Annotated in this window: 106 protein-coding genes, 1 tRNA gene and 1 riboswitch (1 of these 108 running past the window's edge); of the genes, 51 read left to right on the top strand and 56 right to left on the bottom strand. The window is 62.0% G+C overall.

What is annotated here, in order from left to right:
• The 4 genes in view from hemC to ACWGXF_RS09650 are tightly spaced (at most 17 nt apart) and all read left to right on the top strand, a layout consistent with a single transcriptional unit that may run on beyond the window.
• Window positions 1-122, top strand: the final stretch of a protein-coding gene (gene hemC / locus ACWGXF_RS09665; RefSeq protein WP_179626641.1) for a hydroxymethylbilane synthase. 823 nt of this gene lie to the left of the window's left edge; only the last 122 of its 945 coding nucleotides appear in the window; the start codon falls outside the window, past its left edge; it ends in the stop codon at window positions 120-122.
• A 13-nt stretch (window positions 123-135) separates the two neighbouring features.
• Window positions 136-981 carry a uroporphyrinogen-III synthase gene (locus tag ACWGXF_RS09660; protein WP_256631055.1) on the top strand — a complete coding sequence of 282 codons (846 nt, stop codon included), beginning with the start codon at window positions 136-138 and terminating at the stop codon, window positions 979-981.
• The gene (locus ACWGXF_RS09655; RefSeq protein WP_256631056.1) at window positions 978-2,093 is read left to right on the top strand and encodes a uroporphyrinogen-III C-methyltransferase; all 1,116 of its coding nucleotides are present in this window, start codon (window positions 978-980) and stop codon (window positions 2,091-2,093) included. The genes ACWGXF_RS09660 and ACWGXF_RS09655 overlap by 4 nt, the downstream gene beginning before the upstream one ends.
• A 17-nt stretch (window positions 2,094-2,110) precedes the next feature.
• On the top strand, window positions 2,111-3,421 hold the full coding sequence (locus ACWGXF_RS09650) for a heme biosynthesis protein HemY (RefSeq protein WP_256631057.1): 1,311 nt from the start codon (window positions 2,111-2,113) through the stop codon (window positions 3,419-3,421).
• A gap of 164 nt (window positions 3,422-3,585) precedes the next feature.
• On the opposite strand, the gene ACWGXF_RS09645 is transcribed toward ACWGXF_RS09650, so the two are convergent.
• From ACWGXF_RS09645 to ACWGXF_RS09635, 3 genes are read right to left on the bottom strand one after another with little or no spacing between them, the layout of a single operon-like run.
• Complete coding sequence (locus ACWGXF_RS09645; RefSeq protein WP_256631058.1) at window positions 3,586-4,872, bottom strand: cytochrome c; 1,287 nt, start codon at window positions 4,870-4,872, stop codon at window positions 3,586-3,588.
• Window positions 4,865-5,434, bottom strand: a complete 570-nt coding sequence (locus ACWGXF_RS09640) for a (2Fe-2S)-binding protein (RefSeq protein ID WP_003069132.1) — start codon at window positions 5,432-5,434, stop codon at window positions 4,865-4,867. Before ACWGXF_RS09640 ends, ACWGXF_RS09645 begins: the two co-directional genes overlap by 8 nt.
• The gene (locus ACWGXF_RS09635) at window positions 5,434-8,241 is read right to left on the bottom strand and encodes a xanthine dehydrogenase family protein molybdopterin-binding subunit (protein ID WP_039049096.1); all 2,808 of its coding nucleotides are present in this window, start codon (window positions 8,239-8,241) and stop codon (window positions 5,434-5,436) included. Before ACWGXF_RS09635 ends, ACWGXF_RS09640 begins: the two co-directional genes overlap by 1 nt.
• Window positions 8,242-8,763: 522 nt before the next feature.
• Here ACWGXF_RS09635 and ACWGXF_RS09630 point away from each other — a divergent pair.
• From ACWGXF_RS09630 to galU, 6 genes are all read left to right on the top strand, one after another.
• Window positions 8,764-9,312 carry a cytochrome b gene (locus tag ACWGXF_RS09630; RefSeq protein ID WP_256631059.1) on the top strand — a complete coding sequence of 183 codons (549 nt, stop codon included), beginning with the start codon at window positions 8,764-8,766 and terminating at the stop codon, window positions 9,310-9,312.
• 151 nt (window positions 9,313-9,463) lie between these two features.
• Window positions 9,464-10,027, top strand: a complete 564-nt coding sequence (locus tag ACWGXF_RS09625; RefSeq protein WP_003069127.1) for a YceI family protein — start codon at window positions 9,464-9,466, stop codon at window positions 10,025-10,027.
• A gap of 82 nt (window positions 10,028-10,109) precedes the next feature.
• Window positions 10,110-10,685, top strand: a complete 576-nt coding sequence (locus tag ACWGXF_RS09620; protein ID WP_003069125.1) for a YceI family protein — start codon at window positions 10,110-10,112, stop codon at window positions 10,683-10,685.
• Window positions 10,686-10,880: 195 nt separating this feature from the next.
• Window positions 10,881-11,531 carry a VOC family protein gene (locus ACWGXF_RS09615; protein WP_003069123.1) on the top strand — a complete coding sequence of 217 codons (651 nt, stop codon included), beginning with the start codon at window positions 10,881-10,883 and terminating at the stop codon, window positions 11,529-11,531.
• Window positions 11,532-11,831: 300 nt separating this feature from the next.
• Entirely contained in the window at window positions 11,832-14,747 is a 2,916-nt protein-coding gene (locus ACWGXF_RS09610) for a valine--tRNA ligase (protein ID WP_452101863.1), read from the top strand.
• Window positions 14,748-14,819: 72 nt separating this feature from the next.
• Window positions 14,820-15,707: a UTP--glucose-1-phosphate uridylyltransferase GalU gene (gene galU / locus ACWGXF_RS09605; protein WP_003069120.1), complete on the top strand. Its 888-nt coding sequence runs from the start codon at window positions 14,820-14,822 to the stop codon at window positions 15,705-15,707.
• Window positions 15,708-15,794: 87 nt separating this feature from the next.
• Here the strand turns inward: galU and ACWGXF_RS09600 are convergent, their stop codons facing one another.
• The 3 genes from ACWGXF_RS09600 to cysM all read right to left on the bottom strand — a co-directional run bounded on the left by ACWGXF_RS09600 (window position 15,795) and on the right by cysM (window position 17,817).
• Window positions 15,795-16,022, bottom strand: a complete 228-nt coding sequence (locus tag ACWGXF_RS09600) for a sulfurtransferase TusA family protein (RefSeq protein WP_003052800.1) — start codon at window positions 16,020-16,022, stop codon at window positions 15,795-15,797.
• A gap of 68 nt (window positions 16,023-16,090) precedes the next feature.
• Window positions 16,091-16,714, bottom strand: coding sequence for an NUDIX domain-containing protein (locus ACWGXF_RS09595; protein ID WP_003069116.1), 624 nt, complete (start codon window positions 16,712-16,714; stop codon window positions 16,091-16,093).
• 197 nt (window positions 16,715-16,911) lie between these two features.
• Window positions 16,912-17,817 carry a cysteine synthase CysM gene (cysM, locus tag ACWGXF_RS09590; RefSeq protein ID WP_003069113.1) on the bottom strand — a complete coding sequence of 302 codons (906 nt, stop codon included), beginning with the start codon at window positions 17,815-17,817 and terminating at the stop codon, window positions 16,912-16,914.
• 40 nt (window positions 17,818-17,857) lie between these two features.
• Between cysM and ACWGXF_RS09585 the strand changes: the two genes are divergently transcribed.
• Together ACWGXF_RS09585 and ACWGXF_RS09580 are read left to right on the top strand one after the other, a co-directional pair.
• Window positions 17,858-17,942, top strand: a tRNA-Leu gene (locus tag ACWGXF_RS09585).
• A 512-nt stretch (window positions 17,943-18,454) separates the two neighbouring features.
• A complete protein-coding gene (locus tag ACWGXF_RS09580) occupies window positions 18,455-19,306 on the top strand; it encodes an AlpA family phage regulatory protein (protein WP_256631107.1) in 852 nt (283 codons plus the stop codon).
• A gap of 434 nt (window positions 19,307-19,740) precedes the next feature.
• Here ACWGXF_RS09580 and ACWGXF_RS09575 read toward each other — a convergent pair whose 3' ends face one another.
• Window positions 19,741-20,508, bottom strand: a complete 768-nt coding sequence (locus ACWGXF_RS09575; RefSeq protein ID WP_039049092.1) for a LuxR C-terminal-related transcriptional regulator — start codon at window positions 20,506-20,508, stop codon at window positions 19,741-19,743.
• A 482-nt stretch (window positions 20,509-20,990) separates the two neighbouring features.
• Window positions 20,991-21,170, bottom strand: a complete 180-nt coding sequence (locus ACWGXF_RS09570; RefSeq protein ID WP_223305645.1) for a hypothetical protein — start codon at window positions 21,168-21,170, stop codon at window positions 20,991-20,993.
• On the opposite strand from ACWGXF_RS09570, the gene ACWGXF_RS09565 reads away from it, so the two are divergent.
• The 3 genes from ACWGXF_RS09565 to ACWGXF_RS09555 all read left to right on the top strand — a co-directional run bounded on the left by ACWGXF_RS09565 (window position 21,088) and on the right by ACWGXF_RS09555 (window position 22,891).
• Window positions 21,088-21,711, top strand: coding sequence for a hypothetical protein (locus ACWGXF_RS09565; protein WP_223305646.1), 624 nt, complete (start codon window positions 21,088-21,090; stop codon window positions 21,709-21,711). The two genes, ACWGXF_RS09570 and ACWGXF_RS09565, sit on opposite strands and share 83 nt — an antisense overlap.
• Before the next feature lie 76 nt (window positions 21,712-21,787).
• Window positions 21,788-22,528: a hypothetical protein gene (locus ACWGXF_RS09560; protein WP_256631108.1), complete on the top strand. Its 741-nt coding sequence runs from the start codon at window positions 21,788-21,790 to the stop codon at window positions 22,526-22,528.
• Between the two features lie 30 nt (window positions 22,529-22,558).
• Complete coding sequence (locus ACWGXF_RS09555; RefSeq protein ID WP_012839430.1) at window positions 22,559-22,891, top strand: hypothetical protein; 333 nt, start codon at window positions 22,559-22,561, stop codon at window positions 22,889-22,891.
• 886 nt (window positions 22,892-23,777) lie between these two features.
• Here ACWGXF_RS09555 and ACWGXF_RS09550 read toward each other — a convergent pair.
• Window positions 23,778-23,996 carry a hypothetical protein gene (locus ACWGXF_RS09550; RefSeq protein ID WP_003069105.1) on the bottom strand — a complete coding sequence of 73 codons (219 nt, stop codon included), beginning with the start codon at window positions 23,994-23,996 and terminating at the stop codon, window positions 23,778-23,780.
• 199 nt (window positions 23,997-24,195) lie between these two features.
• On the opposite strand from ACWGXF_RS09550, the gene ACWGXF_RS09545 reads away from it, so the two are divergent.
• Together ACWGXF_RS09545 and ACWGXF_RS09540 are read left to right on the top strand one after the other, a co-directional pair.
• The gene (locus ACWGXF_RS09545; protein WP_256631109.1) at window positions 24,196-24,585 is read left to right on the top strand and encodes a CidA/LrgA family protein; all 390 of its coding nucleotides are present in this window, start codon (window positions 24,196-24,198) and stop codon (window positions 24,583-24,585) included.
• Entirely contained in the window at window positions 24,582-25,322 is a 741-nt protein-coding gene (locus tag ACWGXF_RS09540; protein ID WP_054074634.1) for an LrgB family protein, read from the top strand. The genes ACWGXF_RS09545 and ACWGXF_RS09540 overlap by 4 nt, the downstream gene beginning before the upstream one ends.
• A 39-nt stretch (window positions 25,323-25,361) precedes the next feature.
• Here ACWGXF_RS09540 and ACWGXF_RS09535 read toward each other — a convergent pair whose 3' ends face one another.
• A complete protein-coding gene (locus tag ACWGXF_RS09535) occupies window positions 25,362-26,312 on the bottom strand; it encodes a DMT family transporter (RefSeq protein ID WP_122974677.1) in 951 nt (316 codons plus the stop codon).
• 87 nt (window positions 26,313-26,399) lie between these two features.
• Here ACWGXF_RS09535 and ACWGXF_RS09530 point away from each other — a divergent pair, with 87 nt between their 5' ends.
• The gene (locus ACWGXF_RS09530) at window positions 26,400-27,344 is read left to right on the top strand and encodes a LysR family transcriptional regulator (RefSeq protein WP_012839434.1); all 945 of its coding nucleotides are present in this window, start codon (window positions 26,400-26,402) and stop codon (window positions 27,342-27,344) included.
• 9 nt (window positions 27,345-27,353) lie between these two features.
• On the opposite strand, the gene ACWGXF_RS09525 is transcribed toward ACWGXF_RS09530, so the two are convergent.
• The 3 genes from ACWGXF_RS09525 to ACWGXF_RS09515 form a co-directional block, all read right to left on the bottom strand.
• Window positions 27,354-27,824 carry a hypothetical protein gene (locus ACWGXF_RS09525; RefSeq protein WP_452101862.1) on the bottom strand — a complete coding sequence of 157 codons (471 nt, stop codon included), beginning with the start codon at window positions 27,822-27,824 and terminating at the stop codon, window positions 27,354-27,356.
• 378 nt (window positions 27,825-28,202) lie between these two features.
• Window positions 28,203-28,874 (bottom strand): thiaminase II, encoded by a 672-nt coding sequence (gene tenA / locus ACWGXF_RS09520; protein ID WP_256631110.1) that lies wholly within the window; start codon window positions 28,872-28,874, stop codon window positions 28,203-28,205.
• A gap of 126 nt (window positions 28,875-29,000) precedes the next feature.
• Window positions 29,001-29,966: a LysR family transcriptional regulator gene (locus ACWGXF_RS09515; protein ID WP_012839438.1), complete on the bottom strand. Its 966-nt coding sequence runs from the start codon at window positions 29,964-29,966 to the stop codon at window positions 29,001-29,003.
• 197 nt (window positions 29,967-30,163) lie between these two features.
• Here ACWGXF_RS09515 and ACWGXF_RS09510 point away from each other — a divergent pair, with 197 nt between their 5' ends.
• The 3 genes from ACWGXF_RS09510 (at window position 30,164) to ACWGXF_RS09500 (ending at window position 34,028) form a co-directional block, all read left to right on the top strand.
• Window positions 30,164-31,354: an acyl-CoA dehydrogenase gene (locus ACWGXF_RS09510; RefSeq protein WP_003069087.1), complete on the top strand. Its 1,191-nt coding sequence runs from the start codon at window positions 30,164-30,166 to the stop codon at window positions 31,352-31,354.
• A 330-nt stretch (window positions 31,355-31,684) separates the two neighbouring features.
• Window positions 31,685-32,947 (top strand): CaiB/BaiF CoA transferase family protein, encoded by a 1,263-nt coding sequence (locus ACWGXF_RS09505; RefSeq protein WP_256631111.1) that lies wholly within the window; start codon window positions 31,685-31,687, stop codon window positions 32,945-32,947.
• Between the two features lie 112 nt (window positions 32,948-33,059).
• On the top strand, window positions 33,060-34,028 hold the full coding sequence (locus ACWGXF_RS09500) for a tripartite tricarboxylate transporter substrate binding protein BugE (protein ID WP_012839441.1): 969 nt from the start codon (window positions 33,060-33,062) through the stop codon (window positions 34,026-34,028).
• A gap of 121 nt (window positions 34,029-34,149) precedes the next feature.
• Here the strand turns inward: ACWGXF_RS09500 and ACWGXF_RS09495 are convergent, their stop codons facing one another.
• The 3 genes from ACWGXF_RS09495 to ACWGXF_RS09485 form a co-directional block, all read right to left on the bottom strand.
• A complete protein-coding gene (locus ACWGXF_RS09495; RefSeq protein ID WP_054074627.1) occupies window positions 34,150-35,199 on the bottom strand; it encodes a porin in 1,050 nt (349 codons plus the stop codon).
• Window positions 35,200-35,270: 71 nt separating this feature from the next.
• Complete coding sequence (locus ACWGXF_RS09490; RefSeq protein WP_256631112.1) at window positions 35,271-36,479, bottom strand: sugar transporter; 1,209 nt, start codon at window positions 36,477-36,479, stop codon at window positions 35,271-35,273.
• Window positions 36,480-36,608: 129 nt separating this feature from the next.
• Window positions 36,609-37,268: an NAD(P)-dependent oxidoreductase gene (locus tag ACWGXF_RS09485; RefSeq protein ID WP_256631113.1), complete on the bottom strand. Its 660-nt coding sequence runs from the start codon at window positions 37,266-37,268 to the stop codon at window positions 36,609-36,611.
• A 108-nt stretch (window positions 37,269-37,376) separates the two neighbouring features.
• Between ACWGXF_RS09485 and ACWGXF_RS09480 the strand changes: the two genes are divergently transcribed.
• The gene (locus ACWGXF_RS09480) at window positions 37,377-38,288 is read left to right on the top strand and encodes a LysR family transcriptional regulator (protein ID WP_452101861.1); all 912 of its coding nucleotides are present in this window, start codon (window positions 37,377-37,379) and stop codon (window positions 38,286-38,288) included.
• A gap of 149 nt (window positions 38,289-38,437) precedes the next feature.
• Here ACWGXF_RS09480 and ACWGXF_RS09475 read toward each other — a convergent pair whose 3' ends face one another.
• On the bottom strand, window positions 38,438-39,574 hold the full coding sequence (locus ACWGXF_RS09475) for a branched-chain amino acid ABC transporter substrate-binding protein (RefSeq protein WP_003069075.1): 1,137 nt from the start codon (window positions 39,572-39,574) through the stop codon (window positions 38,438-38,440).
• A 240-nt stretch (window positions 39,575-39,814) separates the two neighbouring features.
• The gene (locus ACWGXF_RS09470; protein WP_003069072.1) at window positions 39,815-40,357 is read right to left on the bottom strand and encodes a 6,7-dimethyl-8-ribityllumazine synthase; all 543 of its coding nucleotides are present in this window, start codon (window positions 40,355-40,357) and stop codon (window positions 39,815-39,817) included.
• A 90-nt stretch (window positions 40,358-40,447) separates the two neighbouring features.
• Window positions 40,448-40,616, bottom strand: a riboswitch (FMN riboswitch).
• Between the two features lie 247 nt (window positions 40,617-40,863).
• On the opposite strand from ACWGXF_RS09470, the gene ACWGXF_RS09465 reads away from it, so the two are divergent.
• Together ACWGXF_RS09465 and ACWGXF_RS09460 are read left to right on the top strand one after the other, a co-directional pair.
• Window positions 40,864-41,454, top strand: a complete 591-nt coding sequence (locus tag ACWGXF_RS09465; protein WP_012839446.1) for a hypothetical protein — start codon at window positions 40,864-40,866, stop codon at window positions 41,452-41,454.
• A gap of 87 nt (window positions 41,455-41,541) precedes the next feature.
• Window positions 41,542-42,225, top strand: a complete 684-nt coding sequence (locus ACWGXF_RS09460; protein WP_003069066.1) for a DUF4124 domain-containing protein — start codon at window positions 41,542-41,544, stop codon at window positions 42,223-42,225.
• A gap of 120 nt (window positions 42,226-42,345) precedes the next feature.
• Here ACWGXF_RS09460 and ACWGXF_RS09455 read toward each other — a convergent pair whose 3' ends face one another.
• Window positions 42,346-43,293, bottom strand: coding sequence for an SDR family oxidoreductase (locus tag ACWGXF_RS09455; RefSeq protein ID WP_256631118.1), 948 nt, complete (start codon window positions 43,291-43,293; stop codon window positions 42,346-42,348).
• 109 nt (window positions 43,294-43,402) lie between these two features.
• Between ACWGXF_RS09455 and ACWGXF_RS09450 the strand changes: the two genes are divergently transcribed.
• Complete coding sequence (locus tag ACWGXF_RS09450) at window positions 43,403-44,449, top strand: CDP-6-deoxy-delta-3,4-glucoseen reductase (protein ID WP_256631119.1); 1,047 nt, start codon at window positions 43,403-43,405, stop codon at window positions 44,447-44,449.
• 120 nt (window positions 44,450-44,569) lie between these two features.
• Entirely contained in the window at window positions 44,570-45,538 is a 969-nt protein-coding gene (locus ACWGXF_RS09445) for a Bug family tripartite tricarboxylate transporter substrate binding protein (RefSeq protein WP_012839449.1), read from the top strand.
• Window positions 45,539-45,650: 112 nt separating this feature from the next.
• On the opposite strand, the gene folK is transcribed toward ACWGXF_RS09445, so the two are convergent.
• The 4 genes from folK to hda are packed head-to-tail and all read right to left on the bottom strand — an operon-like array spanning window position 45,651 to window position 49,175.
• Complete coding sequence (gene folK, locus ACWGXF_RS09440; protein WP_039049079.1) at window positions 45,651-46,163, bottom strand: 2-amino-4-hydroxy-6-hydroxymethyldihydropteridine diphosphokinase; 513 nt, start codon at window positions 46,161-46,163, stop codon at window positions 45,651-45,653.
• On the bottom strand, window positions 46,156-47,721 hold the full coding sequence (pcnB, locus tag ACWGXF_RS09435; protein WP_039049078.1) for a polynucleotide adenylyltransferase PcnB: 1,566 nt from the start codon (window positions 47,719-47,721) through the stop codon (window positions 46,156-46,158). Before pcnB ends, folK begins: the two co-directional genes overlap by 8 nt.
• Entirely contained in the window at window positions 47,718-48,419 is a 702-nt protein-coding gene (locus tag ACWGXF_RS09430) for an HAD family hydrolase (RefSeq protein WP_452101860.1), read from the bottom strand. The genes pcnB and ACWGXF_RS09430 overlap by 4 nt, the downstream gene beginning before the upstream one ends.
• Window positions 48,420-48,476: 57 nt before the next feature.
• Window positions 48,477-49,175, bottom strand: a complete 699-nt coding sequence (gene hda / locus ACWGXF_RS09425; protein WP_003070849.1) for a DnaA regulatory inactivator Hda — start codon at window positions 49,173-49,175, stop codon at window positions 48,477-48,479.
• A 357-nt stretch (window positions 49,176-49,532) separates the two neighbouring features.
• Here hda and purM point away from each other — a divergent pair, with 357 nt between their 5' ends.
• Complete coding sequence (gene purM / locus ACWGXF_RS09420; RefSeq protein WP_003070848.1) at window positions 49,533-50,585, top strand: phosphoribosylformylglycinamidine cyclo-ligase; 1,053 nt, start codon at window positions 49,533-49,535, stop codon at window positions 50,583-50,585.
• A 37-nt stretch (window positions 50,586-50,622) separates the two neighbouring features.
• Complete coding sequence (locus ACWGXF_RS09415) at window positions 50,623-51,681, top strand: AI-2E family transporter (RefSeq protein WP_003070847.1); 1,059 nt, start codon at window positions 50,623-50,625, stop codon at window positions 51,679-51,681.
• Between the two features lie 24 nt (window positions 51,682-51,705).
• Here ACWGXF_RS09415 and ACWGXF_RS09410 read toward each other — a convergent pair whose 3' ends face one another.
• The gene (locus ACWGXF_RS09410) at window positions 51,706-52,554 is read right to left on the bottom strand and encodes a SirB1 family protein (RefSeq protein ID WP_003070846.1); all 849 of its coding nucleotides are present in this window, start codon (window positions 52,552-52,554) and stop codon (window positions 51,706-51,708) included.
• Between the two features lie 104 nt (window positions 52,555-52,658).
• Window positions 52,659-54,224, bottom strand: coding sequence for a murein biosynthesis integral membrane protein MurJ (gene murJ, locus ACWGXF_RS09405; protein ID WP_012839454.1), 1,566 nt, complete (start codon window positions 54,222-54,224; stop codon window positions 52,659-52,661).
• A gap of 235 nt (window positions 54,225-54,459) precedes the next feature.
• Between murJ and rpsT the strand changes: the two genes are divergently transcribed.
• The 3 genes from rpsT (at window position 54,460) to ACWGXF_RS09390 (ending at window position 58,260) form a co-directional block, all read left to right on the top strand.
• A complete protein-coding gene (rpsT, locus tag ACWGXF_RS09400; RefSeq protein ID WP_003052598.1) occupies window positions 54,460-54,753 on the top strand; it encodes a 30S ribosomal protein S20 in 294 nt (97 codons plus the stop codon).
• A gap of 323 nt (window positions 54,754-55,076) precedes the next feature.
• Entirely contained in the window at window positions 55,077-56,771 is a 1,695-nt protein-coding gene (mqo, locus tag ACWGXF_RS09395; RefSeq protein WP_046461553.1) for a malate dehydrogenase (quinone), read from the top strand.
• Window positions 56,772-56,883: 112 nt separating this feature from the next.
• Window positions 56,884-58,260, top strand: coding sequence for an MATE family efflux transporter (locus ACWGXF_RS09390; protein ID WP_256631120.1), 1,377 nt, complete (start codon window positions 56,884-56,886; stop codon window positions 58,258-58,260).
• Window positions 58,261-58,343: 83 nt separating this feature from the next.
• Here ACWGXF_RS09390 and ACWGXF_RS09385 read toward each other — a convergent pair whose 3' ends face one another.
• On the bottom strand, window positions 58,344-58,670 hold the full coding sequence (locus ACWGXF_RS09385; protein ID WP_003052588.1) for a DUF3579 domain-containing protein: 327 nt from the start codon (window positions 58,668-58,670) through the stop codon (window positions 58,344-58,346).
• 236 nt (window positions 58,671-58,906) lie between these two features.
• On the opposite strand from ACWGXF_RS09385, the gene ACWGXF_RS09380 reads away from it, so the two are divergent.
• The 4 genes from ACWGXF_RS09380 to ACWGXF_RS09365 all read left to right on the top strand — a co-directional run bounded on the left by ACWGXF_RS09380 (window position 58,907) and on the right by ACWGXF_RS09365 (window position 62,006).
• Window positions 58,907-60,103, top strand: a complete 1,197-nt coding sequence (locus ACWGXF_RS09380) for an aspartate aminotransferase family protein (RefSeq protein WP_034380459.1) — start codon at window positions 58,907-58,909, stop codon at window positions 60,101-60,103.
• An 18-nt stretch (window positions 60,104-60,121) separates the two neighbouring features.
• Complete coding sequence (argF, locus tag ACWGXF_RS09375) at window positions 60,122-61,042, top strand: ornithine carbamoyltransferase (protein ID WP_012839458.1); 921 nt, start codon at window positions 60,122-60,124, stop codon at window positions 61,040-61,042.
• 214 nt (window positions 61,043-61,256) lie between these two features.
• The gene (locus ACWGXF_RS09370; RefSeq protein WP_003067103.1) at window positions 61,257-61,520 is read left to right on the top strand and encodes a hypothetical protein; all 264 of its coding nucleotides are present in this window, start codon (window positions 61,257-61,259) and stop codon (window positions 61,518-61,520) included.
• A 120-nt stretch (window positions 61,521-61,640) separates the two neighbouring features.
• Window positions 61,641-62,006 (top strand): YkgJ family cysteine cluster protein, encoded by a 366-nt coding sequence (locus ACWGXF_RS09365; protein WP_012839459.1) that lies wholly within the window; start codon window positions 61,641-61,643, stop codon window positions 62,004-62,006.
• A gap of 153 nt (window positions 62,007-62,159) precedes the next feature.
• Here the strand turns inward: ACWGXF_RS09365 and ACWGXF_RS09360 are convergent, their stop codons facing one another.
• Genes ACWGXF_RS09360 through ACWGXF_RS09350 form a run of 3 tightly spaced genes read right to left on the bottom strand, consistent with a single transcriptional unit; the run spans window position 62,160 to window position 64,619 of the window.
• Window positions 62,160-62,354 (bottom strand): hypothetical protein, encoded by a 195-nt coding sequence (locus ACWGXF_RS09360; protein WP_003067100.1) that lies wholly within the window; start codon window positions 62,352-62,354, stop codon window positions 62,160-62,162.
• A 13-nt stretch (window positions 62,355-62,367) separates the two neighbouring features.
• On the bottom strand, window positions 62,368-64,296 hold the full coding sequence (feoB, locus tag ACWGXF_RS09355; protein ID WP_256631122.1) for a ferrous iron transporter B: 1,929 nt from the start codon (window positions 64,294-64,296) through the stop codon (window positions 62,368-62,370).
• Window positions 64,293-64,619, bottom strand: coding sequence for a FeoA family protein (locus tag ACWGXF_RS09350; protein ID WP_256631123.1), 327 nt, complete (start codon window positions 64,617-64,619; stop codon window positions 64,293-64,295). The genes feoB and ACWGXF_RS09350 overlap by 4 nt, the downstream gene beginning before the upstream one ends.
• A 257-nt stretch (window positions 64,620-64,876) precedes the next feature.
• Here ACWGXF_RS09350 and ACWGXF_RS09345 point away from each other — a divergent pair, with 257 nt between their 5' ends.
• Window positions 64,877-65,197, top strand: coding sequence for a YkgJ family cysteine cluster protein (locus ACWGXF_RS09345; protein ID WP_034353576.1), 321 nt, complete (start codon window positions 64,877-64,879; stop codon window positions 65,195-65,197).
• A 22-nt stretch (window positions 65,198-65,219) separates the two neighbouring features.
• On the opposite strand, the gene ACWGXF_RS09340 is transcribed toward ACWGXF_RS09345, so the two are convergent.
• Complete coding sequence (locus tag ACWGXF_RS09340) at window positions 65,220-65,951, bottom strand: Stp1/IreP family PP2C-type Ser/Thr phosphatase (protein WP_012839463.1); 732 nt, start codon at window positions 65,949-65,951, stop codon at window positions 65,220-65,222.
• Window positions 65,952-66,179: 228 nt separating this feature from the next.
• Between ACWGXF_RS09340 and ACWGXF_RS09335 the strand changes: the two genes are divergently transcribed.
• The 5 genes from ACWGXF_RS09335 (at window position 66,180) to kynU (ending at window position 71,338) form a co-directional block, all read left to right on the top strand.
• Window positions 66,180-66,806 carry a LysE family translocator gene (locus ACWGXF_RS09335; protein WP_452101859.1) on the top strand — a complete coding sequence of 209 codons (627 nt, stop codon included), beginning with the start codon at window positions 66,180-66,182 and terminating at the stop codon, window positions 66,804-66,806.
• Between the two features lie 10 nt (window positions 66,807-66,816).
• On the top strand, window positions 66,817-67,617 hold the full coding sequence (locus tag ACWGXF_RS09330) for an AraC family transcriptional regulator (protein ID WP_256631126.1): 801 nt from the start codon (window positions 66,817-66,819) through the stop codon (window positions 67,615-67,617).
• A gap of 94 nt (window positions 67,618-67,711) precedes the next feature.
• Complete coding sequence (locus ACWGXF_RS09325; RefSeq protein WP_256631127.1) at window positions 67,712-69,091, top strand: amino acid permease; 1,380 nt, start codon at window positions 67,712-67,714, stop codon at window positions 69,089-69,091.
• Between the two features lie 166 nt (window positions 69,092-69,257).
• Window positions 69,258-69,890, top strand: a complete 633-nt coding sequence (gene kynB, locus ACWGXF_RS09320; protein WP_054074615.1) for an arylformamidase — start codon at window positions 69,258-69,260, stop codon at window positions 69,888-69,890.
• Window positions 69,891-70,030: 140 nt separating this feature from the next.
• Window positions 70,031-71,338 carry a kynureninase gene (gene kynU / locus ACWGXF_RS09315; RefSeq protein ID WP_256631128.1) on the top strand — a complete coding sequence of 436 codons (1,308 nt, stop codon included), beginning with the start codon at window positions 70,031-70,033 and terminating at the stop codon, window positions 71,336-71,338.
• Between the two features lie 34 nt (window positions 71,339-71,372).
• On the opposite strand, the gene ACWGXF_RS09310 is transcribed toward kynU, so the two are convergent.
• Complete coding sequence (locus ACWGXF_RS09310; RefSeq protein ID WP_256631129.1) at window positions 71,373-72,782, bottom strand: SLC13 family permease; 1,410 nt, start codon at window positions 72,780-72,782, stop codon at window positions 71,373-71,375.
• A gap of 97 nt (window positions 72,783-72,879) precedes the next feature.
• On the opposite strand from ACWGXF_RS09310, the gene ACWGXF_RS09305 reads away from it, so the two are divergent.
• Entirely contained in the window at window positions 72,880-73,455 is a 576-nt protein-coding gene (locus ACWGXF_RS09305; protein ID WP_256631130.1) for a helix-turn-helix domain-containing protein, read from the top strand.
• Between the two features lie 21 nt (window positions 73,456-73,476).
• On the opposite strand, the gene ACWGXF_RS09300 is transcribed toward ACWGXF_RS09305, so the two are convergent.
• Together ACWGXF_RS09300 and ada are read right to left on the bottom strand one after the other, a co-directional pair.
• Window positions 73,477-74,466, bottom strand: coding sequence for a DNA-3-methyladenine glycosylase 2 (locus ACWGXF_RS09300; RefSeq protein WP_256631131.1), 990 nt, complete (start codon window positions 74,464-74,466; stop codon window positions 73,477-73,479).
• A gap of 93 nt (window positions 74,467-74,559) precedes the next feature.
• Complete coding sequence (gene ada / locus ACWGXF_RS09295; protein ID WP_057093128.1) at window positions 74,560-75,438, bottom strand: bifunctional DNA-binding transcriptional regulator/O6-methylguanine-DNA methyltransferase Ada; 879 nt, start codon at window positions 75,436-75,438, stop codon at window positions 74,560-74,562.
• Between the two features lie 155 nt (window positions 75,439-75,593).
• Here ada and kynA point away from each other — a divergent pair, with 155 nt between their 5' ends.
• Together kynA and ACWGXF_RS09285 are read left to right on the top strand one after the other, a co-directional pair.
• Window positions 75,594-76,469: a tryptophan 2,3-dioxygenase gene (gene kynA, locus ACWGXF_RS09290; RefSeq protein ID WP_003067178.1), complete on the top strand. Its 876-nt coding sequence runs from the start codon at window positions 75,594-75,596 to the stop codon at window positions 76,467-76,469.
• 114 nt (window positions 76,470-76,583) lie between these two features.
• Entirely contained in the window at window positions 76,584-77,849 is a 1,266-nt protein-coding gene (locus ACWGXF_RS09285; protein ID WP_003067177.1) for an MFS transporter, read from the top strand.
• 61 nt (window positions 77,850-77,910) lie between these two features.
• On the opposite strand, the gene ACWGXF_RS09280 is transcribed toward ACWGXF_RS09285, so the two are convergent.
• The 4 genes from ACWGXF_RS09280 to ACWGXF_RS09265 form a co-directional block, all read right to left on the bottom strand.
• Entirely contained in the window at window positions 77,911-79,101 is a 1,191-nt protein-coding gene (locus ACWGXF_RS09280; protein ID WP_256631133.1) for an FAD-dependent monooxygenase, read from the bottom strand.
• A 122-nt stretch (window positions 79,102-79,223) separates the two neighbouring features.
• Entirely contained in the window at window positions 79,224-79,514 is a 291-nt protein-coding gene (locus ACWGXF_RS09275) for an H-NS histone family protein (protein WP_003052529.1), read from the bottom strand.
• 445 nt (window positions 79,515-79,959) lie between these two features.
• Complete coding sequence (locus ACWGXF_RS09270) at window positions 79,960-80,373, bottom strand: TlyC (RefSeq protein ID WP_256631135.1); 414 nt, start codon at window positions 80,371-80,373, stop codon at window positions 79,960-79,962.
• Window positions 80,354-80,704, bottom strand: a complete 351-nt coding sequence (locus ACWGXF_RS09265) for a hypothetical protein (RefSeq protein ID WP_256631136.1) — start codon at window positions 80,702-80,704, stop codon at window positions 80,354-80,356. Before ACWGXF_RS09265 ends, ACWGXF_RS09270 begins: the two co-directional genes overlap by 20 nt.
• Window positions 80,705-80,977: 273 nt before the next feature.
• On the opposite strand from ACWGXF_RS09265, the gene ACWGXF_RS09260 reads away from it, so the two are divergent.
• Window positions 80,978-81,832 carry a symmetrical bis(5'-nucleosyl)-tetraphosphatase gene (locus tag ACWGXF_RS09260; RefSeq protein WP_256631137.1) on the top strand — a complete coding sequence of 285 codons (855 nt, stop codon included), beginning with the start codon at window positions 80,978-80,980 and terminating at the stop codon, window positions 81,830-81,832.
• 60 nt (window positions 81,833-81,892) lie between these two features.
• On the opposite strand, the gene ACWGXF_RS09255 is transcribed toward ACWGXF_RS09260, so the two are convergent.
• From ACWGXF_RS09255 to ACWGXF_RS09245, 3 genes are all read right to left on the bottom strand, one after another.
• On the bottom strand, window positions 81,893-83,314 hold the full coding sequence (locus ACWGXF_RS09255) for a DEAD/DEAH box helicase (protein WP_034353612.1): 1,422 nt from the start codon (window positions 83,312-83,314) through the stop codon (window positions 81,893-81,895).
• A 211-nt stretch (window positions 83,315-83,525) separates the two neighbouring features.
• Entirely contained in the window at window positions 83,526-84,398 is an 873-nt protein-coding gene (ypfJ, locus tag ACWGXF_RS09250) for a KPN_02809 family neutral zinc metallopeptidase (protein WP_034370471.1), read from the bottom strand.
• A 143-nt stretch (window positions 84,399-84,541) separates the two neighbouring features.
• Window positions 84,542-84,871, bottom strand: coding sequence for a hypothetical protein (locus ACWGXF_RS09245; RefSeq protein WP_452101858.1), 330 nt, complete (start codon window positions 84,869-84,871; stop codon window positions 84,542-84,544).
• 157 nt (window positions 84,872-85,028) lie between these two features.
• On the opposite strand from ACWGXF_RS09245, the gene ACWGXF_RS09240 reads away from it, so the two are divergent.
• The 3 genes from ACWGXF_RS09240 (at window position 85,029) to nadB (ending at window position 88,877) form a co-directional block, all read left to right on the top strand.
• On the top strand, window positions 85,029-85,988 hold the full coding sequence (locus tag ACWGXF_RS09240) for a delta(1)-pyrroline-2-carboxylate reductase family protein (protein WP_256631270.1): 960 nt from the start codon (window positions 85,029-85,031) through the stop codon (window positions 85,986-85,988).
• A gap of 213 nt (window positions 85,989-86,201) precedes the next feature.
• The gene (gene nadA, locus ACWGXF_RS09235) at window positions 86,202-87,335 is read left to right on the top strand and encodes a quinolinate synthase NadA (protein ID WP_256631139.1); all 1,134 of its coding nucleotides are present in this window, start codon (window positions 86,202-86,204) and stop codon (window positions 87,333-87,335) included.
• 15 nt (window positions 87,336-87,350) lie between these two features.
• The gene (nadB, locus tag ACWGXF_RS09230; RefSeq protein ID WP_202788828.1) at window positions 87,351-88,877 is read left to right on the top strand and encodes an L-aspartate oxidase; all 1,527 of its coding nucleotides are present in this window, start codon (window positions 87,351-87,353) and stop codon (window positions 88,875-88,877) included.
• A 76-nt stretch (window positions 88,878-88,953) separates the two neighbouring features.
• Here the strand turns inward: nadB and dcd are convergent, their stop codons facing one another.
• The 3 genes from dcd to ACWGXF_RS09215 form a co-directional block, all read right to left on the bottom strand.
• Window positions 88,954-89,520 (bottom strand): dCTP deaminase, encoded by a 567-nt coding sequence (gene dcd / locus ACWGXF_RS09225; RefSeq protein ID WP_003052512.1) that lies wholly within the window; start codon window positions 89,518-89,520, stop codon window positions 88,954-88,956.
• Between the two features lie 63 nt (window positions 89,521-89,583).
• The gene (guaD, locus tag ACWGXF_RS09220; RefSeq protein WP_054074604.1) at window positions 89,584-90,876 is read right to left on the bottom strand and encodes a guanine deaminase; all 1,293 of its coding nucleotides are present in this window, start codon (window positions 90,874-90,876) and stop codon (window positions 89,584-89,586) included.
• A 242-nt stretch (window positions 90,877-91,118) separates the two neighbouring features.
• On the bottom strand, window positions 91,119-92,015 hold the full coding sequence (locus ACWGXF_RS09215; RefSeq protein WP_012839484.1) for a LysR family transcriptional regulator: 897 nt from the start codon (window positions 92,013-92,015) through the stop codon (window positions 91,119-91,121).
• A gap of 104 nt (window positions 92,016-92,119) precedes the next feature.
• Between ACWGXF_RS09215 and glaH the strand changes: the two genes are divergently transcribed.
• The 3 genes from glaH (at window position 92,120) to ACWGXF_RS09200 (ending at window position 94,878) form a co-directional block, all read left to right on the top strand.
• Entirely contained in the window at window positions 92,120-93,043 is a 924-nt protein-coding gene (gene glaH, locus ACWGXF_RS09210; RefSeq protein WP_054074603.1) for a glutarate dioxygenase GlaH, read from the top strand.
• A gap of 100 nt (window positions 93,044-93,143) precedes the next feature.
• A complete protein-coding gene (locus tag ACWGXF_RS09205; RefSeq protein WP_452101857.1) occupies window positions 93,144-94,385 on the top strand; it encodes an alpha-hydroxy acid oxidase in 1,242 nt (413 codons plus the stop codon).
• A gap of 52 nt (window positions 94,386-94,437) precedes the next feature.
• Window positions 94,438-94,878, top strand: coding sequence for an HIT family protein (locus tag ACWGXF_RS09200; protein WP_046461538.1), 441 nt, complete (start codon window positions 94,438-94,440; stop codon window positions 94,876-94,878).
• 104 nt (window positions 94,879-94,982) lie between these two features.
• On the opposite strand, the gene ACWGXF_RS09195 is transcribed toward ACWGXF_RS09200, so the two are convergent.
• From ACWGXF_RS09195 to ACWGXF_RS09135, 13 genes are all read right to left on the bottom strand, one after another.
• Window positions 94,983-96,026 (bottom strand): adenosine deaminase, encoded by a 1,044-nt coding sequence (locus ACWGXF_RS09195; RefSeq protein ID WP_256631140.1) that lies wholly within the window; start codon window positions 96,024-96,026, stop codon window positions 94,983-94,985.
• A gap of 185 nt (window positions 96,027-96,211) precedes the next feature.
• The gene (locus ACWGXF_RS09190) at window positions 96,212-97,186 is read right to left on the bottom strand and encodes an aromatic ring-hydroxylating dioxygenase subunit alpha (RefSeq protein WP_054074600.1); all 975 of its coding nucleotides are present in this window, start codon (window positions 97,184-97,186) and stop codon (window positions 96,212-96,214) included.
• A 181-nt stretch (window positions 97,187-97,367) separates the two neighbouring features.
• A complete protein-coding gene (locus ACWGXF_RS09185; protein WP_003067156.1) occupies window positions 97,368-98,525 on the bottom strand; it encodes a BMP family ABC transporter substrate-binding protein in 1,158 nt (385 codons plus the stop codon).
• 195 nt (window positions 98,526-98,720) lie between these two features.
• Window positions 98,721-99,866, bottom strand: a complete 1,146-nt coding sequence (locus ACWGXF_RS09180) for a BMP family ABC transporter substrate-binding protein (protein WP_256631141.1) — start codon at window positions 99,864-99,866, stop codon at window positions 98,721-98,723.
• A gap of 52 nt (window positions 99,867-99,918) precedes the next feature.
• Window positions 99,919-100,839 (bottom strand): ABC transporter permease, encoded by a 921-nt coding sequence (locus ACWGXF_RS09175; RefSeq protein WP_003073332.1) that lies wholly within the window; start codon window positions 100,837-100,839, stop codon window positions 99,919-99,921.
• A gap of 3 nt (window positions 100,840-100,842) precedes the next feature.
• Entirely contained in the window at window positions 100,843-101,937 is a 1,095-nt protein-coding gene (locus ACWGXF_RS09170; protein WP_256631142.1) for an ABC transporter permease, read from the bottom strand.
• Window positions 101,930-103,489: an ABC transporter ATP-binding protein gene (locus ACWGXF_RS09165; RefSeq protein WP_054074598.1), complete on the bottom strand. Its 1,560-nt coding sequence runs from the start codon at window positions 103,487-103,489 to the stop codon at window positions 101,930-101,932. The genes ACWGXF_RS09170 and ACWGXF_RS09165 overlap by 8 nt, the downstream gene beginning before the upstream one ends.
• A gap of 76 nt (window positions 103,490-103,565) precedes the next feature.
• A complete protein-coding gene (locus ACWGXF_RS09160) occupies window positions 103,566-104,498 on the bottom strand; it encodes a LysR family transcriptional regulator (RefSeq protein ID WP_256631143.1) in 933 nt (310 codons plus the stop codon).
• 155 nt (window positions 104,499-104,653) lie between these two features.
• Entirely contained in the window at window positions 104,654-106,729 is a 2,076-nt protein-coding gene (locus tag ACWGXF_RS09155; RefSeq protein ID WP_256631144.1) for a sensor domain-containing diguanylate cyclase, read from the bottom strand.
• Window positions 106,730-106,977: 248 nt separating this feature from the next.
• Window positions 106,978-107,616, bottom strand: a complete 639-nt coding sequence (locus tag ACWGXF_RS09150) for a Crp/Fnr family transcriptional regulator (protein WP_039049055.1) — start codon at window positions 107,614-107,616, stop codon at window positions 106,978-106,980.
• 398 nt (window positions 107,617-108,014) lie between these two features.
• Window positions 108,015-110,432 (bottom strand): TonB-dependent siderophore receptor, encoded by a 2,418-nt coding sequence (locus tag ACWGXF_RS09145; protein WP_452101878.1) that lies wholly within the window; start codon window positions 110,430-110,432, stop codon window positions 108,015-108,017.
• A 256-nt stretch (window positions 110,433-110,688) separates the two neighbouring features.
• Complete coding sequence (locus ACWGXF_RS09140; protein ID WP_256631146.1) at window positions 110,689-111,642, bottom strand: FecR domain-containing protein; 954 nt, start codon at window positions 111,640-111,642, stop codon at window positions 110,689-110,691.
• Window position 111,643: 1 nt separating this feature from the next.
• On the bottom strand, window positions 111,644-112,123 hold the full coding sequence (locus ACWGXF_RS09135) for a sigma-70 family RNA polymerase sigma factor (RefSeq protein WP_034353742.1): 480 nt from the start codon (window positions 112,121-112,123) through the stop codon (window positions 111,644-111,646).
• Window positions 112,124-112,568: the final 445 nt, after the last annotated feature.

Below are 112,568 nucleotides of genomic sequence, written 5' to 3'. Positions count from 1 at the left end.
TGGTGCGCGTGCAGGCCAGCGCCAACGTGACGGACTTTGCCAGCGCCAACGCTCTGGGCGAGCAACTGGCCGCGCAGCTGCAAGCCGCGGGGGCCGTGCCTGCGGCGCCCAAGCAGGACTGAGCCGCGCCTGCCCATGCGCCGCGTTCTGGTCACCCGCCCCTTGCATGATGCGAAACCCTGGGTCGATGCGTTTCGCGCCCGCGGCCTGCAGGCCGAGGCCTTGCCGCTGATAGGCATAGGGCCCTGCACAGACCCGGCTGCACACCAGGCTCTGCTGAGGGCGCGCCAGTTGGCGCTGAAGCCCGGTCACTACCGAGCCGTGATGTTTGTCAGCGGCAATGCGGTGCAGTATTTTTTTGCCCAGGGTCAAACTCCAGCGTTCGATGCTGAAGCGTTGCTAGCACCGGATACCAGGGCGTGGACCCCCGGCCCGGGCACAGAGCGCGCCCTGCTCGAAGCAGGACTGGCCTCTCTACAGATCGACGGCCCTTCGCCTGACGCGACTCAGTTCGAGTCCGAAGCGCTGTGGCAGAACGTCCACGGCCAGGTTCGCCCTGGCGACCGCGTGCTGATCGTGCGCGGCACCAGCCCTGCGACCGCCCCCGTCGCCGACAATGCCGGCATGCCAATCCCGTCCACACAAGGCGCAGGCCGTGACTGGCTGGCAGCCCGGCTGCGCGAAGCCGGAGCCGAGGTGGAACTGCTGGCCGTGTATGAGCGCCAGCTTCCCGTATGGACGGCGCAACAGCTGGATCTGGCCCGGCAAGCCGTCAGCGACGGCAGCCTGTGGCTGTTCAGCAGCTCGGAAGCTGTTGCCAACCTGCAACAGCTGCTGCCCCAGCAGCAATGGCACTCGGGGTTAGCGCTCACCACCCATGAACGCATTGCCAGCAAAGCACTTTCAGCAGGTTTCGGTCGGGTTTTGCACAGTCGCCCAAGTCTGGACGATGTGGTTGCGTCTATAGAATCGGCTCTATGAGCTCCGATGCCATCCCCACCTCCGACAACCAACCCTCAGCCGCCCCCCCCAGCCAGGACTCTTCCGCGCCCGCCCAGACCGGGCGTGGTGTCCCCACGGCTCTGTTGCTGACGCTGGGAGCGGTGGCTGCCGCAGCCCTGGTCGCCTGCGGCATGCTGTGGCAGCGCGTGGGCAATATGCAGGAGCAGCTGGCCCGCCAGTCGGCGCAGTCCGGTGCGCAGTCGGTGGAGGCTCGCACCCTGGCCAAGGATGCTCAGGATCTGGCTCGCGACAGCGCAGCACGTGTCTCCGTGATGGAAGCGCGTGTGGCAGAACTCAGCCTGCAGCGCAACCAGCTTGAAGAACTGATGCAAAGCATGTCGCGCTCGCGCGATGAAAACCTCGTGGCCGATATCGAATCCTCGGTACGCATGGCCCAGCAACAGGCGGAACTCTCGGGCAGCCTGCAGCCATTGGTGGCGAGCCTCAAATCAGCCAGAAAGCGCGTGGAAAGCACGGCCCAGCCGCGTCTGGCGCCCGTCGTGCGCGCCATTGATCTGGATCTGGACAAGCTCTCGCGCATGAGCGTGACGGACACCACGGGGGTGCTCAGCCGTATCGAAGACCTGATCCGTCAGGTGGACGACCTGGCTCTCATCAACGATGTGGGTCGCCCGCGTGCGCGCGATGCTCAGCCCCGCAAGACGGCGGCCGCTCATGACACTCCCGAGGACGCCAGCCTCTCCCTCACTCAATGGGCCTGGTGGCAGGGCCAGGGTCAGCGGGTCTGGGACTCCTTCAAGGATGGCGCGGCCGATCTGGTGCGCGTGCGCCGCATCGATCACCCCGAGGTGGCCCTGCTGGCCCCCGAGCAAGGCTATTTCCTGCGCGAGAACCTCAAGCTGCAACTGCTCAATGCCCGTCTGGCCCTGCTGTCGCGCCAGTGGGAATCGGCGCGCGCCGACCTGAGCGCTGCAGGCACCTTGCTCAACAAATACTTTGACGCACGCTCGCGGCGCACCCAGATCGCCCAGGCGCAGTTGCAGCAGATTCAGGCCAATCTGCATACGGGCGGACGCGTGGAACTTGAAGACACGCTGAACGCTCTGACCACAGCGGCCGCCGGCCGCTAATCGAGGAGGACACAGAGATGCGCGCCGCCTTGTGGTTGATGGGTCTGTTTGCCGTGGCCGTGGCCATGGCACTGTTTGCCGGCAATAACCAGAGCTCGGTCACCTGGTTCTGGTCGCCCTACCGGGTGGACATGTCGCTGAACCTGGCCTTGGTTCTGCTCTTTCTGGCTTTTGTGCTGCTTTATGCCGCGCTGCGGGCCCTGGCAGTGCTGCTGCAGATGCCGCATCAGGCACGCCGCTGGCGCATGCAGCAAAAAGAGCGCAGCATGAACCAGAGCCTGCTCGAAGCGCTCTCGCATCTGCAGGCCGGCCGCTTTTTGCGCGCCCGCAAATCGGCTTTGGCCGCCTTGTCCACCGAGCAATCGCTGCGCGAAGCAAAGGCCGGCCTGCCTTATGGCGAACGCCTGAGCGCAACGGCCCATCTGATCGCCGCCGATGCCTCCCACGCCCTGCAGGATGCCGCCTTGCGCGACAAGCACTGGCAACAGGCTCTGGACGTGCTGCCCATCCCCGGCAACACCCAGGACATGGAAATTCGCGAAGGCGCCCAGATGCGCGCGGCCCGTTGGGCACTGGACGACCGCGATGCCGCCGAATCGATTCGCCGCCTGGGCGAGTTGCCGCTGGGCGCAGGTCGCCGCACGATTGCCCTGCGCATCAAGCTCAAGGCAGCACGCCTGTCCGGCGACACGCAGGCGGCGCTCGACACCGCCCGTCTGCTGGCCAAGCACCGCGCCTTCTCTCCCGCGGCCTCGGCCAGCGTGGTCCGCGGCCTGTTGCTGGCCAGCATTCGCGACGCACGTGACACTTCGTCGCTGCAGCAGTTCTGGCTGTCGCTGGACGAAGACGAGCGCGCCATGCCCGAAGTGGCCATCCCTGCCACGGAACGCTTGATCGAGCTGGGTGGCGAAGCCCAGCAGGCACGCGCCTGGCTGCTGCCCGTGTGGGAGCATTTGCTGACTCAGCCCGGACCACGCACGGAAACCCATCTGCCCAAGCTGGTGGAAGTGTTGCAGTCAAGCCTGGGCAAGCTGGATGGAGCCTGGCTGGCTCGCATGGAAGCCGCAGCCAATGCCAACCCGCGCGAATCGCGCCTGCAATACCTGGCCGGCATGGCCTGCGTGCAGCGCGAGCTATGGGGCAAGGCCCAGCAGCTGCTGACCCGCGCCGCACCGCTGCTGCAAGACCCCCAGCTGCGCACGCGCGCCTGGCAGCGCCTGGCGCTGATGGCCGAGCACCGTGGCGATATGGAGGCCTCGGCCATCGCCTGGAAGCTCGCAGCCCAGGCCATGGTGGTGCTGCCGGACAATCCGGCGCAGGACGAATAGGCGCGCTCCGACACGACTCACAAGCAACAGGCAAGCCGCTGCTGCGGCACTGAGTTGCGCGGACGCTGTGCGGCCAACTACCCTACTCTCGCCGAGCGCAAAGCAAAAGGCCACGGCCGCCGCGGCAAGCCGCGAGCGACCGTGGCCTCACGCCAGGTCTGGACTTACTTGCTGTGCTCTATGGTCTTCACATGCTCCGCCACCTGCGCGGCGGTCACGTCGCCAGGGCGGCCGCCCCAGGTCTGACGCATGTAGTTGACCAGGTCGGCCATCTCCTCGTTGCTGAGCTTGTCGGCATAGCCGGGCATGGTCTGCATGCGTTCGCCATGGGCCAGGTCACGCTCATGCACGCCTTCGCGGATCACGCGAATCAGGTTGATGGGCGTGGGGAACATGGCCGTGGTGTTGGTGCTCATGGGCACCGACGAATGCGGCTGGCCTTGGCCCTGCGCACCGTGGCAGCCTGCACACAGGCCAAGGTACAGGTTTTCGCCCTTGACGCTGGTCTGCCCCTCGGCAGCCTTGAGCTTGGGCCCTGGCATCTCGCGGTTCTGGGTCAGATAGGCGGCCATGGCGCGCACATCGGCCTCCGCCATGCGCGAGGTGGAATGCTCGAGCACTGAGGACATGCGGAAAGTCATCACCCCTTGCGGCGACAGGCCGGTGCGGAAGAACTTGACCAGATCGTCCTTGGTCCAGCCACGCTCGCTCAGGGCATCGGGGGTCAGCGCCGGAGCGTAGGAACCCTCGATGGTATTGCCCTCGAGATAGCGCGAGCCATCCATGGCAAAGGTGGCCTTGGTGCGCGGGCTGTGGCATTCGGCACAGTGACCCAGCACATCCACCAGATACTTGCCGCGCACCAGTTCGTCCACCGACATGTCGAACTCCTTGGCAGCGGGACGATTGAGCGCATTCCACATGGCCACGGCAGGACGGATGCTGAACGGGAAGTTCATCTCGCTGGGCTTGTTGGCGACTTCCACGGCCGGCTGCTTCATCAGCCACACCCACAGCGCATCGACATCGGCACGCGTGATCTGGTGGTAGCTGGCATAGGGCATGGCCGGATACAGGTTCTTGCGCCCTGGCGCCATGCCGGCAGCCACTGCGCGGTACAGATCGTCGGCCGTCCAGCCGCCGATGCCGTGCTCCTTGGAAGGCGAGATATTGCTACCGTAAAGCGTGCCCATGGGTGTGACCATGGGCACACCGCCCGCCAGCTCCGCCCCCGTGGCGGGCGAGCTGTGACAGGCCGCGCAGTCACCGCCGCGAAACACCTGCTCGCCGCGCTTGTAGAGCGCATCGAACTCCTGCGGGCCCAGCTTGGCAAAGTCCACCGTGGCCGGCGGGACGTTGCCGCTTGCACTGCCGTACAGATACATGCCTCCGGCCACGAGCACACCCAGCACGGCGGCTGCGCCCAGGCCCTTGATCCAGGTCTTAGCCATTGTTCACGACCTCCTTGCTGCGCTTGCCCGTGGTCAGGCCCGGCGTCTTCAGGATCACGTCGCGCACGGCGTTGTAGTAGCGCACATAGCCGGTGCAACGGCAGATATGGGGCTCCAGTTGCTCCTCGATGGCTTTTTCCACCTCATCGGCGGGCACGGGCTGCTTCTGTAGCTTTTCCACCAGCACGGTGGCCGAGTTCACGAAACCGGGCGTGCAGTAGCCGCACTGGAAGGAGTAGTGCTCGAGAAAGGCCTTCTGCACCGGCGAGGGATGGACCACACCCTTGTCGTCCACCGAGGCAATGCCTTCCACGGTACGAATGGTCTTGCCGTTGAGCCAGGTCACGCCGGTCACACAGGCGGGCACGGTGATCGAGCCTTTTTCCGGATCGTCGACGATGATGGTGCAGGCGCGGCACACGCCCTGGCCGCAGCCCAGGCGCGTGCCGTTCATGCCCGCGTACTCCTGCAGGAACTCGATCATCATCAAGTCCTTGGGAACGTCGACGGGGCCTACCTGTTTGCGATTGATGGTGGCGGAGAATTGAATACGGTCCTGCATCACAGTGCCTCTTTGATTTTGTCGGGGGTCACAGGGGTCGCATGGAAGCGCTTGCCCGTGGCATGGGCGATGGCGTTGACGCAGGCGGCGACCACCGGGATCATCACCACCTCGGCCATGCCCTTGGGCGGATCGGTGCGCGACAGCGGCGGCAGCACCACGCCCTCGGCCTTCCACACGGCCACTTCGCTGGCGCGCGGCACGTGGTAGCGGTTCAGGTTCCACTGGCCGTTGCCGGGGCCGGTCTCATAGCGCGGCAGGTCTTCGTACAGCGCATGGCCAATACCCATGGCCACACCGCCCTGGATCTGGCCGGAGACCAGCTCGGGCACGATTTGCGTGCCGCATTCCAGCCAGGTCTTGTGCGAGAGGAGGTTCACCTTGCCCGTGCCCGGGGACACGGACAGCTCCACCATGGTGGCGCAGGGCGCGTAGTACACCGTGCCCGCATTGGTGCGCTGCACCGGCGGGTAATAGACTTTGTCGCGTGCGATGAAGGCATAGCCGCCGGATTTCATCGCGGCCTTCTTGGCCTCGCCAGCTCCCTTGCCGTACTGCACGGACAGGGCGTCGATCATGGCCTGGAACCTCCTGCCCTCGACCGTGAAGTCGGCCTTGGCCCAGGCCCAGCGATTGAAGGCGTGCACGCAGACGCCGGTCACGATGCCCAGCTCGTGTGCGCGGGCGGCCAGGCGCTCCAGGCTCAGCGGCTCCAGGCCCTCGGCCACCAACATGCGATCGCGCCACTCCAGCATGTCTTCGGTGACGGTGCTGGGCAGCATCTGCCCCCCACCCTCCTTGCCGGACCAGATTGACTGGGCAGCAGGCCACAGGCAGAGCTTGAGCAGCAACTGCGCCGCCTGTTGCGTGGCGTGGCGGAAGTAGTAGGCCGAGTTCGAGGCCGATACCGGCGAGACCAGGCGCGGCACCCAGCTTGGGTCCCTGGCCAGCTCGTCCTCCTTGGCCTGGGGCGTGGTGTAGGGCTCGTCCTTGGTATGCAGCGGCAGGTTGTCCCAGTGGTTGACTGCGAAGTCCACGTCGTCCGCCGGGCGCCCCAGGAAGGGCTCGACCGCCACCAGCTGTGCCGTGGTGCTGCCGGTGCCGATCTCGGTGGCGATGTGGCGCATCTTGATGCGGCCCTCGGGCGTGATCTCAAGCTGCGCGATCGAGGCTTCCGCGCCCGTACCGAAGTCCTTTTGCACGGCACCGAAGCCTATGCCGTAGCGCAGGCCGGGGTTGGCGGCCTCGAAGTCGGCCTTGCGCTTGGCGCGCTCGGTCCACATAGGGTCCTTGGCGGCCATGTCGAGGATCTCGCCGATACGCAAATGACCCGACGGCGAGGCGCCCTGGGTGTTCTTCATGCTGCTCTTGAGCACATTGCGTCGGCGCAGCTCGATGGCGTCCAGGCCGATCTCCTGGGCGATCTCGTCGACCAGCATCTCGGTATAGGCCATGGACTGCACCGTGCCGTAGCCGCGCATGGAGCCGGCCGTGACGCCGATGGAGGGGTACACCTCGGTCGACAGGTCGCTCTCGGGGAAATAGTAAATGGATTGCGCCGCCGTCACTGCCACCGTGCCCACCGAGGGGCTGAAGTTGGTCACGCCGCCGCCGTCGCCCACCATGTGGCAGGTCAGCGCGTGGAACTTGCCGTCCTTGTCCACCGAGATCGCTGTCTCCACGTCGAAGGGATGGCGCTTGAGAGCGAACTGGAAATGCTTCCAACGGTCCAGCGCCAGCCGCACCGGGCGGCCCTGGGCATACAGCGACGCCAGTGCCACGTAGAACGGGAAGGGATGGTGCTCCTTCTGGCCGTAGCCCACGGTGTAGGAGCTGATGTAGTCGAGCTGGTTCAGCGGCAGCTTGCTGTCCTTGAGCATGTGCATCACATGCTCGGCCGTTCCGTAGGGCGCCTGGCTCGCGGCAACCATGTGCAGCGCACCGCTATCGCGCTCATACCAGGCCAGGCCGTTTTCCATTTCCATGGCCACATGCTCGATGGACTGGCTGTAGTACTTGCGTGCAAACGCGCGCAAGCCGTCCCTGGGCTGCTTCATCTCGGCCTGGATGCGGGCCGACTCGCCCATCAGCGCGCCAAAGGCGGGATGGCTGCTGTCGGGCCAGTGCACCCCTTTTTCATCGAGTTGAGGCCAGATGACGGTGTTCTTCATGGGCGAGAACCTGTCCTCGCCATAGCCGTCCTCGCCTTGCACGCGTACGTAGCGCGCGGCCACATAGGGCGCGCGTGGCGGCTGGGCAGCCTCGGCTCCGAAGCGGAAGATCGCGTCATTGAAGCGCAGGCGCTGGTTGGCCACGCGGAACTTCTCGTAGTCGTGCCAGATGGCCACGGCCACGGGGTGGCCCAGCATGGGAGAGACCTGGCCCTTCTTGACGAAGAACTCGCCATAGAAGCCCGGCTCGGGCATTCCAACGCCGTCGGCGGCGATGGACTCGGCGTCGATCAGCACATCAGGCTGGTAGTCGCTGCCCAGCACCGACAGATCCAGGCCTTCGTAGATGCGGTCGGCGCGCGGGATATGGATGGTCAGCGCATGCGACTGCTGCGCAGGCCAGCCCTGCATGTCCCTGGCGCGCAGGTCGATGGCAAAGACCTTCTGCCCGGTGACCTTGGCCATGCCGTCGCGGCGGTAGTTGAGCGTGTTGCCATTGATCCAGTGGGTCTCCTGACCGCTGGCGGGCGTTATCAATTCCGCAAGTGCGTCTTTGACCGGGCGCACACTCGCAATCACGCCCATGGCAGCGGCAGCCTTCAGAAAACTGCGCCGATTCAAGTCCAGTTTGGACACGGTTCCAACTCCTTGCTGCAATGCGCACAGCAACAGCAAGGACTGGCGTGGGCACATCGCTAGATGACTATGTATTCCCGAACGTTGTATGCGTCCGAGAGTCAAAAAGCAGGTGATAACGGCTGCAGTTGTTGTCGGCATTTCTACCCACATATCGCCAGCCTTGGCCGTCCGCCACGCTTTGGTCTTTGAAAAGACTAAGAGGCGCGGAGTATAGAAACAGCGGCCTGGATGATTTTTCGCCACCCAAATTCACAAGTTAAATACTCGGAAAATTGATGCCCATCAATACCGACATCCTTCATTGATGCTTGTCGTGCAAAACGGCATGCGCCCACTTCGCTGTGCGTCGAATGTTCGACGACCTTGCTGAAGCCAGCGCTTTTTGGTTCGGACATTCAGCTTTTTTGAATCGAGCCCTCAATCCTGCTGAACCTTTTTGCATTCGCCGCTTCATACACTGCATATCAATTTCAGCGGGCCCCCAGCGCCCGCGACCCGCACTTTCTGATTGCAGTTTCCATGAACTCAAGCTCCCGCTACACCGGTACCGCCATCGCCCTGCACTGGGTTCTGGCCTTGGCACTGATCGGCATCTTCGCCTTTGGCCTCTATATGACAGGCCTGCCTTTCTCGCCCACACGCCTCAAGTACTTCAACTGGCACAAATGGGCCGGCATGACGATTCTGATCCTGTCCGTGCTGCGCCTGGTCTGGCGCCTCACCCACCGACCACCGGAGCTGCCCGAAGCCGTCACCCGCACCATGCCGGGCTGGCAGCGCCTGGCCCACCATGGCGTGCATCACCTGATGTATGCGCTGTTCTTTGCCATCCCGCTGGTGGGCTGGATGTACAGCTCGGCAGCAGGATTTCCCATCGTGCTGTTCGGACAATTGCCCCTGCCTGACCTGGTGAGCAAGAGCCCCGAGCTGGCCGAAGCGCTCAAGCCCTGGCATGGCTATCTGGCCTATGCGCTGGCAGCCCTGGTGGTGATGCATATCGCTGCCGTCATCAAGCATCAGATCATTGACCGCGACGGACTGCTGTCACGCATGGTTCCGGGCCAATAGTCCCCCCCTGAGCGGCGTTGCCGGGGCGGCCCCGCCGCTTTCCCCCTGGGGGACAACAGCTTTGCTGCGCGGCGGCGCTTGCTTGCTGTCTCGCTCCTTCAAGCCGTACCGGCTTTTGAGTTTTTTGTATGTTCATCACAAGGAGTTTTTGATGAAAGTCCTTTTTTCCTCTGCACTGATTGCAGCCGCTTTCCTTGGCAACACCGCACAGGCAGCTCAAGCCCTGGTGCCCGCACAGAGCGCCGTCAACTTTGAAGCCAAGCAGATGGGCGTGCCGCTCAAGGGCCACTTCAAGAAGTTCGACGCCCAGATTGCCTTCGACGCCGCCAAACCCGAGAGCAGCAAGATCCATTTCACGGTCGATACCGGCAGCGCCACCATGGGCGCCAAGGAAACCGATGCCGAACTGCCCAAGGCAGATTGGTTCAACGTTGCCAAATTCCCTCAGGCCACTTTTGACTCCAGCGCCGTCAAGGCTCTGGGCGGTGGCAAGTTCCAGGTGGACGGCACGCTGACCATCAAGGGCAATGCACAGAAGGTGAGCCTGCCCGTGACGCTGACCCAGTCCGGCGCCACCACCACGGCCGCCGGCACGCTGGCGCTCAAGCGTCTGAACTTCAAGATCGGCGATGGCGACTGGAAGGACACCTCCATGGTGGCCGACGAGGTCAATGTGCAATTCAAGCTGGCTCTGACTGGCGTCGGCAAGCTTTAAGCGTTTTTCGGCTCCAGCGCTTGATAGGCAAGCGCTGAAAGCTCATGTTTTGATAGTTCCAATCCCTGAAGGAGTATTCACCATGCGTTCCACTCTGTTCGCTCTGGCCGCTGCGTCCCTGTTTGCCACCGCTGTCCAGGCGGCACCAGCCACTTACGCCATCGACCCCACACACACGTTTGCGACTTTCGAGATCGACCACTTTGGCGCCTCCACCAACCGTGCCCGCTTCGACAAGAAAAGCGGCAACGTTCAGTTCGACAAGGCAGCCAAGACCGGCAAGGTCGAAGTGACTCTGGACATGACTTCGGTGAACTCCGGCACGCCCTCCTTCAACAAGCATCTGCAAAGCGCCGACATCTTCAACGTGGAAAAATTCCCCGAAGCCAAGTTTGTCTCCGACAAGTTCGTGTTTGACGGCGACAAGCTCAAGGAAGTGACCGGCCAGCTGACCCTGCTGGGCAAGACCGCCCCCATCACCGTCAAGGCCAACAAGTTCACCTGCTACGAAAGCCCCATGCTGCAAAAGCGTGAAGTCTGCGGCGGCGACTTCGAGGCCACCATCGACCGCACCCAGTGGGGCGTGAACTACGGCATCCCCTACGGCTTCCCCAAGGAAGTGCGCCTGGTCCTGCAGATTGAAGCTGTGAAGCAGTAATCCAGGTCCGCAAAGACTCTCGAGTGAAGCCCCTTGCGGGCTCTCTCTTTGGCCTGGCCCGTGCAAGCGGTCCGGGCTTTTTTGCGTCTGCGGCATGCTTCAGACACAAATCCCCTTCATCAAAAAAATTTACTTTAGGTTAATCAATTACGAATAGTAGAATCAATCCACTCACACAATTGAAGGAGACATCGCATGAGCCAAGCCGCCCCTACCCCGGTTTACTCCCAGCCCCGGCGTGCGGACATGAGCCAGCTGCCCGCACCTGCCGCCGTGCAGCAGTTGCACCACTACGCCTACAAGGCCAAGGATGCGGAAGAGACTCGTCACTTCTACGAGGACATCCTCGGCCTGCCGCTCTACCACATCATCCAGAGCGACTACGTCCCCTCCACGGGCGAATACTGCCCCTACACCCATTTCTTCTTCCGCCTCAAGGACGGCTCCTTCATCGCCTTCTTCGACATTGGCGACGACGAAGCGGCCCTGCCCTCACCCAACACTCCGATCTGGATCAATCACATCTCCTTCCGAGTGGACTCCGTGCAGGAGCTGGAAAACACCAAGGCCCGCCTGCAGGCCTGCGGCGTGGAAGTGCTGGGCGTAACCGATCACCACATCTTCAAGAGCATTTACTTCTTCGACCCCAACGGCATCCGCCTGGAGCTGACGGCCCAGCTGGCCGACGAGCTGCAGATGCTCAAGGAAAGCAAGACCGCCCATGCACGCCTGGACGAGTGGACGGCCCGCAAGGAGCAGTGGCGCAAGGAACGTGCCGAGGGCAAGTCCAGCGCCCCCCTCAAGCCGCAGAACAACGACCGGCCGGAGTTTGTTCCTGGTAAGTAACTCCCCTGAGCGGCTACGCCGCTTCCCCCAAGAGGGACGACGCCCTCGCTGCGGGGCGGTTGGGGCTGCCCAGGCCTTGCTCGACGTCTCTGGCGTGGTACATGCTTGTTCAAGCGAAGTCTCGCTAATTCAATAGCTACAAGCGCTTGATAAATAAGCGCAAGAGGACGAAATAAGACCTACCGCGCTCATCACTGGATCGGATCGCTAAAATCATTGGCAATCCGTCCTTATCTTTCATGCAGACGGCATCCCTTTTCAGGATGCCGTTTTCATTTCCAGAGTTCTTGTAACGCAGCCATGAGCGACACCATTCAACAGCCCGGCCTCGACAGCCTCTCCAAGTCTTTTGAACCTGCCTCCATCGAAGCCCATTGGGGCCCTGAGTGGGAAAAGCGCGGCTACGGCAATGCCGGCTATCGCGGCACAGGCAAGCCCGGTACCGAAGCTACCGCTGCAGGCAACAACTTCTCCATCCAGTTGCCCCCACCCAATGTGACAGGTACGCTGCACATGGGCCACGCGTTCAACCAGACCATCATGGACTCGCTGACACGCTACCACCGCATGAAGGGCTACAACACGGCCTGGATTCCCGGAACCGACCACGCAGGCATCGCCACCCAGATCGTGGTGGAACGCCAGCTGCAGACCCAGGGCGTGAGCCGCTATGACCTGGGCCGCGACGATTTCACCAAAAAGGTCTGGGAGTGGAAGGAAAAGTCCGGCAACACCATCACCACCCAGATGCGCCGCATGGGCGACACCGTGGACTGGAGCCGTGAGTACTTCACCATGGACGACAAGCTGTCCAAGGTGGTGACCGAGACCTTTGTGAAGCTGTACCAGCAAGGCCTGATCTACCGCGGCAAGCGCCTGGTGAACTGGGATCCGGTGCTGCAGTCTGCAGTCTCCGACCTGGAAGTCGAGAACCAGGAAAAGGACGGCAGCCTGTGGCATATCGCCTACCCGCTGACCAGCGGCGAAGGCAATCTGGTGGTCGCAACCACCCGTCCCGAAACCATGCTGGGCGACGTGGCCGTGATGGTCCACCCCGAAGACGAGCGTTACAAGCACCTGATCGGCCAGACCGTGACCCTGCCCCTGGTGGGCCGCCAGATCCCCATCATCGCCGACGAATACGTGGACCGAGAGTTCGGCACCGGCGTGGTCAAGGTCACGCCGGCCCACGATCAGAACGACTATCAGGTGGGCCAGCGCCACAAGTTGCCCATGATCTGCGTGCTGACGCTGACCGCCAAGATCAACGACGAGGCGCCCGAGAAATACCGTGGCATGGACCGCTTCGTGGCCCGCAAGGCCATCGTGGCCGACCTGGAAGAGCTGGGCCTGATGGTCGAGATCAAGAAGCACAAGCTGATGGTGCCCATCTGCGACCGTACCGGCCAGGTGATCGAACCCATGCTGACCGACCAGTGGTTCATCGCCATGAGCAAGGTCAGCGACCAGGACCCGAGCGGCAAGTCCATCGCCCAGAAGGCCATCGACGCCGTCGCTTCCGGTGAAGTTCAGTTCGTGCCCGAGAACTGGGTCAACACCTACAACCAGTGGATGAACAACATCCAGGACTGGTGCATCTCGCGCCAACTCTGGTGGGGCCACCAGATTCCTGCCTGGTATGACGAGGAAGGCAATATCTACGTTGCCAAGAACGAAGCCGAAGCCCAGGCACAAGCTGACAAGGTTTCCCCCGGCAAGAAGCTGACCCGCGATGCCGATGTGCTGGACACCTGGTACTCCTCCGCCATGGTGCCTTTCAGCACCATGGGCTGGCCCGAGCAGGGCCATGCGGCCGATGACGACTTCAACCTCTATCTGCCCTCCTCGGTGCTGGTGACCGGCTACGACATCATCTTCTTCTGGGTCGCCCGCATGATCATGATGACCACGCACTTCACGGGTCGCGTGCCGTTCAAGCATGTCTACATCCACGGCCTGGTGCGCGATGCGCAAGGCAAGAAGATGAGCAAGTCCGAAGGCAATGTGCTGGACCCCGTGGATCTGATCGACGGCATCTCGCTGGAGCCGCTGCTGGAAAAGCGTACCACCGGCCTGCGCAAGCCCGAGACCGCTCCTCAGGTGCGCAAGAACACGCAAAAGGAATTCCCCGAAGGCATCCCCGCCTACGGAGCGGACGCACTGCGCTTCACCTTTGCGGCCCTGGCATCGCTGGGCCGCAGCATCAACTTCGACAGCAAGCGCTGCGAGGGCTATCGCAACTTCTGCAACAAGCTCTGGAATGCTTCGCGTTTCGTGCTGATGAACTGCGAAGGCCATGACTGCGGTCTGGCACCCCACACCAAGGAGCAGTGCCAACCGGGCGGCGAGTTCGCTGGCTATATGCACTTCAGCCAGCCCGACCGCTGGATCAGCTCGCAGTTGCAAAAGGTCGAGGCAGAAGTGGCCAAGGGCTTTGCCGAGTTCCGCCTGGACAATGTCGCCAACACGATTTACGACTTCGTCTGGAACGAGTTCTGCGACTGGTATCTGGAAATCGCCAAGGTGCAGATCCAGACCGGCAACGAGGCCCAGCAGCGCGCCACGCGCCGCACGCTGATCCGTACGCTGGAGGCGATTCTGCGCCTGGCCCACCCCATCATTCCGTTTGTGACGGAAGAACTGTGGCAGCAGGTTGCGCCCGTGGCCGGCCTCAAGGGCGACTCCATCGCCGTGGCACGCTACCCCGAAGCACAGCCGGAGAAGATCGACGAAGCCGCTATCGCCTACGTGGGCCGCATCAAGCAGATGGTAGATGCCTGCCGCGCGCTGCGTGGCGAGATGGGCGTGTCGCCCGCTCAACGCCTGCCGCTGCTCACCGTGGCCGGCAATGCCGAGGACTCGGCATTTATGCGCGCCAATGCCGACGTGCTCAAGAACCTGGCCAAGCTCAGCGAAGTCAAGGTGTTCGATGACGAAGCCGCATGGGCCACCGCCGCACAGACTGCTCCGGTCAACGTCCTGGGCGACATCCGCATGGCTTTGTTTGTCGAAATCGACGTTGCAGCCGAGAAGGCCCGCCTGTCCAAGGAAGCCAAGCGCCTCGAAGGCGAGATCGTCAAGGCCAACGGCAAGCTGAGCAACGAGGCCTTCTGCGCCAAGGCTCCTGCCGCAGTGCTGGAACAGGAGCGCAAGCGCCTGGCCGACTTCGGCGCGACACTGACACGCATCAACGAGCAGCTCGCTCGTCTGGGCTAAACCCCGCTAAACTCCCTCCAAAAACAAGGCGCAGGCAACTGCGCCTTTTTTCCATCCAGAAAAGACAAGCACATGAGCAATCAAACCCGCGTCCGCAAAGCCGTGTTCCCAGTTGCAGGCCTGGGCACCCGTTTTCTGCCCGCCACCAAGGCTTCGCCCAAGGAAATGCTGCCTGTGGTGGACAAGCCGCTGATCCAGTACGCCGTGGAAGAGGCGTACGAGGCAGGCATCCGCGACATGGTCTTTGTCACCGGCCGCAGCAAGCGGGCCATTGAAGACCATTTCGACACTTCATACGAACTCGAGAACGAGCTGGAGAATGCCGGCAAGCAGGCCATGCTGGACCTTGTGCGCAGCGTCAGCCCGGCCGATATGAACTGCCTGTTCGTGCGCCAGCCCCGCTCCCTGGGCCTGGGCCATGCCGTTCTGTGCGCGCAACCCCTGGTCGGCAATGAACCCTTTGCCGTCATTCTGGCCGACGACCTGATGACAGGAGAGAATGGCGGCCCCGGCGTGATGGCGCAGATGACGGCCGCTTTCCAGAAACAGGGCCGCTCTCTGCTGGCCGTTCAGGAAGTTCCGCTCGAGCACACCAAGCGCTACGGCATCGTCAAGGGCGAGCCTGCGGGCGGCCCACTGATGCGCATCGATGAGATCGTGGAAAAGCCCGCTCCCGAGAAAGCGCCATCGCGCATGGGTGTGGCGGGCCGTTACGTGCTGACTCCCGCCATCTTCGACGAGATCCGCAACCAGCCAAAGGGGGTGGGTGGCGAGATCCAGCTGACCGATGCCATCGAACGGCTGATGGCTCATGAAGCCGTCTATGCCTTCCAGTATGCAGGCAAGCGCTATGACTGTGGTAGCAAGGAAGGCTTTCTGGAAGCCACGGTGGAGCTGGCGCTGCAGCACCCCGATGTGGGCGACAGCTTTCGCGAATACCTCAAGAGCTTGAGCCTATAAGCAAGATCGGCCAAAGCCGCTCTGATGACAAAAGGCCTGCGCTTGCAGGCCTTTTGTCCGTCCAATGCTCTCAGACCGATTCAGCGCTCAGCGCCGACGCAGGATATGGATGAATTCATCACCGACCGTCTGCTGCTCGACCAGCTCATTGCCGGTCTGCTTGGCAAAGGCCTGGAAGTCCCGGATGGAGCCGGTATCTGTGGCCACGACCTTGAGCAACTGGCCGCTTTGCATGGCAGCCAACGCCTTCTTGGCCTTGAGAATGGGCAGCGGGCAGTTCAGGCCGCGGGTGTCAACTTCTTGATCTACGTGCATGGGGTGGATTCCTCGTCAGCGCCGATTGTAGAAAAACCAGGCGCTGGCAGTGCCAGCGCGGTCTTTGCTCAATCCAGAGCCGGTGCCACCGTAAAGCGAGTGTCCTCAGCCCAGCGTCGCACAGGCCATTTGGCGGGATCAGGCTCCGGATTCTGGCCGGGACGGAAAGCGCCAAAGCGCGGCTCGAAGCCTTTTTGCTTGATCCACTCTGCCAGAGCGTAGCCCGTGCCTGCAGGCCAGCACAGCGACTCCTGGGCCGTCTGCCAGCGGTATTCCAGCAGCTCGGGCGAGAGCTTCACATCCTCGGGTCGGCCCTGCACGCGCACATGGTAGGCAATCAGCACCTGATTCATGCGCAGAAACTCCGAGCAGCACAGCAGACGCAGTGCCTTCACGCGCAGCCCCGTCTCTTCGAGAACCTCGCGACAGATACCGGCTTCTGGCGATTCACCGGCTTCCATAAAGCCCGTAATCAGGCCGAAAACGCCCTCTTGCCACAGTGCATTGCGCGCCAGCAGCACCCGGCCGTCATCACCTTCCACCACAGCCGCCAGCACCGGCGTGGGATTGCCCCAATGCGTGAACCCGCAACTCGGGCAACGCAGACGCTGCACCTCGCCGCTGTCCTCGCTGGCCACAATCCATTGCAGCTCAGTCGCGCAGTTGGAACAAAAGCGGACTTCATAAGCCATGAGGCTCTCCGTATTCTTCACGACTTACGCAAAACGGGTTCAGGCGAGGCGTCTGTCTCATAAGGCAGGCCGCTGTTGCATTCTTGTTTGCGTAAGTCCTATTCTTGATATTGATAGCAGTCAGCGCTTGATGGATAAGCGCTGACTGTCATTTGGAGCGTTGATTCTCTTTTGCGCTATCACGCAAAAGACATTGCTCATGCCGGAAACACGCCTGTAGAGAGGTAGCGATCACCACGGTCGCACACCACAAACACGATGGTGGCGTTCTGCTCGCGTTTGGCAATTTCCTGGGCCACCCACAGTGCACCGGCAGCCGAGATACCAGCGAAGATGCCCTCTTCGCGCGCCATGCGGCGGGCCATGTCTTCGGCATCGTCCTGCGTCACATAGACCAGCTCGTCGACCAGCGAAGCGTCATAGATCTTGGGCAGATACTCCTCGGGCCACTTGCGGATGCCAGGAATGCGCGATCCCTCGGAAGGCTGAGCGCCGATGATCTTGATGTTCGGGTTCTTTTCCTTGAGGAACCTGGCCACTCCGGTAATGGTTCCGGTAGTACCCATGGCACTCACAAAGTGGGTGATCTCACCACCGGTCTGCTCCCATAGCTCCGGCCCTGTGGTTTCATAGTGGGCCCTGGGATTGTCGGGATTGGCAAACTGATCCAGCAGCACACCCTTGCCCTGGGCCACCATCTGGTCGGCCAGATCGCGCGCATATTCCATGCCGCCGCTCTTGGGCGTCAGAATCAGTTCGGCGCCGTAAGCCTTCATGGTCTGTGCGCGTTCGATGGACAGGTCCTCGGGCATGATCAGAATCATGCGATAGCCCTTGATGGCTGCAGCCATGGCCAAGGCAATGCCGGTGTTGCCCGACGTTGCCTCGATCAGTGCGTCGCCCGGCTTGATCTCGCCGCGCTCTTCAGCACGCTGGATCATGGACAGCGCAGGCCGGTCCTTGACGGAGCCAGCCGGGTTGTTGCCTTCGAGCTTGCCCAGCACTACGTTTGCACGTTCACGGTTTGCATCCGCGCCGATGCGTTGCAATGCCACCAGCGGCGTGTGACCGATAGCATGTTCGATGGTCGAATAAGTTTTCATGTCCAATACTGTGCCATAATTCGCGTCTGCGCTAAGCGAAGCCCGGGTGGTGAAATTGGTAGACGCAGGGGACTCAAAATCCCCCGCCGCAAGGCGTGCCGGTTCGATTCCGGCCCCGGGCACCACATACAAAAAGCCGTTAAGTCTCAAAGACTTAACGGCTTTTTTCTTTGCCGCAATGGTCCCCTCGCAATTTGCGATTTGGCGCATCTCAAAAAAACGATTGGCGCAAAAACCATGCGACGACATCCGAAAGCACGCCTGTGTCCTCCCGCTTGCGTGGCGAGAGAGCAGCTCTCGCCTTGGGCAGAGGCGCCCCCATCCAGCGATGGCTTCAGTCTGCCTGGCGCCCCGCAAGCCTCGTAATTTCCCTCCCCCCATACCTTGCATCCCGTGCCGCGGGTTCGCGACATGCCGACCGGCTCGTAATTTGCCCCACGAAGCAGGCAGGCGCGACGGTAACGTCATGTCCCGCCAAAGAGTGAAAGTAGATCAAAATACGAAATGAATACAAATCGTTCGTATTCGACAACAATGTCAGAGCCAATCCTACATTGGGTATGGCTATCAGAAATTAATACTTATTGCATTAATTAACGCCAGCTCATCCACCTAGCACACGAGCTCAAGAAACCACATGCCTACGGATAGCAAGTCACGCTTCACGAAGAATGTCATCCCTATGGATGAGGTTCTGACACGGACTGGGTTATCAAGATCGATGCTCTACAAGCTGTTGCGCAAGGACAAGTTTCCTCATCCCACACCGATGAGCAACAGAGCCATTGGCTGGTTTGAAACGGATGTCGAAAACTGGCTGCAGGCGAGCAAAGCAATCCGCCAAGCGAAACTGGCTCTACCTGTCGTCTACATGGCGGGAAAAATGGGGACAGATTTAGACAACGAGGACCCGGGCAGAGAGTTTTCCTGTTGGCGAATCTTCGACGTATCCAGATCCAAGGCACTTGGTGATCTAGGGATCGAGAATTCAGATACCGATGTGCTGATCGCGCCGCCGGAAGAAATGCTATTTCACGGAACTCGTACGAGGTTCATGTATTCAGGTCCATGGAAAGCGAAAAATGGCAGCCATGGACACATGCATGACGCGAATTCTTACTCTCCCTCCAATCCACAAAGCGCTGCCTATCGCGGAGCTCTTCAAGGCATCTCACGGGCCGACGTTGTTGTCGCCTATCTCGAAGACCTGGAGGCTTTTGGAACGCTGGTTGAGATCGGCTATGCAAGAGCGGGCAATAAGAGAGTGATCGTGATTACTGCACCTGCCCTCAAGAAACTGCAACGAGACCAGGACTGGGAGCATGGCATTTGGTTCGCTATTCGCGCGGCTGATAGACACATCGAACTACCAGACCATCCTGGCTCCAGCCAGAACGACCTCTGGCGATCAGCACATGCGCATGCAGCATCGGTCATTTCGGAGTGGTATCCCCATTCATTGACTCCCCCTCCCAGTGCCGCCGAATAGAGTGCAGTGGTCAGCTCAGATTTGCTTCATAAGGAGGCTGCCTCACAATCTCCCGTCCCGCCCGCTCGTTGAATGTATCGAACAGCTCTTGCAACGGGGCAACCTCACTCTTGTCACCGGCAATAAAGAGGCTGGCAAACGAATCCGCGCCATGCCTATGTGCGACATGCGCAACTTCGCGGCAGGCCCATCCATGACATCGATGAAGCATCAAAGCTGCTGGATCGCAGCCATGTGAAAACAGCACGCACGCTTTGCCCAACAAGGAGCACATGCTTGAAAGTGACCAGGTAAAAGCTCCTTCCACCTCATGAAAGAAATTTCTCTATAAAGAAATCTGCAAAAAATATTTCAGACTCAAATATCATTTCAATATGAGATTTAAGACAGAGTATTTTCACATTTAAGACCTAGAGCACAGTTAACAACAGTATTCAAATAATACCTATCAATATTGCACATCTGACGGCTTGCGCCCTGGTTCTTACTTGCATCTTTCCGTAAATATTTTTTATATGCGTTGACACTGTCAAAGGGCTTATTTGCAAGTAGGACGCGACCTCTAGAGAGCTTTTTCCTTGGGCTATCAATTTCAATATTTCCACTTCTCTTTCAGTCAGCGACTCAAAGCTCTTGTGTTTGAAGATACTTTCCTCATGAAAATTGGCCTTGAATATTTTTGGAATGATTTTCTTTGCCACTACTGGAGATATAGCGGCTCCACCATTAGCAACTTCCAGCACAGCTTGCGAGTAGCTTCCAAACCATGAGTTCTTCACTAGGTACCCAACAGCGCCTCTTTTAAGAGCATTCATGGCCGCGTCGTCGTTTTCACTTGCAGAAATTGCAATGCTCAGCACGTCAGGCCTCTTTAGTTGGATCGATTCCAGCAACTCGATTCCTTGGCCTTCACCAAGAGACAGGTCAATGAGGAGCACATCGAAATCTTGCAAAAAGATGTTCTTACGAGCCTCTCTATAGCTGGAGGCCTGCCCTACCAGAAGAGTGCGCGGATCACGCATGAGCTCCTGCGAGATCACATTCCTGACATGGCTGTCTTCGTCAACCAGAAAGACTCGCACCGGCTGGTTCTGCTGACCCTTCATGTCGGACGGCCACATGCGCCCAAAGACAGTAGATGTGACTTCTGTACTGCCAGCATCATCAAACCGTGAGCTCATAAATGCGTCGGATAGATACATGTGACACTCCATTTGATGAGTCGATTTCTTTGGAATCTCGCGAAAAATAGAATTCATTCCATTGAAAATCTACAAAAAATAAATAAAGAAAAATAAGGTTTAAATTTTTACAAATTAATACTGAAATACTAGGTATTAACTTCTTTTCATCAGAAAAATAGATGTAAACCCTTTATTTTTGAAACAATGGACATATAAAATAAAAAGAAATACAGATTACATTTTTTAGCATTGTAAGAATTTTCCAACAAGCACTATTCTTTCAATAGCACAACATCCACAAGCCACAACAAATCATTCATTTTTCTCATCATTTTAAATTCTTCAAAAAATATCTTTGAATGGGGTATTACTGTTTCTCCGTCGTTTTCTGAAACTGCCTTCACCGAAAGCAGTTTTGGAACGTAACAAAGCACTCCATAACTTGTTGACGGTTAACACTGGCCTTTGCGAAATTGCATCGGTCTTTCGCTCACACACTCTCAGTTGTCTGAGAACTCGCTATTCAAAGGAATGATCATGAAAAAGTCTCTGATTGCCATGGCGGTTATTGCGTTGGCTGGTGTTGCATCTGCTGCTGTGAGCGGCTCAAGCATCGCTGCCACAAACACGACGTCGAGCGCATCTTCAGCTACGGTGTCGGGTGCTGCCAGCTCGGGCAACGGTGCTGCGCTGAGCATGAATAGTGCAACCTCCGGTGCAACCTCCAACGCCAATGCCGCTGGTGGCGGCATTGCTGTAGGCCCTTACGGCGCCGGTGGTGCTGCGGTCAGTGGTGGCGCAACGACCTACGGTAACGTGAAGAGCCTTTCTGCAACTTCGGGCAACGCTGTTGCGGGTGGCGGTGCTGCGACCAACGCTAACGCAGGTTCTGCGGCCCTGGCTGGCTACAGCGCAGGCCCCGTCAGCGGCGGAGCAGCTGGTGTGGCCACTTCGCACACAGCCAACCAAGTTGCCACTGGCGCAGGCCCTGGTGGCGGACTGTCCTATGTGAACAGCAATGCTGGCACGACTTCCGGTTATGGCGCAACTTCGGCTGCTATCTCTGGGCCTAGCGGCGCATGGACCAACACCGGATCGGGCGCAACCTCGGTGGGTACCGTCCATCAAAACGCTGGAGCATTTGGCAATGCTGGCTACTTCTCCAATGGTGGTGGCACCTCCGGTACTGCCGGTGCAGGCTCCGCTGCCAATGCCAACTAAGGCAGCTGTCCCAAGATAGTTGTGTTTGTCCCGGGCCTGGCTGCCTGGCCGGGCTCGGGCAACGTAGGAGCAAAGCATGAAATTCTCAATAGCTCTGTTAAGTCTTTGCGTTCCTTTGTGCAGTTATGCGCAAAGTGCCGACAGCAGCGCGCAAAGCTCCTCTAGCTCCTCTTCCGTGGGGGCGCAACAGAATCAGTCGGTCACCATTGTCAATCCGGTCGTTGCCCCGGCGGAAAGTCGATCTGTATCCACGATGGACAGCAGATCCACTTCAACCTCCGATCAAAACATCACAACGAACGGCACGACCACCCAGAACCTGAACAGCACGGTATCCGGGACGTCCAAGAACATTGTGGAGTACACAGGTACTTACACCATGAAAAACGTTCCCAGCGTGAACGGCCCCAATCTCACAACCAGCAATGACACCTGCATGGGCAGCAGCAGCGGCAGTGCCAACGGACCTGGCTTTGGCGTGAGCTTCGGCACAACCTGGACGGACGAGCATTGCAAACGCCTGAAAATGAGCCGTGAGCTCTGGAACAAGGGCATGAAGGCAGCTTCTCTGGCAATGGACTGCATGGATCCCGCCGCTCGCGTGGCACTGGAGATCACGGGTTCTAAATGCCCGCAATCCATGACTGCAGACGAGCGCCGCAACAACTACGGGCCGGATGCTTCGGCACAAGGTAGCCCCACTCCCGCTTCAGTGCCCACAGAGGTTCAGTCAAGTTTGACACCTGAAGCCCCTCGCCCCTCGCTTGTAACATCTGTGATGGAAGATCCACGTACAGCACAGCTGTATGACAATTAGTGGGCGTGATTCCTAATCTAGGAGGCCGCTATGGGCAAGACTCTAGCTCTTTTAGCGATTGCACTATGCAGCGCTTCGTCTTTGGCTGCACCCGACTCCAGGGCCATCAATGAACCGTTGAGCATTCAACGCCAGATCTTCGGAAGTGGCGAGCAAGGTGCAGCAGGCTCGCAACAAGCAGAGCCAGTGGGGGACTATGGGGTATGGCATGTGCCGCAGTACCTGCCTGGTTACCCTACTGCAGCAACTATCTGGCCCCGCGCCATACCTGTGAAATGCAAGGACAGGCAATGCGAAGGCTATGTGATTACCCCGCAGATGGGGCCAGGTGAGTACCTGTTTTTCGTGCCTACAAGCGAATAGGCTGGTCAAAGGCATAACAGGGCGGCAGCACTTCTTTGGTGCTGACAGCAACTCACCTAACAAGGGCGGGCTTCAACCCGCCCTTGTTGATTTGTGCTCTGCAAATATGCAGCCACTCAGCACTGATAGCAACACCAAGCGAAGTACCTGCTGACAAATCGACCCAGCTTCGACCTCATGTCGGCATCATGGGCGCAACGCGTTTTTGTCCAAAGGAACGCCGCGACAATTTTTTGCGCCTGAATATCGAATACAATCCGCATCCTCCCAGGGTGAGTGCTGGGAATTGAAATCCCCGCAGCAGGGCGTTCCGGTCCAATCCGGCACTACATACCCAAGCCGAAAAGGCAGCTTCGCTGCCATCCAGCCTTCCGTTCTCCACGCGAAAAGCCGGCGCATCAATTACGCCACAGCCCCATGCCTTTCCCTTGCCGGGATAAGGCAGGATCTCTCTTGCTCGCTCATCTTTTCGAAGTTGCACAGTCACTGTGCATAACTTTGCACAATCTGGTGCGGATCTATGTCTTGCAATACCATGCCAGGCACCGGCAGCATCGCCCATCTGTCAAACATCCACTCGCTTCAAGCCCATAGCACACAGCAGGTCACATGGGACATTTCTCTCTGGAAAATGCCTTTTGAGCATCGCTGCACTTGTACTGTCAACGAGAGCCTTTGCTGTCAATCCGAGCAACCCTGGCTTGAGTCAAGCCACAAAAAAAGCGCTGTCCATGACAGCGCTTTTTTCCACAGATCATGTGGACATGATTGTGGATATCCAGTGAAATCCTGGTGATAACAGCACACAAGCCCTTGTACTTGCGGGTTGAAAGGTAGGTTGCCTCCAAATCAGGCAATTGCAATCCAAGGGTTAACCCCGAGCATTTCAGAGCTGGCGCCGGATCACCATACGCCCCGACTCGGTGATATGCCAGTGCTTTTCTGCATCCTGCTCCACGAGGCCCCGCTCCAGCAGGCGCTTGGAAAGATATTCCTTGGCGGCAGACCACAGGGAGACATCCTCGCCCAGCTCCAGCTTCTTGAGTGTTTCCAATTCATCGACCGTAGGTTCATACACAGGTGCGCGATAGACTGCGGTTTGCATGGTGACTTCTCCTAAGCTCGTGCGATGACTGGCCGCTTCGGCTCCGAAGCGCCTGAGATCCAAGATAAACCTGTCATCCGCGACACGCAATAGTTACCCGCCTGCTTTACCTTTATTCACCCAAGCCATACCCCACCCTTACAGAGTTGGCAGCCTGACAACAGGCTGCCAACTCATTATTCAGGAGCTGACCACCTTTATGCTGTATGCGCTTGCCGTACTTTTTGCCTTTCAGCTACTGGGGGAGTTCCTGGCCCGCGTCACGGGCTTGCCTCTGCCCGGCGCGCTGATCGGCATCCTGCTTTTGCTGCTGGGCCTGCTGTTTTACAAACGCCTACCCAAGACACTGGAAGATACTGCTCAGGTTCTGTTGCAGAACATGATGCTGCTTTTCATCCCCGTCATTGCAGGCGTAATGTTGGAATTCGACCACCTGCGCCGCGAATGGCTGCCGTTTGTGCTGGCCTGCATTGCCGGAGCTGCCATCACATTCACCGCAACCGCCCTCACCTTCCGCTTCTGCCTGCAGCGCCAGCTCACTCTCAAGCCGGATGACGAGCCCGCGGCAAGACAGGAGCAGAGCTTATGAGCACACCCCTGCTTGAACGCCTGCACACCGCCTGGCTGAGCCTGGCCCAAGGCTCGCCCCTGCCCTGGCTGGTGCTGACCATGCTGGTCTATCTGGCGGCCATGGCCATCTACAGGAAAAGCGGCAACCGCCCCATGCTGATTCCGGTGTTTACCGGCGTGGTCGTCATCGTCGCGATTCTGTTGCTCACAGGCACGCCTTATGAAACCTATCGCAGCGGCGTATCCCTGCTGGGTCTGATGATAGGCCCGGCTACCGTGGCACTGGCTATCCCGCTCTACGCCCAACGCGAGCGCATCCGTCAGCTGTGGCTGCCCATCAGCGTGGCGCTGCTGGTGGGCTGTCTGGTCGCTCTGCTTTCAGCGCTGGGCATCGCCTGGGCCTTTGGCGGCTCGCAAGCTACGCTGATCGCCGTGGCACCCAAATCGGCCACCATTCCCATCGCCCTGCCCATGGCCGAGCGTTTTGGAGGAACACCCTCGCTGGCCGCCGTGGCCGTGGCCATTACCGGCATCAGCGGCACCATGATGGCACCGCTGCTGTGCCGCGTCCTGCGTCTCAAGGATCCAGCGGTTCAAGGCTTTGCCATCGGACTTACGGCCCATGCGATTGGCACGGCACGCGCCATCCAGCTCAACCCCACGGCCGCTGCGTTCTCCGCTCTGGCCATGGGCTTGAACGGCGTGGCCACGGCGGTGCTGATGCCACTGGTGCTGGCCATTACCCCCTGGATTTAAAACGATAGCTGCTGGCGCTTGATGCATAACCGCTGGCAGCTATTTTTGATTAGGCTTGCGCTCGCTACGCCGGTAAGCTGCAAGCGCCCCCAGAATCAGCGCCATCCCCAGCCACTGCGCCGGCTGCGGCTTGGCACCAAACCAGAGCAGATCCACCAGCAAAGCCATGACGGGGTAGATAAAGGACAAGCCGGCGATCGCCTGCGCCCGCAGTCTTTGAAATGCCGTGTACATCAGTGTGTACATCCAGGCCGTGTGCACCAGGCCCAGCACCAGCACCGCAGCCCAGACCTTGGGGCTGAAGAGTGCCTGGGCGCGCAGCTCCCACACCCAGGGCAGCAAGCTCAGCGCACCAAGCAGCATCTGCAGCATGGCGATCTGCGCCGGCGCAAGCCGCCTGAGCCGCTGAGTGGCCAAGGTGGCCAGGGCATAAAGACTGGCTGCCAGCAGTGCCAGCACAATGCCCAAGGATTGCCCTTGCGACGCCTGCTGATCAGTCAGCCCTACCAGGCCGCTGCTCAAGCCCACGCCTACCAGCGCCAGCAGCAGCCAGGGCAGCCGATTGAGCGGCAGAGGCTCGCCCTGCAGCAGAGCCGCCAGCAGCAACAGCAAGAAGGGCTGTACGTGATAGACCACCGTGGCAATGGCAATGCCGCTGTATTCATAGGCACGAAACAGGCACAGCCAATTGACGATGAGCGCCACAGCCCCCAGCAGCAGCCAGCCGCTCTCGCGCCAGGTCGGCCGGGACCACTGGCCCGACCAAAGCACCCAGGCCGCCAGCCCGAGTCCGCCAAGCAAACAACGCAACCACACCACCCACAGCACGGGCAGGCCGCTCTCCACCACCAGCAGGCCGATGGTTCCGGAAAGCGCCATGGCCAGCACCATGCGCCAGCTACCGCCGGCTGCTGCCTTGGGCGGCGAGGTGGCGGCCAAAGCCGGCTTGGAAGCCAGCACTTGTAAAGAGGAAGATGTCTGGGAAGTCATGATGGCATGGTCCGCCAATCACTTCCAAGCATCAATACAGCTCTATTCCACTTACTATTACCCTTAGATCAACAATCAAGCTGAACCATGAGCACAGAGTCCGGCCTGCTTCCTGAAATGCTGGTTTTCGCCAAGGTGGTGGAGCTGCGCAGCTTTGCCGCCGCCGCACGGCAACTGGATCTGACCACCTCGGCCGTCAGCCGCAGCGTGGGCCGGCTCGAAACCCATTGGGGCGTGCAGCTGCTGCACCGCACAACCCGCTCCCTGTCCCTGACCGAGCTGGGCGCCGAGGTCTATGCCGCCTGCAGCCAGCTGGCACAGACGGCCAGCGATATCCACGCCATTGCCGGCCATTACAGCGGCGTGCCGCGCGGCACGGTGCGACTGACGGCACCGACCATCTTTGGTGAAATATGGCTCAGTGCACAGCTGCCTGCGCTGCGCCGCCAATGGCCCGAGCTTGAGGTCGCCGTCAGCCTCAGCGACCAGATGCAGGACCTGGCGCAGCAAGGTCTGGATCTGGCCATCCGCCTGACCCGGCCAGAACAGCTACCACCGCATATGGTGGCGCGCGAGCTGCGCCAGGTGCGCTACATCGCCGTGGCCTCGCCGGCCTACCTCAGGGGTCTGATCAAGCCGCCCGAGCATCCACAGGAGCTGGGACGCGAGCATGGCGTGGCATGCATCACGCTGGGCTATGGCGACTTTCAGAGCCGGCTGCAATGGGTGCACGGCCAAACCCGCAGCCCAGAGGCTGCCGTGACCGAAGTCGCCGTTCACTCTCCTTTGTCCATGGACAGCAGCACGGGCATCATCAATCTGGCGCTGCAGCACCAGGGCATAGGCCTGGTGGCAGACTTTGCCGCCCAGGCCGTGCTGAGCAGCGGCGCACTGGTACAGGTACTGCCCGACTGGCTGCTGACGGGCAACTACGCGCCGCGCACCGCTTATGCACTGTATATGCCATCGCGCCACCTGCCGCTCAAGGTGCGGGCGCTGATCGACCATCTGGTCGAGGCCGGCAAGCGCTGAGTCCATGACTCAAACCGGCTCAGTTCCAGCAACCTGAAGGCCAGCCGTATCGACAGTCGCTGCGGCGGCCTGTGGCCAGAAAAGAGCCCGCACTTCGGCGTTGGCATAAGGCAGGACCAGCGCCAACCCGCTCAGCAGGGTGCCCGCATCGGCGGCGGCGCTGCCCAGACCCGATTGCAAAACAGGGCCCGTAAAACAGGACACCAGCAAACCGGCTAGCGTCGAGCTGACCGCCAGACTTAGCGCCCAGCTTCTGAAGCGCAGTTGTCCGTAAAAAGAAGCCAGCGTAGTCACAACCACCACCGCCATGGCCAGCAATACTCCGGGCGGATAGCGCTTGATGCCGCCGAATTGCACCATGCTGTCATGCACCGACTTCAGACTCGCGGGGATCAGCGGGAAAAAGGCGTCCAGGCACAGGCCCGCCAAAGGAATTGCCGAGGAGGCAAGAACAATGGCCCGGTATGTCGACTTCTTCAATTCCCTCTCCCTCGATGTTTACCGCGCATCGTATCGGGATATCCCCATTCGCCCGCTACAAGCTTGTGGACAATACCAACCACTCAACGGGATAAGCGTATCAAGCCCTTGTTCTGCAAAGACTTTTCAATACCTGCTTGATTTTTAGGCAAATCACACTATACGGCTCTTAAAGCCTACAAACTCCGCATTTCATAGCAGCTCACGCCTACCCAAATTGGGCTGTAGCCCAGTTTTCCCCACTAAATCATTACAAGCTTGTGGACAAACCGGAGCAAGCACTTGAATAAGCGACTTAACTCCTTGTCACATTAGGGAAAACGGGGTGCTGATTATTTTTTAATCAGCACCCCCGTTTATGCACTAAAACTCAGCGACTCAGCGCAGCGGCCCTTGCCAATCTCCCAGGCGGTAGGCACTGTCCCAGAACATCCATTCCAGCCGGGCCGCATCCTTGTAGGCCGCATGCATGGCCGCGCGCGTGGCCTCGGTGGCCTCCTCGGCCAGGCGATCCACCGTGGCGCAGACGCCGCGCACCGCCGCATGAAACTCCTCGCTGGCATAGGTGTCCACCCAGGCCTGATACGGATTGTCCTTGGCCGAGCGCGCATGAATGTCGCGCCCCACCTCGGCATAGATCCAGAAGCAGGGCAGCAGGGCCGCAACAGCCACCGGATAGGAGGCGCTCCAGGCCGTGGCCAGCAGATAGCTGGTGTAGTGATGGCAGGCCGGCGTGAGCGGCGTGGCTGCAAACTGCTCGGGCGTCACGCCGAAGTCACGCATGAAGCCACCATGCAGGGCGCGCTCCACCACCACGGCCTCATTGGCGGCATTGGCAAACTGCACCACGCCTTCGGCGTTATCGGATTTGGCCGCCGTCACGGCCAGCGCTCGGCCATAGGCGACGAGGTAGTGCGCATCCTGAATCATGTAGTGGCGAAAGCGCTCCCGGCTCAGCGTGCCGGACGCCAGCTCCTGGTTGAAGGGCAGCTCCAGGGTGCTTTGAAACAGTGCCTGGTTGGCGCTCCACAGGCTTTGGCTGAATGACATGATTCGACTCTCCACTGCAAGAATTCATAGCAGCCAGCGCTTTGCTGGCCGGGCAAGCAATCATTCTTGCCTAGATACCTGCATCGAAGGCCCAAAGCCCGGCGGCTATGCGGTCAAAGCTGTATTTCAAGGCTGGCGCTCTGGCTTGCGACCTGCAGCCTCCTGCGCCTTGTGCTGCAACCACTGGCTGAACACGCGCAGCGCCGGCGACGGTTGTGCCTCGGCCGCCAGCTCGGGCGTGACCAAAAAGTAGGCGCGGTTGCCGCGCAGCGGCTGGGGACAGGCGACGATGAGATCGCCGCGCGCAATCTCCTGCTCGATCAGCATGGGCGGGATCAGCGCCACGCCCAGACCCTGGCTGGCAGCCACGGCCAGCATGGAAAACAGCTCAAGCCGCATGCCGTCGAGCGCGCGCGGTGCATCGACATGCATCGCGTCGAACCACTGGCGCCAGCCCTGGGGACGCGTGCTTTGCTGCAGCAACGGCAGGCGCGCAATCACCTCGGGGCCGACCGGCAGCCAGGCACGGCCTGGATCACGCTGCTGGGCCGTGGCCAGCAGTTGCGGGCTGCACACGGGCACGACTTCCTCGTCCATCAGCCACTGCGCCTGCACGCCGGGCCAGCGGGCCACCTGCTCGGGCGTGCCCGCGTAGAGAGCGGCATCGAACACCGTGTCGGCAAACAGGAAAGGCCGGGTCTGCACATCGATATGCACAGTGATGTCGGGGTGCTGCTGTGCCAGTTGCGGCAGGCGCGGCAGCAGCCAGCGCGTGGCAAAGGTGGGCACGGCCGCCAGATTGATGGGACCGCCCTCACCCTGATGGCTCATCAGATCCAGCGTGTCGCGCTCCAGCCCCTGTAGCCAGCGTCCCACCTGCTTGGCGTAATGCAGCCCCGCATCGGTGAGCAGCACGCCGTGGCGTGTGCGCTTGAACAGCGCCACGCCCACAAACTCCTCCAGCGCAATGATCTGGCGCGAGACGGCACTTTGCGTCAGCGACAGCTCCTGCGCAGCCTTGGTGTAGCTGACATGGCGGGCGGCCGATTCAAAGCAGGCCAGGGCCTGGGTGGAAGGGAGAACTCTACGCATATCTCTTGTGCTTAGAACGCATCAATCAATCTCAAAACGAAGGGGAAACCCTGAATAATTCGCTTATACATGCGTTTTACTCATCCATAGATGATTATTCATCGTTTGCCAGCCCCTGTTCTACAAACCTAATATGTGTGCAAGCACTCAGGCGGAAATGCGCCTGTAACCCGACACCTTGCATTCAGGAGATGAACATGGCCAATGGCTACCAGTGGGACGACTGCTTCCAGCTCGACCAGCAACTGACCGAAGACGAGCGCATGATCCGCGACGCAGCGCGCGAGTACTGCCAGGACAAGCTCAAGCCTCGCGTGCAAGCCATGTTCCGCAACGAGTCCGTGGACGTCAGCATCTTCCGCGAGATGGGCGAGCTGGGCCTGCTGGGCCCCACCATCCCCACGCAATACGGTGGCGCGGGTCTGAACTATGTGAGCTACGGCCTGGTGGCGCGCGAGATCGAGCGTGTTGATTCGGGCTATCGTTCCATGGCCTCCGTGCAATCGTCGCTGGTGATGGTGCCCATCAACGAGTTCGGCACCGAAGCGCAGAAGATGAAATACCTGCCCAAGCTGGCTTCGGGCGAGTTCATCGGCTGCTTCGGCCTGACCGAGCCCGACCACGGCTCCGACCCCGGCTCCATGGCCACACGCGCCTACAAGGTCGACGGCGGCTATCGCCTCAAGGGCAACAAGATGTGGATCACCAACAGCCCTGTGGCCGACGTGTTCGTGGTCTGGGCCAAGGAAGTCTCCGAGGACGGCACTGTGGGCCAGATCCGCGGCTTTGTGCTGGAAAAGGGCATGAAGGGTCTGTCCGCGCCTGCCATCCACGGCAAGGTGGGCCTGCGCGCCTCCATCACTGGTGAAATCGTGATGGACGATGTGTTCTGCCCCGAAGAAAACGCCTTCCCCGACGTGCGCGGCCTCAAGGGTCCGTTCACCTGCCTGAACAGCGCCCGCTTCGGCATTGCCTGGGGCGCGCTGGGTGCGGCAGAAGACTGCTGGCACACCGCCCGCCAGTACACACTGGACCGCAAGCAGTTCGGCCGTCCCCTGGCAGCCAACCAGCTGATCCAGAAGAAGCTGGCCGATATGCAGACCGAAATCACGCTGGGCCTCCAAGCCGCGCTGCGCGTGGGCCGCATGAAGGACGAACACCAGAACGTGATTGAGATCACCTCTCTGGTCAAGCGCAACAACTGTGGCAAGTCGCTGGACATCGCCCGCATGGCGCGCGACATGCTGGGCGGCAACGGCATCAGCGACGAGTTCGGTGTGGCTCGCCACCTGGTGAACCTGGAAGTGGTGAACACCTACGAAGGCACTCACGATGTGCACGCACTGATTCTGGGTCGTGCCCAGACCGGCATCGCTGCATTTAACTGACACCCCCTGAGCCACTGTGCCTAGGCGGCCCCGCCTGGGCGGCCCCACCTGGGCGGCCCCGCCGCTTCCCCTGGCCGGGCGCCCCCTCTCTCTACGCGCTTTGCGCTATGGGAGGGGGACGGCAGCTTCGCCGCGAGGCGGCTCTTGCTTGCTGCCTTTGCCGTGGGGCGATGGCAGAGATTCGAGCCTCTTTTTCGCTATCTATTTATTAGCTTCCACCGCTTGATTCGTATGAGTTTTGAATAGTTTTTATATCAAAACTCATACCAATAAAGCGCAAGACGCTTCTGTTTTCATAGTTCCCTTACCCGGTTTCTGGACACCTCCGACATGAACGCATCGACAAGCACTTCCACGGGCGCACTGGCAGGTATCAAGGTGCTGGATCTGTCGCGCGTGCTGGCGGGCCCCTGGGCCACGCAGATGCTGGCCGATCTGGGGGCCGACGTGGTCAAGGTGGAGCGCCCGCTTGCCGGCGACGACACACGCCACTGGGGCCCTCCATTCCTCAGGGACGATGCGGGCAACGACACGCGCGAAGCCAGCTACTTCACGGCCTGCAACCGCAACAAGCGCAGCCTCACCGTGGACATGGCACACCCCGAGGGCCGGGCCCTGTTGCAGCGCATGGCGCAAGAGGCCGATGTGGTGGTGGAGAACTTCAAGACCGGGGGGCTCGCTCAATACGGTCTGGACTATGAGAGTCTCAAGGCGCTGAACCCGCGCCTGGTGTACTGCTCCATCACGGGTTTTGGCCAGGACGGCCCTTATGCCGAGCGCGCCGGCTATGACCTCATGGTGCAGGCCATGTGCGGCCTGATGAGCATCACCGGCCATGCCGATGGCGAACCCGGCGGAGGCCCTCTCAAGGTTGGCGTGGCCGTGATCGACGTGTTCACGGGGCTCTATGCCAGCAATGCCATCCTGGCTGCACTCAACGCCCGCGACAATGCGAGAAACGGCACCGGCCAGGGCCAGTACATCGATATGGCGCTGCTGGACGTGGGCATGGCCGTGCTGGCCAACCAGGCTGCAGGCTTTCTGGCCACCGGCCAGGCGCCGAGCCGCGCCGGCAATATCCACCCCAGCTTGGCGCCGTATCAGGACTTTCCGACGCTGGACGGCAATGTGCTGCTGGCCATAGGCAATGACGGTCAGTTCGCGCGCTTTTGCGCAGCCATCGGCCAGGACGGCTGGGCCCTGGATGCACGCTTTGCCACCAATACCGCCCGTGTACAGAACCGTGCGGCACTGCTGGAGTTGATGAAGCCACAGATGCTTCAGCGCAGCACGGCTGACTGGATTGCGCTGCTGGAAGACAAAGCCGTGCCATGCGGCCCCATCAACACCATTGCCCAGGCCTTTGAAGACCCCCAGGTCAAGGCACGCGGCATTCAGCAAAGCTTGCCGCGCAACGCCAGTGATGGCATTGGCCGTATCGCCACCGTCGCCAACCCCATACGTCTGTCGGCCACGCCGGTGACTTACCGCAACGCCCCGCCAGCCCTCGGCCAGCACACCGATGAGGTGCTGCGCGAATTCGGACTTGATGACAACGCCATTGCTGCGTTGCATGAGCAAGGAGTGGTTTGAGGCCTTCATGGCCAAAGCAAACTCCTGACAACAAAAGAGGGCCCAAGCCCCGAAAACCGCAGGCAATTTCACCAGAGATGCACTGCCAATCACACTTTCCAAGGAGACATTGATGTTCAAGTTCACAGCCACCGTTCTGGCTGCCATGGCTTTTTGCGGCGCTGCACAGGCACAAAGCGCCTATCCCAACAAGCCCATCCGCCTGCTGGTTCCCTTTGCCGCCGGCGGCACGACCGACCTGATCGCCCGCATCATTGCCGAGCCGCTGAGCCGCGAACTGGGCCAGTCCGTGGTGGTGGAAAACAAGGGCGGCGGCGGCGGCAGCATCGGAGCCTCCGAAACCGCCCGCGCTGCGCCCGATGGCTACAACCTCGGCATTGCCACCGTGTCCACTACGGCGACCAACCCGGCCATCAATCCCAAGATTCCCTACAACGTGGCAACCGACTTCACGCCCATCGTGAACATTGCGGCCACGCCCAACATCATTGCGGCCAATCCCAAGTTTGCCGGCAAGGACTACAAGAGCTTCCTGGCCGAGATCAAGAACCATCCCGCCAAGTACTCCTACGCATCGCCCGGCCTGGGCTCCATCACCCACCTGATGATGGAAATGTTCAAGCTGGAAACCAAGACCGAGATGACCCACGTACCCTACCGTGGCTCCGGCCCTGCGCTGAACGACACCGTGGCCGGCCAGGTGCCGCTGATTTTCGACAACCTGCCCTCCACCCTGCCCTTTGTGAAGGAAAAGCGCCTCACGGCGCTGGTCGTCGCCGCCCCTCAGCGCGTGGCCGCCCTGCCTGATGTGCCCACCTTCAAGGAAATCGGTCTGCCCCAGGTCAACCGCATGGCGTACTACGGCATCGTCGGCCCCAAGAACCTGCCCAAGGAGGTCGTGGCCAAGATCAATGCCGCCGTGCGCAAGGCCGTGCAGGACCCCAACGTGAAAAAGCGCATCGAGGAAAGCGGCTCCATCATCATGGCCGACACCCCCGAAGCCTTTGCCAAGCAGATGGCCGAAGAACTGGCCGTCTACAAGAACGTGGTGCAAAAGCAGAACCTGAAGATGGACGAATAAGCGTCTGCTGCACATGAAAAAAGCCCTCGCCGGCACATACCGGCGAGGGCTTTTTCTTTGCCCCGCCTCATGCACAAGCCGGGTGCCCATGCATGAAACTGGTGCAACACAAGATCTGTTCTCAGAAACGGTGACGGATGCCCACCAGGGCGCTGGTGCCGGACTTGTTGGGAATGTCCATGCTCACGCGGTCATACATGGCCACGGCATAGACGTCGGTGCGCTTGGACAGGAAATGGTCGTAGCCCAGGCTGACGGTGGTGCGTGTGCCGCTGACATTGCCCACTTCCGACTTGGTACGCGCCGCCGCAGCCTTGAAGGTTCCAGGCGTTCCGCTGACAGGAATATCCAGACCCAGCGAGTAAGTGGTGTTCTCGCGGTCCTGGGCGTCGATCCTGGCCTGGCCGTAAGTGGCATAGAGCTTGGCCACGCTGAAGTCATAGCTGCCGCCCACCATCCAGTTGCTCTTGGTCGGCATCACCGCCAGCGATACCGGGTTGTTGATCTGCGCACGCTCGTAGAACGCGGTCAGGCTCAGCGGTCCGCCCGAGTACATCAGGTTCAGGCCCACATTCTTCTTGCCCTTGTTGCCGCTGCTGGTCTGCTCGCCGAACTGGTAATGCACATTGGCCTTGAGGCCGCCAAAGCTGGGGGTCGAATACAGGATCTGATTGCTCCAGCCGGTGTTGGATGCCGTGGTCAGGCTGTCCGCGCCCCAGGCCGCGGTCGTCATATTGGCATGCAGCACCAGCGGCGAGACCGTGAAGGAGTCGCCAAACGGATTGGTCAGCACCGTGGGCAGGAAGTTAGGCGCCAGGCCACGACCCAGGCTCACACGGCCAAAGCTGCCAGCCAGACCCACATTGGCATCGCGCGAGAAAAAGGGGTCGGCATCGAAACGGCCAGGGGTACCTGTATCGGCACGGAAAAAGCCGGTGATATTGAAGTCGGCCTTGAGCCCACCGCCCAGATCTTCCACGCCCTTCACACCCCACCAGGAAGTGGTCAGACCGCCAGAGCCGACCGAGGCCACGCGCTCCTGCCCTGCCAGCTTCATGGAGCCCACGTAGGTATCGACGGTACCGGTGAGCTGCACGGAACTCTGGGCCTGGGCCGACAGGCTGGCCGCAGCCAGGGCGATGGTGGTGAAGGTAGCGGCAAACGCTTTCATGGGTGGTTTCCTCTCTAAAAAGTTTGAGACAAACCACCCATGCAAGAGTCAGGCCAGTTTTGTATACAAAACTAGGACTTCAAACGGAAGCTGTCGGCCAGCTTGAGCATCATGTACAACCAGAGCGCGCCGCCCATGGCAATCAGCAGGCCGCCCACCAGGCCGATATGCGTCATGCCCCATTGCTGGCTGACGATGCTGCCCAGCAGTGCGCCGCCGCCAATGCCGATATTGAAAATGCCCGAGAACATGGACATGGCCACATCGGTGGCATCGGGCGCCAGATTCAGCACCTTGGACTGCATGGACAGCGCAAAGCAGATCATGGCAATGCCCCAGACCGAGCTTTGCAGATACAGGCTCCAGACATGCGTGCTGCTCATGACCAGCAGCAACAGGCTCAGCGCCAGCACGCCGATGGACGCCAGCAGAAAGCCGCGCGGAAAGCGCAGACCGAACCAGCCGAACAGCACGCTGCCCACAATACCCATGCCGCCATACAGCAGCAGCACGGCCGTGGTCACATCGCCGGCGTGGCCGGCAATGTCCTGCACAAAGGGCTCGATATAGCTATACGCCGTGAACTGGCCGGTAATCACCACCACCAGCAGCACATAGATGCCAACCAGGGCCGGACGCCTGAACAGCATGGGCACACTGGACAGGGAGCCTGCGTTCTCGCTGGGCAGCAGAGGCAAGAGCTTGCCCAGCACCAGCATCACCGCCGCCGCCACCCCACCGATGGCCAGAAACGTCATGCGCCAGCCCAGCCATTCACCCACGATGCGGCCCAGCGGAATGCCCAGCACCATGGCCACGGAAGTACCCGTGGCCAGCAGGCTTAGCGCCATGGCCTTCTTGCCCGGAGGCGCCACCCGCACGGCCAGCGAGGCCGTGATGGACCAGAACACCGCATGCGACAGCGCAATGCCGATGCGGCTGATGACCAGGGACGCATAGCTCCAGGCCACGCCCGAGAGCAAATGGCTGAGCACGAACACCGCAAACACGCCCATCAGCAGCTTGCGCCTCTCTACATTGCGCGTGAGCAGCATGAAGGGCAACGAGGCCAGCGCCACCACCCAGGCGTAGATGGTGAGCATCAACCCCACCTGCTCCACCTGCATGTCAAAGCTGGCTCCAATGCTGCTGAGCAGACCGACCGGCACGAACTCGCTGGTGTTGAAGACAAAAGCACCCAGCGCCAGCGCAATCACGCTGAGCCAGGCCTGGGCGGGAGATCGGGTCGATTCGATAGGGGCAGTCAAGGTTTCTGTCATGCAATCAAGGCGTGTCGGCGTCTGGCGCCGCAAAACCCGAAATTGTGCGCTTGCAGCATGACAGCAGACAGACAGCCCGACCTTGCCCCATCAATCAATGGGGTCGGACCGGGCGACGGCAGGGCTTGATCAATACGCGACGGTGAAACGAGCCTTGACGTGTTCGTTCCTGTCCAGGGCATCGACCAATGCCACGGCCAGGTCCTGAACCGAAATATCGCCGGGCTGGCCGTCGGCCTGCACCAAAGGTTCGTCCTTGCCTGTACGGTAGTGACCGGTACGGCCCCTGGACTGCGCATCGGAGCCGCCATGGAAGCCCACGGCCGGGCTCAGCATGGTCCAGTCCAGAGCGGCCTCCTTTTGCAGCTCGGCAAACATGTCGCGTGCCGCCGAGGCGCCGGGCTTGATGAAGGCCGGAAAATCGGGCAAATCCACTAGTTGCTGACCATTCACATACAGGCTGCCGGCTCCGCCCACGACCAGATAACGCTTGATGCCCGCAGCCTTGACACCTTGCACGATGGCGCGCGAGCCCTGCATGAAATCGTCATAGATATTGGGATTGCTCCAGCCTGCGTTATAGGCGCTGACCACGGCATCGCAGCCGGTCACGGCGCGCTGCACCTCGTCGGCCTTGAGCACATCGGCCTTGACGAACTGCACATGTTCGCGCGCTGCAGCGGCCTCGGGCTTGCGTACCAGGGCCACGACTTCGTGACCGCGACGCAGCAACTCATCCAGCAACCCGGCACCGACAAAACCCGTGGCGCCAATCAATGCGACTTTCATTGGAAAACTCCTTGTATCTTCAACAGGGCTAAAGATTAATCGCCATTAATTGCGAGAAAAACCCCTTTCAGCCACCATGACCTTGAAGCAGCACTTCAAAATAGCCCCATGGAAGATTTCAGACGCATGGCCATTTTTGCCGCCGTGGTGGAGCGCGGCAGCATGAGCGCGGCCGCCCGCCAGCTCGACATGACGCCCTCGGCCGTCAGCCAGCATATCCGTCAGCTGGAACACGATGCTGGCCTGACGCTGCTGCACCGCTCCACGCGCCAGCTGACGCTGACCGATGCCGGCCAGCGCTTCTACACCCAGTGCGCCGCCATGTGCGAGGCCGCCAGCCGAGCGCGCGCCGAGTTGGCTGCCGAGCATCAGCGCCCCAGCGGCGAGCTGCGTCTGGCTGCCCCGGCAGGTTTCACCCAGCATGCGGCCCCGGCGCTGGGCCGGTGGCTGGCCATGCATCCTGAGCTGCGGCTGCGCCTGCTCATGGATGACGCTCCCATAGACCTGATCCAGGCGCGCGTGGATCTGGCGCTGCGCTTCGGCAATCTGCAGGACTCCAGCTGGGTGGCCCGTCACCTGGGACGCAGCGCCACCGTGCTCTGCGCCTCGCCGCATTGGATCAAGGCCAACGGCAGCACGCCTCGACACCCCAGCGAGCTGGCACAGCTGCCCTGGCTGGAAATGAGCCGCAGTGACGACGCCCAGGCCGACTTTCTGTGGCGTCAGCAGGGCACGGCGCAGGAGTACCGGCTGCAGGTGCGGCCGCTCATGGTAAGCAACCATCGCAGCGCGGTGCAGCAGTTCTGTGAAGCGGGTCTGGGGCTTGCCCTGCTTTCTGCCCATGACGTGGCAGCCAGTCTGGAGGCGGGCAGCCTGGTGCGCCTGCTGCCTGATTGGGATATGGGCATGCTGGACATCTGGGCCGTCACCGCCAGCCGCGACAGCCTGCCCGCCAAGGTGCGCGAGGCCATCGAGGTGCTGCGCGAGTATTTCGCGCAGCTAGAGGGCATGCAGAACTAGCGCAATCCTTTCGCGTGCAACGCCCCAGCCAGCAGCCATCCATGCCTGCCTACCCCCCAAAGACCGAAAGCAAAAAAGCCTGCAAATGCGAGGCATCCGCAGGCTTTGCAAAACAGGCCACACCACATGGCCTGGTGCACTCAAGGCAATCAGTTCAGATCGATAGGCGTCTTGTTGCCGTTCACATAGCGGCTCAGCGTATAGCTGGGGTTCTTCATCTCGCCATTCTTCTCGAACTGGATCTTGGAGGTCACACCCGAATAGTCGGACTTCTGCAGGAAGGGGATATAGACCTTGGGGTCCCATGAATTGGCACGCTTCATGGCGTCGGCCAGCAGCATGGTGCCGTCATAGAAGTAGGGGCTGTAGACCTGGAACTGGCCCGGATACTTGGCGTCATAGCGCTTCTTCCACTCCGTGCCGCCAGGCATCTTGGCAATGGAGGCTCCGCCATCGGCGCAGACCACGTTCTCCAGCGGCTTGGCGCCGGCAGCCACCTTGGCCAGCTCGGTCACGCAAATGCCGTCACCGCCAAACATCTTGACGTCGTTCATGCCCAGCTGGGCCATCTGACGCAACATGGGGCCGGCCTGACCATACATGCCGCCGTAGAAGATGGCATCGGGCTTCTTGGCCTTGATGGAGGTCAGAATGGCCATGAAGTCCGTGGCCTTGTCGTTGGTGAACTCATTGGCCACGATCTTGATGCCATGCTTTGCGGCATCCTTCTTGAACACATTGGCCAGGCCCTGGCCATAGGCCGTGCGGTCGTCGATCACGGCCACATTCTTGAGCTTGAGATTCTTGGCCGCATAGCTAGCCAGCGCCGCGCCCAGGGCGTTGTCGTTGGCAATCACGCGGTAGGTGGTGTTCCAGCCGGGCTTGGTCAGATCGGGATTGGTCGCAGCGCCCGTGATCATGGGAATGCCGCAGTCCTGGAACACCTTGGAAGAAGGAATCGCCACACCGGAGTTCACAAAGGCCACTGCACCGGCCACCTTGTCATCGCACAGTTTTTGCGAAGCCGCCGTGCCCTGCTTGGGATCGGCCACATCGTCCTCGGCCACCAGCACGAACTTGACCTTCTTGCCTCCGATTTCCATGGCCTTGGCGTTCAGGTCCTCAATGGCCATGCGCACGCCGTTTTCATCGTCCTTGCCGAAGTGAGCCTGAGGGCCGGAGGTCGGGCCGATATGGCCGATCTTGATGATCTGCTCCTGGGCCATCACGCCCCCAGCCATACCTGCTACGACTGTCGCGATACACAACTTGCCAAAATTCTTCATTGCGCACTCCACTCGGTTGAGACAAGACGCAACCTTATGCCCCGCGACAGGCAATTGGCAATGAGGCAATCACATAGGTGCAGCGAGTGCTACACCGGCACAACAATCAGTGTTTTCAGGGATCGGCAAGCGCCCCGGGCTGTGCTGGAAAAACCCGCCGCAAGCCCTTGCTCGCGAAATGGCAGCAGCGCCAAAGAAAAACGCCCCAGACTGGGGCGTTCCTTCATTGACACCTGCCGCTCAGGCAGCCTTGGCCTGCAGCAGAGCATCCACCTTGGCATGCTGGTCCAGCGTGCTCAGGCAGGCATGGGCCACTTCCACACCCTTCTTCACGAAGTGCTGGCGGAAGAACTCCACATGATCACCATGCTCGTGAAAATCGCGCGGCGTCAGCACAGCGGAGAACACGGGCACTTCGGAGTCCATCTGCACACGCATCAGCCCGTCGATCACGGCCGTGGTCACGAATTCATGACGATAGATGCCGCCGTTGACGATCAGTGCCGTGGCGATCACTGCATCGAAACGACCGCTTTGCGCCAGCTTCTTGGCCAGCAGCGGGATTTCAAAGGCACCGGGCACGCTGAAATGCGTGATGTTGCCGGCCTGCACGCCCTGTGCCAGGAGTTCGGCCTGGGCGGCATCGCGGGCCTGGTAGACCACTTCGGTGTGCCAGCTGGCGCTGATGATGGCAATGCGGCTGCGACCGGCCACAGCCTTCCAGGGCGTACCTTCGGAAGTCGCGTGAGTGGCAAAGTTCATGGAGATGGGGGTCTGATTCATGGTGGTATTTCCAGAAAATTCCAATGAATCAGGGCGTGCGCTGATACACCCGCCCATGCGGCAGCGATAGCTGCATCACGGACCGATGCTGCGCGATCTCTTTCATCCGGACTATGACCGTCGGCTCTGGCATCTCACCAGATCTGCTGACCCTGCAGGCTCTGGCGAGACTACAGGCGCTCGCGGGCTGCTGCAGTCAATGCAAGGCATTGCCGCAGATACCGCCGGTGGGGAATTGCACCCCGCCCTGAGAACGCTGCTTTGCAGTGAACCGGAATTCACCGCAAGACGAAGTCATTCTAGCGAGGCTTTGGCCGCGCTTTTGCCAAAAGGGTCACTATGGTGTCAATCTGAAAAATCAAGGAAAAACCATCCTTAACGAGCGTCCACAAAGCCAAACGAGCTCTCATTTAATGAGCATACAACGTAGCGAAGTCAACCCGGAACAATTGCCGGACGTTAAGAGCACAGGGCATTGCGCCCACCCACACCTCACCAGATACGCCATGAAACCATCCCTGCAGGCAATGATGTCCACCTCCACGCGCTGGGCCAGCATGGGGGCTTTGGCTGTGCTGTGCACTGCCTGCGCGGTTCCCGGCGAGTACGACTCCGGCTATGGCGGCGGCTACGGTGGCAGCTATGGCTCCACCACCATCTACAGCACCCAGCCCGCTTATCCCGCCTACCCGGTCTACCAGGGTCAGGACCGCAATGACTGGGCATGGCGCGAGCGTGAGCGCCGTCAATGGGAGCGCCAGCGCGAGCTGGAACGCGAGCGCGCCCAGAACATGCGTGATCGCGAGCAATGGCAGCGTCAGATGGAGCGCGACCGGGATCAGCAGCGCCGCGACTGGGATCGTCAGCAATCCCAGAATCGCCGCGATCAGGACCAGATGCGCCGCCAGCAGGAACGCGAGCAGCAACAGCAATCGCAGCAGCGCGAGCGTGACCGCATGCAGGCCGAACGCGATCGCCAGCAACAGGCCCGCGACCGCCAACAGCAAGACCGCGAACGTGAGCGCGATCAGCGCCAGCAGCAACGCCAGCGCGAAGGCCAGCAGCAAGGCTTTCCTCCTCGCGGTGACTGGCGCTGACCGGATGCTGCGGCACGGCACCGCTTCTGCTTTTCCTGCCGCCACTTCATAATTTGCAGGCACTCAAACGCCTTTGAAGGAGCGGTCATGCCAGAGCCCCTATCTCCCGCCGTCACCATGCGCAAGCTGCCGCTGGGCTTGCTGCTGGGCTGGGTGCTGATCGCAGGCACGGCCCAGGCTCAGGTCATGCGCTGTGTCGATGCCAAGACCGGCGAGGTGACCTATACCAACGGCCGCTGCATCTCGGGCGAAATGAGCACACAGATTCAGGCGGCGCAAAGCGCCGAGGAAATTGCGGCAGAGCGTGCCAATGCCAGCCAGGCGCGGGAACGCAGCAAGGCCCAGATGGCGCGCGACGAAGCCCAGCGCCGCCAGCGTGAAGAGCAGGAGCGCAAGGAACGCGAGGCCGCCGAGAAAGCCCAGGCCCGGGCCGTAGCCAATCTGGAAAACACGCCCGCCTGCCGCCAGGCCCGCGAGCGCTACAACGCCATACTGGCCGAAGCCAGCCCCGACCCGGCCACCTGGGGTGAGCGCAGCCAGGCGGCTCAGGCCCAGATGGAGATGAGCTGCCTGGGCGCAGCCGCCTACCAGCAGTTGCAGCAAAGCCGGGCGCTGCAGCCCAATGCCATCAACCGCCCGCAGTGGGGCTATGGCTATCCCAACCGCTACCCGCCGGCACGTCCCACGCCATCGCAGCCGCCCGCCAAAATCGTCAACTGCAATGTCTTTCGCTGCTATGACAACCGCGGCGGCGTGCATCCGATACCGTAATCCCCCTGAGGCGCTGTGCGCCTGCCCCCAGGGCAGCGACAGCTTCGCTGCGCGGCGGCGCTTGCTTGCCGCCCATTGCCTGGCCACGCGAATTTTTGAGGATCGTGCTCTGTGCTTTGCCTAGCTTTGCAGGCCCTCGGTCACCGTGGGATAGCGCAGCCTGAGCCGCAATTCGTGCTTGAGCCGCTGATTCGACAGCCGCCGCGACTCGCTCATGAAACTCAGCAGACTTGCGGGCAGTTCTGTCTGCGCCTGCTCGCGCGAAATGCGCGGCGGCCTGGCCAGGCCGTAGAGATCGGCCGCCAGATCGAAGTAATCGCCCATCTTCAACTGCGTGTCGTCGCTGGCGTGATAGATGCGCTGCGGCTTGCCGCGCCACAGCGCAAGCAGGCAGGCACGCGCCAGATCGTCGGCATGAATATGATTGGTATAGACATCGTCCTCGGGCTTCAGCACGGCCGTGCCACGCTGCAGCCGGGCGCGGGGCGTACCGCCCTCACGATCAGGTGCGTAGATGCCGGGAATGCGCAATATGCTGGCCCGCAGACCCAAGCGCCCTGCAAAGCGCACCGCAAGCTCGGCATTCACGCGGCGCTGAGCTCTGGCAGTCGTCGGCGCGACGGACCGGGTTTCGGCCACCCACTGCCCCTCGCAGTCGCCATAGACCCCCGAAGTCGATGCATAGACCAGACTGCGCGGCAGGCTGCGCAGGCGCAGTGCCCGCATGAGAGCCGTGGTGCGGGAGTCCAGCCACGAGCATTCATTCCCGGCAGCCGGTGCCTGAGGCGGCGCCAGGTGCAGCACCCGCGTCGCAATGCCTGCCAGTCTGCGCAGGCTTGCCGGATCATCCAGATCCCCCCACAAGGGCCTCACGGCATGGGCATGCAGTTGCTCGGCCCGACCTGAGCTGCGGCTCAAGGCCAGTACCTGAATGCCGTGCCTGCCACGACCTGAAGCGACCAACAATCGGGCCACGCGCTGACCCACATCGCCGTGGCCGACGATCAATAAGCGTTCACGACGAAAGCGCGCTGGCAGCGCGCCCAATGGGCTTTGGTTTGAAGGCAAAATCGGGACCTGCTGCGTACAAGTTCTAAGGAGCCAGCGCCGTTGCGGCAACTGCTGCAACGCGGACAAAAAGGCTGCCGGATACGCCTTCAAGGATAACCAAAACGTCATGACCGAGATTGCCCACGCTTCGTTTGAAATTACCGTCCAGCCCAGCGGACGTGCTTTTGCCACTCAGGGCGCTGAAACCATTCTGGCCGCGGCCATTCGCACCGGCGTCGGCCTGCCCTATGGCTGCAAGGACGGTGCTTGCGGCTCCTGCAAGTGCAAGAAGCTCAGCGGCGAAGTCAGCCACGGTACTCACTCGGACAAGGCTCTGACAGCCGAAGAGGAAGCCGGCGGCTATGTGCTGACCTGCTGCGCCACGCCCCACAGCGATGTGGTGCTGGAGTCGCGCCAGGTCACGGACGCCAGCTCCTTCCCCATCAAGAAGATGCCCGTGCGCGTGGCCGCTCTCGAGAAGAAGTCGCATGACGTGATGCAGGTGCGCCTGCAGTTGCCGGCCAGCGAGAAGTTCCGCTACCACGCCGGCCAGTATGTGGAGTTCATCCTGCGCGACGGTGCCCGCCGAGCCTATTCCATGGCCACCGCGCCCCATGTGCAGGAGACGGCGCCCGGCATCGAGCTGCATATCCGTCACATGGAAGGCGGCAAGTTCACCGATCATGTCTTCGGCGGCATGAAGGAAAAGGAAATCCTGCGTGTGGAGGGCCCGTTCGGCAGCTTCTTCCTGCGCGAGGACTCGGACAAGCCCATCATCCTGCTCGCCTCGGGCACGGGCTTTGCCCCTATCAAGGCACTGATCGAGCATATGCGCTACAAGGGCATCAACCGCCCCGTCACGCTGTACTGGGGTGGCCGCCGCCCCACCGACCTGTATGACGCCAGCTGGATTGCCGAGCACACGGCCGCCATGCCCCAGTTCAGGTATGTGCCCGTGATCTCCGATGCCCTGGCCGAGGATGCCTGGACGGGCCGTACCGGTTTTGTCCACCAGGCCGTGCTGGACGACTTTGCCGACCTGTCCGGCTACCAGGTCTATGCCTGCGGTGCTCCCATCGTCGTGGACTCGGCCCGCGCCGCTTATACCAGCGAACGCGCGCTGCCTGCCGAAGAGTTCTACGCCGACGCCTTTACCTCCGAAGCGGACAAATAAGAACGCTGTTTTGCGCAAACCCCGATGCATTCCATGCCGCATCAGGGTTTACGCGCAATTTTCTTGCACAAGTAACCGCCAGTTCCGGAGCCGCTGCAATTTTTTGCACAATAGAGCTCTATGAACCGTAGAAACAGCCTTCTCTCGGTCATGGCGGCCGTTGCTGCCTTGGCCTCTCCCCTCTCCCAGGCCCAAGAACCCATCCGTCTGATCGTGCCCTATGCGCCCGGTGGTCCGCTGGACATCACCTCCCGCGCGCTGGCAGAGCGAGTGCGCGATTCCCTGGGCGTCGTCATCATCGACAACAAGGCCGGCGCTGGCGGCAACATCGGCGCCGACGCCATTGCCAAGGCACAGCCCGACGGCCTGACCATAGGCCTGGCCGCCACGGCCACCCATGCCGTCAACCCCTGGCTCTACACCAAGATGCCTTATGACGCGGGCAAGGACTTTGCCGGCATCACCCAGATGGTGCGCGTGCCCAATGTGCTGGTGATGAATGCCGCCAAGGCCGAGCAACTCAAGATCCATAGCGTGGCCGATCTGATCGCCTACGCCAAGAGCCATCCCGGCAAGCTCAACTACGGCAGCGGCGGCAATGGCTCCGCAGGTCATCTGGCAGGCGAGATGCTCAAGCAAAAGGCCGGCATCTTTGCGCTGCACGTTCCCTACCGTGGCGCCAACCCCGCCCAGTTGGCCTTGCTGTCCGGCGAGGTGGACTTCAATATCGACAACCTGGCTGCGGCCGCGCCCAATATCAAGAGCGGCAAGCTGGTGGCTCTGGCTGTGACTTCGCTCAATGCCTCGCCGCTGCTGCCCGGCGTGCCCGCGCTGTCCAAGAGCTACCCCGGTTTTGCCATCGACACCTGGTGGGGACTGGTTGCCCCGGCCGGCACCCCCAAGCCCGTGCTGGACAAGCTGAGCAAGGCCTTCAATGATGCTCTGCAAGCACCGGAAACCAAGACCCGCTTCAACGCCCTGATGGCCGAACCCGTGGGCTCCACGCCCGCCGAATTCGACAAGTTCATGGCCGCCGAGCGCGCCAAGTACCAGCCCATCGTCAAGGCCTCTGGAGCCAAGGTCGACTGACGAGTCCTGGCACTGATAAAAAAGCCCCGGCAGCCTGACGGCTCCGGGGCTTTTTTAGTTAGTTCAGCCTCAATCGCTTGCCAGGCAAGCGCGAGAAGCTATCAAATCTAAACTACGCTGACTGCTCTATCCACCAGCCCTGGGCCAGGCTGCGCTCTATGCCCTGGTCTGCCACTGCCTGTAGTTGTTCAGCACTCACGCAGCCGGGCGCAATTTCGGCCAGCGGCAGCAGCACAAAGGCACGCTGCCACATGCGCGGGTGGGGAAGGGTCAGCTCGGTAGCATCCGAGTGCCGGTCGCCCCATAGCTCGATATCCAGATCCAGCGTGCGCGGTGCATTGCGGTAGGGGCGCTCGCGTCCGGCCTGCAGCTCGATCGCCTGCAGCGCATGCAGCAGATCCAGCGGCTCCTGCCCGGTGCGCAGCAACGCCACCGCATTCAGATAGTCAGGCCCGGACGAATCAATGGGTTTGCTGCTGTAGAGCGAGGACACGGCCAACAGCTCGGTCCGGGCCAGCCCGGCCATCGCCGCCACGGCCCAGGACAGGGTCCGGCGTGCATCGCCGAGGTTGGCCCCGAGACCGACCGCAACCGTGTCGGCCGCCAGCGCCACCGGTTTATTCATTACCACCGGCGACCGGAGCAGCACCGGCGGATGGTTTGCGGCGACGGCGACGGCGCTTTTTGGGCGCGGCGGCATCGCCTTCTGAGGCCACCTGATCCAGCGGGCTGTCCTGCTCGCCTTCGGCTTTTTTCTTGGTCACGCGATGCACCTTGGGCGCCGTTTGCTGCTGGGCACGCTGGCGGGCGCGCTGTTCGTCGCGGGCCTGGGCAATCAGATCATCGCGCTGGGCATCATCGGCCTGTTGGAACTCCTGCCACCAGCTGGCCAGGCTTTCCTCGACCTCGCCGATATCGGCACGCAGGCGCATGAAGTCAAAGCCGGCGCGGAAGCGCGGCTGCGCCACCATGGAGTGCGGGGTGGCTCCGGTGCGCTTGTCAAAGCGCGGCTGCATGACCCAGATCTCGCGCATGTCGGCAGCCAGCTTGCCCCGGCCCGAGACATCGCCGATGCGCTGATCGAACACCTCGTCGATCGACTCCTGCAGCGCAGGGAAAGGGTGATAGCTCTTGGCCAGTCGCTTTTCCCAGCCCTGCTTGACGTCCTGCCACAGCACGCAGGCCAGCAAGAAACTGGGCGCCACGGGCTTGCCTTCGGCCACACGGCGGTCGGTATCCATCAGTGCGGCCTGCACGAAGGGATGGTCGGCACGCTCCATGACCACGTCCAGCAGCGGATAGATGCCACGCGACAGACCCAATTCCTTGAGCTGAGCCACCGAGGCCAGCGCGTGACCGGTCTGCAGCAGCTTGAGCATTTCGTCGAACAAGCGGCTTTGCGGCACTTCCTGCAGCAGCGGCTCGCACTCGACCAGGGGCTTGGCAGTCTTGGCTTCGAGCTTGAAGCCCTTGCCGCTGAGCTTGGCGGCAAAGCGCACGGCCCGAATGATGCGCACCGGGTCTTCGCGGTAGCGCGTGGCCGGATCGCCGATCATGCGCAGCACCTTCTTCTTGGCATCCGCAATGCCGCCGTGATAGTCGACCACGATCTGTGTCTCGGGGTCGTAGTACATGGCGTTGATGGTGAAGTCGCGGCGCGTGGCATCCTGGTCCTGCGGGCCCCAGACGTTGTCACGCAGCACGCGGCCGCTGGCATCCACGGCATGCTTCAGTCCTGCGAGCTGATTCTTGCTGGTACGTTCATTGCCGCTGACCTGCTCGGCCGCGCTGTTGTCAAGAAAGGCACGGAAGGTCGACACCTCGATGACTTCGTTTTCGCGGCCACGGCCATAGACCACGTGCACGATGCGAAAACGCTTGCCGATGATGAAGGCGCGGCGAAACAGGTTCTTGACCTGCTCGGGCGTGGCATCGGTGGCCACGTCGAAGTCCTTGGGACGCAGACCCAGCAGCAGGTCGCGCACGGCGCCGCCGACGATATAGGCCTCGTGGCCCGAGCGCTTGAGGGTCTGCACCACATCGATGGCGCGACGGTCCACCAGATTCGGGTCTATGCCATGCACCTGAACCGGCACTTCCTCACGCTTGCCGAACTTGGGCTTGCGCGAGCGGGGGGCTGCGGGCGCCTTGCCCAGCAGCTTGTCAATAATGGTCTTGATCATGGTGCTTCGCTAAATAGGTCCACGATGCGCCAGCCGCGTTCCTCGGCCAGGGAACGCAAGCGCGCATCGGGGTTGGTGGCCACCGGGTGATCCACTTTTTCAAGCAGGGGCACATCGTTCATGGAGTCGCTGTAGAAGGTCGCCTCGACGTCCTCCCAGCGCAGGCCGCGCTGGGTCAGCCATTCGGTCATGCGCACGACCTTGCCCTCGCGCATATTGGGAATACCGTCAATCTCGCCCGTGAACCAGCCGCTGCCATCACGCACCAGCTCGGTCGCCAGCAGATGCTGCACGCCGAAAGCCTGGGCGATGGGGCGCGTCACAAACTCGTTGGTGGCCGAGGTGATGACCACGGTGTCGCCCGCATCCAGGTGCTGCTGCACCAGGGCCAGGGCGGCAGGCTTGATCGCCGGGCGAATCACCTCGTCCATGAAGCGCTGGTGCGCAGCCGTGGCTGCAGCCTCGCCGCGCTGAACCACGGCAGCCGTGGCAAAGCGCACATAGTCGGGGATGTTGAGACGGCCGGCCAGATAGTCGTCAAAAAAGGCGTCGTTCTGGCGCCCGAACTCCTCGCGGTCGCACCAGCCGATGGCAATGGAAAACTCGCCCCAGCCATGGTCGGAGTCCAGCGGCAGCAGCGTATGGTCCAGGTCAAACAGGGCCAGCCTGGGCTTGATAGCCAATTCAGAAGTCGACATGCAAATCCAACAAAAAGTGCTGTGGCATGGCCAAAGCAGAAAGCGTGAGCAGAGGCCTCACTCGGTTTCCAGCATGGTCTTGAGCAGCGGGATGGTGATGGCGCGCTTGTTGCGCAGGGCAAAACCGTCCAGCATGTCCAGCAGCTGCATCAGCGAGCCCAGATCGCGCGAAAAGCGTCTGAGCATGTAATCCATCACTTCGTCGCTCAGAAACACGCCACGGGCATCGGCTTCCTGACGCAGCACGGCACGCCGTGCCGACTCGTCGAGCAGATGCAGCTGATAGACATGACCCCAGCCAAGGCGGGTGCGCAAGTCCTCGCGCATCTTGAGATCGGCGACTGGCAGCTGGCCTGCAGCCAGCACCCAGCGCGGCAGGCCGGTGGCAGGGCTGGTGGCATTCACAAACCAGTTGAAGGCACGCGCCTGCTGGAACGGGGTGTAGATGTCCACATCGTCCATGAGCACGGCGGCCCAGCGTTCATCGAACTCGGGCGGGAACGGTGTGGATGCATCCATCCAGCCCACCATGGCTCCTTGCTCGCGCAGGGCTTCACGCACCGCCTTGAGCAAATGACTCTTGCCGGACCCTGCCTCTCCCCAGAGATAGGTGGGCACCGGCGTGCGCGACTGCTGCAGCTGGCCATCGCCCACCCAGTGACGCAGGTGATCGATCAACGCAGCATTGGGGCCGACGAAGAAACGCGCGAGCGTCGGGCCGGGCGCCATGCTGATATCCAGAGCCAGCTGCTTCATCTGCGACATACGCGCAGCGCCCCCTTTCCTGGGCATTCAACAGCCCATGCGGCGAAATCTGGCAGGAGATTCATCAGCATCAATGGTGGAAGATACAAAGGCCCGGACGCGCACTTAGATCAGGCCCTGCAATATGCCCTAGCGTGATCACTCGGTAACAAAAGCGCCAATTTTAGTCTGCACTCGCAGCCCCCGAGCGGCTTCGGGCTGATTTTGCCTACTGCCGTTGTTGTAGTCAGGCCATGAATGCTCCAGCAAAACCCTTTGACGCATGTCCGGGCGCCCCCGCTGCACGGGCAAGCGCCGTAGAATCCCGGGGTTTCCGCCCAGCAGGGCGCCCCCGCACCGGATCCATCGATGAGCTCTTCCGCATCCTCCTCTACCCCCATTTCCTACAAAGACGCCGGTGTTGACATCGACGCAGGCGACGCACTGGTCGAACGCATCAAGCCCCTGGCCAAGAAAACCATGCGCGAAGGCGTGATGGCCGGCATCGGCGGCTTCGGCGCCCTGTTCGAAGTGCCCAAGCGCTACAAGGAACCCGTTCTGGTGTCCGGCACCGACGGCGTGGGCACCAAGCTCAAGCTGGCCTTCGAGTGGAATATGCACGACACCGTGGGCATCGACCTGGTGGCCATGAGCGTGAACGATGTGCTGGTGCAGGGCGCCGAGCCCCTGTTCTTCCTCGACTATTTCGCCTGCGGCAAACTGCATGTGGACACGGCCGCTGCCGTGGTGGGCGGTATCGCCAAGGGCTGCGAGCTGTCCGGCTGCGCGCTGATCGGTGGAGAAACCGCTGAAATGCCCGGCATGTACCCCGATGGCGAATACGATCTGGCCGGCTTTGCCGTCGGTGCGGTCGAAAAGTCCAAGATCCTCAGCGGTCAGAACGTCAAGCCCGGCGATGTGGTGCTGGGTCTGGCCTCGCACGGCGTGCACTCCAACGGTTTCTCGCTGGTACGCAAGTGCATCGAGCGCGCCGAAGCCCAGGGCAGCGTGCCCGCGACTCTGGACGGCAAGCCCTTCAAGGCAGCCATCATGGAGCCTACCCGTCTGTATGTGAAGAACGTGCTGGCCGCACTGGACAAGCACCCCATCAAGGCCCTGGCCCACATCACGGGCGGCGGCCTGCTGGAGAACATTCCCCGCGTGCTGCCCGAAGGCACCGCAGCCCATCTCAAGGCCGGCAGCTGGCCCCAGACCGAGCTGTTCGCCTGGCTGCAAAAGACCGCCGGCATTGACGACATCGAGATGAACCGCACGTTCAACAACGGTATCGGCATGGTGGTTGTGGTTGCCGCTGAAGACGCAGAAGCCACGGCAGCCACACTGGCCGAGCTGGGCGAGAAGGTCTACAGCATCGGCGCCATCACGGAAATCGGCTCCGGCAAGCCCGTTGAAGTGCGCTAAGCAGGCCTTCATCACAGCCCCTCTACCCCGAGCCTGAATGACGCAGCATTTGCCCGCCCCCATCACTACGCAACCGGGCCCTTCGCCCAAGGTCATACTGGCCAGTTACATATTGATGGGAGCAGCATTGCTGCTCGTCATGCATCAGGGAATACTCCCCGGCCTGCTGTGTGTGTGCGTAGGCTTCATGCTTACCCGCTCGCTGTCGCGCCTGCTGTCACGCGCCAACCCTCGCGCCTTTGCCAGCAACCAGCTGCCACGCTGGGCCCAGGTGGTTGCCACCACCATCGTGATTCTGGCACCGCTGGCCCTGCTCAGCGGCGCACTCTCCCAGACCCGGACCTATATCACCGAAGCCCCCGCCCAGTACAAGGAACTGCTGGACTATCTGGCGGCCACGGTGCTGGAGCTGCGAGAAAAACTGCCTTCGGACATTGCCGACCAACTGCCTGACGGCGCTCAGGAAATTCAAAGCAAGCTGGCCGGCTATCTGGCCGCCAAGGCCGGTGTGCTGGCCACTGCAGGCCGAGCCTGGCTCACTGGCTTGCTCTATGCCTATGTGGGCCTGATCATCGGCGCGCTGGCAGCCGTTCGCCCCATCGCCACGCGTCACCCGCCGCTGGTGCAGGCCCTGCAGCAGCGCATCGGTCACTTTGCCCTGGCCTTCAAGCAGATCGTGGCCGCCCAGTTCTGGATTGCGGCCTTCAACACGCTGCTGACGTCCGTCTTCCTGTTGGCCATATTGCCGATCTGGAAGCTGCAACTGCCTTACACCCCCGCTCTGATCACGCTGACTTTCATCGCCGGGCTGATCCCCATCGTCGGCAACTTGCTGTGCAATGCCGTGCTGACGCTGGTCGGCCTGTCCGTATCGCCCATAGCTGCTGCTGCCTGCCTGGGCTTCCTGATCCTGATTCACAAGGCTGAATACGTGATCAACGCCAAGGTGGTGGGAACACGCACGCATATGGGCGTATGGGAGCTGCTGGCCGTGATGTTTGTGGCCGAGTCCGTCTTCGGCCCAGCAGGCCTGGTGGCAGCGCCGCTGTTCTATGCCTATCTCAAGAAAGAGCTGGAAGCCGCACAACTGGTGTAAGCAAGCTGCTTGCCCCCAAGACGCTCAACCTGCGCGGCGCAGCCGGGCAATGGTTTTGGCGATGTAATCGGCCTCCTGCCCTTGTGCGGCAGGCGCATAACGCTCCAGATCCGATAGCGCTCTTTCAATCACTCCCCATTGGGCATACGCCATGCCGCGGTCCCGGAACAGCTCCTCGCGGCCAGGCTGCAGCAGGATCAGGCGATTGAGCACGGCCACCAGCATGGGCCAGTCTTTCTGGACCTGATGAATCTCCTGCAGATTGCGCAGCATGCGCGCCACGACATCTCGCGGATGAGCGGCCTGCAGATACAGCCCCAGCGGCGGCGCATCATCGGGTGAAATACCGGCCTGATCGAGAAACGGCTGCAGGCGCTCTGCCAAGGCGCTTGCGGAGTAGGAGTCGCCTGTCAACGGATCCTGCACCACCTGCCCCTGCGGCAGCATGACCTTGACCAGAAAATGCCCTGGAAAGCCTATGCCCTCCACCGTCAGACCGATGCCGGCAGCCAGCTCCAGCCAGACCAGTGCCACGCTGATGGGAATGCCGCGCCTTGTCTGCAGCACATGGTGGATGTAGCTGTTGGCAGGGTCGTAATAGTTGTTGAGGTTGCCGGCAAAGCCCAGCTCGCCATAGAAGAACTTGTTGAGCGCACCGAGCTTGCGCAAACCGTCCTCCTCGCCGGCCAGACGCTGCACCAAACGCACTTGCAGCCTGTCCAGCTCGGCCAGCACGGCCTGCAGGTCAAGATCAGGTTCGGCATCCTGAGCAATGCTGATGGCGGCTTCCATCAAGGCAAAGTTTTCATCACTCTGCACCAAAGACGCAAAATACTGCAGGGCCGTGGGGTACTCGTCTATCGTCCAGCTCATAGGCTGATTTGTAAGCCGCCTTGGCAGGTCATGCAAGCGAAATCCCCTTGATACGCCTGTAAAACCTGCGCTGACCGCTCACTTTTCCATGAGCAGCTCAAGCTTTAACGGCGCAGCAATTGACGCAGATTCAGGCCCGACAGCATCAGCACGCCAAAGTAAAGCACGGCGGCACCAACCATCATGGCAGCCAGCAGACCTGCGCGCAGCAAGCCATTGCTGCGCAAGCCCACCCAGTCGAAGTGCTGACTGCCCCAGAGCAGCAGCACCGCCAGCAAGGCACTGGCCGCAATCACCTGCACGATGAACTTCAACCAGCCCGGCCTGGGCTTGTAGGTACCGCGACGCAACAAACCCGTGAGCAGCCAGCTCGCGTTGACCAGTGCAGCCAGGCCGATGGACAGGGCCAGCCCGGTGTGCTTGAGCCAGGGCACCAGCACCAGATTGAGCAACTGCGTAATCACCAGCACCACGATTGCAATCTTCACGGGTGTGCGGATGTCCTGGCTGGCGTAGTAGCCGGGCGCCAGCACCTTGATGGCCACCAGGCCCAGCAGGCCGGCGCCGTAGCCCATCAGAGCCAGGGCAATCTGCCCCACATCGCTGTCATGCAAGGCACCGCGATGGAATAGCGTGGCCACCAGCGGCGTGGCAAAGGTCAGCAGCCCCACGGCGCAGGGCACGGCCAGCAGCACAACCAGGCGCAGACCCCAGTCCAGCATATTGGAATAGCGCTCGCCATCACCTGCCGCCTTGGCTGAAGCCAGCTGCGGCGTCAGCACCACCCCCAGAGCCACGCCCAGCAAGGCCGTGGGAAACTCCATCAGACGGTCGGCATAGAACAACCAGGTCACGCTTCCGGGCGCCATATAGGAAGCTATCTGGGTGTTGATCATCAATGAGACCTGGGCCACCCCTACCCCCAGCAGCGCCGGCCCCATCAGTGCCAGGATGCGACGCACACCCGCCTCGTCCCAGGCTGCGCGAATGGCTGCGTACGAGAAGCCGATGCGCGGCATCAGCCCCATGGAACGCAACGCGGGAATCTGCACCGCCAGTTGCAGCACGCCGCCCAGCATCACGCCGCCAGCCATGGCATAGATGGGTTCTATGCCCTGCTTCTCGAACCAGGGGGCTCCCAGCAGAGCCGCCACGATCATGCTGATATTGAGCAGCACGGGCGTGGCTGCCGACACCGCGAACTTCTTCCAGGTATTGAGAATGCCTGCCGACAGAGCCACCAGCGACATAAAGCCGATATAGGGGAACATCCAGCGCGTCATCACCACGGCTGCGTGATAGCCGTCGGGTGACTGGCGCATGCCGCTGGCCAGCAGCCAGACCAGCAGCGGCGCGCCGATCACGCCCAAGACGCAGACCACCAGCAGAGCCCAGAACAGCATGGTTGCGACATGGCTGATCAGGTGGCGCGTGGCCTCCTCGCCATCCCGGGTCTTGCTCGCGGCCAGCACCGGCACAAAGGCCTGGCTGAAAGCCCCTTCGGCGAACAGGCGCCGGAACAGGTTGGGAATTCTGAAGGCGACATTGAACGCGTCTGTGAGGGCATTGGCTCCAAACATGGAGGCCATGAGCAGATCGCGAACCAGCCCCGAAACACGGGAGGCCAGCGTCATCAGGGATACGGTGGAGGCGGCTTTGAACAGTGACACGCAGCGAAGTGTATGCGTTCATGCCAAGCGCTGCAGGCTGATTTGCGGCGCTTTTCACTCTGTAGCAATCCAGCGATCTCAAACCAGACACGGCCCAACACAGAGACATCGAGCAAGGGCCGCCCCGCCGCGAGGATGTCGTCCCCCTTAAAGGGGGAAGCGGCAAAGCCGCACAGGGGGTGATACAATCCACGGTTTTGCTGACATCATCCTCAGACACACAAGGAAATAAATCATGGCAACTAAAGCCAAAAAGAACCCCCGCCTGGCTTCTGGCCGCAAGCGCGCCCGCCAGAACGTCAAGCTGAACGCTGCGAACACTTCGCTGCGTTCCAAGTACCGTACTGCTGTCAAGAATGTCGAGAAGGCTGTTGTGGCCGGCGACAAGACCAAGGCAGCTGAACTGTTTGCCAAGGCTCAGTCCGTGATCGACGCGATCGCTGACAAGGGCATCTTCCACAAGAACAAGGCAGCTCGCGACAAGAGCCGCCTGTCCGCCAAGGTCAAGACCCTGGCTCTGGCTGCCTAATACCAGCCTCCCTCAAGCACGGATGACTTCGGTCATCTGCCGTTTGTAACGGGTGCGCTGTCAGCAAAAACATCAAAACCGCCTCAGGGCGGTTTTTTTGTTGCCTGTGCCCGACATGACTGCCTCATCAAGGCATGCACAGACGCGCCTCACACCTAGCACAAAGCACCCTAATACGAATTGATTAGCGTCATATTTTGACTTCCCTAGGACAATCCCCAGGTCGGGGAGTCTCATGTCTTTTATAGGACTTGCCCCGTATCTTCGCAAAAAGCCTGCCGCCTGCCCGCAGGCTTTTTTGATAGTCAAGTCTAGAAAAAGTCATGAAAAAGTCGATCAAAGCAGGACTGGGAGCCGTCGCGGCCCTGGTCCTGGCCGCGCTGTTATTTTTGTTTTGGCCAATATTCCCTCGCTCCGTGCCCAAGGCCGAGAACGAGCAGCCCGTTGATGTGGTGATGGTAGGCGCCGGCGTGATGAGCACGACGCTGGCCACCTATCTGCAGGAACTGCAGCCCGACTGGAAGATCGAGGTCTTCGAACGCCTGGACGGCGTGGCCCTGGAAAGCTCCAACGGCTGGAACAACGCCGGCACCGGCCACTCCGGCTTTGCCGAGCTCAACTACACGCCCCAGTTGCCCGACGGCAGCGTGGAAACCAAGCGTGCCGTGAGCATTGCCGAGCAGTTCGAGGTGACGCGCCAGTTCTGGGCCCACCAGGTCGGCCGCGGCCACCTGCAGTCGCCCGAGACTTTCGTGAACGCCACGCCCCATATGAGCTTCGTCTGGGGTGATGACAACATCGCCTTCCTCAAGAAGCGCCAGCAAGCCCTGGTCCAGAACCCCCTGTTCTACGGCATGGAGTACTCCGAAGACCAGGCACAGATCAAGAAGTGGGCCCCGCTGATGATCGAAGGCCGCGACCCGGCCCAGAAGATCGCCGCCACCTATATGCCCCTGGGCACCGACGTGAACCATGGCGTCTGGACCGAGCAGCTGATGGCCTCGCTCCAGAAGGGCCCCAACTTCCAGCTGCACCTGCAAAGCGAAGTCACGGCCCTGCGCCAGAACGCCGACAAGACCTGGAACGTGACCGTGGCCGATCTGGCCAAGGGCGGCCAGGAAAAGACCGTCAAGGCCAAGTTCGTCTTCGTCGGTGCCGGCGGTGCCGCACTCAAGCTGCTGCAGGCCTCGGGCATCCCCGAATCCAAGAACTACGCCGGCTTCCCCGTGGGCGGCCAGTTCCTGGCCATCGAGAACCCCGAGCTGGCCAAGCGCCACGACGTCAAGGCCTACGGCATTGCCTCCACCGGCTCGCCTCCCATGTCCGTGCCCCATCTGGACGCCCGCCAGCTCGACGGCAAGCCCGTGGTGCTGTTTGGCCCCTTTGCACTGGCCACCACCAAGTTCCTCAAGAACGGCTCCTGGTGGGACCTGTTCTCCTCGGTCACCCATGACAATCTGATGGGCATGCTGCGCGTGGGCATCCACAACCTGGACCTGGTCCAGTACCTGATGCAGCAGGCCGAGCTGACCGACGCCGACCGTCAGGCCGTGCTGGCCCAGTACTTCCCCGAAGCCAAGCGCGAGGACTGGAAGCTGGTCACCGCCGGCCAACGCGTGCAAATCATCAAGCGCGACCCTGAAAAAGGCGCCGTGCTGCAGTTCGGCACCGAAATCGTGGGCTCGGAAGACGGCAGCATTGCCGCCCTGCTGGGTGCCTCGCCCGGCGCCTCGACCGCTCCCCACATCATGCTGAACCTGCTCAAGAAGTCCTTCCCCGAGCAGATGGCCAGCACCGAGTGGAAGGCTCACATCCAGCAGATCGTGCCCTCCTACGGCCGCAAGATCAACGAGGATGCCGCCTATACCAACGAGATCCGCCGCATGACCAGCTCGGCCCTGAAGCTGCCCTATGTGGATGTTCCTGCCGATCTGGGCAAAAAGGCCGAAGCGGCTCCCGCGCCTGCTGCCGCTCCCCAGAACCCCACCCAGCTGAACAAGGAAATGCAGGCGCTCTAAGCCCAGCCCTCCCCGCACCGGCCCCGCCGGTGCCCGCCCCGCCGGCCTGTGCCGCGCGGGGTTTTTTCTTGCAGAGTCCCTCCGCTTGGTGCTCTGCAACTTCCTTTTCCCCATGCACCAGCCACTGACTCACGCACCGATAGGCCGCGCCCTGCTGCGTTTTTCCCTGCCACTGTGGGGCGGCTATGTGCTGCAGTCGCTCAATACCTCGGTCAATGCCTTCTGGATCGGACGCCATCTGGGCGAGAGTGCGCTGTCTGCGGCCGTGCATGCCAACAATCTGCTGTTTGCGCTGATTGCTCTGGTCTTCGGCATCAGCCAGGCCGCCAATCTGCTGGTGGCTCAGGCCGTGGGCGCGGGCCGCTGGGCCCTGGCCCGCCGCATCACAGGCACCAGTGCCAGCCTGTTTCTGGGCATGTCCCTGCTGATGGCCGCCCTGGGCTGGCCGCTGGCCGCCCCCATGCTGGGCATCATGGGGGCCGAGCCTGCCACCGCCGCACTGGCCGTGGACTATCTGCGCGTGCTCTTTCTCGCGCTGCCGCCCATGCTGCTGCTGATCTTCGTGGCCGCCGTGCTCCGCGGCACAGGCGACAGTCGCACGCCTTTCGTGGCCCTGCTGGGCGTGGCCCTGGGCGATGCCCTGCTCAACCCCTTGTTCATTTTCGGCGCCGGCCCCCTGCCAGGCCTTGGCATGGCGGGCTCGGCCCTGGCCACTCTGGTGGCCAACAGCCTCGGCCTTGCGGGCCTGCTGGCCTGGCTGCGCTGGCAGCGCCTGCCGCTGTGGATAGGCTGGCGCCAGCGCCGCCATTGGCGGCCTGTGCCTGAGTTGCTGCGCTGCCTGGTCATCAAGGGCCTGCCCATGGGCCTGCAGATGCTGCTGCTCTCACTCTCCCTGGTGCTGATGCTGGCCCTGATCAACACCCATGGCGCCCAGGTTTCGGCCGCCTACGGCGCAGCCCTGCAGCTGTGGACCTATGTCCAGATGCCGGCCATTGCCGTGGCCTCGGCCTGCACCACCATCGCCGCCCAGAACGTGGGCGCCGGTCACTGGCCGCGCGTGGCGCGTACGGCGCGTGCCGGCGTGGCCTGCCACCTGTTGCTGACCGGCGCCTGCGTGGCCCTGATTCTGGCCTGCGACCGATCCGTGCTGGCCCTGTTCCTGCCCGAGGGCAGCACGGCCCTGGAGCCTGCACGCCATCTCAACCGCATCGTGCTGGGCTCGTTCATGCTGCTGGGCGTGAGCAGCGTGCTGGCCGGCGTGGTGCGCTCCACGGGTGCAGTGCTGGCGCCCCTGGCCATCCTGGCCCTGACGCTCTGGGGCCTGCGCCTGCCCCTGGCCTGGAGGCTGCAGCCGCTGTGGGGGCAGGATGCGCTGTGGTGGAGTTTTCCGCTCAGCGCGCTGGCATCCATGCTGCTGTCCATCGCCTACTACCGCTGGGGCCCGTGGCACCGGTCACGGCTGCTGGACAGCACGACAGCGCAGAACTAGCCCCGCCCGCAGCACACAGATACAAAAAAAGCTTCCCCTGGAAGCCTTTGTCGTTTGCGCGGCGCCTCTTGGCACCTGAAAAATCACTTCTTGCCGGCTGGCAGCTTGTCAGGAAGCAGGCAGGCCTCGGCCACTTGCAGATCGTTGTCCTTGGCGAAGTTCAAGCAGAAGTCCCAGGCCATGGGCTCGTAGTCGCGCAGATCCCGGTTGATGACCACGCATTTGGTGCCGTTCATCACCGTAGGCACGCACCAGGGAGAGTAGCTCAGATGGCTTCCGGCGCAGGCTCCACCAGGGCGAAACTGACTCATGACACCGGCCAAGCGCTCGGCCCAGTCACTGGGTCGAAAGGTTTTTCCGGCATGGGTCATACCCATGATGAACAGTTCTTTGCTGGAAGGGGTAACCATCAAATATTCGCCAAAAAGATCCGGCAACCAGGCGGGATCCCCGCCAACATGCCTAAACAAGCATTCTAACTCTTGTATAAGAGCCATGCTGTCAACCCCACAATGGCGTAGGTTGATTGCATGGCAGCGATGCGCAATCCGCAATGTTGGGGTTATCCGGGCACTCTAGAATCAAAGCTCTCATTTTTCAGGCGCCACCGTGCGCCGTTGACCTTCCTTCTCAGGAGATTCTTGCAATGACCGCTTTCATCGAGGCAGCTTCGCCCCACGTTATGCCCACTTACGGCCGCGTACCCATCGCGCTGGAGCGCGGCCAGGGCTGCCGCGTTTGGGACGTGAACGGCAAGGAATACCTGGACGCGCTGGGCGGCATTGCCGTCAACACCCTGGGGCACAACCACCCCAAGCTGGTGCCTGCCCTGCAAGAGCAGGTGGCCAAGCTGATCCACACCAGCAACTACTACCATGTGCCCGGCCAGGAAACCCTGGCCAAGCTGCTGACCGAGCGCTCGGGCATGACCAATGTGTTCTTCTGCAACACCGGCCTGGAAGCCAACGAGGCCGCGATCAAGATCGCCCGCAAATACGGCGTGGACAAGGGCATTGCCAAGCCCGAAATCGTGGTCTATGACCATGCTTTCCACGGCCGCTCCATCGCCACCATGAGCGCCACGGCCAACCCCAAGGTACGCAACGGCTTTGGCGATCTGCTCGCTGGCTTCACCCGCATCGCACCCAATGATTACGAAGCCCTGATCGATGCAACCGAAGGCAATCCCAACATCGTCGCCATCATGATGGAGCCCATCCAGGGCGAAGGCGGTCTGCACCCCATGCGCGCCGACTATCTCAAGAAGGTGCGCGAGCTGTGCGATGCCAAGGGCTGGCTGCTAATCATGGACGAGGTGCAGGCCGGCATGGGCCGCACCGGCAAATGGTTTGCCCACCAGTGGGCCGGCATCACCCCCGATGTGATGACCCTGGCCAAGGGACTGGGCTCTGGCGTGCCCGTGGGCGCCGTAGTGGCGCACAAGGCGGCTGCCGAAGTGCTCAAGGCAGGCAACCATGGCTCCACCTTTGGCGGCAACCCTCTGTCCATGCGCGCCGGGGTGGAAACCATCCGCATCATGGAGGAAGACGGCCTGCTGGCTCATACCACTGAAGTGGGTGAATATCTGAAAGCTAAACTGCAGGCTGAACTGGGCAGCCTCGAAGGCTTCGTCGAAGTGCGCGGCCAGGGCCTGATGATTGGCGTGGAGCTGACCAAGCCCTGTGGCGAGCTGATTGGCCAGGCCGCAGAAGCCGGCCTGCTGCTGAGCGTGACCGCCGACACCGTGATTCGCCTGGTGCCGCCGCTGATCCTGAGCAAGGCCGAAGCCGACGAAATCGTCGCCAGGCTCAAGCCCCTGGTTCAAGCTATTCTGGCTGCCTGATCCTCCAAGGAATTCCGCATGAAGCATTACCTGCAATTTAGCGACTTCACGGCAGATGAATACGACTACCTGCTGGAACGTGCCGCCCTGATCAAGAAAAAGTTCAAGGGTTACGAGAAGCACCACACGCTGATCGACCGCACCATGGCCATGATCTTCGAGAAGGCCAGCACGCGCACCCGCGTCAGCTTCGAAGCCGGTATGTACCAGCTCGGCGGCTCCGTGGTCCACCTGACCACGGGCGACAGCCAGCTGGGCCGCTCCGAGCCGATTGAAGATAGCGCACGCGTCATCAGCCGCATGACCGATCTGGTCATGATCCGCACCTTCGGTCAGGACAAGATCGAGCGCTTTGCCCAGTACTCGCGCGTGCCCGTCATCAACGGACTGACCAACGAGTTCCACCCCTGCCAGATCCTGGCCGACATCTTCACCTTCATCGAGCACCGCGGCTCGATCAAGGGCAAGGTGGTGGCCTGGGTGGGCGACGGCAACAACATGGCCAACACCTGGCTGCAGGCCGCCGATCTGCTGGGCTTCACAGTTCATGTCAGCACACCCGGCGGCTACGAGGTGGACGAGCAGCTGGCCTTCAACGGCAAGCCCGTCAACCCCGGCTGCTACAAGGTGTTCAAGGACCCTCTCGAAGCCTGCAAGGGCGCCGATCTGGTCACCACCGATGTCTGGACCAGCATGGGCTACGAAGCCGAGAACGAGGCGCGCAAGAAGGCTTTTGCCGACTGGTGCGTGGATGCCGAGATGATGGCCTCGGCCAAGGCTGATGCCCTGTTCATGCACTGCCTGCCCGCCCACCGCGGCGAGGAAGTGGAAGCCGAAGTCATAGACGGTCCCCAATCCGTGGTCTGGGACGAGGCCGAGAATCGCATGCATGTGCAAAAGGCTCTCATGGAGTACCTTTTGCTGGGTCGCGTGGACTGATGGCGAAGACATCGGTGCACGCGACGGCTCGCCAGAGCCAGCATGCGATTCGGGCGCAGGCTCATACCCGCTTCGCGGGTGTGAAGCGGCAGCATGCCGCGTGCCAAAGCCAAAATCGCATGCATGTGCAAAAGGCTCTCATGGAGTACCTGCTGCTGGGCCGCCAGCCAGGCTGATTCGGCACGTCCGGGCTCATCTGCATACCACCACACCCATGCACCTGAGCCACATCACATCCCCACACCGCCAGCGGGCCCTGCGCCAGCTGGCGGTGTTTCTGTTTCCGCTGCGCCCCACCCAGGGCGATGCCCGCTACGGCCAGCGCGGCGGCCTGCTGGCGCTGCGCCAGCCGCATATGGCACGCCACACGCGCGTGCCTTCCTTCTTCGGCCCGCGCAAATCCTTTGCCGCGCGCGTGCGTGCGCTTTATGTACGCATCCACACCTTCTATCTGAAGTTTCTTCAAGGCCATACCTAGTGGCTCGGCACCGGAAGCCGCAGACAGCCCTGTGCGCCGGTTTCCCTCTGTTCCCTAGAAAGCCGTCCTTCCCGGAGGAGGACGGCGCGACCCCGATGCCTGAATCCTTGAAGAAACCCGATGTCCGAATCCGTCCACCCCTGCCTGAACTGTGGCGCCTGCTGCCAGAACTACCGCGTTGAGTTTTCCATTTACGAGCTGCAATCCATGGGCGGCACCGTCCCCGATGAGCTTGCCCATGAAGTGCCCGGCAAAGGCAATCGCGCACGCATGAACGGCACGGAGCGCCACCCGGTGCGCTGCGTGGCGCTGCGCGAGCTGCCCGAGGTCGGCGCGGGCTGCATAGGCTGCGGCATTTACGAGCAGCGCTCGCGCCCCTGCCGCGACTTTCCGTTTGCCTCCTACGGCTGCCATGACACACGCCAGAAGTTCGGCCTGTCGGCACTGAGCGAGGAAGAAGTCCAGCCCTGGCTGGAAGCCGCCTGAGCTTTCGGCAAGCCCGCAAGCACTATCGCTACCAAATAAAAAGCTGCCCGCGCTTGCCAATCAACGACTTCAGATATAAAAGCATCTGAAATGTATAGATAGCAAGCGCAGGCAGCTATATTTTTAGCTGATGCGGTCAGGCTCCGCCTATGTTCAAGCCTTGCGCGTATCCGAGCAGCTGTCGCCACCACAGGCGCTGCAACCGCCGCAACTGCCGCTCTTGCCCGCAGGCGCCAGCGAAGGATGAACCCGCGTCAGCTTGCTGCGCAGACCGGCGGGCATGAAACGCCAGGCCAGCGACACGGCGGCCACCAGCACGATGGCGCCCACTATCAGTTCCTGCCACATAGACAATCCTTTCTCAGCCCAGGGCCACGGCGACGCGATAGGTCACAAAGCTGGCCAGATAGGCCAGAGCAAACAGATAGCCGGCCATCAGCAGCGGATAGCGCCAGCCATTGGTTTCGCGCTTGACCATGGCCAGCGTGGAGATGCACTGGGGCGCAAACACAAACCAGACCAGCAGCGACAGCGCGGTCGCCATCGACCAACTGCTGGCGATCAGCGGGCTCAGCTGCTGGGCCATGGCGTCATCGCCCACGGCCGACAGCGCATACACCGTACCGAGCGCACCCACCGCCACCTCGCGTGCGGCCATGCCGGGCACCAGCGCAATGGCGATCTGCCAGTTGAAGCCGATGGGTGCCAGCACCACTTCCAGCGCACGGCCGATCTGGCCCGCGAAGCTGTAGCGAATCGCGCCTTCGGTCACGCCCTCGGGAGCACCTGGGTAGCTGGAGAGGAACCACAGCACGATGCTGACGGTCAGAATGATGCCGCCGACGCGGCGCAGGAAGATCATGGCCCGCTCGTACAGGCCCAGCACCAGGCTGCGCAGGCTGGGGATGCGGTAGGAAGGCAGCTCCATCAGCAGCGGCGTGCGGGTCTTGACCTTGGTGGCCAGCTTGCCCACCCAGGCCACGGCCATGGCACTGACGATGCCGCCCACATAGAGGGCAAACAGCACCAGGCCCTGCAGATTGAAGAAGCCGGCCACGGTCTGCTCGGGGATGAAGGCGCCGATCAGCAGCGTGTACACGGGCAGGCGTGCCGAGCAGGTCATCAGCGGCGCGATCATGATGGTCAGCAGACGGTCGCGCCAGCTGGAGATCGAACGCGTGGCCATGATGCCGGGCACGGCACAGGCAAAGCTGGACAGCAACGGGATGAAGGAGCGTCCGGACAGGCCCACGCTGCCCATGATGCGGTCCAGCAAAAAGGCGGCGCGCGGCAGATAGCCCGAGTCTTCCAGCACCAGGATGAAGAAGAACAGAATCAGGATCTGCGGCAAAAAGACCACCACCGAGCCTGTGCCGGCAATCACGCCGTCCACCAGCAGGCTGCGCAGCACGCCATCGGGCATCACGCCATGCACCCACTGGCCGAAGTCGCTGACCAGGCCTTCGATGCCGTCCATCAGGGGCTCGGCCCAGCTGAACACGGCCTGGAACATCAGGAACAGAGTCACCACCAGCAGCAGCGTGCCCCACAGCGGGTGCAGCACCACGGAGTCGATGCGATCGTCACGCTGCGTGGGAGCCGCGGGCTCCTGCACGGTCTGGCGCATGATCTCGGCTACCTGCTGGTGCAGGGCCAGCAGCTGGGCGCGCGAGTTGCTTCCCGTCACGGGCTTGAACTGGCCTTCGAGCGTCGGCGCCTTGAGCTGCCTGGCCTGCTCGCTGTCCAGCCAGGCCAGCAAATCCTTGGCGCCGGACAGATGCACGCCCACGCTCTCCACCACGGGCACGCCCAGCAGCTCGCTGAGCCTGGCCTTGTCGATGACCAGTCCCTGGCGACGCGCCATATCGCTCATATTGAGCACCACCACCATGGGCAAGCCCAGAGCGCGCGCTTCCAGCACCAGACGCAGGTTCAGGCGCAGATGGGTGGCATCGGTCACGCAGACCAGCAGCTCGGGCGGCGCTTCGCGCGGATGCTGGCCCTTGACGATGTCGCGCGTGATGCGCTCGTCCTCGCTGTGCGCATCGAGGCTGTAGGTGCCGGGCAGGTCCAGCACGCGCACGCGGCGCTTGCCGGGCGTGCTCAGCCAGCCTTCCTTGCGCTCCACGGTCACGCCCGCGTAGTTGGCCACCTTCTGGCGCGCGCCGGTCAGCAGATTGAACAGCGCCGTCTTGCCGCAATTCGGATTGCCCAGCAGCGCGGCACGCAGGGGCGCCTGCTCCGCAGCTTGAGGGCTCATCATGGTGATCTGGGATTCGCGCGCGTTCATGCTGCGGCCTCCAGCTGCACCAGCACCTGGGACGCCTCGTGGCGGCGCAGCGCAAACGTCGCCTGGCCTATGCGCACGGCCAGCGGGTCGGGGCCGGGAAAGCCGGTGGCAACGACGCGCACGGACTCACCGGGCAGAAAGCCGATTTCCATGAGTCTGAGCAACAGGCTTTCATCCTCGCCTTCGGAGGAAGCCAGATCCACCACCCGGGCCGGCTGATTCACCACCAGCTGATCCAGGCCCATGATGGGCCCGGTGGCCGCGGCGGCAGCGCTGGAAGATGGCACGCCGGATTCAGACGCTTGAACAGAAAGAGCATTCATGGACGAAGTAACTGACACTGCCTCAGACCTCGCCGAGGGGGACTGCAAAGAACTCATAGCGCATTATTAATTGATTTTGATTCTCATTTTCCATTTACTGTAGGCGATTGGTGCACAACGGTGGCGAATTGGCACCAGCAGCATGGACTTTTGGGCGGGTATTGAGCGGCGCGGTTGACAAATCTGCGGCCCGGCACAACCAAAGGATTTGCACAGCTGCGAAAATCGCCGCCCCACCGGAAAAACTCCGCCTTCCCATGACCCACCCCTGCCTTAGCTGCGGCGCCTGCTGTGCGTCCTTTCGTGTCGATTTTTCCGTGCACGAGTCCCAGGAGCATGGGGGCAGTGTCCCCGCAGGGCTGGTTGAGGAAGTCACCGACTACACCTGCCGCATGCGCGGCACGGACTGGGCCAGGCCACGCTGTGCAGCTCTGGTGGGCAAGGTGGGAGAGAAGGCGTACTGCGGCATTTATGAATGGCGCCCCTCCCCTTGCCGGGAGTTCGCCGCGGGCTCGGACGCCTGCAACCGCGTGCGCCAGCGCCATCAGCTGCCTCCGCTGGAAAGCGGTCTGATCTAAGAGTCCCGGTCAGATCCGGGGATCAGGCGCCCTGCTCAATCAGCACCACGCCGATATTGTCCTTGCCTCCCGCGGCATTGGCCGCCTCGATCAAGGCCTCCTGCAACCGCTCCAGCGGCAGGTTTTCCTCGAACAGGGAGGCAAGGCTGGCGTCGCTCAGCATATCGGTCAGGCCGTCCGAGCACAGCAGGATGCGGTCACCCTGCTGCAGCGGCCAGTGGTTCAGCTCCGGCTCCACCTGGGGCATCACGCCCAACGCTCTAGTCACCAGATGGCCGTAGCGCGAGGTCCTGGCATCGGCCTCGCTGATCAGGCCGGCATCGATATCCTGCTGCACCAGCGAATGGTCGCGCGTCAGGCGCTGCAGCCGGCCGGCACGCCAGGCATAGGCCCTGGAGTCGCCCAGATGGGCAATCAGCACTTCGCTCGCCAGCACCAGGGCGGCCACCACCGTGGTGCCCATGCCGCTGCAGCCGGGCGTGGACTGCGCGGCGGCATAGATGGCCGTATTGGCCATGTGCAGAGAGTCCGTCAGCTCGCACTGTGCTGCCAGCATGGATTCATCGGCGGCCGGACCGTGCTGCACGCTGGTCGTGATCAGCTCCACAGCCATGACGCTGGCCACCTCGCCCGCGTTATAGCCGCCCATGCCGTCGGCCAGCACGGCAACCGGCCAGGGCCTGGCCTGCGGCTCCAGCCCCACCGAGTCTTCGTTATTGCTGCGCTGGCGACCCATGTCGGCACGCCCCACCATGCGTACGGCCGGCCAGACTCGGGATGGGCTAGAAGCTGCTGCGGATGACATGGAAGATGGGACGGGGGTCAGGTTCGCGAAAGCATTCAAGCGTAACGCAAGTTAGCTTCGCTCCTTGTCTGAAAAAGACACCGTTTTGCACTTGTTAACCAAGCAAAGGCGCAATTTTGTTCAATACCTGGAACGGCCAAGGACTCAGACTGGCGATCTCTTGTTTCAGGTTTGTCCATGCTTTCTTCTGTTCTGGCCATGGCCGGATTTGCACTCGCCGGCACCATCACGCCAGGGCCGGTGAACGTGCTGGCCCTGCGCCATGGCAACGGCCGCGCTGGCGCCGCCTTCTGCTATGTACTGGGAGCCAGCGTCAGCTACGCCGTCATCGTCTGGCTGATGGGCCAGAGCGGGCAATGGCTGCTCAAGCAGCCAGAGCTGCTGCGCTGGGCGCCGCGTGTCTGTGCTCTCTATCTGCTCTGGCTGGCCTGGCAGCTGGCCAATGCCCCCGGGGCCCATGGCCGGGCGGCCAGGGAGAGCGCTCCCACATCACTGCCGGCCGGTCCAGGCGGAGCGTTCGTGCAAGGCATTGCCATTCAGAGCCTCAACCCCAAGGCCTGGTTGGTGGCGCTTTCGGGCATCGGCATGTTTGTGGCCCCTCTGGCGGCGCAGCAGGTCTCGCTGCCTGCTGCATTGCTGTTGTTTTGCGCCGTCTCCTTGCTGGCCTGCCTGCTCGGCGTTGGCTGCTGGGCCGCGCTGGGCCATGCACTGACCCAATGGCTGAGCACGCCCCTGCGTCAGCGGCGGCTGAACCAGGCCCTGGCCATGGTGCTGGTGGCAAGCGTGGTCAGCATGCTGGCATGATGAGGCCGTCATGCCAGCCCCCAGCCACCATTTCCACCGCCACCCGGCCCTCCCCTGGGCCGAGCTGCGCATCAGCCGCCAGTCCTGCTACAGCTACCGGCTGCATGCGCACGCGCAGTACTCCATAGGCATCGTGGATGAGGGCGAGACCCTGTTTCTGCATGACGATGGCCCCGAAGCATTGAGCGCTGGCAGCGTGGTGCTGATCGAGCCCGGCCACTGGCATGCCTGCAACCCCGAGATATTGCAGCCCTGGTCTTACCGTATGCTGTTCGTGCAGGCCGACTGGGTTCATGAGCGGCTCGGCGTCGGCGGCCTGCGCTTTGCACGGCGCGCGCTGCACAAGCCAGAAATCTCGCGCTGGGCAGACCGTCTCTGCCAGCCGCTTGCCGGCAGCGCCACGGATGCGCAGCTGCGGCAGCACGAGCAATCGCTGACGGATTTCCTGCAGCTGCTGGGCCGTGCCGCCGACTCCCCTGCCCCAGAGCCCCAGCCGCCCGATGCCGTCCTGCCTGCGCTGCAACACATGCACCGCAGCCCCGAAGACGAAACCAGCGTCCAGGCCCTGGCCCTGCGCTGCGGCATGAGCCCCAGCCGTTTCATCCGCCGCTTCAGGGCCGTCACCGGCGTCACGCCCGGGGCCTACCGCCTCAACCTGCGCCTCAATGGCGTGCGCCACCTGCTGGCCCAGGGCGAGCCCCTGGCCTCGGTCGCTCACCAGATGGGCTTTGCCGATCAGGCCCATATGCAGCGCGCCTTCAAGGCCCATCATGCGCTGACGCCCGGCAACTACGCCGGCACGCAGCGCTGAGCCGGCCGGGTCAGGGACATTCGCCGCCACGCCGCCGCAGCCGGTCATTCGCGGGATACTTGCCGCTTCGATTTTTCGCACGCGCAAGTCAGCAATGGCCAACTTTGACAGTATTCAGCAACGCGAGGCAGGCTTGCAGCAGCACCTGAACTCGGCCCAGATGACCATGATCGCCATCGGTGGCGCCATCGGTACCGGTCTCTTCATGGGCAGCGCCTTTGCCATCGGCTTTGCCGGCCCCAGCGTGCTCATCAGCTACGCCATCGGCGCCTTCATCGGCCTGCTGCTCATGGGATGCCTGGCCGAGATGACCGTGGCCCACCCCACCTCGGGCTCCTTCGGCGCCTACGCCGAGCACTACATCAGTCCGCTGGCCGGCTTTGTGGTGCGCTATGCCTACTGGGGAGCCGTGGTGCTGGCCGTGGGCATGGAGGTCACGGCTGTGGGCAAGTACATGGCCTACTGGTTCCCCATGGTGGACCCATGGATCTGGGTGGCGCTGTTCTCGGTCCTGCTGGCCGCCGTCAATGCCACCAGCGTCAAGGCCTTCGGCCAGGTCGAGTACTGGTTCTCCATGGTCAAGGTGATTGCCATCGTGGCCTTCATCCTGATCGGCGCCTATGTGGTCTTCGGCACCCGGCCCGAGGGCGTGGGCTTCGACAACTACTTTGTCGACGGCGGCTTCTTCCCCAACGGCTGGTGGGGCACCTGGGTGGGCGTGATCGTGGCCATCTTCAGCTATCTGAGCCTGGAATCCATTGCCATTGCCGCCGGCGAAGCCCAGAACCCCAAGCAGGCCGTGACCCGCGCCTTCCGCACCACGGTGCTGCGCCTGGTGCTGTTCTATCTCTTGTCGCTGGCACTGATGTTGGCCGTCGTACCCTGGAGCCATGCGGGCACGGACAAGAGCCCGTTCGTCAAGGTGATGGAGATTTTGCAGATCCCCGGCGCGGCCGCGGCCCTCAACTTCGTGGTGTTGCTGGCCTCGCTGTCGGCCATGAACAGCCAGCTCTACGTCACCTCGCGCATGATGTTCAGCCTCTCGCGCGGCGGCTATGCCCCCAAGGGCCTGAGCAAACTCAGCAAAAGCGGCGTGCCGCTGGGCGCAATTGCCGTCTCCTGCCTGGGCATGGCCGTGGCCATGGTGCTCAACGTGCTCAAGCCCGAGCAGTCGCTGGAGCTGATGATGTCGATCGCCATGTTCGGCGCCATGTTTGCCTGGTTCATGGTGTTCGTGACCCATCTGTTCTTCCGCCCGCGCTGGCAACGCGAACACCCGGGCCAGAAGCTGGAGTTCCGCATGTGGGGCTTTCCCGTGCTGACCCTGGTCGGCGCCTTGCTGATGGCGGGCGTGATCGTCACCACGCTGTTTACCAAGGAGTTCCACACCACCGTGCTGGTGGGCGTACCGTTTCTGATCGTGCTGGTACTGGTCTATGCTCTTTGGTATAGGAAGAAGAAGGTCACCCCCTGAGCGGCTTTGCCTAGGCGGCCCCGCCGCTTCCCCCTCTCTCTACGCGCTGCGCGCTATGGGAGGGGGACGACACCATCGCTGCGGGGCGGCCCTTGCTCGGTGTCTTTGACATAGGCTGCGCTACTTGTCACGCTCCCGCTGAAATACACATATTGCTAGTTGCACCATGACACGCCAGATCTGGGATATTTCTCCTGCCATTCATCCTGCCGCACCGGTGTTCCCGGGCGACACGCCCTATAGCCAGGAATGGGTGGCCAGCATTGGCCCGGGCTGCCCGGTCAATGTCAGCGCCATTCATCTCTCGCCCCATGTGGGCGCGCATGCCGATGCGCCGCTGCACTACGATGCGCAGGGCGCGGCCATTGGCGCCGTCGATCTGGATGCCTTTCTGGGCCCCTGCCGCGTGATCCACGCCATGGGCTGCGGGCCGCTGATCGAATGGAGTCACATAGCGCACGCCATCGATGCCGGCCTGCCCGCGCGCGTGCTGGTGCGCACCTACGAGAAAGCGCCCACCGGCTGGGATGCCGACCTCGCCGCCTATGCCCCCGAAACCGTGCGAAAGCTGGCCGACCTCGGCGTCAAGCTGATCGGCATAGACACTGCCAGCATAGACCCCGCCAGCAGCAAGAGCCTGGACAGCCATATGGTGATCCGCCAGCGCGGCCTGCGCGTGCTGGAGAACCTGGTGCTCGACGAGGTTAGCGAGGGTGACTATGAGTTGATCGCTCTGCCGCTCAAGCTCATCGAAGCCGATGCCTCGCCGGTGCGTGCCGTGTTGCGCAGCCTGCTCTGATGCGCTTGGTGCGAGGCAGCGGGGCCGCCCCGGTCTCGGACACAATGGGCGAATTCGAGTCCAGCCATATTTGAATCAGAACCGGCTCTGGCGTAGACACAATCATCGTCAGTAGCTATCAAAATGAGAGAAGGAAGACAATGACCACTTTGCAAGACTGCCAGGCTCTGGACGCCCAGGACCCGCTGCGCGCGCTGCGCGAACGCTTTGCCCTGCCCCAGGGCATGATCTACCTGGACGGCAATTCCCTGGGCGCCCAGCCCAAGGCCGCCGCCGCGCGCGCGGCCGAAGTGGTGACGCAGGAATGGGGCCAGGACCTCATCACCTCCTGGAACAAGGCGGGCTGGATCACGCTGCCCGAGCGCCTGGGCAACCAGTTCGCACCCTGGCTGGGCGTGGGCCAGGGCGAGCTGGTGTTCACCGACACCACCTCCATCAATCTCTACAAGGTGCTGAGCGCTGCTGCACGCATTGCCCGCGAAGATGCGCCCGGCCGCAAAAAGCTGATCAGCGAGCGCAGCAACTTCCCCACCGATCTCTATATCGCCCAGTCCGTGTGTCAGGAATACGGCCTGGAGCTGGTACTGCTCGAGCCCGAGGAAATCGCCGGCGCGCTGCAGACCGACGTGGCGATCTCCATGCTCACCCATGTCAACTACCGCACGGGTGCCATGCACGATATGGCAGCCGTCACGGCCGCCGCCCATGCCAAAGGCATTCTCTGCGTCTGGGATCTGTGCCACAGCGCAGGCGCCGTGCCCGTGGACCTCAAGGGCGCCGATGCCGACTTTGCCGTGGGCTGCAGCTACAAATACCTCAACGGCGGCCCCGGCGCGCCGGCCTTTGTCTGGGCGCATCCACGCCTGATCAACCGCTTCTGGCAACCGCTGTCGGGCTGGTTCGGCCACGCCGAACCCTTCAAGTTCGTGCCCGACTACCACCCCGCCCAGGGCATACAGCGCTATCTCTGCGGCACCCAGCCCATGATCAGCATGAGCGTGCTGCAATGCGGCATCGACATCTACACCGAAGCCGAGGCTTTCGGAGGCATGGCCGCGCTGCGACAGAAATCGCTGGAGCTGACCGATCTGTTCATCCAGCTCGTGGAAGAGCGCTGCCAGGGCCACGGCCTGGGTCTGGCGACACCGCGCGAGCATGCGGCACGCGGCTCCCAGGTCTGCCTGACCCGGGAAGAAGGCCTGGGCGTGAATGGCCAGGGCAGCGGCGCCTACGCCATTGTCCAGGCGCTGATTGCACGCGGCGTGATCGGCGACTTCCGCAAGGGCGACGGCGGCACGGGCAGGCACAAGGACATTCTGCGTTTCGGCTTCACGCCGCTGTATGTGGGCTTTGCCGATGTCTGGAATGCCGTCGAGCATCTGCGCCAGGTGCTGGAATCGGGCGAATGGCAACGGCCCGAGTTCAATACCGTGCACGCCGTGACCTGAGGCAGGCACCGGGGGCGGGCCGGCCGGCATCCGGTCAGGCCCGCGCCCAGCTCCAATTGAGCACGCCCATCAGAGCCACGGCGGCCAGATCCAGCATCAGCACGCTTCGCTGCACCCAGCGCCGCTGATCAGCCCCCTGCGCCAGCAGTTGCACGGCCATCTCCACCTTGCCGGGCGAAGCCATGAGCAGCAACGAGGCACTGACGTTGTGCACGGCCATGAATGGCAGCAGCGGCGCGCCCAGCGCCTGGGCGATCTCGGCCTGCGTGGCCGCGAACATGGCATTCGCCCCGGTATTGGAGCCGGTCACGAAGCCGCCCAACGCTCCCACAAAGGGTGCAGCCAGCAGATACAGCGACCCGCTGCGGGCCAGCGCCTGGGCCAGTTGCGCGGCCATGCCCGAAACCGCCATCAGCACGCCCAGCACAATGAACAGCGCCGTGACCGGTGCCACCTGCAGCCAGGAGCGCCAGACCTTTGCCAGCGATGGGCGCGCCGGCCGGCCTCGCGTGAAAAAAACCGCCGCCACCAGCAGCCACAGTCCCGGCGAAGCCAGCCCATGCCAGGCAGCGGGCAGATCCAGGGTGCGCAGCAGCGCTGCCGCCGCCAGCACGCCTCCCAGCAGCAGCGCATAGGCCGCCAGCGCACGCCGCCCCGGTGCGCTCAGGGGCGGCTTGTCCGCGTCCACTTGCGACACGCGCAGCCGCAGCAGATGCCAGCCCACCACCAGCAAGGCACCGAGTGCCCCCGCGGGCGCCGTGCCTGCCAGGGTATTCATCAGAGCCACGGCCGCCGTCAGCAACAGACCCGACAGCAGGCCCTGCAGCAGAGCCGGCCAGCGACGGCCCGGCACACTCGCCAGAGCCGCCGCCGCCATGCCGGTGATGACAAACGGAATCACGCTGACCAGGGCCGAAGCCTGACCCAGCTCCTTGAACGGCAGACCCGCCATGGTGGCTGCCACCAGCGTCCCCGGCCCCATGGAGCCCCAGGGCACGGCGCACAGGCCCAGCAGGCCGATGAGCACCACCTTGCGCGGCGGCAAGCCGAAGTGCGCGAGCAGCGGTATGCCTATGGTCACGCCCACGCCGAAGCCGGTGACCGACTCGGCAAACGGCGTGATGCCATGCACCACCAGCAGCACGGCGCCCGTGCCGCTGCCGGCCCTGGCCAGCAGCCAGTCGGCCAGGGCCTTCTGCGCTCCCGACGCGCGCAGCACCTCGGACAGCAGCAGCCCGCCTGCCACGATCAGCAGCACTTCCAGCAGCACCGGCGCCCAGTGCATGCCCGCGGCCAGCCATGCTGAAGCGGGCTGCGCAAAGGCTGCGGCAATCACCAGCAGCGCCACCGCCACGCCCAGCGCTGCGGCATGCAGCGAGCGCCAGCCCGCCAGCAGGACGGCGATGACGGTGGCCACGGGCAAGGCACTGATAAACATGTACATTGCATTCATCCTCGAAAAATAATTTCCTATACGCAAAATTATTTTCTCATAGGAAAATTTTCAACACAAGAACAGACGCCATGACAAGGAGCCAGACTTGAACTCCACCACCGCATCGCAGGCATCGGAGCAGGATGCGCTTTTCGGCGCCGCCGTCCGCGCGCGCCGCGCCCAGCTGGGCATCACACTGGATCAGCTGGCCCAGGCCAGCGGCGTCTCACCGGGTGCGCTGTCGCGCGTGGAACGCGGCCTGCTGGCCACCAGCCTGCGCAATGCCATGGCGATTGCACAAGGTCTGGGCTGCGAGCTGGGCGAGCTGGTGCAAAGCGCGCCCAGCGCGCAGATCACGCGCGCCGGCGAGAACCTGCGCTTTGTCGACGAGGTCAGCGGCGTGGAGCGCCTGGCCCTGGCCAGCCCCAGCGCGGGTGTGAACCTCGTGCAATACCGCTTTCCGCCGCATGCGGTCTCCAGCCATTTCGCGGCCCATCGCGCAGGCACACGCGAGGTCTTTCATGTGCTCGAAGGCAGCATCGAAGTCTTCACCGCCCAGGAGCAGGTGCTGCTGCATGCGGGCGACACGGCCACGCTGGTGGTGGACAGCGAACACCGCCTGGCCAATGCCTCGGACCAGCCCGCACGCCTGCTGCTGCTGGTGCTGTCGCCGCCGCTCTGAAGCGCTGCCGCCTGCCGCCTCTCAATAGGCGCTGTCGGCCAGCGAGGCCCACAGGTGCGCGGCCACCAGCGCGCGCCAGGGCCTGAACTGTTCCAGCCAGTCGCTGGCGGCACGCGCGTCGGGCTTGTCGCTGCCGGTAAGCAGACCGATGGCCCGGCGCACTGCCACATCGCCGTGCAGACTGCCGTCGGGCCAGCCATAACCGCGCAGCAAGGTGTAGTTCACCGTCCACGGCCCTATGCCCTTGACCGCCAGCAATTGCGCCGAGGCAGCGGCCACATCCTGCTCCTGCCAATGGCCAGCGGCGCTGCGGGCGGCCCAGTCGTCCAGCGGCAGCTGCCCCTCGGCAACGGCCTGGGCCACGGCCAGCAGGGTCTGGGCCTTGGCCTGGGAAAAGCCCGCGCCGCGCAGCGCGTCCAGCCCCAAGGCCGCCACGCGCTGTGCATCGGGATAAGCGTGCAGGGCCGGCATGTCACCGCCTTGCGCCAGCGGCTCGCCCGCCAGCGCGATCAGCTTGCGCCGCAGCGAAACGGCCACGGCCACCGTGATCTGCTGGCCGGTGATGGCCCAGGTCAGCGCCTCGAAGGGCGTGGGCGAGCCGGGTACATGCAGGCCGGCCTGGCGCGACAGCAGCGCGCCCAGCTCGCGGTGGCCGCCATGCGCCAGCTCCAGCTGGCCGGGCGCGTAGATCAGCCCCAGCATGCGTTTCACCATGGCCTGCAGCGCAGCCCGGTCTGCCTCTGCCGGCTCTGTGTGCGCTGCATGCAAGCTGGCCTGCACCTGTCCGGTCTGCCATTGCAGCTGCAGCAAGGCGGGGCTGCGCTTCCACATGATGGCCTTGTGCAGGCTGCGCGCAGCGGCATCGACCCGCTCGGCCAGTTGCTGCTCGTCGCGATCATGGAAATGCACGAATTCGTCAAAGCGGTAACGCGCGGGCAGGGCAATGGAGACTTCAAGCAGCATGCGGTTTTCTATCACAGGGGGCTGCGCCGTAGCGCGCCTGTGCTTCATTCATTAAATTCATAGCTGCTATCGCTCATCAACCAATGATTTCGGATATAAATCAATTCAAAGTCATTGAGGATCATGCGATGGCAGCTCTCTTTAAGAGAGCTTGAGTCGGGCCTGCTGGGCCTCGCGCAGCAGCAGCGCACGCTTGCGCTCCACACCCCAGCGATAGCCCGAGATGCTGCCGTCGTTGCGCAGCACACGATGACAGGGCACGGCCACTGCAATCGGGTTGGCCGCCACCGCGCTGGCCACGGCCCGCGTGGCGCTGGGCTGGCCCAGTTGCCGGGCCAGTTCGCTGTAGCTGACGGTCTGCCCGGCCGGAATGCTCTGCAGCGCCTGCCACACGCGCTGCTGAAACGCCGTGCCCTGAATATCCAGCGGCAGGGCCAGCCCCAGCCTGGGCTGCTCCATCAGGGCCACCACCTGGGCCACGGTCTGCTCATACTGGGCGTCGGCCCCGATCAGTTGCGCCGCCGCAAAACGCTGCTGCAGATCGTCCACCAGCGCATGGGGATCATCGCCCAGCAGCACGCAGCACACGCCCTTGTCGGTGCTGGCCACCAGCAGGCTGCCCAGCGAGCATTCGGCCAGGGCAAAGCGGATACGCTGGTCCTGGCCGCGCCTGCGATAGGACTGCGGCGCCATGCCCAGCATGGCCGGTGCGTCCTTGTAGAAGCTGCTGCTGGCTTCATAGCCGCTCAGATAGGCCGCATCGGTGACCGACTCGCTGGCCTCCTGCGCCAGCGCGGCACGCACATGCCTGCCGCGATGGGCCTTGGCATAGGCCTTGGGCGTAAGCCCCGTGGCGCGCTTGAAGTTGCGGTGCAACTGCCAGGGACTGAGCCCCAGCCGCTGCGCCAGTTCCTCCAGCGCGGGCATGGGCTCTTCGCTCTCCAGCCAGCGGCAGCACTGGATCATGCGCTCATCTGTTTGCGAATTTGCAGCGGCGGTGGAAGGCAGAGGACTGGGCATGGCGTGAATCTCGGCTGAGTGCGTTTTCTGTCATCGGTCTGTGACTGGCCCGACTTTACGCAAAGCCATGGCAGCTTGCATCCACGTTCTTGCAGGCTTTGTGTGCCCGGATTCGGTTACGCTGCGCGCACTGACCTATCAAAGATGATTTGACCATGACGAATGAATCCTCCGGTTGCCCCCTGCATGGCGGCGCAGCCATCGTCCGCGACGAGAAAGCACAGCTCGACTTCAGCCGTGACATGAGCTATGGCGACTATCTGCATCTGGACCAGATTCTCACGGCCCAGCATCCGCTGTCGCCCGCCCATGACGAGATGCTGTTCATCGTGCAGCACCAGACCAGCGAGCTGTGGATGAAGCTGATGCTGCACGAGGTGCGCGCGGCTACGGCAGCCATTGCCAATGCATCGGGCGAAACCAAGCCCGATGCCTTCAAGATGCTGGCGCGCGTCTCGCGCATCATGGAGCAGCTGGTCAGCGCCTGGACCGTGCTGTCCACCATGACACCGCCTGAGTACTCGGCCATGCGCCCCTATCTGGCCAACTCCAGCGGCTTTCAGAGCTACCAGTACCGCTGCATCGAGTTTGCGCTGGGCAACAAGAACGCGGCCATGCTCCAGCCCCACGCCCACCGCAGCGATCTGCTGGCCCAGGTGCAGGCCGCCTACGAATCGCCATCGCTGTACGACGTGGCCCTGCAGTTGCTGGCCCGCGAAGGCATCGCCGTGCCTGCCGACCGCCTGCAGCGCGACTGGACCCAGCCCTATGAGGCCAGCGAGGGCGTGAAGCAGGCCTGGATCACCGTCTACCGCGATCCGCACAAGTATTGGGATCTGTACCAGCTGGGAGAAAAGCTGGCCGATATCGAAGATGCCTTCCGTCTCTGGCGCTTCCGCCACCTGACCACGGTGGAGCGCGTCATCGGCTTCAAGCGCGGCACGGGCGGCACCGGCGGCGTGAGCTATCTCAAGAAGATGCTGGACGTGGTGCTGTTCCCCGAGATCTGGAGCCTGCGCACCGAGCTGTAGGCCGGTCATCAAGGCCATCGCCATTCAGGCTGCCCCTGCTGCTCTTTCGTGACAGCGCGGGCAGCCTGAATTCTTTAGGCTCCGTGCAAAACCTAACATCACAACAAACTGCCCATGTCTTCCGATCACAGCGCCGCCGAGGCTGCGCCGAGCGCCAGCCCCAAACCCGACTCTTCCGCCTGGGCCATGCTGGTCTGCCTGCTCACAGGCTTTGCATTGAGCCAGGCCTTCAGAACCGTCACCTCCATCATCGCTGACGGTCTGCGCACGGACTTCGGCCTGTCCGCGCAGTCGCTGGGCTCGTTTGCCGGGCTGTTTGCACTGTCCTTCGGCGTGGCCCAGCTGCTCATGGGCATAGGCATGGATATCTACGGCCTGCGCCGCACCGTGCTGCTGGCCTTTCCGCTGTCGATTGCGGGCGCCGCGCTGTCCGCACTCGCACCCAGCTATTCCTGGCTGATGCTGGGTCAGCTGCTGATCGGCGTGGGCTGCTCGCCCGCCTTTCTGGCTAGCACCATGTTTATCGCGCGCCACTTTCCGGCCGATAAATTTGCCTACCTCTCGGGCATAGGCCTGGGCCTGGGCGGGCTGGGCCTGCTGTTTACCGGCACACCCATGGCCTGGCTGGTGCAGCACATGGGCTGGCGCGCCGGCTTTGCGCTGCTGGCGGTGCTGAGTGCGCTGTCCTGGCTGCTGATTTTCTTCAAGGTGCACGAGCCCGAGCTTCCCGGCGATGCCCAGCCCAAGCCCGGCTTCATGCAGGCGCTGCAAGGTTTTGGCAGCCTGCTGCTGCTGCCCCATACCTGGGGCATTGTGCTGCTGGGCATGGTCAGCTACGCCTCGTTTCTCACCGTGCGCGGCCTCTGGCTCAGTCCCATGCTGATGGATCGCTACCAGTTTTCATTGGTCACGACCGGCAATGTGGCCCTGGCCTGCTCCGTCATTTCGCTGTTTGTGCCTTCCATGTTCGGCCGGCTGGACCCCGGTCCGGCCAGGCGTCGCCAGCGCATTGCACGCTTTGCGCTGCTCATGGCAACCGTTTTTGTAGCGCTGGCCCTGCTCCACCAATCCGTAGGCAGCGTGCTGCTGCTGCTGGTCATGAGCGTGCTGTCGGGCTACGGCACGCTGATCTATGCCGATGTGCGTTCCTCCTACCCACCGGCCACGACGGGACGCGCACTGTCCATCTTCACCATGGCCATGTTTCTCGGAGCCGCGCTCATGCAGTGGCTGTCCGGGCTGGTTGCAGGCGTTGCGGAACGCCAGAATGCCGACATCTATCAGGCCGTGATGCTGATGATTGCCGCCATGCTGGGCAGCGGCGTGCTGGCTTACCAGCTCATCAAGCCTTCGCCATTGCTGCACAAGGCCAGCAACTGAGGCGGTCTATCTGCTGGGCAGGCACCGGCGCGAAAACCATTCCGGCTATGGCAACCGGTTGCTAGAGCGCGCCCTCATAGAGCCAGGGCACATCCATGATGCGCCCGCCCAGGGCGCGCAGCGACAGATCGCGCCCCCAGCGAACAGGCCCTGTCGCGTGGAAGATCCGGCCATTGCGCAGCGAGCGTTCCTGCACCCTGGCATTGCGCTGCCAGCGATTCAGCGCATAGCGGCGCAGCCGCAGACTGACATCCAGATCGTGCATGGACAGAGCACTCTGCAACTCGGCTGCATCCTCGATGGCCATGCCCGCACCCTGTGCCAGATAGGGACGCATGGGATGGGCCGCATCGCCCAGCAGGGCTACAAGGCCCTGCACCATCTGGGCCTCTGACGACACCGGCAGCCGGTCGGCCACCGGCCACAAACGCCATTCACCACCCACATCGGGAACATGTTGAACCAGATCCTGCAGGTAAGCGCATGCGCCCTGAAGATGCTGCAGCAGATCGGGCAGATTGGCCGAGTGATCCCAGTTGTCCAGATCCTCGGGGGCCGGCCCCTGCACAATGACCACCAGATTCTGCAGCTCGCCGCGGCGCACGGGGTACTGAATGGCGTGCAGCTGCGGACCCAGCCAGGCCGTGACCTCGCTGGTGCGCAAGCGCTTGGGCAGATTGGCCTGATGCACCAGGGCACGGTAGGCCAGGTGCCCGGTCACACGCGGCGGGCCATCACCCAGCATCTGTGCACGCACGGCACTGCGCACGCCATCAGCGCCGATCAGGGCGTCGCCCTCGATGAGCTTGCCGGTACTGGTGCGAATGGTGACCACGCCGTCCTGCTGGCTATAGCTGCTGACGAACTGGTCGAGGTTGAGGTGAGCCTCTGGCAGAGCCTGCAAGGCCTCCAGCAGAATCTGGTGCAGGTCGGCGCGATGAATGGTCAGGTAGCTGGCTCCATAGCGCTGCACCATATCTGCGCCCAGGGGCAATCGCCCCAGCTCTTGCCCCGTCACGGCACTGCAGGCTCGCAAGGACAAAGGGCAGGCCACAACCTGCTGCAACGATCGCTGCAGCCCCCATGCCTGAAGACAGCGCACCACATTGGGCCCCAGCTGAATACCGGCTCCGACTTCGGAAAACTGCGCTGCACGCTCGAACAGACGCACATCCCAGTCAGCCCGCACCGCCGCAATGGCAGCTGCCAGACCGCCAATACCGCCACCCGCAATCAACACCTGCTTGTTCATGGACTCTTATTGTGCCGCGTAGTCGCCAGCATCGAAGAGAACTCTTGTTTGCGCTGCCGCAAACCTTGCAGCCATGAAAAAAGCCCGCCAAGGCGGGCTCTTTCAACGTGCGCAAAAGCAGATCAAATAGCGAACTTTTCGCGATCCTGGTCTGCAATCCACTTTGGCGGCTTGCCACGACCGGTCCAAGTCTGACCCGTAGCAGGATCACGATACTTGGGGGCCACCTTGGCGCCCGCATTGGCGGAAGAGCGCGCGCGAGCGGGAGGGAAAACATCTTCAGCAGTCAAGCCGTACTCGGCAATCAGGCCGCGAACCTTGCTCACAGCTTCAGCCAGTTCACGCGAACGGGCTTCGTTGATTTGCTGTTCCAGCTCTTCTCTCTGCTTCAGGAGTTCCTTGTAAGTGCTCATGATTTGCGCTTCTTGGTTGATTAAAGTGAACTCATTATAAATGCCGGAATTTCAAATTCATGATTTTCCTAGTAAGCAAAAACCACAATTCAGAATATCTATAAAATGCAACCACGTGTTAATAAATAGCTATTCAGCCTCAGGAGCTGCCAATATCCCGTCGATACGCTTTCGTCCAAATCGATCAGCTCAAATATCCAGGCACCACACAAGACCTTCACGTCCGGAACGGGCAAATGGCTGCTTGGGCAAGGAATAAACCGGCCGGCGTGTTATGGTGCGCCCCGGCCTTCGCCTGGCAATACTCAAATAGTCAGCCTGGCCTTCAATTCTGAATAGGCATCAGGCCCTTGAGCAGCCAGAATCCGTCTTCTCTGCGAGTTGCCCAGGCCTCAGCTCCTCCAAGAAGCAAAGCTCTCTGGCACTGACTTAGAGCCAACCATGCTTAGAGCCAATCATGCGGTGTCGTGATGCCCTGCTCCGCCCCATATTCGTCGACGAAAAACACCCCGCTCCCTGCATTGGCACGCAGTTGATCCAGCCGCCTCGGCCCGCACCAAGTCTCAGGCAATAATTTCAAAGCCAGCGCCTGCTCTCCCTGCAGGTCTTGTGACTTCTCAGCGAGCGCCAGCCCATTGGACACGCCGATGATGCCTTGCATCTCGTCCAGCGAGCTGCGGCATGCAGTAACCAGGAATGTCTTCCCAGCTCTCCATCCGGGCAACCGCCAGGCATAGGCCTGCAGAACCTGATGCATCGCCATTTCGCCATCCAGGTAATACATATCGGCGTAAATAACATTGAATACGTCAGATAAATATCGTCTAAATGAAATACGCTTACGCCGCCTGATGTTCATGCACCTCCATCAAACCTGGCTGACGCCCCTGCTCCAAACCAGCTGCGATTTCTTCCTCGATCATTGCTGCACAGGTGAACTCACTAATCCGCAGCAAAGTCAATATGACATGCATTGAAAATGACAACAAACGCACAAAGGACTTTGCGATAGATGCAACCCAGGCCATGGAGCGCCTTGCCATGCCGAAACCAGCGCTGAATAGGGCTGCCCGATACGCTTTTGAGCAAGCTCTCCAAAGATAATCGTTATAAATGTAATAGCAGTTACGACGATAGTCGTTGCCGAAATGGTTGCTGTCCTTTCCAATATTCCCGGAGATATCAGCCAAACGGCCAATCCATCGCTGATCGCAGCCCCACCCCAATACCGTTGAGCGTCCGATGGAGGTAATTTCAAGCTGCACGAAAGACAGAAACTGCGTGGACTCTCAAGCAACTCCAGCACAGCTTTGGCGTCCTTGCTCACGAGCTTTGCCAAAGCCGGCAATCCTGCCCTGCAGCCGGAAGGCCAATGCCAGTTTCGACATTACAAACACCCCGTTAAGCAGTGTCAGCAATGCAAACAGCAGAAAATCCCTGACTCGTCCATCAGAAAGAAGACCATGGCACTTTACTGTATCGGGGACATCCAGGGCTGCGATGACGCTTTCGAGCGCTTATTGCAAACCGTGGATTTTTCCGCAAGTCGGGACACACTTTACGTGCTCGGCGACCTTGTCAATCGCGGCCCCAAATCCGCCGAGGTATTGCGCCGCTGCATGCAGGGCGGCGATGCCATTCGCCCTCTGCTCGGCAATCACGACCTGCACCTGCTGGCCGCAGCCCGGGGCCTTCGCCGTCAAAGCAAGCGCGACACTCTGGCCCAGGTTCTGAGCGCACCCGATTGCGATGACCTGCTGCACTGGCTGCGCCAGCAGCCTCTGGCTCGCCTGCACACCAATGCGCTGGGTGAGAACCTTCTCATGGTGCATGCCGGCGTGCTTCCTCAATGGAGTGTGCAGGATGCCGTGGCCTTCAGCACCGAAGTTCAGGCCGTGCTTCAGCATGCCGACCATGCGCGTTTTTTGCAGAATATGTACGGCAACCAGCCCGATCGCTGGTCCGCCGACCTGCAAGGCGATGACAGACTGCGCTGCATCGTCAACGCCTTTACCCGTCTGCGTTTTTGCAGTGCCGAGGGCGTCATGGATTTTGAGAGCGCGGAATCCGCCGATCACGCACCCGAAGGACTGATGCCCTGGTTCGATGTGCCGGGCCGGCTCACTGCCGATACACCCATGGCTGTTGGGCACTGGTCCACGCTGGGCCATGTCAACCGGCCCGATCTGATGGCCATGGACACCGGTTGCGTCTGGGGCGGCTGCCTCAGCATGATGAGAATCGGGGAGCGCATGGACGAACGAGAGCTGATACAGCTGCAGTGCCCACAGGCTCAGGTGCCTGGCAGCAAGGGCTGATGCTTCAAAAAAGAAACGCCTGCATCCGCAGGCGTTTCTTGTGGCGCGATGACCCCGTGTTCAGGAAGCCACGACGGGAGCCTTGAACAAAGCGGCAATCTTGCGCTTGGGCTTGATGCTTGTGCTCTTGACCGGGGCTGCATGCTTGCTGTCCCAGGATGCGGTCTCGCTGACGCTGCTGGCCTCATAGGGCTTGTCAAAGAACGGATCCAGATTGACAGGACGCTGGGCCATGCGCGATGGACGATGCGCATGACCGCCACGCGATGCTGCATCGAATTCGCGCTCGCGACGCGGACGATACTCCTCGTCGCTGCGGCTGCGGCGTGCCGGACGGAAATCCAGCATGGGCGCGGGCTCGACTTCGATCTTCTTCTTGGTGAGCTTTTCGATGTCGGCCACATTGCGGCTGTCATGATCGGTCACCAGAGTCACTGCCAGGCCCGATGCGCCGGCTCGACCGGTACGGCCGATGCGGTGCACATAGTCTTCCGCATTGAAAGGCACGTCGTAGTTGAAGACTGCGGGCACATCCTTGATGTCCAGACCTCGCGCGGCCACATCGGTACAGACCAGCAGATCCACCTCGCCGGCTTTGAAGGCTTCCAGCGCCTTCAGGCGCTCGTCCTGGCTCTTGTCTCCATGCAGTGCGGCGGCACGCAGACCGTCACGCTCCAGGGCACGCGTCAGACGCGCACAACCCAGCTTGCTGTTGGAGAAGATAAAGGCCTGGCGAATGTCGCGCTCCTTGAGCACGGAACGAATCGCGTAACGCTTGTCGTCATCCGTGACCTTGTAGAAGCGCTGCTCCACGGTGGATGCAGTCTCGTTGGGACGAGCCACCTCGATGGTCACCGGATCCTGCAGATAGCTGCCGGCCAGACGCTTGATCTCGGGCGAGAACGTGGCCGAGAACAGCAGCGTGGTGCGACTCTTGGGCAGATAGGAGAGGATGCGCTGCAAATCGGGCAGAAAGCCGATATCCAGCATGCGGTCGGCCTCGTCCAGCACCACATACTCCACCTGATTGAGCACCACATTCTTGGCCTCGATGTGGTCCAGCAGACGACCGGGCGTGGCCACCAGCACCTCGACGCCTTTTTTCAGCTCGATGGTCTGGGGCTTCATATCCATGCCACCAAACACCACGGTGCTGCGCAGCTTGGTGTGCTTGGCGTACAGGGCAATCTGTTGTGCCACCTGGTCGGCCAGCTCACGCGTGGGCAGCAGCACCAGGGCACGCACCGGATGGCGGGCAGGCGATGCCGAGGCGTTTTCATGGCGCATCAGGCGCTGCAGCAGGGGCAGGGAGAAAGCCGCCGTCTTGCCTGTGCCGGTCTGGGCTGCGCCCATGACGTCCTTGCCGGTCAATACCACCGGAATGGCCTGCGCCTGAATCGGAGTCATGGACTCATAGCCCATGTCGGCCACTGCGCGTGCCAGGGGCTCAGCCAAGTGAAGATTGGAGAAAGAGCTTGTCATTGAGGGCGTTATTGTCGCACCGAGTGGGTTTTTCGCGTTGGCTTTGTGATTTTCTGCAGATGAAAAGCCTTCGCCCCCTCTGTTTTCACGCGTAAAAAGCCTTGCCAATATCCCGTGCAATCTATCGGGATAACCCGGATTTTCACATTCTGCCGCCCCAAAAACAAAGGCGTGTGACAGTGCACACGCCTGGTTCAGGCCAACTTGTGGCTCAAAGCGACTGAGCTGCGAAGGTATCGCAGGCCTTGACGCTGCCGCTCTTGTAGCCCTGGGTGAACCAGCGCACACGCTGGGCGCTGGAGCCATGGGTAAAGCTGTCGGGACGCACCGTGCCCGTGGCTTCGCGCTGCAGCTTGTCGTCGCCGATCTGCTGTGCGGCATTCATCGCCGACTCGATATCGCCCTGCTCCAGCCAGCTCTTGGCCTGCTGCGACTTGTTGGCCCAGATGCCGGCCAGGCAGTCGGCCTGCAGCTCCAGACGCACGGACATGGCATTTTGCTCGCGTTCGCTGACACGGCCACGCATGCTGTCCACCTTGCCCGAGATGCCGAGCAGGTTCTGCACATGGTGGCCCACTTCATGGGCAACCACATAAGCGCGCGCGAACTCACCGGGAGCACCAAGCTGACGGCTCATGGTGTTGAAGAAGTCCATGTCCAGATAGACCTTGTAGTCACCCGGGCAGTAAAACGGCCCCATGGCCGACTGTCCCGTGCCGCAGGCCGTGCGCGTCACGCCGGTGAACAGCACCAGCTTGGGGTTCTGATACTGAGCACCGCCTTCACGGAAGATCTGGGTCCAGACATCCTCGGTTGAAGCCAGCACCGTGGAGACAAACTTGGCCCCCTGGTCATCGCCAGCCGGGCGATGCGCCGGAGCCTGCTGCACCTGGGGCGAGCCCCCACCGGAGAGAACGCCAATCGTGGTCAGTGGGTTGATGCCGAACACGCCCCAGCCAATCAGCGCCAGCACCACGGTGCCGATGCCGATGCTGCGACCACCAATGGGAAAACCACCGCCACCACCACCGTCTCCACGGCGATCCTCGACGTTGTCCGACTCGCGGTTACCTTCCCATCTCATGGTGCTTACTCCTTAGCTGTGTTGCACGCGGCCTGCGCCGGGTGGCGATATTAAGGGCTGCGGCTCCGAATGCAGGTATCAAGCTGTGCTTTTGCCACCTCAGTCAAGCTGCAGCGCAGCATTGTTGACGTTTGGCCTGGTGTTCAGCGGCCGGCAGGCGTGGAGATCAAGGGCACGCCCGGCGCGCCAGGCATGGACTGAGGCTGGTTGCGGGCTACCTGTTCCTCCACCACATCGACCATGCTCAGAAACAGAAAGGCCACTGCCAGCAGGCCCACCACCGCCAGGGCCGCCGATACCCAGAGCTTGGCCGAAGAGGATTTGCGCGGTGCTGCCGACTGCTGCTGGGTCGGCTCATATCTTGCAGCCGAGCCGCCATCCCGCCAGACAGGCTCGACATGACCACGACTGGAAGGCGCTTGTGTCCAGGTAGGGTCCTTGCGTTGCCCGGAGCGGGGAGAAAAGCCAAACATGTGTACGACAAAATCGATGGATAAGACAGTGGCTATTGTGCGCGCTGGCAGCCTTCGCCAGAAGCGTTCGTGCAGCGAGATTCTGTCGGTCAACACCGGGCCGGGCTTGCAATTCTGTAAGCTCAGAAGCTTGTCCGCTGCCCCCATACGACTGCCCATGAATGCCCAGACCCAGCCCTCGACAGCGTCTCTGGACGCCCGCGCCACTGCCGCACTGCTGCCATGGTCCGCCCTGGCCGATGAGATCGAAGCACTTTTGCGCCAGCTGCAAAACAGTTGCAGTGTCTCGGTTCCGCCACGCATCGTCATGCCGACGGCTGCGGGCAATTGCCTGTTCTGCATGCCGGCCACCGATGGCCAGGTGGTCATGACCAAGCTCATCAGTTTCACGCCAGGCAATGCCCGGATGGGCAGACCTACCATTCAGGGCGATATCGTGGTTTTTGATGCAGCGACCGGAGTGCGTCAACTGATTCTGGACGGCCCCACCGTCACGGCCAGACGCACCGCAGCCGTATCGCTGCTGGCAGCGCGCCGCCTGGCCCCCAGGCCTCAAGGCGCCCTACTCATCGTCGGCGCCGGCGTGCAGGGCAGCGCCCATATGCAGGCTTTTGCCCAGGGCCTTGGCACGCAGGAGGTCTGGATTCACTCGCGCAGTGCCAGCAGCGCGCAGCGGCTTGCAGACGAGGCCCGCGACCTGGGTCTGCATGCGCGCATCACCGACGACCTGGAGGAAGCCGCCCGGCACTGCCCGCTGATTGTGACCTGCACGCCCGCGCAGGCCGTGGTGCTGCATGAGGCGGCAAGACCCGATGCCTTTGTCTGCGCTGTCGGCGCCTTCACGCCGCAAATGGTGGAACTGGATCCCGAGTTGTGCCGGCGCTTTCTGCACCAGGGCCAGATCGTCGTCGACACCGCCGATGCTGCGCACGAGGCCGGCGACCTGCTGCAGGCCGGCATCGAGGTCGACACCCTGCCCACGCTGGCCGCCGTGGTGCATCAGGACTGGTCGCGCTCCACGAAGCCTGTACTCTTCAAATCCTGCGGCTGGGGCGGCTGGGATCTGGCCGCCACCCGCCTGGCCCTGCGCCAGCACCTGCTCAGGCAACCCGCCTGAACATCCTCCACTTGCTCATTTTTCAGAAGCATCAAGTCATTGCTGAATAAGCGATCCATCCATGCTCTGGATTGCCTTCCCGAGCACTGACTGCGCTGAAAAGCAACGCCATCCAGCCTAATTTGTCTCCCTGATGACAAATTCAAAAAAAGCGGTTTTAATAATACTCAGATTGAGTATAAATATTTAACAGCGCAACTCAGGATGGAGACGATGACGATCAGAACCGTGGAATTCGACCAGCCCGCACCGGGCAGCAGCAGCCAGTGCAGCACAGGCCAGGCCTGGGCCAGGGTGCTGCCGCAGCAAGACCGCCAGCAGCAGCGCGAGACGGCGCAGCGCATCAAGGCTCTTCTCAAGGAACGCAATGCCGTCACGGTCGCCCACTACTATGTGGACGGTGCATTGCAGGACCTCGCACGCGATACCGGCGGCTGCGTGGGCGACTCCCTGGAGATGGCGCGCTTTGGTGCCAACCATCCCGCCAAGACCCTGATCGTGGCCGGCGTGCGCTTCATGGGCGAGACCGCAAAAATCCTCAGCCCCGAGAAGACCGTGCTCATGCCCGACGGCGATGCCACCTGCTCTCTGGACCTGGGCTGCCCGGCCGACGAGTTCAGCCGCTTCTGCGACGCTCACCCCGACCGCACCGTGGTCGTCTATGCCAACACCAGCGCTGCCGTGAAAGCCCGGGCCGACTGGGTAGTCACCTCTTCGGTTGGGCAGGACATCGTGGCCGCCCTGCACGCGCGTGGCGAGAAAATCCTCTGGGCACCCGACCGCCATCTGGGCAGCCACATCCAGCAACAAACCGGTGCCGACATGCTGCTGTGGCAGGGCAGTTGCGTGGTCCATGACGAATTCAAGGCCGACGAGCTACAGGCCCTGGCCAATGCCCACCCCGAGGCCGCGATTCTGGTTCACCCCGAATCGCCGGCCGCCGTCACTGCGCTGGCCGATGTGGTGGGCTCCACCACTCAGCTGATTGCCGCCGTGGGCAAGCTGCCCACCGACACCTTCATCGTGGCCACCGATCAAGGCATTCTTCACGACATGCGCCAGCGCTATCCGGGCAAGCACTTTCTGGCTGCCCCGACGGCTGGCACGGGTGGCAGTTGCAAAAGCTGCGCCTTCTGCCCCTGGATGGCCATGAACAGCCTGCCGGGCGTGGAGCGAACCCTGCTGCAAGGCAGCGGTGCCATCGAGCTTGACGCGATGCTGGGTCTGGCCGCCCGCAAGCCCATACAGCGCATGCTGGATTTTGCCGCTGCCCAGCGCCAGCCGGTACGCGCCAGCGGCGAGCTGGAACGCGACGCGGCCCTGTTCCAGAACTTCGGTCCGGCCTGAGAAAGGACAAGCACCATGCCCCAATCTCAGACTTGCAGCGATGTGCTCATCATCGGCTCTGGACTGGCCGGCCTGACGCTGGCGCTCAGCCTGCCCAACACACTGCGCATCACCGTGCTCAGTAAAAGCAGTGCCGACGAATGCGCCAGCGCCTGGGCCCAAGGCGGCGTTGCCGCCGTGCTGGATCCTGCCGACAGCCTGGAAGCCCATGTTCAGGACACGCTGATCGCCGGCGCCGGCCTCTGCGACGAAGGCGCCGTGCGCCGCATCCTGGAACAAGGCCCCCAGGCTATCGCCTGGCTGCAGGCCCTGGGTGTGCCCTTCAGCACCGATGCAGACGGCCGCCTGCACCTGACGCGCGAAGGCGGTCACAGCGCTCGGCGCATTGTGCATGCGGCCGACCGCACCGGGCAGGCCGTGCACCAGACCTTGCTGCAGGCCTGCCGGCATCTGAAGCACATCACCTTGCTGCAGCATTGCACCGCCATGGAACTGCTGCTGGACGTGCAGCAGCGCTGCGTGGGTGCCAACGTGCGCAATGCCGATGGCCAGCAGCAGCCTATGCTGGCCAGCCATACCGTGCTGGCCACGGGCGGCATGGGCCAGATCTACCCCAGCACCACCAATCCGGCCACCGCGACCGGCGACGGCATCGCCATGGCCTGGCGCGCGGGCTGTGTCGTGCGCGACCTGGAGTTCATGCAGTTCCACCCCACGGCCTTGCAGGTGGGCGGCCGGTCCGTGGGCCTGGTCTCGGAAGCGCTGCGCGGCGAAGGAGCCTTGCTTTGCCTGCCGGACCGGCACGGCCAGCCCGGCGAGCGCTTCATGCTGCGCCACGACCCGCGCGCCGAGCTGGCGCCACGCGACATCGTGGCCCGCGCCATCGACCGCGAGATGCGTGCCCACCAGTTGCCCCATGTGCTGCTGGACATCACACACCGCAGCCGCGACTGGCTGGGCGAGCATTTTCCCGGCGTCATGGCACTGTGCGCTGCGTACGACATAGACATTGCCACCCAGCCCATCCCTGTTGCGCCCTGTGCCCACTATGCCTGCGGCGGCGTGCAGGCCCATGTGGACGGCCGCACTGCCGTGGCCGGTCTATGGGCAATTGGCGAGGTGGCCCGCACCGGCCTGCATGGCGCCAACCGTCTGGCCAGCAACTCGCTGCTGGAGTGCGTGGTCATGGGCAGGTCTGCCGCGCTGCGCATGGCCGAGCAGCCCTTGCACAAACCTGCTGCCATTCCTGGCAGGCAGCGCAAGCCCGGCAAGAGCCTGAGCGCTGAAAGCCAGCAGGAGATGCGCCAGTCGCTGCAGCAGCTCATGCTGCACAACGTGGGCATCGTGCGCAGCAACCACAGCCTGATTGCAGCGGCCAAGCAACTGGTGCTGTGGCGCGCTCAATGGCGCGGTGCCGACCCTGCACTGCGCAACCAGCTGGCCCTGTGCAGCCTGATGGTGGACGCGGCGCTGCAGCGCCATGCCAGCGTGGGCGCGCACTGCAACCTGGACTGGCCGGCGCTCGAAGCGGCAGCCGCCTGATCTCGCCCAGCAGCCACCCTGGAAAGCAAAAAGCCCGCTGTATCCGCAGCGGGCTTTTTTGGCGGAGCAACAGGCCTCAGGCCTTGGGCAGGGTCACGCCATGCTGGCCCTGGTACTTGCCGTTGCGGTCCTTGTAACTGACTTCGCATTGCTCGTCGCCCTGGAAGAACAGCACCTGGGCGCAGCCTTCGCCCGCATAGATCTTGGCCGGCAGCGGCGTGGTGTTGGAGAACTCCAGCGTCACATAGCCCTCCCACTCGGGCTCGAAGGGCGTCACGTTGACGATGATGCCGCAGCGCGCATAAGTGCTCTTGCCCAGGCAGACGGTCAGCACGTCGCGCGGGATGCGGAAGTACTCCACCGTGCGGGCCAGTGCAAAGCTGTTGGGCGGGATGATGCAATAGTCACCCTCGAAATCGACAAAGCTCTTCTCGTCAAAATTCTTGGGGTCCACCACCGTGCTGTGGATATTCGTGAAGACCTTGAATTCGCGGGCGCAGCGGATGTCGTAGCCATAGCTCGATGTGCCGTAGCTGATGATCTTCTTGCCGTCGACCTGGCGCACCTGGCCAGGCTCGAAAGGCTCGATCATGCCGTGCTGCTCCGCCATCTGACGGATCCATTTGTCGCTCTTGATGCTCATTAGAAATCCTGTATCGCTTGATTTTTCATAGCGTTGTGCGCTCACAAATCAAGCGCAAGACCGCTATTTTGCTTGAGAAACAATGGTTTGCTCAATCAGGCGGTCATCTCCGAGGATGATCATGGCAAACAGCAGCTCGTCCAGATTGCGCGCCTGGGCCGTCTTGCGCGCCAGCAGCGGCGTGCAGCCGGGGTTGATGACGACCAGGTCGGCCTCGCAGCCGGGCTGCAGATTGCCGATCACGCCCTGCAGGCCCAGCGCCCGCGCAGCGCCTGCCGTGTGCTGCCACCAGAGGTTTTGCGGCGACAGGCTCTGGCCCTGCTTGGCATGGCTCTCGCGCCCCACCACATAGGCGGCCTGCATGGTGCGAAACGGCGAAAAGCTCATGCCGCCGCCCACATCGCTGGCCAGGCCGTAAAGCATGCCGGCCTGGTCGGCCTTGAGGTAGTCGAAATAGCCGCTGGCCAGAAACTGGTTGCTGGTCGGGCTGATGGCCGCCGCCGAACGCGTGTCATGCATGAGCTGGCGGTCGGTTTCATCGAGCCAGATGCTGTGCGCATAGACCGCGCGCTCGCGCATCAGGCCGAAGTCGTCGTAGACCGCCAGATAGCTGCGTGACTCGGGAAACAGCTGCTTGACCCAGGCAACCTCGTCAAGGTTCTCGGCCACATGGGACTGGATCCAGACATCGCCGTACCTGGCTGCCAGCTCGCCCGCACCGCGCAGCTGCTCGGGCGTGCTGGTGGGCGCGAAGCGCGGCGTGATCGCATAGCCCAGGCGGTCCACGCCATGCCAGCGCTGGATCAGGGTTTCGGTGTCGATCAGGCCCTGCTCGGTGTCGTCGCGCACGCCGTCGGGGCTGTTGCGGTCCTGCAGCACCTTGCCGGCAATCATGCGCATGCTGCGCTTTTGCGCAGCCGTCATGATGGCATCCACCGATGCCGGATGCGAAGTTGCAAAGGCCAGCGCCGTGGTCACGCCGTTGCGCAGCAGCTCGTTCATAAAGAAATCGGCCACGCCATCGGCATATTCGCGATCGTGGAAACGCGACTCGTGCGGGAAGGTGTAGTTCTCCAGCCAGGGCAGCAGGCCCGGGGCAGGCGCGCCGATCACATCGGTCTGCGGATAGTGGATGTGCAGGTCGACAAAGCCCGGTGCCAGCAGCTTGCCGGGCAGGTGAATGACTTGCACGCCTTCGCGCTCAAGATACTGGTCGGCCAGCGCCTGCCAGCTGCCCGCAGCCACCACACGCTGCACGCCCGCGGCATCGGGAGCAACCGCCAGCAAGGCGTCGGAGTCATAAACCGCTTGGCCATCATCGGCGAAGCGCAGCAGGGCACTACGATAGATTTTCATGGACCAGAGCTTACGCGCCCGATCTTGCCTGCGGAACACGGCAGCGCTTATAGAGGCTATACGGCTGCGCGCAGGCCAGGGCTTTCGCTATTAATAACAGAGCATACTGCGCTTTTCATGCATTGAATTCAATGCAATTCATATCCATAAACCAATATCAGCAAGCGATAGCAGCTAGCATTTTAGCTAGTTCAACACCCGAAACCCTGCGCTGCAACACCGCCCTGCCCGCAGCCGCGTAACTAGGCAGCGCAGCTTCTGGCCACGGCCAGAAAGGCGCGCACCGCGGGCGAGTTCTCGCGCTCGCGGTAGGCCAGCGCCATGTGCACGTTTTCCTTGAAGTCACGCAGCGGCCTGAAGGCCACGCCCGGCTGATTGAGCAGGCGGTTCGACTCGGGCAGCACCACAATGCCATAGCCCGCGGCCGCCAGGCTGGTTGCCGTGACGAAGTCGTTGACGCGATAGGCTTCGCGAGCCGAAAACCCGGCCGTCTCGGCCAGCCGCGCCAGCACCTCGGCAAAGCCTTCGCTTTCGTTGATGAACTGCGGCGCAATAAAGGTCTGGCCGCGCAGATCGGCCACGCTGATGGATTCATGGCGTGCCAGCGGGTGGTTCTCGGCCAGCGCCACCATGAAGGGCTCGCTGTGCACGATGACCGCCTTGACGCCCTCGGGGTAACGACGGCGCGGCCGCAGCAGACCGGCATCGATCTCGCCCTGCTGCAGCGCCTGCAACTGGCGCGGCGTCTCCATGGCCAGCACCTGCATGTGCACCTGCTCATGGCCGGGGCGGAACTGCGTGAGCATGCGCGCCAGCACACCCGAGGTCACGGACGAGGAGATATAGCCCAGCTTGACATGGCCGCTCATTCCCTGGGCCGCCAGTTGCCCGATCTGCTGGGCGCGCTCCATATGGCGCAGCACGGCCACTGCTTCGTCATAAAGCAGCTCGCCCGCATCGGTCAGCGTGATGGGCTTGCGCTTGTTGCGCTGCAGCAGGCGCACGCCCAGTTGCTGTTCCAGTTGCTGCACCTGCACGCTGACGGCGGACTGGGCCACGCCCAGCTTGTCGGCGGCACGAGAGAAGTGCAGCTCCTGGGCCACGGTGACGAAGTGCTCGAGTTGGCGGTAGCTGAGCATGGATTTAATCTGAAATTCTTATCAAAAAATGCATTTAACCCCGTAGATCGTATCAAACAAGAAGTGTTCAATCACACCATTCCTGATTGAAGTACCCGCCCACCATGAACGCTACTACCCCCCAGCAACTGATCCAGCCTGCCGCTTACGAGATCGCCGCTCACCCCGAGCATCCCCGCCTGCTGAAGCTGACCCTGAACACCGATGCCCTGAACGCCTTCCTGGCCGATGTGCGCGATATCGACGTGCAGAACCTCGAATACGTGCCTTTCATGCGCTTTCATCTGGCGCGCCGCCTGAAGGCCCACATGGGTGCCGACTTTGGCGAGACCCTGGTGAACATCATCAGGGACCGCAAGCATGGCGGCTTTGTGCTGGGTCTGGAAGGCGTGAGCCAGGATAGCGACGACTACGTGAAGTTCGGCACCGCCATCGGCCATATCCTGGGCCCGGCCAACCACGACTCCATGTCCAACAAGTACTACGCACGTTTCCTGGTCAAGCACACCGACGCCAGCGACTCCTATCTGCGCCAGGCCTATCGTCTGTTCACCATGCACACCGACGGCACCTTCGTGACCGAAGCCACCGACTGGCTGCTGATGATGAAGTTCGACGAGCAGAACGCCGTGGGCGGCGAGTCTCGCTTTCTGCACCTTGACGACTGGAGCGAGCTGGACTGCTTTGTGCAGGACCCGCTGGGCGCCAAGCCCCTGCTGTACAAGGCCCCCGGCTCCAAGAACGTGAACGAGCGCGTGGAACGCCCCGTGTTCTTCCACGGCGAGTTCGGCCTGTCGATCTCCTTCATCGACCAGTTCGTGCAGCCCGCCAACGACGCCGAAGCCGAATATCTGCAGAACCTGTCCGAATCGATGGAAAATTCGCCCGGCACCCGCACCGTCAGCCTGCCCGCTGGCGACCTGGTGGTTCTGAACAACTACTTCTATGTGCATGGCCGCGCACCGTTCGAGCGTAACGAGCAACTGCACCGCGAGCTGATGCGTCAGCGCGGTACATTCGCTCAGTAAACCTTGAACACCTGATGTTTCTGCCACGCCCCCGTGCACCGCAAGTGTGCGGGGGCGCAGCCAGTTAAACCCCTGAATTTCGCTCCCGAGGCGCCCTACCATGGCATCGTCACAAGCCCCTGCTGCAAACGCAGCCTCCACCCCCAAAGCGCAAGCCGCCTACGGCCAACGCGCAGGGCTTCCCCGTCATCTGCAGAACATTCTGTCGCTGCATGACTTCGAGGCCGCCGCACGCAAGCACCTGCCCCGCCCTCTGTTTGGCTATGTCTCCGGCGCGGCTGAAGACTGCGTCTCGCTGCAGGCCAACCGTGACAGCTTCCAGCAATACGGCTTCAGCTCCAGGGTCATGGTGGATGTGTCGCAGCGCAACCAGAAGGTCGAGCTGTTCGGCCAGACCTGGGACTCGCCATTCGGCGTGGCCCCCGTGGGCATCAGCGCCATCAATGCCTACCGTGGCGATCTGGTGCTGGCACAGACGGCGGCTGCCAACCGCATTCCCGCCATCATGAGCGGCACCTCGCTGATCCCCATGGAAGATGTAGCCAAGGCCGCACCGTCGACCTGGTTCCAGGCCTATCTGCCCGGCGACACCACGCGCATCGACGGCCTGATCGAGCGCATCGAAGCCGCAGGCTTCGGCACCCTGGTCATCACCGTGGACATCCCCGTCTGGGCCAACCGCGAAAACAATGTGCGCACCGGTTTCTCGATGCCGCTGCGCCCCTCGCTTCGCCTGGCCTATGACGGCATCACCCGCCCGCGCTGGATGGTGGGCACCATGCTGCGTACGCTGATCAACCACGGCATGCCGCACTTCGAGAATTCGTTTGCCACGCGCGGCGCGCCTTTGCTGTCGGGCACCGCCATCCGCGACACCTCGGGCCGTGACCACCTGAACTGGAAGAACATCGAACGCATTCGCCAGCGCTGGAAAGGCAACCTCATCATCAAGGGCATCCTCAACGAAGACGATGCCGTGATGGCCACCGATATCGGCGCGCAAGGCATCGTGGTCTCCAACCACGGCGGCCGTCAGCTCGACGGCGTGGTCGCGCCGCTGCAGATGCTGCCCTATGTGGTGGACCGCGTGGGCCACCGCACAGCCGTGATGATGGACAGCGGCATTCGCCGCGGCAGCGATGTGCTCAAGGCCGTGGCCCTGGGCGCGCGCATGGTGTTTCTGGGCCGCCCCTTCATGTACGCCGCCGCAGTTGGCGGTGCGCAGGGCGTTCATCACGCCATCACCTTGCTGCGTGACGAGGTGGACCGCAATATGGCCATGCTGGGCGCGACATCCATGGCCGAGATCACCCCAAGCTGCCTGCGCGCGACGCGGGCCTGAAACCGCTCAGCCTCTAAGATAGAACGCTTGAACCATAAAAAAGGAGAGCGTCATGCCCATGTTTGTAGACCACTCGCCCCCTGGCGAGTGCATTTTCTGCAAGCTCGTCAAAGGGGAGATTCCATCGGCCAAGGTCTATGAGGACGATCTGACCATCGCCTTCATGGACATCGGCCAGGCCACGCGAGGCCATGTGCTGGTGGCCAGCAAGCGCCATGCCGTCAATCTGCTGGAGCTGACGCCCGAGGAGGCCGGTGCCGTGATGCAGACGGCCCAGCGCGTGGCGGCCGCAGTGAACAAGGCTTTCGATCCCGACGGCATCAATATCTTCCAGGCCAATGGCGCGCCTGCGGGGCAGACGGTGTTTCACTTTCACCTGCATGTGCTGCCGCGCTTCGAGGGCGATGGCCTGTCCGTGGTCTGGAAGCGCGAGGAGCCGGGCTTTGCAGCGCTGGGAGAGTTGGCTGAGCGCATCAAGGCCCAGTTTTCCTGAAGCAAGCCACTGATAAAAAAGAGCTGCCAGCACTTGATATTCATAGAGTTCAGATAGAAATCTATCTAAAACCCACATTTAGCAAGCGCTGGAAGCTCCTATTTTCAAGCCGCAAATTGCGCGAAGATTGCATCCAGCTTTGCAATCCATTCGGCCTTCTGCGCCTCAGCGGCAAAGCTCGCTTCCAGGCTGTTGCGCGCCAGCTGGTAGGCCTCGGGCGCACCCATGCCCGTGGCGGCAAAGAGCTGGGTGTAGTTCTCGTTGACATAGCCGCCGAAATAGGCCGGGTCGTCCGAGTTGATCATGACCTTGAGCCCGGCCGCCAGAAGGCGCGGCAAATTGTGATCGGCCAGGTTCTTGATCACGCAGAGCTTGAGATTGGACAAAGGGCAGACCGTCAGGGGAATCTGCTCCTTGACCAGCCTCTGCATCAGCAGCGCATCCTGCTCTGACTGCACGCCATGGTCGATGCGCTCCACATTCAGCACATCCAGAGCACCCCAGATATAGGCGGGCGGCCCCTCCTCCCCGGCATGGGCCACCAGATGCAGGCCCAGTTGCTTGCAGCGCGCAAACACGCGCTCAAACTTCTCGGGCGGATTGCCCAGCTCGCTGCTGTCCAGCCCCACGCCGATGAAGCGGTCACGCAGCGGCAGCGCGGCCTCCAGCGTCTGCAGGGCGCTTTCTTCGCTCAGATGGCGCAGAAAGCTCAGGATCAGCGAGGAGGAAATGCCCTGCTCGATCTGCGCATCGCGGCAGGCGCGGTAAAGACCGTTGATGACGGTCTCCATAGCCACGCCACGCTCGGTGTGGGTCTGCGGGTCAAAGAAGATTTCCGTGTGCACCACATTGTCGGCCACGGCGCGATCCAGATAGGCACGCGCCATGTCGTAGAAGTCCTGCTCGTGCAGCAGCACGCTGGCACCCGCGTAATAGATATCCAGAAAGCTCTGCAGATCGGTGAAGGCATAGGCCGCGCGCAGAGCTTCCACGCTGTCATAGGCCAGAGCCACCTTGTTGCGCTGCGCCAGCGCAAAAATCAGTTCGGGCTCCAGCGAACCCTCGATATGCATATGCAGCTCGGCCTTGGGCATGGCTCGCAGCAGCTCCGGCAGACGGGAAACATCTACGGCAGGCACGGTGTTCATCTTTATTCTCCTTGGCGCTACGCGCCGTTCAATGTCTAGCCTATCAAACCGGCGCAGCTCAAGCCATATGGCCAGCCCCGACGAGTCTGTGACTTCGGCCAGGCGGCCACAAGCCAGTGGCGCGGCCTCCCGGCGAGCCGCATGGACGCCAAGCCGGGCAGGCGGCAAAGCCTCTCAGGCCTGTATCAGCAGGTTCCGAAGGCGACCTCCTGGGCCTTCAGGAAACGGCGATAAGCCGACGACATGCGGTCGGCCGCCGAGTGCATTTCTGCGCGCGGATCCAGCGGCAGGGCCTTGGGCAGCTGCGACTCCAGCACCGGCTGGTCCTGCACAAAGATGGTGTGCTGGAAGGTCTGCAACTGCTCATCGGTCGATTCGAAGTCCGCGACCGCCAGACGGAACCAGACGCGGCTGGTTTCGGGAGTGACAGGGCAGATGAACAGGCCGATCTGCTCACGCCAGCCCTGTTTGGAAGTGCCCTCTTCGGGAATCTTGGTCAGCACGGCAGTGTAGGCGGCGGTCACCTCATAGGTGTACTCCACCTCGGCCGCCTGGGTGGAGTGCAGATTGGACTGGGGCTGTACAGCCTTGCAGCCTGTCGCCAGCACGCCGGTGGAGGTGCTCTCCACCTTGTAAGTGGCAATGGCCGTGGCGTCGCGGCTGCCCAGCCAGCCTTCGTGCACAAAGCCGAAGTGGGACATGTCGAGGAAGTTCTCGATGATGCGCGGTGCACTGGCCGCCACATCGTAAGGCCCGCAGTTCACCTTGCGCAGATGTTCATCCGTCTCGGCAGCGAACACGGGCAGCTGGCTGTCGGAAGGCTCCAGGCGCACCCAGATCAGTCCGTAGGCCTCCTGCACCTCGAAGGCCCGTACGCGCTGCGATGCGGGGGGAGTGAAATCGGGCACGGCGGGCACTTTCACGCATTGGCCACCGGAGGAGAATTGCCAGCCGTGATAGGGGCACTCCAGATGTCCGTTCTCCACGCGCCCCATGGACAGGCGTGCACCGCGATGCGGGCAGCGATCCACGAAGGACTGCACCAGTCCCTCGGCATTGCGCCACAGCACCAGCGGCTGTTCCAGCAGCAGCACGGAAAACGGCGCGCTCACCACCTCGGAGGATTGGGCAACAGGATGCCAGAGGGTACGTTCAGTCATGGGGATACTCGTCATTATCGAAATACAAAGGGCCGCTCTGCGGCGGCCCTGTCGCTGCAAGTCGTGTCTGGACGACTGTTAACAGCCAACACTACCCGGCAAACCCGGGGTCTGCCGTGAAGACATGCGCCACAGGCCGCAATCGGTGCGACGAGGCGGCGCGATGCCTGATCCGCAGTGCTTACTTGGCGTCGCCGCCGGGCACTTTGCCTTCCACGCCCTTGACGTAGAAATTGATGCCTTTGAGGAAACCGTCATCGGCAACCTTGTCGGCAGCGATCAGTTCCTTGCCGTCCTGGCCGGTGATAGGGCCCTTCCAGATGGTGAATGTACCTTCCTTCAGTCCCTTTTTCACGTCCTCAACCTTTGCCTTGAGGTCGGCTGGAATGTCGTCAGCCAGTGAGACGATGTCGATCACGCCCTCCTTGACGCCCCACCAGGTCTGGCGGCTGCTCCATTTTCCTTCCAGCGCGCTGCGGGTGGAGTCGATGTAGTAAGGCGCCCAGTTGATGATGGACGAGCCCAGGTGAGCCTTGGGGCCGTAGGCCGTCATGTCCGAATCCCAGCCGAAGGCACGCTTGCCCTTTTCCTCGGCCGTCTTCAGCACCGCCGGCGAATCGGTGTTCTGGAACAGGATGTCGGCGCCGCCGTTGATCAGGCTGGTCGCAGCTTCGGTCTCCTTGGGAGGGCTGAACCATTCGTTGACCCAGACCACCTTGGTCTTGATCTTGGGATTCACGGACTGGGCGCCCAGGGTGAAGCTGTTGATATTGCGGATCACTTCGGGAATAGGCACCGAGCCCACCACGCCCAGGGTGTTGGACTTGGTCATGCCACCGGCAATGATGCCGGCCAGATAGGCACCTTCGTAAGTGCGGCTGTCATAGGTGCTGACATTGGCGGCGGTCTTGTAGCCGGTGGCGTGTTCCCACTTCACATCGGCGAATTCGGGGGCCAGCTTCTGGATCACGTCCATATAGCCGAAGGTGGTACCGAACACCAGCTTGTTGCCCTGCGAGGCCATGTCGCGCAGCACGCGCTCGGCATCGGCACCTTCGGGCACGCTCTCCACATAGCTGGTCTTGATCTTGTCACCGAACTCTTTTTCCAGGGCCTTGCGGGCCTGGTCATGGGCAAAGGACCAACCACCGTCGCCCACCGGGCCGACATAAGCAAAAGCAATCTTCAGAGGTTCGGGAGCAGCGGCCGCAGGAGCGGCAGCGGGGGCTGCTGCCGGCGCAGCTGCTTCTTCCTTCTTGCCGCAGCCCACGAGAGCGGCCGAGGCAATAGCCGTCAGTGCGGCGACCTTGATCAATGAACGCTTGTGCAAATCAGTCATTAAAGTTTCCTTGGAACAAAGAGTGAGGTTTGAAACCGATAGGAGCGCAAGCCCATGGATACCGGTTACACCTTGGGCAATATATGCATAAACTGCGCCAAATTGCAGATAGGTATCCTGAAAACGACAGCGCAAAAAGAAAGGCCCCCTAGGGGCCTTTGATCGGACGCTGCTCAGGCGCCCCGCAAACAGTGCTTATTTGGCACCGGGCACCTTGCCCTCGATACCGTTCACATAGAAGTTGATGCTGCGCAGCCAGGCGTCATCGGCAACCTTGCCGGCTTCCAGCAGTTCCTTGCCGGTATTGTCCTTGATGGGACCGGTCCAGACGGCGAAGGAGCCGTCCTTCAGGCCGGCGCGAGCCTTCTCAACCTTGTCCTTGATTTCCTGGGGCACGTCGTCAGCGATCTTCTTCAGGTCGATGGCGCCTTCCTTCACACCCCACCAGAAGTTGCCGGTCTGCCACTTGCCGGCCAGCGTGTCTTCCACCACCTTGCTGTAGTAAGGAGTCCAGTCGATCACGGCCGAGCCCAGATGAGCCTTGGGCGCGAAGCCGCTCATGTCGCCGTCCTTGCCGAAGGCACGGGCACCGCGCTCCTCGGCCGTCTTCAGCACGGCTGGAGAATTGGTGTTCTGGTACATCACGTCCACGCCGCCGTTGATCAGACTGTTGGCGGCTTCGGATTCCTTGGGAGGAGCGAACCACTCGTTCACCCAGACCACCTTGGCCTTGATGGAGGAGTCGATGCTCTGGGCGCCCAGCACAAAGCTGTTGATGTTGCGCACCACTTCGGGGATTGGCACCGAAGCCACCACGCCCACGGTCTTGGTCTTGGTCATGGCACCCGCCACGATACCGGCCAGATAAGCACCTTCAAAGGTCTTGGTGTCGTACACGGCTGCGTTGTCGGCCGTCTTGTAGCCGGTGGCGTGCTCGAACTTCACATCCTTGACGTCTGCGGCGACTTTCTGCACAAAGTCCTGATAGCCGAAGCTGGTGGCGAAGACCAGCTTGTTGCCCTGACCGATCATGTCGCGCATCACGCGCTCGGCGTCGGCAGACTCTGGCACGCTCTCGACCATGGAGGTCTCGATCTTGTCGCCGAACTTCTCCTGGATGGCCTTGCGGCCCAGCTCGTGCTGGTAGGTCCAGCCGCCGTCGCCGATGGGGCTCACATACATGAAGCCGATCTTGAGCTTGTCGGCAGCAGGAGCAGCCGCAGGTGCGGCGGCAGGAGCTGCTGGTGCTTCTTCCTTCTTGCCGCAAGCGGTCAGCACAGCCATGGAAACAGCCGTCAGGCCGATCATCTTGATCAGAGCGCGTTTGCCCAGAGTTGTCATCGAAGTTGTCCTCTCGTTATTTTTGAAAAGCGGATTGCACCACATTTGGGCATCACGCTCCAGGGTAGAAGGGTTTTCCCAGGGAGGCCGGCATATTGGCTCGAATCCAGGTCGGATTACGCGAGATCAGCACCAGCACCACGATGGTGGCCAGATACGGCAGCATGGACAGAATCTGGCTAGGCACCTGGACCCCCGTGGCCTGCAGATGGAACTGCAACATGGTCACGCCGCCAAACAGATAGGCGCCCAGCAGGACGCGGGCCGGTCGCCAGGTCGCGAAAGTCGTCAGCGCCAGAGCAATCCAGCCTCGACCCGACACCATGTTCTCCACCCACAGCGGCGTGTAGACCACGGAGATGAAGGCCCCCGCCAGACCGCACATGGCACCGCCAAACATCACGGCCATCAGACGGATGCGTCGCACGGGGTAGCCCAGGGCATGGGCCGACGAGGGCGACTCGCCGACCGAGCGCAACACCAGGCCCGCACGCGTGCGATACAGAAACCAGACCATCAGGGCGGCCAGCACGATGGCACCGTATACCAGCGGGTGCAACGTAAACAAGGCCGGGCCCACGAGCGGCAGATCTGCCAGGCCGGGAATCGAGTACTTGGGCAGCTCGGGCAGCTTGGCCTGCACATAGCCCAGGCCCACGAAAGCCGAGAAGCCCGCGCCGAACAGCGACAGCGCAAGACCGGTTGCGTACTGGTTGGTGTTGAACCAGATCACCAGTCCCCCGAAGATGGCGGCCAGCAAGGCCCCGGCTAGCATGCCCGCGCCAAAGCCCATCCAGGTATTGCCGGTGTGCACGGTAGCGGCAAAGCCCGCAATGGCAGCACAGAGCATCATGCCTTCGGCACCGAGATTGACGATGCCCGATTTTTCATTGATCAGCAGGCCCAGGGCCGCCAGCGCCAGAACGGTGCCGGCGCTGAGTGTGGAGCCCAGCAGAAGTGCATAGGATTCCATGGATCAGGCTCCCTTCACTGCAGAAATGGCGCTGCCGGCTTTTTTTGCCACCCAGCGGATGCGATAGGCCACCAGCGTGTCGCAGGCCAGCAGCGCGAACAGCAGCAGTCCCTGGAAGACGCCGGTCAGCGCCTTGGGCAGGCCCAGACGCGACTGCGCCAGCTCGCCACCGATATAAAACATGCTCATGAGAATGGCCGAGAAAATCATGCCCACAGGATGCAGGCGCCCCACAAAGGCCACGATGATGGCCGCAAAGCCGTAGCCGGCGGGCACATAGGGCGTGAGCTGACCCAGAGGGCCAGCGACTTCCAGTGCCCCCGCCAGACCGGCGGTGGCGCCGGAGATCAGCAGCGCCGTCCACAGCGCCTTGCGCGAGGAAAAACCGGCATAGCGTGCCGCCGACGGCGCCAGGCCGCCGACCTGCAGGGCAAAACCTGCACGCGTGCGAAACAGAAATGCCCACAGCAGACCGGCCCCCACCAGCGAGATGATGACGCCGATATTCATGCGCATGCCCTGCACCAGCCGAGGAATCTGCGTGACGCGCTCAAAGCTCTTGGTCTGCGGGAAGTTGTAGCCCATGGGGTCCTTCCAGGGACCATAGACCAGATAGCCCAGTACCAGCGTGGCCACATAGACCAGCATCAGGCTGACCAGGATTTCGTTGGCGTTGAAGCGGTCACGCAGCAAGGCCACAATGCCCGCCCAGAGCATGCCGCCCAGCATGCCGGCGATCAGGATGGCCGGCACGATCCAGGGACCGGTGGTCTTGTCGGCCAGCAAGGCAATGCCGCCCGCAGCCACCGCCCCGATGACGAACTGGCCTTCGGCACCGATATTCCAGACATTGGAGCGAAAGCATACGGCCAGCCCCAGCGCGATCAGCAGCAAAGGCGTGGCCTTTACAGCCAGCTCGCCCAGGGCATAGCCCGACTTGATGGGTTCCCAGAAAAAGGCCTGCAAGCCCTTGACCGGGTCCTTGCCCAGCAGGGCGAACAGGCAAATCCCTACCAGCACGGTAATCAGCAAGGCCAGAATTGGCGAGCCATAGGTCCAGAACTTGGACGCCTGGGGACGTTGTTCCAGCTTAAGCATGGGCACCTCCCTGCACCGCCGCCGCATCCCACAGGCCGCTCATCCATTCACCTATCTGCTGCACCGTGGCAGCCGCTCTATCCACCGAGGGGCTAAGGCGCCCCTTGGCCACCACATGCAGGCGGTCACAAATCTCAAACAACTCGTCCAACTCCTCACTGACCACCAGCACGGCGCAACCCTGGTCGCGCAGCTTGAGAATCTCGCCCCGAATCTGCGCCGCAGCCCCCACATCCACCCCCCAGGTGGGCTGAGAGATGATGAGCAGACGTGGTTTGGCATCAATTTCACGACCCACGATGAACTTCTGCAGATTGCCGCCCGACAGCGACTGCGCGGCCGAATTCGGACCGCCGGCCTTGACGTTGAAGCGGCCGATGATGTCCCGCGCCTGCGCCTGCAGCGCCGCCATGCGAATCCAGCCGCCCTTGCCCACTGCGGTCTTTCGCGTCAGCAACAGGTTGTGGGCCAGGCCCATGCTGGGCACGGCCCCGCGCCCCAGCCGCTCTTCAGGCACGAAATGCAGGCCCATGCCACGGCGCCGACCAGGCCCCATGCGTCCCACGCCCTTGCCCAGCAACTGCACGGCCTCTGCCTCGGAGCGTGTGTCCTCGCCGGACAGCGCATACATCAGCTCTTTCTGGCCGTTGCCGGAGACGCCGGCAATACCGACGACTTCGCCCGCACGCACCTGCAGCGCAATGCTCTGCAGATCGACACCAAAAGGATCCTGGCTTCTGAGCGACAGCCCCTGCACACGCAGCACGGTATCGCCGGTATTCGCACTGCGGTGCTCCAGCTCCGGCGGCTCCGAGCCGATCATCATGCGCGACAGCGAAGCATTGGTCTCGTTGGCCGGGTTGCACTCCCCCGTCACCACACCGCCGCGCAGCACCGTACAGGCCGTGCACAGCGAGCGGATCTCATGCAGCTTGTGGCTGATATAGAGGATGGAGCAGCCTTCCGCGGCCAGGCGGCGCAGCACCACAAACAGCATCTCCACGGCCTGGGGCGTGAGCACCGAGGTGGGCTCGTCCAGAATCAGCACGCGGGGATTGGTCAGCAGGGCGCGGATGATTTCCACGCGCTGCATTTCGCCGACGGAAAGCGTGTGTACGGGACGATGCGGGTCCACCTCCAGCCCGTAATCGCGGGCCGTGGCCTGAATGTTCTCGATCACCTTGGCCAGTGCAATGCTCTTGTCCAGGCCCAGCCAGACGTTCTCGGCCACGGTCAGCGTGTCGAACAGGCTGAAATGCTGAAACACCATGGCAATGCCCAGTGCCCGGGCTTCCTGCGGATTGCGGATCTGCACCGGCTTGCCGTCGACCAGGATGGCACCCTCGTCAGGCTTGACCGCACCGTAGATGATCTTCATCAGCGTGGACTTGCCAGCGCCGTTTTCGCCCAGGATGGCGTGGATCTCGCCGGGCTTAACTTTCAGCGATACCTTGCTGTTTGCAACCACAGCCGGGTACCGCTTGGTAATACCCTCCAGCTGCAAGCGCGCAGGCGCACTCGCAGATGGGGAATGTGTCGGGGGGGGATTCATCGCTGGATTGTCTCTCAATTCAAATAACAAATTGACTCAAACAGGCTCTATGCGCTGAACAGGAATACGATACAAGCTATTGATTTCGCAGCGTTAGTGCAACATTGCGAACCACCTCTCGCAGCCAGCGTGTGGCGGCTCCGGCATGCGAACGCGCATGCCAGAGCTGGTAATAGACCAGCGGAGGGAATTCCACGGGGCAAGGCAGTATGGCCAGGGACAGACGTTCGCTGAAACGCTCACAGAACAATCTGCCCGAGGTCATGACAAGCAAGCTTGATGCCACCATGTCGGGAATCAGACTGAAATGCGCGCAGCGTGCCACCACCTGGCGGCTCAAACCCATGCCTGCCAGCTGTTCGTCTATCACGCCCAGGGCACCCGGATAGGCCGGGGTTGGCGCAATATGCTCGGCCTGCAGCCATTGCTGTACATCCCAGCCCCTGCGCACTGCCGGATGCTTGGGACTGACCAGACAGACCACCTCGTCCTCGAACAGCTTGGCCATGTGCAGGCCTTCCGGTGGCAGCGGCCAGTTGCCGATGACCACATCGATCTCGCCATCGGCCAGTTGTCCCTCGTAATGCGCTTCGGCGCTCAGTGGCAGAAAGTCCACCGGACAATGCGGGGCCTGCGCCTTCATGGCCGACATCAGCCGCGGCAGGAATTGGGGGTCCAGATAGTCGCTGGCCGCAATGCGGAAGGTACGAGTCGAGGTGCGCGGGTCAAACTGCCGCGCATCGCTGAACAGACCCTCGGCTGCACGCAGAATGTCTGCCGAGGGTTGCACCATGCGCAAACCCACATCGGTAGGCTGCATCTGTGCCCCGGAGCGCACCAGCAAAGGGTCGCCAGCGAGCTCGCGCAGACGCCGCAGGGCTGCAGACACCGCCGGCTGGTGCATGCCCAGTCGCAGCGCTGCCCTGGAGACGCTACGCTCCGTCAGCACCGTGTGCAGCACCCTGATCAGGTGCAAATCTATCTTGTCGAACAAGGTCTGGTCACGCATAGGTCACGGCCATCCGGGCGCTTTGGCACGGCCAGCCTCATCCATTTTGTATACAAAGCAGCCGCAGAGCGTAACTCAGTCAACCCCTTTGAGCAGCCAAGGGATTGCCCTCTAGGCTGTCATATCTGCCTTGAATTCAGCATGCGCAATCCGGCTCAGACCGCCGCCGTCATCACTTCCACACGGTTGCGCCCTTTGCGCTTGGCGGCGTAGCAGGCCATATCGGCCCCCTTGAAGGCGCTGGCCGCCGTGTGGTAGCTGGCATCCAGCAGCAACATGCCGATGCTGGCACTCAACATATAGCGCTGCCCCTGGTAGGAGCCCTCCCAGTCCTGTATGGCCATGCACAGCAGCTGCGCATGGCGCATGCCCTCCTCACGGCTGATTCCGGCCATGAGAATGGCAAATTCATCGCCTCCCACCCGCGCCACCCAGCCATGGGGTCGCACCGTGGACTCGATCAGGCGCGCGATATGGCCCAGCACCTCGTCACCCACTTCACGCCCGCCCTGGCGATTGACCTGAGAGAAGTGGTCCAGGTCCACATACAGCACGATGCCATGCGCCTTGGGCTCGCTCTGCGAACGGGCGATCACATTCGCGCCGCCCAGGCTCTCCAGATAGTCGGGAGTCGTATATTCGCGCAGCCATTCCTTGAGCCGCAGAGCAAACGCCGTTCGGTTGGGCAGACGGGTCAAGGGATCGTGCATGGCTTTCCAGCTCGATTGCTCGCGCAACTGCCGCTGCGTGGTCACATCCTCCAGCTCCCAGACCAGATATTGACCATCCAGCGCCTTGCCCGACTGCTCCCAGGCCCTGTGCATGCGCTGCATGCTCTGACCGTGAATTCGCACCCATATCGGCCTTGAATCCTTGCGTACCAAGCAGACTTCGCTATCAAATTGTCCGTAAGTATCCAGAGCCCGCCGGACCCGCCCCATCAGATCCTCATAGTCGGCATCGCTGGCACACAGATCACGCACGGCCAGGCCCTGCATTTCCTGAGGCTGATAGCCAAGTACTCTGGCTGCCTGCATGCCCACACGCTGCACCTTCGAGCCATGCGTCACGATCAAACCTACGGGGGCATAGTCCATCAAGGTCTGCAACTGCATCTGCAAATCACGCTCCAGCTCGCCATGCGCCTCATAACCACCGCCCAGGGCCTGCAAGGCAGTGCGCAGGGTCTGGGCCTCTCCCCAGTCATGATCGGACAGACCATGCCACCAGTTGCCCCCCCGGCTGCCCAAGTCCACTTCCAGCATCAGCCCGCGTCGAGAAGCCTGCTCTGCCGAGCGGAACAAGGCCGTCAGCGGATAGGCGATCAGGCAAAGCACCGCGCCAAGCAATCCAGCCAGCAACAGCAGGGCCGTGGCCAGCCAGCCCATCATCTTGACCGAGACTCCCGGCACCCATTCCTGAACGTTGCTGACCTTCAGCAGAGTCCATTGCGCCCAAGGCAGCGGCATGGCGCTCCAGAGTTGGTTATTTCTCTGCTCACTGACCGCACCGGTCTGGGCCGTCTTGAGCCAGGCTGGATCCAGCCCTCGAGGTAGCGCAGCATCTCCCAAGGCAGGGGGCAATTGCCACTGCCCTTTGCTGCTGAGAGCCAGCGGGCGCAGGTCACGGTCGATCAGCAGCAGCTGGCTACCCGCTTCGGCAGAGGCAACCTCCAGCGAAAACAACACCGACAAAGGCGTCCGGTAGCTGCCGCCAAGAACGCCCTGCAACTTGCCTTGCAGATCACGCACAGGCACGACATTCTGAAACTCCAGCTGCAGGCCCGCATCACCGGCACGCACCCAGGCTTGGGTGATCGGCTTGCCCTCTGCCAATGACCGCTTGAGCACTTCACGCAGCGGCTCTTCAAGCTGTTCTGCGGCCAGCGCCTGCTCCTGATGCAAATTGACCAGCAACTGCCCTTTTCCATCAGCCAGTTGAAGTTGCTCATACTGCTGTGCCATGGATGTGGGCTGCTTGAGCACGGCCTGCAGTGACTCCGGAGAATCATGCATATGACCCGCCAGCACAGAGGACAGACTATGCAGGGGCTTTTGCTGCTGCTCGACTCTGAAGGCCAGCGAACGAGCCGCGTATTCCAACGCCTTGGTCTGCGCCGGCAACGCTCCGTCCATGACCGCCCGGCGCAGGGAATAAGCCACCCAGCCCGCAGCGCCAGCTCCAGCCAGCAGCACTGCAATCATGGCAACAAGCACCATGCTGCGCAGCATGGGGCCTGGGCCTCTGCGTATCCGCCCAGACTGTGGTGCGGCAGCAACCTCCTCTGGCTGCGACGGCGCAACCCATGGCGGCTCTGCTTGCAGGGAGAAGACAGCATCTGACATGGGCCTCAATATAGAGAGCCGATGTCTGCAACCCAACGAGAGGAAACCCCGGAGATTGTCGACAAATGCTACGCCGCAAGCTCCTGCTCAGAGCAGAAGCCAAGCGCTGCATGGTCTGCAACCCGGCCCGGTATTTACCCCAGCGCCAGCACCTCCAGTGCGCCGGGCTTGGGCAATTCAATGACATTGCCTCGCCCGGCAATCAGCCCATGCTCTCGCAACTGCCGGAGCACGCGCGAGAATGTTTCCGGCGCAATACCCAGTTGCGCTGCAATCAGGCGTTTGCGTGCCTTGAGGGTGACATGCAGGGCATTGCCATTCCCTCCCGGGCTCGCATGGTTCAGCAGCCACTGGGCGCAGCGAGCTTCGGCGTCCTGAGCCAGGCGACTGACCGCCAGCTCGGTCTGCGAGCAATAGGCCCTGGCCAGATCTTTGAGCAAGTGCTGTACGGCGGGTGCAAGCTCCGCCACAGAGCTTAGAAAGCGCGCCAGAGGAATGATGTAGATGCGCCCAGCCGTCTGCGCCTGCATATCGAGGCAGGAAGGACGCTCCTGCAGCGCAAAAGCGGCATCCAGCCAGGTCGGCCCTTCCACCTGCCCCAGTTGATGGCGCATGGCCGAATCCTGCCCGACCCCGAGCATCACGCTGCCGCTTTCCAGATACAGCACCGAATCAAGGGGTTGGCGACGTTGCCTGAGCCAAGAGCCTGGAGCAAAGCTCTCAGGCTGCCCAAACGTGGAAGCGATTTGCGACATGGAGGGCATGGTGAACATATGCGCCACACTGTGCCGGGCTTTGCCCCGGCTCATATTGAGCCAAGTCAACAAGCCAGGCCGAGCAGCCAAAAGGGCCGCTGCCGAAGCCGCGGCCCTTTGGACCTGACCAGTCGACATTCCGGATCGACAGGTCGTAAACACAACTCAGCCCCCGGAAACAGATACGTCCAGGCGCCTCATATCGCTGCATCTTTTTCCAGTCGACCATGGATTGCCGATGGCTGTCATTCCTTACCGGACACAGGAAGCCAGCTAAGGCAGCAGACTCTCAGGGAACGCTGTCAGAAATACGGCAAGCGGCAGCCGCAGTGCCTCGGCGTCAAAACAGCTCCATCAGATCAGGCGCTGCGGTCGCAAAGCACCGCCATTCGTCGACCGGCTTGTGTGACGCGCACCTACCAAGTGTGTGCATAGCTGACTCGCAACACAGTGCCCGCTGCAGGGAGGCGGCTGGTGTTGTTGTTATTGCGAAGCAGCTGGCTGTATAGCGGGAAGTAGTTGCGGTTAAGCAGGTTTTCCACACCGAGCGATACGCGGTTCTTGGAGTCGATTTTCCATTGGCTGATCAAGTCCACTGTGGTGTAGCCCCTGGTGTCGTGGCGCCCAAAGCTGGTCTTGCCATCCAGGCGGTAATCCTTGGAGGCATATGCGCTTGCCTGGATGCGGTGGCTCCAGCTGGCATTGGGACGGTATTCCACATAGGCAGTCAGTTTGAGGGGCGGAATACGATAGCCCGTCATGTCCTGATAAAGGCTTGATCCCTGCGGAAGTTCACGCCCTTTCATCCAGGTAAAGCTCCCACCGCTGCTCCAGCGGTCATCGTCGCTGAAGTAATCGAGACCGCCTTCTACCCCCTTGATTTTTTCTTTGGTTCGCAGCAGCGTGAGCCCGTTATTGAAACTCTGCACGGCGCCGAGATCGGAGCGCGATTGAAAGGCTCCCAGGTTGGCAATGACATTGGAAAACTTGCCGCGCCAACCGACTTCCACGGTATCTGTTTTGACGGCCTGCAGGTTGGAATTGCCGATGTTGAAGCCCGCTGTGGCATTGCGCACCACGACCCCGATATCCGGCAGCTCAAAGCCCTGGCTGTAGGACGCATAGAACTCGTGTCCCTTGGTCGGCGCAAAGACCGTGCCCAGGTTGTAAGTCCATGAGCCGTATTTAACGGTACCGCCAGAAACGGACTGGGGGCTGGGCAATTTCGATTGCGACAAAGGGGTGAAGTCGTTGAAGCTGGCCTGAGCTCGGTCGTAGCGCGCTCCGCCTTCCACGGACCACTGATCGTTGAATTTGTGTTGCAGCTGGGCAAAGGCGCCAATGCTTCGAGTCGTGACCTGGGGCATATAGATCAGGCGGCCAATCTTGTTGAACACCAGACCTCCACTGGCGTCATAGGCCTTGGGATCAAAGATATCGATCGGCATGTCGGTGCGCTCGTGATTGAAGTCGGCCCCCCAGATCAGCAAGGTGTTCTTCTCTTGTCCGAGAGGTGTTTTGATGGTCAGGCGACCACCGAACACATCGGAGTTCTGCATGGACTGATCGACGTTGGCGCCTCGCACAGGAACGGCTCGTGCATCGAAGGGCGCAAAGCGCGTATAAAAATCCCGGTAATAGAGTTGAGCCGCCACGGCGCTGCCTGCGAGATCGCGGTTCTCATAGTCAAGACCCAGCATGGTGTTCTTGATCTGGTTTTGATCTGCAAGTACCAAGCCCTTGATAGGCCTGGCGGCTGCCGTACCTGCGGGCAAGCGGGCCACTGACGGATCGGATGCATAGTCGGTGTCCTGGCTGGCGTTGTAGTGGCTCGCGGAGAATTGAAGCCGTTGATTTGCGTCCAGCTTGAAGCCGATCTTGGCCGACGCGTTGTAGATATTGGAGTCGAACAAGTCTCCCTGGCTGGGCTCTGGTGCAATGCGGTTCCCCTTGGCGTCGAAAGAGCCTCCGACATGCTTGGCGCCCAGGCTGACGGAATAGTCGACCACATCGCCACCGCCAGAAAGATAGTGCTGGACTTCGGCTCCAAGCCCGGCGCCTCTGAGTTTGGACAGCGGTGCAGATCCAGTCACTATGGTCTCTGCTTTGGTCTCGCCCGAGGGGCGTTTGGTACGCACAGAGATGATGCCGCCTGCTGCGCCGCTGCCGTAGATGGCACTGCTGCCGCGAAGCACCTCGATCTGTTCGATGTCTGCAGGATTGATGTTGGCGAGGTTTCTGGATGAGTCGCGATTGGTGTTCAGCGGAACGCCGTCTACGAGGATAAGCATGTTCCGGCCACGCAGAGTCTGCCCATAGTCGGTGATTGTGTGGCTGGAATCGGCCATCCCTGGAACGACTTTGCTGAGCATGGTTGCCAGACTGTCGGAGCCTTGCCGAAGTTGCTGAACTTCTTCAGCTTCGAGAATACTGACCTGCCGGGACGGTGCAACGAGATTATTCTGGGTACGTGCCGTCACCGTCACGGCGGCAAGCTCTGGAGAGCCTTGGCTGCTGACGGGCACGGAAGCACTGCTCTTTTGTTCGATGGATGCCTTGGTGCTCCCCGGGACTTCCAGTGCATAGTTGCCTTCACTTAGACGACGTGCACTCAGTCCCGAGCTTTCCAGCAACTGTGCAAAACCGCTATCGACGGTGTGGAAACCAGACAGGCCAGGAGTACGCTTGTCCTTGAGCTTGCTCAGATCCATGCTGAGATTGATGCCTGCCTGAGCAGCAAAATCCATCAGTGCGGGGCCAATTGGGCCAGCGGCCACCTGATAGGACTTCTGCGCAGGACTGGTAACCTGATCTGCAGCGTAAGCCTCTGGCATGTGCAAACCGATAGCGGCTGTGCCGACGATGGCAACAAGAATTCCTCCGACTGCCGTTGCGACCGGGCGCAGTCGCATCGCATTGGCGTTCCTGTTGGGTTTCCGGACGTACTTTTCGGGCATCTGCTCAATCCTCCTGGCTGTCAATAAACGGGTCTTGATGCACTTGACAGGCGAGATTGAAAAACAGGACAGCGATTTTCGCTGCGGCCTGAATTTCCGAGGGCAGCATGCGAAAACCTGATCCCGGGAAACTTCAGGAACGCGTGACACTTATCCAGTAACGGGTGCGTTGCTGCCTATGGATTGGCATGGTCCGAGCCAGCAACTCGAGAATACGATCTGTATCGCGCAAATGGAATGTGCCGGACACGAGCAGCTCAGCAGCACTTGGATCGCAGCGCAGGATTCCTTCGCGATAGCGCTGCAACTCCTCCAGGAAGTCAGCCAAGCGCATGTTCTCGGCATACAGCACACCCCGAGTCCAGGCATCGGCGTGGGATGGCAGGGAGGTGAAGGCCCCCGCCTTGTGAGCATCGAAGTTCACTTGCTCGCCAGCCTGCACGACAAGCGATTGCCTGGAATGCGCAGGCATTACCTGCACCGCGCCTTGCAGCACCGACAGCGTCGTGCTTTGTGCATGCTTTCGAACGATGAATTTGGTGCCCAGTGCCTGCAGCCGCCCATCGGCAGTCTGGACAACAAAAGGCAAGGTCTTGTATTCGCTCAGGTGTGCGGTTTCCACCAGAATCTCACCAGCAAGATGCTGGATCAGACGTTCTTTGCCATCGAACTGAACGCTTATTGCGGAAGCCGTATTCAACAGCACCTGACTGTTGTCAGCCAAGGTCAGTTCGCGTCTTTCGCCTGTTGCTGTTCTGAAGTCTGCATTCCAGATGTGCCATGGCAGATAGCGGTAGGAGAACCAGCCAAGCATTGGAGTTGCCAGAGCGAGTGCCGATGCACGCAGAATCTGCCGGCGATTTCCCGCAGCACGTGGACGATCCAGAACGGCCATGCCAACTGCCGAGGGAACACCATCCATTCGGAATTTCAGTTGCTCTATGCGTTGCCAGACTTCCTCGTGGGTTGCACTGAGGCTGCGCCATCTGGCAAGCTCGGCCTGCTCTGCTTCGCTGAAGTCCGATGCATGCCGACGAGCCAGCCATTGAGCGGCCTCATCGAGAATGCTTGCATCGATTGCACTCATTTCAGGCGTCCAGCATTACGCGCAGGCATTGCCGGAAGCCCTGCGCCATATAGCGGGTGACCGTACGCACGCTTACTTGCATCTGCGTGGCGATCTCCTCATAAGCAAGCCCTTCGAGCTGCGAAAGCAGGAATGCGGTGCGAACTTTCGTTGGAAGCTCTCCCAGCAATGCATCCAGCTCCTCCAGGGTCTCCAGCAAGATGGCTCGGGCCTCCGCCGAGAGCGCGGTGGCTTCAGGCAATAGCTGCAAGGAGGCAAGATATGCCTGTTCGAGCGAGCGCCGTTCCAGGTGATTGATCATCAATCGCCTGGCGACGATTGTCAGATAAGCCCTGGGCTCTCTGATGTCTTCGATTGCTTGCGTTCTGGCAGTTGTCCAAATGCGCGTGAATGTGTCCTGCGCAATGTCTGCCGCATCACAACGGTTGCCAAGCTTGCGCTGCAGCCAGGAGATCAGCCAGCGGTTGTGCAGTGTGTACATGCTGCCAAGTGCTTCACTGGCGATGCTGTTGGCGTGGGTAGGCACCGAAGTCTCTCGTGCATTGGAAATGCAACGATTCTACATAAATGATACCCATTCTCACTTATTGAGAAGCCCCACCGCCCAGTGGGCACAGCCCTCTGTCAGGCCAGACCCGGTCCATCCGAGCGTCATCGCAGCCATGAAAAGCAGCCGCGCAGATGCATCAACTGCGCAGCCGCCGTCAAAGGATCTCGGATCCATATCTGCTCGGAATTAGCAAGAGCATCGTCCACCTGGAAGCCAGAGACCGGACTGCAAACTTCAGCACACCCGCGTCAGAAGTCAACCGTTGCCGACAGCGCCAGCGTGCGCGGTGCCCCCAGTGCTGTTAATTTCCACGCAAAACTGACCCGCCATTTCCATCTCAAACTGACCCACCCTTTGGCTTGAGCCGTAAGGCTCA

The sequence above is a fragment of the Comamonas sp. HJ-2 genome (assembly GCF_053615495.1).
Note: the sequence above shows the minus strand (reverse complement) of the source record. Positions and strands in the feature narration are given on the sequence as shown.

Bases quoted from the DNA above. Each gene is read 5' to 3' on its own strand.
- ACWGXF_RS09620 (WP_003069125.1), top strand. From the start codon at position 10,110: ATGCGTTCCACTCTGTTCGCTCTGGCCGCTGCGTCCCTGTTTGCCACC.
- ACWGXF_RS09330 (WP_256631126.1), top strand. From the start codon at position 66,817: ATGCCAGCCCCCAGCCACCATTTCCACCGCCACCCGGCCCTCCCCTGG.
- ACWGXF_RS09575 (WP_039049092.1), bottom strand. From the start codon at position 20,508: ATGTATCTATCCGACGCATTTATGAGCTCACGGTTTGATGATGCTGGC.
- ACWGXF_RS09640 (WP_003069132.1), bottom strand. From the start codon at position 5,434: ATGCAGGACCGTATTCAATTCTCCGCCACCATCAATCGCAAACAGGTA.
- ACWGXF_RS09245 (WP_452101858.1), bottom strand. From the start codon at position 84,871: ATGTTTGGCTTTTCTCCCCGCTCCGGGCAACGCAAGGACCCTACCTGG.
- ACWGXF_RS09170 (WP_256631142.1), bottom strand. From the start codon at position 101,937: ATGCTTAAGCTGGAACAACGTCCCCAGGCGTCCAAGTTCTGGACCTAT.
- ACWGXF_RS09475 (WP_003069075.1), bottom strand. From the start codon at position 39,574: ATGAAGAATTTTGGCAAGTTGTGTATCGCGACAGTCGTAGCAGGTATG.
- ACWGXF_RS09505 (WP_256631111.1), top strand. From the start codon at position 31,685: ATGAACGCATCGACAAGCACTTCCACGGGCGCACTGGCAGGTATCAAG.
- ACWGXF_RS09270 (WP_256631135.1), bottom strand. From the start codon at position 80,373: ATGAACATCAGGCGGCGTAAGCGTATTTCATTTAGACGATATTTATCT.
- ACWGXF_RS09655 (WP_256631056.1), top strand. From the start codon at position 978: ATGAGCTCCGATGCCATCCCCACCTCCGACAACCAACCCTCAGCCGCC.
- ACWGXF_RS09165 (WP_054074598.1), bottom strand. From the start codon at position 103,489: ATGAATCCCCCCCCGACACATTCCCCATCTGCGAGTGCGCCTGCGCGC.
- ACWGXF_RS09150 (WP_039049055.1), bottom strand. From the start codon at position 107,616: ATGTTCACCATGCCCTCCATGTCGCAAATCGCTTCCACGTTTGGGCAG.
- ACWGXF_RS09300 (WP_256631131.1), bottom strand. From the start codon at position 74,466: ATGAAGCACAGGCGCGCTACGGCGCAGCCCCCTGTGATAGAAAACCGC.
- kynA (WP_003067178.1), top strand. From the start codon at position 75,594: ATGACGAATGAATCCTCCGGTTGCCCCCTGCATGGCGGCGCAGCCATC.
- ACWGXF_RS09155 (WP_256631144.1), bottom strand. From the start codon at position 106,729: ATGCTGCGCAGCATGGTGCTTGTTGCCATGATTGCAGTGCTGCTGGCT.
- ACWGXF_RS09630 (WP_256631059.1), top strand. From the start codon at position 8,764: ATGAACTCAAGCTCCCGCTACACCGGTACCGCCATCGCCCTGCACTGG.
- ACWGXF_RS09545 (WP_256631109.1), top strand. From the start codon at position 24,196: ATGCTGTATGCGCTTGCCGTACTTTTTGCCTTTCAGCTACTGGGGGAG.
- ACWGXF_RS09285 (WP_003067177.1), top strand. From the start codon at position 76,584: ATGTCTTCCGATCACAGCGCCGCCGAGGCTGCGCCGAGCGCCAGCCCC.
- ACWGXF_RS09470 (WP_003069072.1), bottom strand. From the start codon at position 40,357: ATGAATCAGACCCCCATCTCCATGAACTTTGCCACTCACGCGACTTCC.
- tenA (WP_256631110.1), bottom strand. From the start codon at position 28,874: ATGTCATTCAGCCAAAGCCTGTGGAGCGCCAACCAGGCACTGTTTCAA.
- argF (WP_012839458.1), top strand. From the start codon at position 60,122: ATGAAGCATTACCTGCAATTTAGCGACTTCACGGCAGATGAATACGAC.
- ACWGXF_RS09490 (WP_256631112.1), bottom strand. From the start codon at position 36,479: ATGACAGAAACCTTGACTGCCCCTATCGAATCGACCCGATCTCCCGCC.
- ACWGXF_RS09335 (WP_452101859.1), top strand. From the start codon at position 66,180: ATGCTTTCTTCTGTTCTGGCCATGGCCGGATTTGCACTCGCCGGCACC.
- ACWGXF_RS09350 (WP_256631123.1), bottom strand. From the start codon at position 64,619: ATGAATGCTCTTTCTGTTCAAGCGTCTGAATCCGGCGTGCCATCTTCC.
- ACWGXF_RS09560 (WP_256631108.1), top strand. From the start codon at position 21,788: ATGAAATTCTCAATAGCTCTGTTAAGTCTTTGCGTTCCTTTGTGCAGT.
- ACWGXF_RS09645 (WP_256631058.1), bottom strand. From the start codon at position 4,872: ATGGCTAAGACCTGGATCAAGGGCCTGGGCGCAGCCGCCGTGCTGGGT.
- folK (WP_039049079.1), bottom strand. From the start codon at position 46,163: ATGAATAAACCGGTGGCGCTGGCGGCCGACACGGTTGCGGTCGGTCTC.
- ypfJ (WP_034370471.1), bottom strand. From the start codon at position 84,398: ATGAGATGGGAAGGTAACCGCGAGTCGGACAACGTCGAGGATCGCCGT.
- hda (WP_003070849.1), bottom strand. From the start codon at position 49,175: ATGAAGCAGCTGGCTCTGGATATCAGCATGGCGCCCGGCCCGACGCTC.
- ACWGXF_RS09485 (WP_256631113.1), bottom strand. From the start codon at position 37,268: ATGAAAGTCGCATTGATTGGCGCCACGGGTTTTGTCGGTGCCGGGTTG.
- kynB (WP_054074615.1), top strand. From the start codon at position 69,258: ATGACACGCCAGATCTGGGATATTTCTCCTGCCATTCATCCTGCCGCA.
- mqo (WP_046461553.1), top strand. From the start codon at position 55,077: ATGAAAAAGTCGATCAAAGCAGGACTGGGAGCCGTCGCGGCCCTGGTC.
- ACWGXF_RS09345 (WP_034353576.1), top strand. From the start codon at position 64,877: ATGACCCACCCCTGCCTTAGCTGCGGCGCCTGCTGTGCGTCCTTTCGT.
- ACWGXF_RS09190 (WP_054074600.1), bottom strand. From the start codon at position 97,186: ATGACTGAACGTACCCTCTGGCATCCTGTTGCCCAATCCTCCGAGGTG.
- guaD (WP_054074604.1), bottom strand. From the start codon at position 90,876: ATGAAAATCTATCGTAGTGCCCTGCTGCGCTTCGCCGATGATGGCCAA.
- ACWGXF_RS09555 (WP_012839430.1), top strand. From the start codon at position 22,559: ATGGGCAAGACTCTAGCTCTTTTAGCGATTGCACTATGCAGCGCTTCG.
- ACWGXF_RS09650 (WP_256631057.1), top strand. From the start codon at position 2,111: ATGCGCGCCGCCTTGTGGTTGATGGGTCTGTTTGCCGTGGCCGTGGCC.
- ACWGXF_RS09135 (WP_034353742.1), bottom strand. From the start codon at position 112,123: ATGTACACACTGCACAACCGCTGGCTGATCTCCTGGCTGCAGCGCAAG.
- ACWGXF_RS09615 (WP_003069123.1), top strand. From the start codon at position 10,881: ATGAGCCAAGCCGCCCCTACCCCGGTTTACTCCCAGCCCCGGCGTGCG.
- ACWGXF_RS09445 (WP_012839449.1), top strand. From the start codon at position 44,570: ATGAACCGTAGAAACAGCCTTCTCTCGGTCATGGCGGCCGTTGCTGCC.
- galU (WP_003069120.1), top strand. From the start codon at position 14,820: ATGAGCAATCAAACCCGCGTCCGCAAAGCCGTGTTCCCAGTTGCAGGC.
- ACWGXF_RS09450 (WP_256631119.1), top strand. From the start codon at position 43,403: ATGACCGAGATTGCCCACGCTTCGTTTGAAATTACCGTCCAGCCCAGC.
- ACWGXF_RS09275 (WP_003052529.1), bottom strand. From the start codon at position 79,514: ATGAGCACTTACAAGGAACTCCTGAAGCAGAGAGAAGAGCTGGAACAG.
- rpsT (WP_003052598.1), top strand. From the start codon at position 54,460: ATGGCAACTAAAGCCAAAAAGAACCCCCGCCTGGCTTCTGGCCGCAAG.
- ACWGXF_RS09195 (WP_256631140.1), bottom strand. From the start codon at position 96,026: ATGAACACCGTGCCTGCCGTAGATGTTTCCCGTCTGCCGGAGCTGCTG.
- pcnB (WP_039049078.1), bottom strand. From the start codon at position 47,721: ATGATCAAGACCATTATTGACAAGCTGCTGGGCAAGGCGCCCGCAGCC.
- kynU (WP_256631128.1), top strand. From the start codon at position 70,031: ATGACCACTTTGCAAGACTGCCAGGCTCTGGACGCCCAGGACCCGCTG.
- ACWGXF_RS09530 (WP_012839434.1), top strand. From the start codon at position 26,400: ATGAGCACAGAGTCCGGCCTGCTTCCTGAAATGCTGGTTTTCGCCAAG.
- ACWGXF_RS09310 (WP_256631129.1), bottom strand. From the start codon at position 72,782: ATGTACATGTTTATCAGTGCCTTGCCCGTGGCCACCGTCATCGCCGTC.
- ACWGXF_RS09430 (WP_452101860.1), bottom strand. From the start codon at position 48,419: ATGTCGACTTCTGAATTGGCTATCAAGCCCAGGCTGGCCCTGTTTGAC.
- ACWGXF_RS09200 (WP_046461538.1), top strand. From the start codon at position 94,438: ATGCCCATGTTTGTAGACCACTCGCCCCCTGGCGAGTGCATTTTCTGC.
- ACWGXF_RS09480 (WP_452101861.1), top strand. From the start codon at position 37,377: ATGGAAGATTTCAGACGCATGGCCATTTTTGCCGCCGTGGTGGAGCGC.
- cysM (WP_003069113.1), bottom strand. From the start codon at position 17,817: ATGAAAACTTATTCGACCATCGAACATGCTATCGGTCACACGCCGCTG.
- ACWGXF_RS09370 (WP_003067103.1), top strand. From the start codon at position 61,257: ATGCACCTGAGCCACATCACATCCCCACACCGCCAGCGGGCCCTGCGC.
- ACWGXF_RS09600 (WP_003052800.1), bottom strand. From the start codon at position 16,022: ATGCACGTAGATCAAGAAGTTGACACCCGCGGCCTGAACTGCCCGCTG.
- purM (WP_003070848.1), top strand. From the start codon at position 49,533: ATGAGCTCTTCCGCATCCTCCTCTACCCCCATTTCCTACAAAGACGCC.
- ACWGXF_RS09215 (WP_012839484.1), bottom strand. From the start codon at position 92,015: ATGCTCAGCTACCGCCAACTCGAGCACTTCGTCACCGTGGCCCAGGAG.
- ACWGXF_RS09625 (WP_003069127.1), top strand. From the start codon at position 9,464: ATGAAAGTCCTTTTTTCCTCTGCACTGATTGCAGCCGCTTTCCTTGGC.
- nadA (WP_256631139.1), top strand. From the start codon at position 86,202: ATGACGATCAGAACCGTGGAATTCGACCAGCCCGCACCGGGCAGCAGC.
- ACWGXF_RS09280 (WP_256631133.1), bottom strand. From the start codon at position 79,101: ATGAACAAGCAGGTGTTGATTGCGGGTGGCGGTATTGGCGGTCTGGCA.
- ACWGXF_RS09515 (WP_012839438.1), bottom strand. From the start codon at position 29,966: ATGCGTAGAGTTCTCCCTTCCACCCAGGCCCTGGCCTGCTTTGAATCG.
- ACWGXF_RS09535 (WP_122974677.1), bottom strand. From the start codon at position 26,312: ATGACTTCCCAGACATCTTCCTCTTTACAAGTGCTGGCTTCCAAGCCG.
- ACWGXF_RS09550 (WP_003069105.1), bottom strand. From the start codon at position 23,996: ATGCAAACCGCAGTCTATCGCGCACCTGTGTATGAACCTACGGTCGAT.
- ACWGXF_RS09240 (WP_256631270.1), top strand. From the start codon at position 85,029: ATGAATGCCCAGACCCAGCCCTCGACAGCGTCTCTGGACGCCCGCGCC.
- nadB (WP_202788828.1), top strand. From the start codon at position 87,351: ATGCCCCAATCTCAGACTTGCAGCGATGTGCTCATCATCGGCTCTGGA.
- ACWGXF_RS09390 (WP_256631120.1), top strand. From the start codon at position 56,884: ATGCACCAGCCACTGACTCACGCACCGATAGGCCGCGCCCTGCTGCGT.
- ACWGXF_RS09360 (WP_003067100.1), bottom strand. From the start codon at position 62,354: ATGTGGCAGGAACTGATAGTGGGCGCCATCGTGCTGGTGGCCGCCGTG.
- ACWGXF_RS09410 (WP_003070846.1), bottom strand. From the start codon at position 52,554: ATGAGCTGGACGATAGACGAGTACCCCACGGCCCTGCAGTATTTTGCG.
- ACWGXF_RS09205 (WP_452101857.1), top strand. From the start codon at position 93,144: ATGGCATCGTCACAAGCCCCTGCTGCAAACGCAGCCTCCACCCCCAAA.
- feoB (WP_256631122.1), bottom strand. From the start codon at position 64,296: ATGAACGCGCGCGAATCCCAGATCACCATGATGAGCCCTCAAGCTGCG.
- ACWGXF_RS09495 (WP_054074627.1), bottom strand. From the start codon at position 35,199: ATGAAAGCGTTTGCCGCTACCTTCACCACCATCGCCCTGGCTGCGGCC.
- glaH (WP_054074603.1), top strand. From the start codon at position 92,120: ATGAACGCTACTACCCCCCAGCAACTGATCCAGCCTGCCGCTTACGAG.
- ACWGXF_RS09415 (WP_003070847.1), top strand. From the start codon at position 50,623: ATGACGCAGCATTTGCCCGCCCCCATCACTACGCAACCGGGCCCTTCG.
- ACWGXF_RS09610 (WP_452101863.1), top strand. From the start codon at position 11,832: ATGAGCGACACCATTCAACAGCCCGGCCTCGACAGCCTCTCCAAGTCT.
- ACWGXF_RS09325 (WP_256631127.1), top strand. From the start codon at position 67,712: ATGGCCAACTTTGACAGTATTCAGCAACGCGAGGCAGGCTTGCAGCAG.
- ACWGXF_RS09185 (WP_003067156.1), bottom strand. From the start codon at position 98,525: ATGACTGATTTGCACAAGCGTTCATTGATCAAGGTCGCCGCACTGACG.
- ACWGXF_RS09465 (WP_012839446.1), top strand. From the start codon at position 40,864: ATGAAACCATCCCTGCAGGCAATGATGTCCACCTCCACGCGCTGGGCC.
- ACWGXF_RS09175 (WP_003073332.1), bottom strand. From the start codon at position 100,839: ATGGAATCCTATGCACTTCTGCTGGGCTCCACACTCAGCGCCGGCACC.
- ACWGXF_RS09580 (WP_256631107.1), top strand. From the start codon at position 18,455: ATGCCTACGGATAGCAAGTCACGCTTCACGAAGAATGTCATCCCTATG.
- ACWGXF_RS09380 (WP_034380459.1), top strand. From the start codon at position 58,907: ATGACCGCTTTCATCGAGGCAGCTTCGCCCCACGTTATGCCCACTTAC.
- ACWGXF_RS09145 (WP_452101878.1), bottom strand. From the start codon at position 110,432: ATGCCAGAGGCTTACGCTGCAGATCAGGTTACCAGTCCTGCGCAGAAG.
- ACWGXF_RS09540 (WP_054074634.1), top strand. From the start codon at position 24,582: ATGAGCACACCCCTGCTTGAACGCCTGCACACCGCCTGGCTGAGCCTG.
- ACWGXF_RS09340 (WP_012839463.1), bottom strand. From the start codon at position 65,951: ATGGTGGGGCGTGCCGACATGGGTCGCCAGCGCAGCAATAACGAAGAC.
- ACWGXF_RS09255 (WP_034353612.1), bottom strand. From the start codon at position 83,314: ATGACAAGCTCTTTCTCCAATCTTCACTTGGCTGAGCCCCTGGCACGC.
- ACWGXF_RS09140 (WP_256631146.1), bottom strand. From the start codon at position 111,642: ATGAGTGCAATCGATGCAAGCATTCTCGATGAGGCCGCTCAATGGCTG.
- dcd (WP_003052512.1), bottom strand. From the start codon at position 89,520: ATGAGCATCAAGAGCGACAAATGGATCCGTCAGATGGCGGAGCAGCAC.
- ACWGXF_RS09660 (WP_256631055.1), top strand. From the start codon at position 136: ATGCGCCGCGTTCTGGTCACCCGCCCCTTGCATGATGCGAAACCCTGG.
- ACWGXF_RS09160 (WP_256631143.1), bottom strand. From the start codon at position 104,498: ATGCGTGACCAGACCTTGTTCGACAAGATAGATTTGCACCTGATCAGG.
- ACWGXF_RS09510 (WP_003069087.1), top strand. From the start codon at position 30,164: ATGGCCAATGGCTACCAGTGGGACGACTGCTTCCAGCTCGACCAGCAA.
- ACWGXF_RS09260 (WP_256631137.1), top strand. From the start codon at position 80,978: ATGGCACTTTACTGTATCGGGGACATCCAGGGCTGCGATGACGCTTTC.
- ACWGXF_RS09180 (WP_256631141.1), bottom strand. From the start codon at position 99,866: ATGACAACTCTGGGCAAACGCGCTCTGATCAAGATGATCGGCCTGACG.
- ACWGXF_RS09595 (WP_003069116.1), bottom strand. From the start codon at position 16,714: ATGGCTTATGAAGTCCGCTTTTGTTCCAACTGCGCGACTGAGCTGCAA.
- ACWGXF_RS09385 (WP_003052588.1), bottom strand. From the start codon at position 58,670: ATGGTTACCCCTTCCAGCAAAGAACTGTTCATCATGGGTATGACCCAT.
- ada (WP_057093128.1), bottom strand. From the start codon at position 75,438: ATGCCCAGTCCTCTGCCTTCCACCGCCGCTGCAAATTCGCAAACAGAT.
- ACWGXF_RS09500 (WP_012839441.1), top strand. From the start codon at position 33,060: ATGTTCAAGTTCACAGCCACCGTTCTGGCTGCCATGGCTTTTTGCGGC.
- ACWGXF_RS09365 (WP_012839459.1), top strand. From the start codon at position 61,641: ATGTCCGAATCCGTCCACCCCTGCCTGAACTGTGGCGCCTGCTGCCAG.
- ACWGXF_RS09460 (WP_003069066.1), top strand. From the start codon at position 41,542: ATGCCAGAGCCCCTATCTCCCGCCGTCACCATGCGCAAGCTGCCGCTG.